Source organism: Mucilaginibacter sp. KACC 22063, assembly GCF_028736115.1.
Classification (GTDB): Bacteria; Bacteroidota; Bacteroidia; order Sphingobacteriales; family Sphingobacteriaceae; genus Mucilaginibacter.
Genome location: NZ_CP117877.1, coordinates 4,669,561 through 4,784,903, shown reverse-complemented (window position 1 = coordinate 4,784,903; position 115,343 = coordinate 4,669,561). Strand labels below are relative to the sequence as shown.

Annotated in this window: 114 protein-coding genes, 1 pseudogene and 1 riboswitch (2 of these 116 only partly in view); of the genes and pseudogenes, 61 read left to right on the top strand and 54 right to left on the bottom strand. The window is 42.5% G+C overall.

Translation table 11 applies throughout. From position 1 onward, the window contains the following. Nucleotides 1-109, top strand: the end of a protein-coding gene (locus PQ461_RS21030) for a DUF6624 domain-containing protein (protein WP_274207537.1). It extends 485 nt beyond the left edge of the window; the window shows 109 of its 594 coding nt (coding positions 486-594); its start codon lies off the left edge, out of view; it ends in the stop codon at nt 107-109. A 134-nt stretch (nt 110-243) separates the two neighbouring features. Here the strand turns inward: PQ461_RS21030 and PQ461_RS21025 are convergent, their stop codons facing one another. Then, entirely contained in the window at nt 244-1,254 is a 1,011-nt protein-coding gene (locus PQ461_RS21025; protein ID WP_274207536.1) for a phosphatase PAP2 family protein, read from the bottom strand. A gap of 263 nt (nt 1,255-1,517) precedes the next feature. Here PQ461_RS21025 and PQ461_RS21020 point away from each other — a divergent pair, with 263 nt between their 5' ends. From PQ461_RS21020 to PQ461_RS20970, 11 genes are all read left to right on the top strand, one after another. Continuing rightward, complete coding sequence (locus tag PQ461_RS21020; RefSeq protein ID WP_274207535.1) at nt 1,518-2,378, top strand: phosphatidylinositol-specific phospholipase C/glycerophosphodiester phosphodiesterase family protein; 861 nt, start codon at nt 1,518-1,520, stop codon at nt 2,376-2,378. A 132-nt stretch (nt 2,379-2,510) separates the two neighbouring features. After that, complete coding sequence (locus tag PQ461_RS21015; RefSeq protein WP_274207534.1) at nt 2,511-3,554, top strand: hypothetical protein; 1,044 nt, start codon at nt 2,511-2,513, stop codon at nt 3,552-3,554. Between the two features lie 13 nt (nt 3,555-3,567). Next, nucleotides 3,568-4,392 (top strand): glycosyltransferase family protein, encoded by an 825-nt coding sequence (locus PQ461_RS21010; protein ID WP_274207533.1) that lies wholly within the window; start codon nt 3,568-3,570, stop codon nt 4,390-4,392. Between the two features lie 2 nt (nt 4,393-4,394). Continuing rightward, entirely contained in the window at nt 4,395-5,261 is an 867-nt protein-coding gene (locus tag PQ461_RS21005; protein WP_274207532.1) for a transketolase, read from the top strand. A 1-nt stretch (nt 5,262) separates the two neighbouring features. Beyond that, the gene (locus PQ461_RS21000; RefSeq protein WP_274207531.1) at nt 5,263-6,201 is read left to right on the top strand and encodes a transketolase family protein; all 939 of its coding nucleotides are present in this window, start codon (nt 5,263-5,265) and stop codon (nt 6,199-6,201) included. A gap of 4 nt (nt 6,202-6,205) precedes the next feature. Beyond that, nucleotides 6,206-7,549, top strand: coding sequence for an aminotransferase class III-fold pyridoxal phosphate-dependent enzyme (locus PQ461_RS20995; protein ID WP_274207530.1), 1,344 nt, complete (start codon nt 6,206-6,208; stop codon nt 7,547-7,549). Then, entirely contained in the window at nt 7,549-8,352 is an 804-nt protein-coding gene (locus PQ461_RS20990; protein ID WP_274207529.1) for an SDR family oxidoreductase, read from the top strand. Before PQ461_RS20995 ends, PQ461_RS20990 begins: the two co-directional genes overlap by 1 nt. Before the next feature lie 12 nt (nt 8,353-8,364). After that, nucleotides 8,365-9,819 (top strand): N-acetylneuraminate synthase family protein, encoded by a 1,455-nt coding sequence (locus PQ461_RS20985; RefSeq protein WP_274207528.1) that lies wholly within the window; start codon nt 8,365-8,367, stop codon nt 9,817-9,819. Continuing rightward, nucleotides 9,819-10,757, top strand: a complete 939-nt coding sequence (locus PQ461_RS20980) for a sterol desaturase family protein (protein WP_274207527.1) — start codon at nt 9,819-9,821, stop codon at nt 10,755-10,757. The genes PQ461_RS20985 and PQ461_RS20980 overlap by 1 nt, the downstream gene beginning before the upstream one ends. A 4-nt stretch (nt 10,758-10,761) precedes the next feature. Beyond that, nucleotides 10,762-11,133: a DMT family transporter gene (locus tag PQ461_RS20975; protein ID WP_274207526.1), complete on the top strand. Its 372-nt coding sequence runs from the start codon at nt 10,762-10,764 to the stop codon at nt 11,131-11,133. 305 nt (nt 11,134-11,438) lie between these two features. Continuing rightward, the gene (locus PQ461_RS20970; protein ID WP_274207525.1) at nt 11,439-11,771 is read left to right on the top strand and encodes a hypothetical protein; all 333 of its coding nucleotides are present in this window, start codon (nt 11,439-11,441) and stop codon (nt 11,769-11,771) included. Between the two features lie 92 nt (nt 11,772-11,863). On the opposite strand, the gene PQ461_RS20965 is transcribed toward PQ461_RS20970, so the two are convergent. Next, complete coding sequence (locus tag PQ461_RS20965; RefSeq protein WP_274207524.1) at nt 11,864-12,229, bottom strand: response regulator; 366 nt, start codon at nt 12,227-12,229, stop codon at nt 11,864-11,866. Between the two features lie 207 nt (nt 12,230-12,436). On the opposite strand from PQ461_RS20965, the gene PQ461_RS20960 reads away from it, so the two are divergent. Then, complete coding sequence (locus tag PQ461_RS20960) at nt 12,437-13,444, top strand: LacI family DNA-binding transcriptional regulator (protein WP_274207523.1); 1,008 nt, start codon at nt 12,437-12,439, stop codon at nt 13,442-13,444. Nucleotides 13,445-13,515: 71 nt separating this feature from the next. Here PQ461_RS20960 and PQ461_RS20955 read toward each other — a convergent pair whose 3' ends face one another. Both PQ461_RS20955 and PQ461_RS20950 read right to left on the bottom strand, forming a co-directional pair. Then, nucleotides 13,516-14,145, bottom strand: coding sequence for an NAD(P)H-dependent oxidoreductase (locus PQ461_RS20955; protein ID WP_274207522.1), 630 nt, complete (start codon nt 14,143-14,145; stop codon nt 13,516-13,518). 66 nt (nt 14,146-14,211) lie between these two features. After that, nucleotides 14,212-16,398, bottom strand: coding sequence for a biosynthetic peptidoglycan transglycosylase (locus PQ461_RS20950; RefSeq protein ID WP_274207521.1), 2,187 nt, complete (start codon nt 16,396-16,398; stop codon nt 14,212-14,214). A 126-nt stretch (nt 16,399-16,524) separates the two neighbouring features. Between PQ461_RS20950 and PQ461_RS20945 the strand changes: the two genes are divergently transcribed. From PQ461_RS20945 to PQ461_RS20935, 3 genes are all read left to right on the top strand, one after another. Continuing rightward, the gene (locus PQ461_RS20945; RefSeq protein ID WP_274207520.1) at nt 16,525-17,604 is read left to right on the top strand and encodes an Mrp/NBP35 family ATP-binding protein; all 1,080 of its coding nucleotides are present in this window, start codon (nt 16,525-16,527) and stop codon (nt 17,602-17,604) included. A 26-nt stretch (nt 17,605-17,630) separates the two neighbouring features. Then, on the top strand, nt 17,631-17,909 hold the full coding sequence (locus PQ461_RS20940) for a NifU family protein (protein WP_274207519.1): 279 nt from the start codon (nt 17,631-17,633) through the stop codon (nt 17,907-17,909). Between the two features lie 171 nt (nt 17,910-18,080). Then, nucleotides 18,081-18,665, top strand: coding sequence for a peptidase associated/transthyretin-like domain-containing protein (locus PQ461_RS20935; RefSeq protein WP_274207518.1), 585 nt, complete (start codon nt 18,081-18,083; stop codon nt 18,663-18,665). Here the strand turns inward: PQ461_RS20935 and def are convergent. Continuing rightward, nucleotides 18,662-19,231 (bottom strand): peptide deformylase, encoded by a 570-nt coding sequence (gene def, locus PQ461_RS20930; protein ID WP_274207517.1) that lies wholly within the window; start codon nt 19,229-19,231, stop codon nt 18,662-18,664. The two genes, PQ461_RS20935 and def, sit on opposite strands and share 4 nt — an antisense overlap. Nucleotides 19,232-19,249: 18 nt before the next feature. Then, nucleotides 19,250-20,479 (bottom strand): M16 family metallopeptidase, encoded by a 1,230-nt coding sequence (locus PQ461_RS20925; protein WP_274207516.1) that lies wholly within the window; start codon nt 20,477-20,479, stop codon nt 19,250-19,252. Nucleotides 20,480-20,555: 76 nt separating this feature from the next. On the opposite strand from PQ461_RS20925, the gene hpt reads away from it, so the two are divergent. Continuing rightward, nucleotides 20,556-21,098 carry a hypoxanthine phosphoribosyltransferase gene (gene hpt, locus PQ461_RS20920; protein ID WP_274207515.1) on the top strand — a complete coding sequence of 181 codons (543 nt, stop codon included), beginning with the start codon at nt 20,556-20,558 and terminating at the stop codon, nt 21,096-21,098. Nucleotides 21,099-21,103: 5 nt separating this feature from the next. Beyond that, the gene (locus tag PQ461_RS20915) at nt 21,104-21,784 is read left to right on the top strand and encodes an SGNH/GDSL hydrolase family protein (RefSeq protein ID WP_274207514.1); all 681 of its coding nucleotides are present in this window, start codon (nt 21,104-21,106) and stop codon (nt 21,782-21,784) included. 1 nt (nt 21,785) lies between these two features. On the opposite strand, the gene mfd is transcribed toward PQ461_RS20915, so the two are convergent. Further along, nucleotides 21,786-25,136: a transcription-repair coupling factor gene (gene mfd, locus PQ461_RS20910; protein WP_274207513.1), complete on the bottom strand. Its 3,351-nt coding sequence runs from the start codon at nt 25,134-25,136 to the stop codon at nt 21,786-21,788. 192 nt (nt 25,137-25,328) lie between these two features. On the opposite strand from mfd, the gene PQ461_RS20905 reads away from it, so the two are divergent. The 9 genes from PQ461_RS20905 (at nt 25,329) to msrA (ending at nt 31,180) form a co-directional block, all read left to right on the top strand. Beyond that, nucleotides 25,329-25,733 carry a DUF4199 domain-containing protein gene (locus PQ461_RS20905; RefSeq protein WP_274207512.1) on the top strand — a complete coding sequence of 135 codons (405 nt, stop codon included), beginning with the start codon at nt 25,329-25,331 and terminating at the stop codon, nt 25,731-25,733. Nucleotides 25,734-25,770: 37 nt separating this feature from the next. Continuing rightward, on the top strand, nt 25,771-26,040 hold the full coding sequence (locus PQ461_RS20900; protein ID WP_274207511.1) for a DUF2752 domain-containing protein: 270 nt from the start codon (nt 25,771-25,773) through the stop codon (nt 26,038-26,040). Then, complete coding sequence (locus PQ461_RS20895; protein ID WP_274207510.1) at nt 26,030-26,386, top strand: TM2 domain-containing protein; 357 nt, start codon at nt 26,030-26,032, stop codon at nt 26,384-26,386. The genes PQ461_RS20900 and PQ461_RS20895 overlap by 11 nt, the downstream gene beginning before the upstream one ends. Nucleotides 26,387-26,389: 3 nt before the next feature. Further along, complete coding sequence (locus PQ461_RS20890) at nt 26,390-26,620, top strand: DUF2905 domain-containing protein (RefSeq protein ID WP_274207509.1); 231 nt, start codon at nt 26,390-26,392, stop codon at nt 26,618-26,620. 13 nt (nt 26,621-26,633) lie between these two features. Beyond that, nucleotides 26,634-27,731 carry a Nif3-like dinuclear metal center hexameric protein gene (locus PQ461_RS20885; protein ID WP_274207508.1) on the top strand — a complete coding sequence of 366 codons (1,098 nt, stop codon included), beginning with the start codon at nt 26,634-26,636 and terminating at the stop codon, nt 27,729-27,731. Then, nucleotides 27,731-28,474, top strand: coding sequence for a zinc ribbon domain-containing protein (locus PQ461_RS20880; protein ID WP_274207507.1), 744 nt, complete (start codon nt 27,731-27,733; stop codon nt 28,472-28,474). Before PQ461_RS20885 ends, PQ461_RS20880 begins: the two co-directional genes overlap by 1 nt. Before the next feature lie 51 nt (nt 28,475-28,525). Next, the gene (locus tag PQ461_RS20875) at nt 28,526-30,007 is read left to right on the top strand and encodes a YfgM family protein (protein WP_274207506.1); all 1,482 of its coding nucleotides are present in this window, start codon (nt 28,526-28,528) and stop codon (nt 30,005-30,007) included. A gap of 78 nt (nt 30,008-30,085) precedes the next feature. Beyond that, complete coding sequence (locus PQ461_RS20870; protein WP_274207505.1) at nt 30,086-30,565, top strand: methionine-R-sulfoxide reductase; 480 nt, start codon at nt 30,086-30,088, stop codon at nt 30,563-30,565. A gap of 6 nt (nt 30,566-30,571) precedes the next feature. Further along, complete coding sequence (gene msrA / locus PQ461_RS20865; protein ID WP_274207504.1) at nt 30,572-31,180, top strand: peptide-methionine (S)-S-oxide reductase MsrA; 609 nt, start codon at nt 30,572-30,574, stop codon at nt 31,178-31,180. A 73-nt stretch (nt 31,181-31,253) separates the two neighbouring features. Here the strand turns inward: msrA and rplS are convergent, their stop codons facing one another. From rplS to PQ461_RS20845, 4 genes are all read right to left on the bottom strand, one after another. Next, nucleotides 31,254-31,601, bottom strand: coding sequence for a 50S ribosomal protein L19 (gene rplS, locus PQ461_RS20860; RefSeq protein ID WP_274207503.1), 348 nt, complete (start codon nt 31,599-31,601; stop codon nt 31,254-31,256). A gap of 177 nt (nt 31,602-31,778) precedes the next feature. Beyond that, nucleotides 31,779-32,456 (bottom strand): tRNA (guanosine(37)-N1)-methyltransferase TrmD, encoded by a 678-nt coding sequence (gene trmD, locus PQ461_RS20855; protein WP_274207502.1) that lies wholly within the window; start codon nt 32,454-32,456, stop codon nt 31,779-31,781. Nucleotides 32,457-32,461: 5 nt separating this feature from the next. Further along, a complete protein-coding gene (rimM, locus tag PQ461_RS20850) occupies nt 32,462-32,986 on the bottom strand; it encodes a ribosome maturation factor RimM (protein ID WP_274207501.1) in 525 nt (174 codons plus the stop codon). Nucleotides 32,987-33,060: 74 nt separating this feature from the next. Next, entirely contained in the window at nt 33,061-33,597 is a 537-nt protein-coding gene (locus PQ461_RS20845; protein WP_274207500.1) for a 30S ribosomal protein S16, read from the bottom strand. Nucleotides 33,598-34,002: 405 nt separating this feature from the next. Here PQ461_RS20845 and PQ461_RS20840 point away from each other — a divergent pair, with 405 nt between their 5' ends. The 6 genes from PQ461_RS20840 to PQ461_RS20815 all read left to right on the top strand — a co-directional run bounded on the left by PQ461_RS20840 (nt 34,003) and on the right by PQ461_RS20815 (nt 38,663). After that, a complete protein-coding gene (locus PQ461_RS20840; protein ID WP_274207499.1) occupies nt 34,003-34,365 on the top strand; it encodes a hypothetical protein in 363 nt (120 codons plus the stop codon). A 139-nt stretch (nt 34,366-34,504) separates the two neighbouring features. Next, nucleotides 34,505-35,212 carry a hypothetical protein gene (locus tag PQ461_RS20835; RefSeq protein WP_274207498.1) on the top strand — a complete coding sequence of 236 codons (708 nt, stop codon included), beginning with the start codon at nt 34,505-34,507 and terminating at the stop codon, nt 35,210-35,212. Between the two features lie 116 nt (nt 35,213-35,328). Further along, a complete protein-coding gene (locus PQ461_RS20830; RefSeq protein ID WP_274207497.1) occupies nt 35,329-36,153 on the top strand; it encodes a sensor histidine kinase in 825 nt (274 codons plus the stop codon). Continuing rightward, nucleotides 36,119-36,760 carry a response regulator gene (locus tag PQ461_RS20825; RefSeq protein ID WP_274207496.1) on the top strand — a complete coding sequence of 214 codons (642 nt, stop codon included), beginning with the start codon at nt 36,119-36,121 and terminating at the stop codon, nt 36,758-36,760. Before PQ461_RS20830 ends, PQ461_RS20825 begins: the two co-directional genes overlap by 35 nt. Nucleotides 36,761-36,788: 28 nt before the next feature. After that, nucleotides 36,789-37,859, top strand: a complete 1,071-nt coding sequence (locus PQ461_RS20820) for a PA0069 family radical SAM protein (RefSeq protein WP_274207495.1) — start codon at nt 36,789-36,791, stop codon at nt 37,857-37,859. Nucleotides 37,860-37,991: 132 nt separating this feature from the next. After that, a complete protein-coding gene (locus PQ461_RS20815; protein ID WP_274207494.1) occupies nt 37,992-38,663 on the top strand; it encodes a leucine-rich repeat domain-containing protein in 672 nt (223 codons plus the stop codon). 104 nt (nt 38,664-38,767) lie between these two features. Here the strand turns inward: PQ461_RS20815 and infB are convergent, their stop codons facing one another. From infB to PQ461_RS20770, 9 genes are all read right to left on the bottom strand, one after another. After that, nucleotides 38,768-41,830 (bottom strand): translation initiation factor IF-2, encoded by a 3,063-nt coding sequence (gene infB / locus PQ461_RS20810; protein ID WP_274207493.1) that lies wholly within the window; start codon nt 41,828-41,830, stop codon nt 38,768-38,770. Between the two features lie 71 nt (nt 41,831-41,901). After that, nucleotides 41,902-43,143: a transcription termination factor NusA gene (gene nusA / locus PQ461_RS20805; protein ID WP_274207492.1), complete on the bottom strand. Its 1,242-nt coding sequence runs from the start codon at nt 43,141-43,143 to the stop codon at nt 41,902-41,904. 1 nt (nt 43,144) lies between these two features. Further along, nucleotides 43,145-43,618 (bottom strand): ribosome maturation factor RimP, encoded by a 474-nt coding sequence (gene rimP / locus PQ461_RS20800; RefSeq protein ID WP_274207491.1) that lies wholly within the window; start codon nt 43,616-43,618, stop codon nt 43,145-43,147. 96 nt (nt 43,619-43,714) lie between these two features. Continuing rightward, nucleotides 43,715-45,127 carry a hypothetical protein gene (locus PQ461_RS20795; RefSeq protein WP_274207490.1) on the bottom strand — a complete coding sequence of 471 codons (1,413 nt, stop codon included), beginning with the start codon at nt 45,125-45,127 and terminating at the stop codon, nt 43,715-43,717. A gap of 10 nt (nt 45,128-45,137) precedes the next feature. Beyond that, complete coding sequence (locus PQ461_RS20790) at nt 45,138-45,938, bottom strand: hypothetical protein (RefSeq protein WP_274207489.1); 801 nt, start codon at nt 45,936-45,938, stop codon at nt 45,138-45,140. 5 nt (nt 45,939-45,943) lie between these two features. Next, nucleotides 45,944-46,459 (bottom strand): heavy-metal-associated domain-containing protein, encoded by a 516-nt coding sequence (locus tag PQ461_RS20785; protein WP_274207488.1) that lies wholly within the window; start codon nt 46,457-46,459, stop codon nt 45,944-45,946. Between the two features lie 87 nt (nt 46,460-46,546). After that, entirely contained in the window at nt 46,547-46,933 is a 387-nt protein-coding gene (locus PQ461_RS20780; protein WP_274207487.1) for an HYC_CC_PP family protein, read from the bottom strand. A gap of 104 nt (nt 46,934-47,037) precedes the next feature. Continuing rightward, a complete protein-coding gene (locus PQ461_RS20775; RefSeq protein ID WP_274207486.1) occupies nt 47,038-47,721 on the bottom strand; it encodes a YiaD family glycine zipper/OmpA-like lipoprotein in 684 nt (227 codons plus the stop codon). Nucleotides 47,722-47,867: 146 nt separating this feature from the next. Then, nucleotides 47,868-48,713 carry a DUF6515 family protein gene (locus PQ461_RS20770; RefSeq protein ID WP_274207485.1) on the bottom strand — a complete coding sequence of 282 codons (846 nt, stop codon included), beginning with the start codon at nt 48,711-48,713 and terminating at the stop codon, nt 47,868-47,870. A 203-nt stretch (nt 48,714-48,916) separates the two neighbouring features. On the opposite strand from PQ461_RS20770, the gene PQ461_RS20765 reads away from it, so the two are divergent. Next, nucleotides 48,917-50,539 (top strand): NADP-dependent glyceraldehyde-3-phosphate dehydrogenase, encoded by a 1,623-nt coding sequence (locus PQ461_RS20765; protein WP_274207484.1) that lies wholly within the window; start codon nt 48,917-48,919, stop codon nt 50,537-50,539. 234 nt (nt 50,540-50,773) lie between these two features. Here the strand turns inward: PQ461_RS20765 and dtd are convergent, their stop codons facing one another. Then, complete coding sequence (dtd, locus tag PQ461_RS20760; RefSeq protein WP_274207483.1) at nt 50,774-51,232, bottom strand: D-aminoacyl-tRNA deacylase; 459 nt, start codon at nt 51,230-51,232, stop codon at nt 50,774-50,776. A 141-nt stretch (nt 51,233-51,373) separates the two neighbouring features. On the opposite strand from dtd, the gene PQ461_RS20755 reads away from it, so the two are divergent. The 5 genes from PQ461_RS20755 (at nt 51,374) to PQ461_RS20735 (ending at nt 54,037) form a co-directional block, all read left to right on the top strand. Then, nucleotides 51,374-51,700 (top strand): nucleotide pyrophosphohydrolase, encoded by a 327-nt coding sequence (locus PQ461_RS20755; protein ID WP_274207482.1) that lies wholly within the window; start codon nt 51,374-51,376, stop codon nt 51,698-51,700. A gap of 72 nt (nt 51,701-51,772) precedes the next feature. Continuing rightward, complete coding sequence (locus PQ461_RS20750; protein WP_274207481.1) at nt 51,773-52,120, top strand: hypothetical protein; 348 nt, start codon at nt 51,773-51,775, stop codon at nt 52,118-52,120. Then, nucleotides 52,117-52,809, top strand: a complete 693-nt coding sequence (locus PQ461_RS20745) for a peptidylprolyl isomerase (protein WP_274207480.1) — start codon at nt 52,117-52,119, stop codon at nt 52,807-52,809. Before PQ461_RS20750 ends, PQ461_RS20745 begins: the two co-directional genes overlap by 4 nt. A gap of 36 nt (nt 52,810-52,845) precedes the next feature. After that, nucleotides 52,846-53,619, top strand: coding sequence for an exodeoxyribonuclease III (locus PQ461_RS20740; protein WP_274207479.1), 774 nt, complete (start codon nt 52,846-52,848; stop codon nt 53,617-53,619). A gap of 19 nt (nt 53,620-53,638) precedes the next feature. Beyond that, entirely contained in the window at nt 53,639-54,037 is a 399-nt protein-coding gene (locus tag PQ461_RS20735) for a GNAT family N-acetyltransferase (RefSeq protein ID WP_274207478.1), read from the top strand. A 3-nt stretch (nt 54,038-54,040) separates the two neighbouring features. Here PQ461_RS20735 and PQ461_RS20730 read toward each other — a convergent pair whose 3' ends face one another. Then, nucleotides 54,041-54,895 (bottom strand): fumarylacetoacetate hydrolase family protein, encoded by an 855-nt coding sequence (locus PQ461_RS20730; RefSeq protein ID WP_274207477.1) that lies wholly within the window; start codon nt 54,893-54,895, stop codon nt 54,041-54,043. A 23-nt stretch (nt 54,896-54,918) separates the two neighbouring features. Between PQ461_RS20730 and PQ461_RS20725 the strand changes: the two genes are divergently transcribed. Beyond that, on the top strand, nt 54,919-55,341 hold the full coding sequence (locus PQ461_RS20725) for a hypothetical protein (RefSeq protein WP_274207476.1): 423 nt from the start codon (nt 54,919-54,921) through the stop codon (nt 55,339-55,341). Between the two features lies 1 nt (nt 55,342). Here the strand turns inward: PQ461_RS20725 and PQ461_RS20720 are convergent, their stop codons facing one another. Then, nucleotides 55,343-55,870 (bottom strand): YfiT family bacillithiol transferase, encoded by a 528-nt coding sequence (locus tag PQ461_RS20720; protein WP_274207475.1) that lies wholly within the window; start codon nt 55,868-55,870, stop codon nt 55,343-55,345. 99 nt (nt 55,871-55,969) lie between these two features. On the opposite strand from PQ461_RS20720, the gene PQ461_RS20715 reads away from it, so the two are divergent. Further along, entirely contained in the window at nt 55,970-57,772 is a 1,803-nt protein-coding gene (locus tag PQ461_RS20715) for an FAD-dependent oxidoreductase (RefSeq protein WP_274207474.1), read from the top strand. On the opposite strand, the gene PQ461_RS20710 is transcribed toward PQ461_RS20715, so the two are convergent. The 6 genes from PQ461_RS20710 to porX all read right to left on the bottom strand — a co-directional run bounded on the left by PQ461_RS20710 (nt 57,765) and on the right by porX (nt 66,004). After that, the gene (locus tag PQ461_RS20710) at nt 57,765-58,748 is read right to left on the bottom strand and encodes a YihY/virulence factor BrkB family protein (protein WP_274207473.1); all 984 of its coding nucleotides are present in this window, start codon (nt 58,746-58,748) and stop codon (nt 57,765-57,767) included. The genes PQ461_RS20715 and PQ461_RS20710 overlap by 8 nt on opposite strands. A gap of 170 nt (nt 58,749-58,918) precedes the next feature. Then, nucleotides 58,919-60,847: a DUF3857 domain-containing protein gene (locus tag PQ461_RS20705; RefSeq protein ID WP_274207472.1), complete on the bottom strand. Its 1,929-nt coding sequence runs from the start codon at nt 60,845-60,847 to the stop codon at nt 58,919-58,921. A gap of 24 nt (nt 60,848-60,871) precedes the next feature. Further along, entirely contained in the window at nt 60,872-62,671 is a 1,800-nt protein-coding gene (locus PQ461_RS20700) for a tetratricopeptide repeat protein (protein ID WP_274207471.1), read from the bottom strand. Between the two features lie 51 nt (nt 62,672-62,722). Next, nucleotides 62,723-63,952, bottom strand: coding sequence for an alanine dehydrogenase (locus PQ461_RS20695; protein WP_274207470.1), 1,230 nt, complete (start codon nt 63,950-63,952; stop codon nt 62,723-62,725). Between the two features lie 37 nt (nt 63,953-63,989). Then, nucleotides 63,990-64,436, bottom strand: a complete 447-nt coding sequence (tsaE, locus tag PQ461_RS20690; RefSeq protein ID WP_274207469.1) for a tRNA (adenosine(37)-N6)-threonylcarbamoyltransferase complex ATPase subunit type 1 TsaE — start codon at nt 64,434-64,436, stop codon at nt 63,990-63,992. Between the two features lie 17 nt (nt 64,437-64,453). Further along, a complete protein-coding gene (gene porX, locus PQ461_RS20685; protein ID WP_274207467.1) occupies nt 64,454-66,004 on the bottom strand; it encodes a T9SS response regulator signal transducer PorX in 1,551 nt (516 codons plus the stop codon). A 144-nt stretch (nt 66,005-66,148) separates the two neighbouring features. Here porX and PQ461_RS20680 point away from each other — a divergent pair, with 144 nt between their 5' ends. The 9 genes from PQ461_RS20680 (at nt 66,149) to PQ461_RS20640 (ending at nt 75,890) form a co-directional block, all read left to right on the top strand. Next, entirely contained in the window at nt 66,149-67,375 is a 1,227-nt protein-coding gene (locus tag PQ461_RS20680; protein WP_274207466.1) for an HD domain-containing protein, read from the top strand. Nucleotides 67,376-67,436: 61 nt separating this feature from the next. Next, a complete protein-coding gene (lpxD, locus tag PQ461_RS20675; RefSeq protein WP_274207464.1) occupies nt 67,437-68,489 on the top strand; it encodes a UDP-3-O-(3-hydroxymyristoyl)glucosamine N-acyltransferase in 1,053 nt (350 codons plus the stop codon). Nucleotides 68,490-68,509: 20 nt separating this feature from the next. Further along, complete coding sequence (locus tag PQ461_RS20670) at nt 68,510-69,904, top strand: bifunctional UDP-3-O-[3-hydroxymyristoyl] N-acetylglucosamine deacetylase/3-hydroxyacyl-ACP dehydratase (RefSeq protein ID WP_274207463.1); 1,395 nt, start codon at nt 68,510-68,512, stop codon at nt 69,902-69,904. A 2-nt stretch (nt 69,905-69,906) separates the two neighbouring features. Then, a complete protein-coding gene (lpxA, locus tag PQ461_RS20665; protein ID WP_274207462.1) occupies nt 69,907-70,689 on the top strand; it encodes an acyl-ACP--UDP-N-acetylglucosamine O-acyltransferase in 783 nt (260 codons plus the stop codon). A gap of 63 nt (nt 70,690-70,752) precedes the next feature. Beyond that, nucleotides 70,753-71,400, top strand: coding sequence for an ABC transporter ATP-binding protein (locus PQ461_RS20660; RefSeq protein ID WP_274207461.1), 648 nt, complete (start codon nt 70,753-70,755; stop codon nt 71,398-71,400). A 49-nt stretch (nt 71,401-71,449) separates the two neighbouring features. Further along, a complete protein-coding gene (locus PQ461_RS20655; RefSeq protein ID WP_274207460.1) occupies nt 71,450-74,293 on the top strand; it encodes a M16 family metallopeptidase in 2,844 nt (947 codons plus the stop codon). Nucleotides 74,294-74,345: 52 nt separating this feature from the next. After that, entirely contained in the window at nt 74,346-74,909 is a 564-nt protein-coding gene (gene efp, locus PQ461_RS20650; RefSeq protein WP_274207459.1) for an elongation factor P, read from the top strand. Between the two features lie 69 nt (nt 74,910-74,978). Then, nucleotides 74,979-75,260 (top strand): nucleotidyltransferase family protein, encoded by a 282-nt coding sequence (locus PQ461_RS20645; RefSeq protein WP_274207458.1) that lies wholly within the window; start codon nt 74,979-74,981, stop codon nt 75,258-75,260. Between the two features lie 60 nt (nt 75,261-75,320). Next, nucleotides 75,321-75,890, top strand: a complete 570-nt coding sequence (locus PQ461_RS20640) for a 5-formyltetrahydrofolate cyclo-ligase (RefSeq protein ID WP_274207457.1) — start codon at nt 75,321-75,323, stop codon at nt 75,888-75,890. A gap of 2 nt (nt 75,891-75,892) precedes the next feature. Here the strand turns inward: PQ461_RS20640 and rsgA are convergent, their stop codons facing one another. Continuing rightward, nucleotides 75,893-76,813, bottom strand: coding sequence for a ribosome small subunit-dependent GTPase A (rsgA, locus tag PQ461_RS20635; protein ID WP_274207456.1), 921 nt, complete (start codon nt 76,811-76,813; stop codon nt 75,893-75,895). A 265-nt stretch (nt 76,814-77,078) separates the two neighbouring features. On the opposite strand from rsgA, the gene thrA reads away from it, so the two are divergent. From thrA to PQ461_RS20615, 4 genes are all read left to right on the top strand, one after another. Continuing rightward, nucleotides 77,079-79,529, top strand: a complete 2,451-nt coding sequence (gene thrA / locus PQ461_RS20630; RefSeq protein ID WP_274207455.1) for a bifunctional aspartate kinase/homoserine dehydrogenase I — start codon at nt 77,079-77,081, stop codon at nt 79,527-79,529. A 150-nt stretch (nt 79,530-79,679) separates the two neighbouring features. Next, complete coding sequence (locus PQ461_RS20625; protein ID WP_274304043.1) at nt 79,680-80,615, top strand: homoserine kinase; 936 nt, start codon at nt 79,680-79,682, stop codon at nt 80,613-80,615. 149 nt (nt 80,616-80,764) lie between these two features. Beyond that, nucleotides 80,765-82,072 carry a threonine synthase gene (gene thrC, locus PQ461_RS20620; RefSeq protein ID WP_274207454.1) on the top strand — a complete coding sequence of 436 codons (1,308 nt, stop codon included), beginning with the start codon at nt 80,765-80,767 and terminating at the stop codon, nt 82,070-82,072. 134 nt (nt 82,073-82,206) lie between these two features. Then, on the top strand, nt 82,207-82,815 hold the full coding sequence (locus PQ461_RS20615; RefSeq protein ID WP_274207453.1) for an HAD family hydrolase: 609 nt from the start codon (nt 82,207-82,209) through the stop codon (nt 82,813-82,815). 4 nt (nt 82,816-82,819) lie between these two features. Here PQ461_RS20615 and metF read toward each other — a convergent pair whose 3' ends face one another. The 7 genes from metF to murQ form a co-directional block, all read right to left on the bottom strand. After that, nucleotides 82,820-83,776, bottom strand: a complete 957-nt coding sequence (gene metF / locus PQ461_RS20610; protein ID WP_274207452.1) for a methylenetetrahydrofolate reductase [NAD(P)H] — start codon at nt 83,774-83,776, stop codon at nt 82,820-82,822. A 35-nt stretch (nt 83,777-83,811) separates the two neighbouring features. Further along, nucleotides 83,812-84,174, bottom strand: coding sequence for a four helix bundle protein (locus PQ461_RS20605; RefSeq protein WP_274207451.1), 363 nt, complete (start codon nt 84,172-84,174; stop codon nt 83,812-83,814). A 46-nt stretch (nt 84,175-84,220) separates the two neighbouring features. Beyond that, entirely contained in the window at nt 84,221-87,895 is a 3,675-nt protein-coding gene (metH, locus tag PQ461_RS20600) for a methionine synthase (protein WP_274207450.1), read from the bottom strand. A gap of 150 nt (nt 87,896-88,045) precedes the next feature. Continuing rightward, a riboswitch (SAM riboswitch) is annotated at nt 88,046-88,160 on the bottom strand. 85 nt (nt 88,161-88,245) lie between these two features. Then, complete coding sequence (locus PQ461_RS20595) at nt 88,246-88,983, bottom strand: ThuA domain-containing protein (RefSeq protein ID WP_274207449.1); 738 nt, start codon at nt 88,981-88,983, stop codon at nt 88,246-88,248. Between the two features lie 313 nt (nt 88,984-89,296). Further along, nucleotides 89,297-90,031 carry a Bax inhibitor-1/YccA family protein gene (locus PQ461_RS20590; protein WP_274207448.1) on the bottom strand — a complete coding sequence of 245 codons (735 nt, stop codon included), beginning with the start codon at nt 90,029-90,031 and terminating at the stop codon, nt 89,297-89,299. A gap of 51 nt (nt 90,032-90,082) precedes the next feature. Next, nucleotides 90,083-90,649 (bottom strand): hypothetical protein, encoded by a 567-nt coding sequence (locus tag PQ461_RS20585; protein WP_274304041.1) that lies wholly within the window; start codon nt 90,647-90,649, stop codon nt 90,083-90,085. A 33-nt stretch (nt 90,650-90,682) separates the two neighbouring features. After that, nucleotides 90,683-91,492: an N-acetylmuramic acid 6-phosphate etherase gene (gene murQ, locus PQ461_RS20580; protein WP_274207447.1), complete on the bottom strand. Its 810-nt coding sequence runs from the start codon at nt 91,490-91,492 to the stop codon at nt 90,683-90,685. Between the two features lie 94 nt (nt 91,493-91,586). Between murQ and PQ461_RS20575 the strand changes: the two genes are divergently transcribed. Next, nucleotides 91,587-93,167 carry a S41 family peptidase gene (locus tag PQ461_RS20575; protein ID WP_274207446.1) on the top strand — a complete coding sequence of 527 codons (1,581 nt, stop codon included), beginning with the start codon at nt 91,587-91,589 and terminating at the stop codon, nt 93,165-93,167. Nucleotides 93,168-93,218: 51 nt separating this feature from the next. Here the strand turns inward: PQ461_RS20575 and PQ461_RS20570 are convergent, their stop codons facing one another. The 5 genes and pseudogenes from PQ461_RS20570 to PQ461_RS20555 all read right to left on the bottom strand — a co-directional run bounded on the left by PQ461_RS20570 (nt 93,219) and on the right by PQ461_RS20555 (nt 98,440). Further along, nucleotides 93,219-93,701 (bottom strand): hypothetical protein, encoded by a 483-nt coding sequence (locus PQ461_RS20570; RefSeq protein ID WP_274207445.1) that lies wholly within the window; start codon nt 93,699-93,701, stop codon nt 93,219-93,221. A gap of 167 nt (nt 93,702-93,868) precedes the next feature. Beyond that, nucleotides 93,869-94,171 carry a leucyl/phenylalanyl-tRNA--protein transferase gene (locus PQ461_RS21175; protein WP_337993487.1) on the bottom strand — a complete coding sequence of 101 codons (303 nt, stop codon included), beginning with the start codon at nt 94,169-94,171 and terminating at the stop codon, nt 93,869-93,871. A gap of 98 nt (nt 94,172-94,269) precedes the next feature. Further along, nucleotides 94,270-94,512 (bottom strand): annotated as a pseudogene (locus PQ461_RS21170) (leucyl/phenylalanyl-tRNA--protein transferase); the annotation flags it as partial. A 12-nt stretch (nt 94,513-94,524) separates the two neighbouring features. Beyond that, nucleotides 94,525-96,462: a DUF3857 domain-containing protein gene (locus tag PQ461_RS20560; RefSeq protein ID WP_274207444.1), complete on the bottom strand. Its 1,938-nt coding sequence runs from the start codon at nt 96,460-96,462 to the stop codon at nt 94,525-94,527. A 7-nt stretch (nt 96,463-96,469) separates the two neighbouring features. Further along, the gene (locus PQ461_RS20555) at nt 96,470-98,440 is read right to left on the bottom strand and encodes a DUF3857 domain-containing protein (RefSeq protein WP_274207443.1); all 1,971 of its coding nucleotides are present in this window, start codon (nt 98,438-98,440) and stop codon (nt 96,470-96,472) included. Nucleotides 98,441-98,621: 181 nt separating this feature from the next. On the opposite strand from PQ461_RS20555, the gene PQ461_RS20550 reads away from it, so the two are divergent. Continuing rightward, nucleotides 98,622-99,998 carry a DUF1800 domain-containing protein gene (locus PQ461_RS20550; RefSeq protein WP_274207442.1) on the top strand — a complete coding sequence of 459 codons (1,377 nt, stop codon included), beginning with the start codon at nt 98,622-98,624 and terminating at the stop codon, nt 99,996-99,998. Nucleotides 99,999-100,009: 11 nt separating this feature from the next. Then, nucleotides 100,010-101,209, top strand: a complete 1,200-nt coding sequence (locus PQ461_RS20545; RefSeq protein WP_274207441.1) for a DUF1501 domain-containing protein — start codon at nt 100,010-100,012, stop codon at nt 101,207-101,209. A gap of 1 nt (nt 101,210) precedes the next feature. On the opposite strand, the gene PQ461_RS20540 is transcribed toward PQ461_RS20545, so the two are convergent. The 9 genes from PQ461_RS20540 to amaB form a co-directional block, all read right to left on the bottom strand. Further along, the gene (locus PQ461_RS20540; protein ID WP_274207440.1) at nt 101,211-101,879 is read right to left on the bottom strand and encodes a TonB family protein; all 669 of its coding nucleotides are present in this window, start codon (nt 101,877-101,879) and stop codon (nt 101,211-101,213) included. Between the two features lie 22 nt (nt 101,880-101,901). Next, on the bottom strand, nt 101,902-102,609 hold the full coding sequence (locus PQ461_RS20535) for a peptidoglycan DD-metalloendopeptidase family protein (RefSeq protein WP_274207439.1): 708 nt from the start codon (nt 102,607-102,609) through the stop codon (nt 101,902-101,904). Further along, a complete protein-coding gene (rbfA, locus tag PQ461_RS20530; RefSeq protein ID WP_274207438.1) occupies nt 102,609-102,989 on the bottom strand; it encodes a 30S ribosome-binding factor RbfA in 381 nt (126 codons plus the stop codon). Before rbfA ends, PQ461_RS20535 begins: the two co-directional genes overlap by 1 nt. 110 nt (nt 102,990-103,099) lie before the next feature. After that, entirely contained in the window at nt 103,100-103,465 is a 366-nt protein-coding gene (locus PQ461_RS20525) for a hypothetical protein (RefSeq protein ID WP_274207437.1), read from the bottom strand. 10 nt (nt 103,466-103,475) lie between these two features. Further along, on the bottom strand, nt 103,476-104,708 hold the full coding sequence (locus PQ461_RS20520) for an ABC transporter permease (protein ID WP_274207436.1): 1,233 nt from the start codon (nt 104,706-104,708) through the stop codon (nt 103,476-103,478). A gap of 94 nt (nt 104,709-104,802) precedes the next feature. Next, a complete protein-coding gene (locus PQ461_RS20515) occupies nt 104,803-105,438 on the bottom strand; it encodes an MBL fold metallo-hydrolase (RefSeq protein WP_274207435.1) in 636 nt (211 codons plus the stop codon). A gap of 117 nt (nt 105,439-105,555) precedes the next feature. Further along, nucleotides 105,556-106,284 carry a zinc metallopeptidase gene (locus PQ461_RS20510; protein WP_274207434.1) on the bottom strand — a complete coding sequence of 243 codons (729 nt, stop codon included), beginning with the start codon at nt 106,282-106,284 and terminating at the stop codon, nt 105,556-105,558. 129 nt (nt 106,285-106,413) lie between these two features. Next, the gene (locus PQ461_RS20505) at nt 106,414-108,048 is read right to left on the bottom strand and encodes a S8 family serine peptidase (RefSeq protein WP_274207433.1); all 1,635 of its coding nucleotides are present in this window, start codon (nt 108,046-108,048) and stop codon (nt 106,414-106,416) included. A gap of 17 nt (nt 108,049-108,065) precedes the next feature. After that, the gene (gene amaB, locus PQ461_RS20500; RefSeq protein ID WP_274207432.1) at nt 108,066-109,607 is read right to left on the bottom strand and encodes an L-piperidine-6-carboxylate dehydrogenase; all 1,542 of its coding nucleotides are present in this window, start codon (nt 109,605-109,607) and stop codon (nt 108,066-108,068) included. Nucleotides 109,608-109,837: 230 nt separating this feature from the next. Here amaB and PQ461_RS20495 point away from each other — a divergent pair, with 230 nt between their 5' ends. Continuing rightward, entirely contained in the window at nt 109,838-111,241 is a 1,404-nt protein-coding gene (locus tag PQ461_RS20495; protein WP_274207431.1) for a tetratricopeptide repeat protein, read from the top strand. Between the two features lie 198 nt (nt 111,242-111,439). Here PQ461_RS20495 and PQ461_RS20490 read toward each other — a convergent pair whose 3' ends face one another. Continuing rightward, nucleotides 111,440-112,210, bottom strand: coding sequence for a DUF3800 domain-containing protein (locus PQ461_RS20490; protein WP_274207430.1), 771 nt, complete (start codon nt 112,208-112,210; stop codon nt 111,440-111,442). A 90-nt stretch (nt 112,211-112,300) separates the two neighbouring features. On the opposite strand from PQ461_RS20490, the gene PQ461_RS20485 reads away from it, so the two are divergent. The 3 genes from PQ461_RS20485 to gldD all read left to right on the top strand — a co-directional run bounded on the left by PQ461_RS20485 (nt 112,301) and on the right by gldD (nt 114,666). Continuing rightward, nucleotides 112,301-113,062: a phosphosulfolactate synthase gene (locus PQ461_RS20485; protein WP_274207429.1), complete on the top strand. Its 762-nt coding sequence runs from the start codon at nt 112,301-112,303 to the stop codon at nt 113,060-113,062. Between the two features lie 225 nt (nt 113,063-113,287). Then, entirely contained in the window at nt 113,288-114,088 is an 801-nt protein-coding gene (locus PQ461_RS20480) for a shikimate dehydrogenase family protein (RefSeq protein WP_274207428.1), read from the top strand. Further along, complete coding sequence (gldD, locus tag PQ461_RS20475; protein ID WP_337993486.1) at nt 114,052-114,666, top strand: gliding motility lipoprotein GldD; 615 nt, start codon at nt 114,052-114,054, stop codon at nt 114,664-114,666. The genes PQ461_RS20480 and gldD overlap by 37 nt, the downstream gene beginning before the upstream one ends. A gap of 52 nt (nt 114,667-114,718) precedes the next feature. Here the strand turns inward: gldD and apaG are convergent, their stop codons facing one another. After that, nucleotides 114,719-115,105 (bottom strand): Co2+/Mg2+ efflux protein ApaG, encoded by a 387-nt coding sequence (apaG, locus tag PQ461_RS20470; RefSeq protein WP_274207427.1) that lies wholly within the window; start codon nt 115,103-115,105, stop codon nt 114,719-114,721. A gap of 46 nt (nt 115,106-115,151) precedes the next feature. Beyond that, nucleotides 115,152-115,343 carry the end of a tRNA dihydrouridine synthase DusB gene (gene dusB / locus PQ461_RS20465; protein ID WP_274207426.1) on the bottom strand. The gene runs 801 nt beyond the window's last position, so only the last 192 of its 993 coding nucleotides appear in the window; the start codon falls outside the window, past its right edge — the gene reads right to left on this strand; the stop codon is at nt 115,152-115,154.

Below are 115,343 nucleotides of genomic sequence, written 5' to 3'. Positions count from 1 at the left end.
AGCTTTGATTAATCAACGGGTAAAAGAAGAGCATCAGTTACCACCAGACAATTTAGCCAAACGAAATGCGAGCATGATTGAATGGAAAATCAAAGTGGGGTGGTTGTAGATACTACGATATTCATACTGTCATTAAAAAAGTAAATTGTTAATAATATCCTATTTGTCAAACAAAAGAGACGCATTTAAATCATTTAGGGAATGTTACCAATTCCTATTTAAAAGAGAGCTTAGTTACATTAACTATAATGAAACAAATAAGGTAACCCCTGTCATGCTGCGTGATATAGCGGGTAATATTTGATAACTGAAAGCTGGTTTATGACGCTTTATTTCGTTTTCTCCGGGTCTTTTCTTTTCTGCTGCTCTCTTTTCAAACAAACGGGAGCTCATTACAATACCCTGGCCTATTACAGTTCCTAATAAGCCACCTGCCACCATATCACCTACCCAGTGTTGATGCGCATCTACATCGGCAAAGAAAATAAAGGCTACTGCACCGTATGGTATCCAGTAATTATGAAACTCCATCGCCATTACCTTTGCTACTGCAAAGTAGGCTGTAGCATGCATAGATGGAAAAGACATGCCTCTTATATTTCCACTGGCGTTAAATCTGATACGATGAAAGTTAAAAAAATCGTATGGATCATTTGTATATCCTCTTTTTGCTGGTATTCCGTCTCTTAAGGTGGGATCTGGCCTGTTCCTTGCAAATATTGACTTCAAAGTTACCTGCGAAATTAAATAAGAATAGGCCAGCGCTTTCATTGAGTTTAATGCGGCCATTTGCCCTGTCTTATAATTGGCGGCCAGCGATCCTCCATACAAACCTAAAACAGCATAATTCAAGTAAGCATCATTACCGTAGAAAAACCGGCTGCTTCCTTCTCCAGGAAGACTTGGTAATTTATATTTAACGGTAGTTTCTACATGATCTTGATACCACTGTGTTACCGGTTTATCGGCAAGTATCAATAAGGAAATGCCCCCAACACAAGCAGCTGTTACCCGCCAGTCTCTGGTCACTGCCTTTCCCATTTGTACAAAATCGCCCGGTACACCCAGTACCGTAGTTTTTAATGCTTTTCCGGCGGTCTGCAAATGTCCGTCTTTAACAAGTGTAGTATCAAATATTGCGCGGGTACTATCTACGGTTACAGATTTAAGCGAATCGCGGTTTTGCGCCGCACATACAAAAGATATAAAAATAAGAAAAAAAAGAATGACGGCATTTTTTATTAATACAGCCATCAAGTGTAGTATGTGTCTCGAAATTAGCATAAAAGTCGGGTATTTCCCGGGTTTGAGATAAGCCCGATGTATAAACCTATCAACCCTTTTCCAAACTTGCAGTTAATTTATTAAAATTTCCTTTAAAAACACAATCGCTATAATATAAGGCACTTAATTCTATGTCGAATTTTTTAACTGTCATTGAAAAGTAATTTGTTAATAATAGCCTAATAGTCAGGCAATATGGCTGGGATAGCTTTGCATCGTAAAATAAATTATCGATGCACAAAGCAAGTGATTGCCATAAGCACCTTAAATTATTCCTTATTTTCTGGCTGATGTTCTTCGGCAAAGCAGCGTATCCTCAAACGGTTTCCTTAAAAAATGCATTCGCCCATAATGACTACTGGCACAAACGCCCCTTGTATGATGCGCTGGATAACGGCTATACGCAAGTTGAGGCAGATGTTTACTTGCGGGGCAATAAGCTGATTGTAGCGCATGTGCTGCCTATACTTCGCCGCCACAAATACCTGGAAGACCTTTATTTAAAACCACTGGCCGATTGTGTAAATGGTAATAACAGTAAGCTTAACTGCCCCGAGTATCCTGTTATGCTGATGATCGACATTAAGTCGGATGCAGAAAGCACCTACATAGCACTTGAGCAATTATTAAATAGGTATAGCCACTTATTATCTTCTTATGAGGATGGTAAATTTATACAGCGAAAAATAACCGTAGTAATAACCGGGCATAAGCCCTACCATATAATGGCTACCCAGAAAACAAGGCTGGCATTTTTAGATGATAACCTGATGCGTCCATCGCAGGATACTGTTTCCGCTGCCATGTACCGTACGGCCAGCTGCCGCTTTTCAAAATTAGTAAAATGGGATGGACAGGGCATAATGCCTGATACAGAGCGCCAAAAGCTTTGCGCATTTGTTGGCATGGCACATAAGTTTGGTAAGAAAGTGCGCCTTTGGGCATCGCCTGAAAATAAAGGTGTGTGGCAGCAACTGCTTGATTGCGGCGTCGACCTTATTAATACCGATAAACTGGTAGAACTGAAAAACTACCTTTTGTATGACCGGAAAACCCAGTCGTTAAGCGAAAAGCCGGTTACTGCGGGCTTATAAGTGCTTAATAATTTAATAATATTAACTTCTTATTATCTACAAGTTACCCCTCTACCTTTAATCAATATGAATTTTAGTTTTTCCTGAAACCTTAAAACGGTAACGGGCGAAATGCTTAATAATTAAGTATTGATGCAGAAGATCCTGTTTATAACCGGTTCAATGAACCAAACCCTGCAAATGCATCAGATAGCCGGTAATCTGCCCGAATATGATTGTTGGTTCAGCCAGATTTTTACCGATGCCCCTGTTATTAACTTCCTTCTTAACCACACCTCGCTTTTAAATACAACTATCCTTTCCAAATATTTCAGAAACCAGTCGGAAGAATACCTTAAAAATCATGGCCTACAAATAGATTATGGCGCAAGGTTAAATAAATATGACCTGGTGGTGTATTGTTCTGATATGGTTGTTCCGGCAAGGATGCGTAAAGTAAAGACCATCTGGGTGCAGGAGGGGATGACAGACCGCTTTACGTTAATGACCCACATTGTTAAGGCTTTAAAGCTTAACCCGTCTTTATGTGGTAATACCTCGCTCAATGGCTCTTCTGATGTGTGCGATGTGTATTGTGCTGCGTCTGAAGGCTATCGCAAATATTTTGCTGCAAATGGCACAACCGATAAAAAAATTGTAGTTACGGGTATGCCCAACTATGATGACCTGGAGCGTTTCCGTGTAAATGCGTTTCTGCACCGGGGTTATGTAATGGTGGCTACTACAGATATGCGCGAAACCTACCGTTACGAAAATCGCGTTGCTTTTATTAAGCAGGCAGTAAAAATTGCAAACGGGCGCCAGTTGCTATTTAAGCTGCATCCGAATGAAAATTATAGCCGTGCCGAAAAAGAGATTAGGAAATATGCCCCTGCTGATACACTAATCTATCACAAGGGAAATACCAACGAGATGATCGCCAACTGCTGCGAACTCATCACGCAATATTCAACAGTGGTTTACACCGGCATTGCACTTGGTAAAAAGGTACACTCGTGGTTTGATACCGATAAACTTTACGAACTGGCACCATTGCAAAATGGTGGTGCATCAGCCATGAACATTGCTATGATCTGCCGGGCATTTTTAAACCATACCGGCGATAAAGCTGCTTTTGACCCGCAACGCGTATTAAAGCAGTGGGAGCAGGAATATACCGAATTAATATTGGCTTAACTCAGAGGGGTATATGAAGGATAAGGTGCTTATAGTGGTACAGGCGCGAATGTCGTCGAGCCGTTTGCCAGGTAAAGTAATGATGCCGGTGTTAGGTAAAAGTATGCTGGCACGGATGCTTGAGCGCTTAAGCAAGATGCGCCATCATGCCATAATTGTTGTGGCAACTTCAGAAGAAAGAGACGACGATGTAATTGCAAAGGAAGCTAATGACTTAAAGATAGCATGTTACAGGGGCAACCTTACTAACCTGCTTGACCGCCATTACCAGGCTGCTAAACTGCATAATGCCAATGTAGTACTTAAGATACCATCTGACTGCCCTTTGATTGACCCTGCAATTATAGATGAGGTGCTCGACTATTTCTTTGCCAATAAGGGTAAGTATGATTTTGTAAGCAACCTGCACCCGGCAACATGGCCGGATGGCAACGATGTGGAGGTAATGACCATGCAATGCCTTGAACGTACCTGGCAAAATGCAAGCCGCCCGCTCGAGTTAGAACATACCACACCATATATCTGGGAAAACCCCGATTTGTTCCGAATAGGCAATGTGACATGGGGTACCGGCTTAGACTATTCGATGGCGCACCGCTTTACCATTGATTACCCTGAAGATTACCTTTTTATTAAACGGGTTTACGAAGAGCTTTATCGCAAAAATGACGGTTTCTCCTGCGATGACATCCTGGCATTGCTGGAGAAACAGCCTGAGATATACCAGATCAACGCTCAATATGCCGGTGTTAACTGGTACCGCCATCACCTTGATGAATTAAAAACGGTTAATCCCGACCAAACCCGTCAGTCGCCATCACAATTAATTACTACCTGAAAATGTCGTACAATAACAACTATACCGAGCAACAGCTGCAGGAAATTGCACTCAAGGTGCGCGAACATATTATCCGCATGTCTACCGATGGGGGCTGTTTCATCGGCGCATCCTTATCAGCCGTTGACCTTATTGTATACCTGTATACTAACTTTTTGAATATATCGCACGATAATTTGTACGATGCCGACCGCGATTACCTGTTCCTGTCTAAAGGGCACGATGTACCTGCGCTTTACGGTACGCTGGCCGAGTTAGGATTATTGGAAAAGGAAAGGTTGCAAAAACACCTGTCGCTTGATGATTATATCTACTGGCACCCTAACACCCGTATTCCGGGAGTGGAGTTTCACTCTGGCTCATTAGGACATTTGCCATCAGTGGCTATTGGGGTAGCTATGGATATTAAGATCCGCGGCGACCAGAATAAAGTAGTTTGCATTTTGGGCGACGGCGAACTTAACGAAGGTACTTGCTGGGAGGCGATGCTGGTAGCCAATGCCTACAAACTGGACAATCTGATTTTTGTGGTTGACCGTAACCAGTTTCAGGCCAATATCCGCACGGAAGAACTGATTCCACTTGAACCGCTTGCTGACAAGTTTAAAGCATTCGGTGCTGCCGTTAAACGGATAGACGGGCACAGTTTTAATGCGTTGCATGATGCTTTTTCGGCTTACCCATTTGAAACCGGAAAGGTGAACGTAGTAATTGCCGATACTATGCGCGGCAAAGGATTGCCAAGCATACAGGAACGTGCCGACCGCTGGTTCTGTAATTTCTCAGCAGAAGAAATCGGCCAGTTACTGCTCGAATTACACGGCCAGCACCAAACCACGCTATCATCCGAAACCTTAATTGTAAGATAACATGACCTACGAAGAACTTTTGACCGAAACCGCGCTGAACGACGAACAGGTGATTGTTATGACCGCCGAAAACCGTGCATTGGTGCGTAACCTGCCCGGTATTTTAGGCAAACGGTTTATAGATACCGGTATAACCGAACAAACCATGATCGGTGCAGCTGCCGGGCTGGCCTTGCGTGGTCGTACCCCGGTGGTACATGCGCTGGCTTCATTTTTAACCATGCGTGCCTTTGAGTTTGTGCGTACTGATGTAGGTATTGCCGACCTTCCGGTTAAAATGAGCGGATTTATCCCTGGGTTTTTATCAGATGCAAACGGGCCTACACACCAGGCTATTGAAGATATTTCAATTATGCGCGGCATCCCTAATATGACGGTTTTTGCACCGGCAGATGAGGATGACCTGATTCATATGCTGCCTGCTATCTGGCAATCAGATGATCCGGCTTATACGCGTATCAACACACGTAAAACAGTGTATCATCACCAGCCTTTTGAATTCGGTAAGGCAGAAGTGATTGCACGCGGCGCAGATGTAACCATACTTACTTACGGATTATTGTTTGAGCAGGCGCTAATTGCTTTAGAGATATTGAAAAACGAAGGTCTTTCTGTAGGGCTTATTAACATGCGTAGCCTTAAACCGGTGGATGAAGAAGCAATTCTGGAAGCAGCCGAATCAAGCAAATTAGTTGTAACGCTTGAAGATCATTTTTTAACGGGCGGCCTATACAGCATTGTAGCCGAGGTGTTATTAAAGCACCAAACTACTGCCCATGTACTGCCATTTGCATTAAGTGAAAAATGGTTCCGCCCTGCATTGTTGCCTGATGTTTTACATCACGAAGGCTTCACAGGCAAACAGATAGCTGAAAAAATATTAGGCTACAAAACCGGGCACCGCCAGCCACATATTTCAGTTCCACAGTTTTCAGAATAATACTATGCCTAATCAAATCGATCTTAATAATGATTTTCCGGTTATTACCGAATCAGATAAGCTTTATGAGCGTGCTTTAAAAGTTCAAAAACCGGTAACCCAAACCTTGGCAAAAGGCCCTGGCCAGTTTACAATGGGCGTGGCGCCTAAATACCTGGTTAAGGGTAAGGGTGCGCACGTTTGGGATGCCGATGGCAATGAATACATTGATTTCAATTCGGCCATTGGTCCCATCTCTTTAGGTTATGCCTATCCTGCTGTTGACAACGCAATTCGCCAGCAATTGAATGATGGGATCACCTTTTCACTGATGCACCCTTTCGAGGTTGAGCTTGCAGAATTAGTTAATGAGGTTATCCCTAATGCCGAGGCTGTAAAAATATCAAAAACAGGAGCCGATGTATGTTCGGCTGCTATCCGTGTTGCCCGTGCTTTTACAGGCCGAGATAAAATATTTTGTTGCGGTTACCACGGTTGGCACGATTGGTATATCGGCATCACCAGCCGCAATGCCGGTATTCCTGAGGCTATCCAGGACATGACCTTTACATTCGAATACAACGATATAGAATCTATAAAGGCTGCGCTTGATGAAACAGTAGCTGCACTAATATTAGAGCCTTTCATTTTTGAGGCACCTAAACCCGGCTTTTTGCAGGAATTGGCCGAAGTATGCAAGGCAAACGGCACACTGCTGATCTTTGATGAAATGTGGACCGGCTTCCGCATTGCTTTAGGGGGCGCTCAAGAGTATTTCGGCGTTAAGGCCGACCTGGCAGTATTTTCAAAAGCTTGCGCTAATGGGATGCCGATAGCATTGCTTACCGGCCGTGCCGATGTGATGGAGCTGTTTAATTCAGAAGTTTTCAGTTACACCACTTTTGGCGGCGAAGCGCTTTCATTAGCGGCTTGTATCGCAACCATCAAAGAGCTTCGCGACAAAAATGTGCCGCAATACCTTGACGAAAAAGGGGCCTTATTAAAAGACGGTTATAATCAGCTGGCTATTGAGTTGGGCATGGATCAATACACCCGTTGCATAGGCTTTAATTGCCGCACGATGTTAACCTTTACTCCGGAAGCAGGCAATGGCCTTGAGCTAAAAACGCTGATGCAGCAGGAAATGATTAAGCGCGGCATACTTTGGGCTGGTTTCCATAATATGTGCTTTAGCCATACCGATCAGGATATCAACTATACGCTTGAGGCCTACCGTGCGGTATTGCCTATTGTAAAAGAAGCTATTTTAAGTGGTGATGTGAAAAGCTATTTAAAAGGAGAGGTGCTTGAAGCGGTATTCCGCAAAGTGAGCAACTATAACATCAAACCTAAAGCTGCTGCGCTATAATGGAACTGTTTTCATTAAACGGCAAAACGGCTATTGTAACCGGGGCATTAGGGCTTATTGGCCGTAAGCATTGCGAGGCTTTAGCATTAGCGGGTGCAAATGTGATTGTGGCGGATATCAATGGCGAAGCGGCAGCAGATTTTGCTGCACAATTAGGAGATCAGCATTTAGGGATACAGCTTGATGTAACCAATAAAGCTGCTGTTGAAGCTGCACGAGACCAGATATTAAACCAATACGGCGCTATAGATATACTGGTTAACAATGCTGCCATTAACGATATGTTCGAAAATCCGGCAATGGCAAAAGAGTTATCAGCTTTTGAGAACTATCCGCTTGATGCTTTCCAGAAATCGCTTGATGTGAATGTAACGGGCGTTTTCCTGTGTTCGCAGGTTTTCGGAACAGTGATGGCAGAAAATGAGGGCGGGAGTATCATCAACATTGCTTCTACCTACGGCATGGTTGGCCCCGACCAAAAAATTTACCGTACAGAATGCGGTGAGCAAACCTTTTTTAAATCGGCAGCATACCCGGTAACAAAAGGGGCCATCATCAATTTTACCCGCTTTTTAGCAGCTTATTGGGGCAGCAAAGGTGTGCGTGTAAATACCCTTTCGCCAGGTGGTGTTGAAAACGGGCAAAACGAATACTTCATTAATAATTATTCAGAAAAAACATTATTAGGCCGTATGGCCAAAGCATCAGATTATCAGGGCGCGCTTATATTTCTGGCAAGTGATGCTTCGGCATACATGACAGGGGCTAACCTGGTAGTTGATGGTGGCTGGACAGCAATTTAAACCTTAATTGATATGAAAGAGATCTTAGCTAAAAAAGCATCTGAAATTAAATTACTGATTACAGATTGCGACGGTGTTTTAACCGATGGCGGCGTTTATTACGACGAAAGCGGAGAATACCAGAAAAAATTTAACATCCGCGATGGTATGGGCGTTGAGCGTTTGCGCAAAATGGCCAACATAGATACAGCAATTATTACTGGCGAGCGTTCGCCCTCGGTAATAGCACGTGCAGAGAAACTGGATATTACTGAACTGCATTTATTTGCTAAGAACAAACCAGCAGTATTAGCAGGGATATTGGAGCGTTTACAGTTGAAAGCCGAGCAGGTAGCTTATATCGGAGATGACTATAACGATCTGGAAATTATGAAGCTGGTTGGTTTAACCGCCAGCCCGGCCGATGCCTTGCCTGGTATTAAAGCAGCTGTTGATTATGTATGCGAAGCCAAAGGCGGCGAAGGCTGCTTCCGTGAGTTTGCTGAAATGATCATTGAATACAAAAATGCTTTTGAGCCGGTGCCTACAAAGGTAAATACCAATCGCGAAGCGGTAATAACCTTAAGCAATGGCCGTAAAATAGGCGAGGGGCATCCTTGCTATATTATTGCAGAAATAGGCATCAATCATAATGGCTCGCTTGAAACAGCAAAGCAATTAATTGATGAGGCTGTTGCTGCCAAAGCTGATGCGGTAAAATTTCAGAAACGTACACCGGAAATCTGCGTTCCTAAAGATCAGTGGGAGGTAATGCGCGATACCCCCTGGGGCCACATCTCCTATATCGAATACAAACGCAAAACAGAATTTGGCATTGCCGAGTATGCAGCGATAGACCAATATTGTAAAAAACTGGGTATCGATTGGTTTGTGTCAGCATGGGATGTGCCATCGGTTGATTTTATGGAGCAGTTTGATACGGTAATGTATAAGCTGGCATCTGCTTCTTTAACAGATTTTGAGCTTATTGAACGTATACTAATCACCGGTCGCCCGCTAATGTTATCAACAGGTATGTCGACCATGAAGGAGATAGAGAACGCGTTAAATTTCATCAATGCATTTGATCCGGCTTATCCATTATTTGTAGCGCATTCAACGTCGGCATATCCATGTAAACCGGAGGAATTAAACCTTCGGATGATCCGTACACTGGCACACAAGTTTCCGGGCATACCTGTTGGCTACTCTGGCCACGAAACCGGCCTTGCAACTACCGTAGCTGCTGTAGCAATGGGCGCCACTTTTGTGGAAAGGCATTTTACGTTGGACCGCGCCATGTGGGGATCAGACCATGCGGCCAGTGTAGAGCCACAAGGCTTACAGCGTTTGGTGCGCGATATCCGCGATGCGGAGATTGCAGCAGGCGATGGTATAAAAAAAGTTTACGAATCAGAACTGGCACCAATGAAAAGGTTGCGTGTAAACATCAGCGACGAATACAAGGATAAGTTTTTAGCAAAATAATGCCACAGGAAAAGGTTGTTACCATAACCACAATTATACTTTTCAGTTGGGCTGCATTTATCATTGCCTGGGAACGCATAGCACCATACCGTAAAGGCCTTCCCTTCTTTAGGGAGGGCTTTTGGGCTGATTTGGTATGGTACACCATTATACAGAGCTACTTTTTAAAAATTCTCATCTTTGATTACATCATTGCACCTTTGCAGCACCATTATAACTGGTCGCACTGGCAATTTGTAAGCCATTGGCCTGTTGTCTTGCAGGTGCTTTTCTTTTCGGTAACGCATGATCTATATATCTACCTGTTTCACCGTTTCCAGCACTCGAATAAATTATTCTGGCGTATACACGAGGCACATCATTCAGTGAAGCAGGTTGATTTCCTGGCAGGCTCGCGCTCGCATGTTCTGGAGATCATCATTAACCAGACGATAGAATTTGCGCCGATTATCCTTTTAGGTGCCGACCCGGTAGTAGTACCCATAAAAGCACTGCTCGATGCTATGTTTGGCATCTTTATCCATGCCAACGTCCGGGTTAGACTGGGTAAGCTTAAATACCTGATCAATACTCCCGAACTGCATTTGTGGCACCATGCTAATTACAAAGAGGTATTTCATGCTAATTTTTCCACAAAGTTTTCTTTTTGGGATTACCTGTTAGGGACAGTTTACGATCCGGGGCATGCGCCCGGAGATAAACCCGAAAACTGGGGATTACCGTATGAATACCCGCGCGATTATTTTTTACAGCATGCTTTTTCTGTAAAGCGGTTTGATGAAAGGAGATTATTAAAATACCCGGCTTTCAGACGGTATTATAATTTAAGATTTGACCTGATGAGGGCATTAAGTAAACCCTTTAAGCGTCAACCCCAATACAGCGAACATCAGGACGCAGCCGTTATGCAACCATTAACCGAAGACGTAAAAGTTTAAAACATTGGCCTGGGTATATTTAATTATTGCTGCGGTATTTGAAGCCGCATGGACGTTCTCTTTAAAGTTTTTAAGTTTCAGCGCTTTAAAAACACTGCGGTGGAATACCTTTTACAGCCCTCATGCCGGCCTGCCTATCTTGCTTCCACTGGTGGGATATATCATTTTCGGGATAGGAAATATTTATTTTTTTTCTTTAGCTATTAAACAGGTTCCAACGGCAACCGCATATGCCGTTTGGACGGCTGTAACCCTGGTACTGATCAAGGTTTCAGAAATCACCTTCATGAGCCAGCGTATTTCTACCGCCGAAATCTTTTTTATGCTGATGATTATGGGCGGTATCGTTGGCTTAAAAACAGTTAATATCAATTAATATTTCTTTTAAAAAGAAAGAATTTAATTTCGCCTTTGCTCACTTAAATAATTGAAAATAATATATTTTCTACATCTTATTTGAAGTATTTTTTTTGTAAAACAATAAAAAAAACGTTTTACAGACATCTATTTGCTAAATTTTATCGTTATTAGTAGCAGCAAGTGTTCATGCACTTGCTATTGTGATAAGGTTTAGGTTGAGGCCCCCACGCAGCGAGTGCAAGGGGGCTTCTTTTTTTATTATAGGTTATATAGGAATGATTATTGTTTCTTTAATGTTAAGCGAAATCCGTATAGATATATATGAAGCCAGAACAGATCATAACATCGATATATAATGCAGTGAAGCTTTGTATCACAGATCACTTAACCCCATTGGGTTACCAGCCGGTGCATGAGCAGCACCATGATGCGCTTTATAACAGCCGTTTTATCATTTGGTCAAATAACCGCGAGGCCTTACGTTTAACGTGGGATGGCAAGGAAAACTGGTTTGTACTTGAAATTACAGAAACTATCCCGTTGAATACACTAAGCCAGTGGGAAGAAATGGTAGTGGTGCCCTTAGATCTCGAAAATCCTACACCAGAATATCATGATGAAGTTGTTCAAAAAATTATTAAAGCCTTGAATTAGTAATTTAGTAAACAAGGCTTTATAATATACACTATTATAAATGTTCATACAATCAGGTGAACAGTAAACTATGCACCTGATTGTTAATAAAGTTAAGCAATTAATTGCCTGCGTACTTTATCTACCAGGAAATCCATATCAAAAGGTTTCGGTAAAACATCATTCGGCGGGTTTTGCTGGTAAAGGCAATCGTGAATATCCGCACGGCCAGAGCATATAATTATTGGCAAATTTTTGGTAGAGGGCGTCGATTTTAATAGCTGGCAAAGTTCTCTTCCATCAGCATCTGGCAGCTGGGCATCTAGTATTAAAAGGTCGGGGTTGTTTGCTTGTACAGCATCTATTACATCTTTACCTGTGTTTACGGCAACTACATCATAACCACTGTTAATTAACATGTGGCTAAGAATCTCCAATATAAATTGGTTATCATCGGCAATTAAAATCTTATGTGGCATAGCTAGTAATATTTAAAGCATATAGTCAATATATATGCCACATTAACCATTGGTTAACGCCCTGTTGGCGTAATACGCAAATTTTTAAATGAGATTATACGTTCAGCTGTCTAATGCACAGTAATAAAAAAATAATATTATACCCATTGTACTTTTGTTAAATTTGAAGGTCAACAATATGATAGCCAGCTTTAATTGAGAATGTAAATGGATAAAATCAATATTAAGATACTTGCAAAAGAATTGAATTTATCTACTTCTACTATTTCCAGAGCTTTTAACGGCAGTACCGATATTAATAAGGATACCAAAGAACGTATCCTTGCTTTAGCACGCGAGCATAGCTTTTTGCCCAATCATTACGCCAGTAACCTTCGTGATAAAAAAACAAAAACCCTTGCTGTAATTGTACCCGAAATTGCCAATGACTTTTTTGCACAGGCCATAAACGGGATAGAGGAAGTGGCCCGTAAACATGGTTTTTACCTGTTATTGTACCGAACCGACGATGTTTTTGAAAAAGAAGTATCGTTTGTTAATTATCTTAATAATGGTAAGGCCGATGGTATTATTATGTCGGCATCGGGCGAGGGGAATGACCACCGTTATATCAACAATCTTGCTCAGAAAAACATTCCTGTCGTTTTTTTTGACCGTGTTTATGAGGATATTGATGCAGCAAAAGTAACCACTAATGACTATGACAGTAGCTTTGCTGCTACAGAGCACCTGATAAAAACAGGGTGTAGAAAAATAGCTTACCTGGTGGTTAATAAAAGCATATCGATTGGTAAAACCCGTATGCAGGGTTATGTGGATGCTTTGCAAAAACACAAGATCGCCTTTAATGATGATCTGGTTATTGACTGTAGTAACGAAGAAAAAACGAATCAGAAGATTTTAAGCAAGGCGCTTAAAGAGATTAAGCCAGATGGTGTTTTTAGTTCGGTAGAGCGCCTGGCGTTTGCTACTTACCATGTTTGCCAGGATTTGGGTATAAGTGTGCCCGAAGAGCTTAAAATGATCAGTTTCTCCAGCCTTAACATTGCCCCTTTATTAAGCCCTGCATTATCAACTATTACACAGCCAGCCTTTGAAATGGGTGTTAAGGCTGCAACGTTGTTTTTTGAAGCCTTAGAGAATAAAAATGCCAATATGCCTAAGAAGCATATTGTATTAAAATCAAAATTGTTTATCCGTAAATCATCACAATAAACCTGGTGGTTTTAAATTAAAAAGCCGGATTGTGTATAACAACCCGGCTTTTCTGTATCGTTTAAAAATGATTAAACGTGAATAAATAATTTTTCGTGTGGTTTGCGTACTTTAGGTAAAGCAGCGTATTGATCATCATCGGCACGGTAACCTATTGTAGCAATAACGGTGGCAGTAACGCCTTTTTCTTTCAATCCCAATATTTCGTCATATTGCTGTGCGTTGAAGCCTTCCATAGGGCAGGCATCAATACCTAATTCTGAAGCAGCTGAAATTAAAACACCCAAAGCAATGTAGGCTTGCTTTTGTGCCCAAACTAATTTTTGCTCGTCAGTTCTGTTGGTTACAGCATTAACAAGCATATCTTTAAGGCCAGCAAGAGATTCAGTGCTTGTTTGCCTTACACTTGCAATCTCGTTGATATACTCATTAACATAGTTTGCATCGATATTAGTTTCTGCGGCAAATACGATTACCTGAGAGGCATCAGTTATTTGCGATTGGCCAAACGATGCTTCACGTAGTTTAGCACGTACATCGGCATTTTCAACAACAATTACTTTATAGTGCTGCAAGCCGTATGATGATGGTGAAAGGCGAACAGCCGCTAATAATTCGTCTAATTTATCCGCAGGTATTTTTTTAGTAGGGTCAAATTTTTTGGTGGCATAGCGCCAGTTCAATTTTGATAGTAATGACATAATGTTCGCATTAAATATGAACAAATATAGATGTTTAAACATATATATTTGTCTTCGGAACGTAAACTAATAACCCCTTTCGCGCAATAATTTCCTGCGCTCTTTTTCTAACCGCTTTTGCTCTTTCTTGGCTTCCTTCTCTCGCTTTTTGGCAGCGTCAGCACTATCCTGTGCGGCTTTGCCAGTTGTGTCCTTCTTGCCAAACAGGCGTTGGAAAAAGCCTGGTTTACTCACTTCCTTTTCGGTTTTTTCAGCCTCGTTGTCGTTTTGCTGATTTGGCGGTACACCGGCAGCATCGTCATTATCATCAGCAGGGCGCATCAGGCTCTCTACTTTAGCGGTATCAACAGCAGTAGGGGCAGGGCGCAAGCTTGGTTTAACCCTTACTGTATAAAAACCATACGCGTTAGTATCAGGCTGGGTAAGCCCATTTTTAGCCATTAGGCGGCCTATGAGGTTAAAATAGCCGTGCAGTCGCGGGTTAAGTGATCCGTCTGACAGGAACGCATACAATCCCTTTTTAGGGTTAGGTACAATGCTGGCCAGGTATATACTTTCGCCAAGTGTAAGTTCTGACGGAGATTTATCGAAATAATAATGCGATGCCTCACCGATACCATAAACATTACGGCCCCATTCAATAATATTGAAATAGACCTCCAGCATGCGGTTCTTGGTCATGATGCCGTTATTCTCTATCAGCCAAACGATCAACGTTTCCTCAATTTTGCGGGAAAGTGTTTTTCCTCTGTTCAGAAAAGCATTTTTTACCAGCTGCATAGATATGGTACTGCCGCCGCGTTTAAACTTCTTCTCTTTAAAGTCGGTAGCAATTGACTTGCGGATAGATTCTTCAACAAAGCCGTGATGGCGGAAAAATGAAGGGTCTTCGGCCGTCATTACCGCATTGCGCAGGTCTGGCGAAATACTTTCGAGCGGTGTAAAGCGTGGATTCGACGGGCCTATGACACGCGATGGCATGGGCTTACCCTTTTCATAGGGCGTATAAACAAACTCGTGGTTTAGTTTGCTAAAGTCGGTTTTGCCATAACTGATGATCCGGAAATTATCCTTACTCAACCGCGAATCAAACTGTACATTATCCGGGTCCTTGGTATCCAGGTAAAAGTTAAGCTTATAGTTTAACTTGCCGGCCACCTGCATACCCTCAAGTGACTCGAACATCCCTTGCGGAAACGAACTGAACATGCTTTGCGCATCAATCCAGCCGGTATTAATTTTCAGTTCATAGATCTTATTTGGCCTTAAGGTATACTTGATAAACGGATGCGCCGTAAGGTCTTTGATCTTGATGGTTGATGAACTATCTACCGAGACAAAGTTTTCACCTACAAAGAAATCAGCATCAATGCTTCCGTTTGGCACTACAATATCATTTGCTGCAAGGGCCTTGTGATTAACCAATAGGTTTCGGATGGACGAATATGCGTAAATGTGTGTTTCTCCACTGCTATGTTCCACTTTTTTTAACTGGGTGGTAAGCGTATCAAAATTGAGTTTCAGCTTAAACTTTTGCTCAATAAACGGGAACTCCACCTTCTTGCCATCGGCATAAAACTTAACGTCAATGTTTTTATCTGACGGATGCATGGTGCCATCCAGGTGCCATATCGATTCGCGGTTGTTAACTTCAATGGTTGAGTTCAGCTTTCCGTCCTCAATGCGAGCAGTAGGCATGTTCAGCATAACGCGGTTACTGTCATCAGCAAAAGAAATATTGAAGTTTTTAAGATTAAGGTTATCCGGTATTTTGTACAAAACGCCGTTAACTAAATTGTTGGCGAGTTCAGAAAGATCAACCTTTGATTTAGTCTCTGTAGAATCTTTTTTCTTCTTGAATAGAAAATCGAAGTTACGTACGCCATTATGGCTGGTGAATTTAAGGTACCCATCTGCAAGGTTTACATCGGCAAGCTTAACGTCGCCCAAAATAAGCGGCATTAATTTTACGCTCACATCAAATTTATTGATATGTACCAGGCTGTCGCGCTGGTAAGGTACTACAGAAATATTGGTAAAAGCTACCGTACTGAGGCCTGTAAAATGTGCTGAACCTATTGTGACATCTAAATTATAATCTCTTTTTGCTTTAGCTTTAGCTTTGCTGATAACTTTTTGCAACAATGCTTCGCGTTTAGAGTAGGCAACGGCGCCCGCAATAAAAAAAATAACAAGAAGGGAAACGACGGTAATTACGGCTATGCGGATGTATTTTGGATTAAGGCGATGCATCTGAGAAATTTAACCAAACATAAAACTAAATCCTATTGCTTGCAAAACGGTTTTTAGCAAAGTTTATTTCCTAACAAAAGCAAAGCCCCCCTGTTTTTATAAATTTGCACTGATTTTAATCAATACATGAATATTACAAAAGAACAAGTATTACAAGCCCTTAGCAATGTGGAAGAACCGGATCTGAAAAAAGACCTGGTAACGCTAAACATGGTTCAGGATATTCATATAGATGGCAATAAGCTTAGCTTTTCCATCATACTTACTACACCGGCCTGCCCGCTGAAAGGGCTAATTGAAAATGCCTGCCGCAATGCAATAAGCCATTTTATCAGCCCTGAGATTGAGGTGAGCGTTAATATGACCTCGCGGGTAACCACGCAGCGCAATGGGGGAATACCGGGCGTTAAAAACATTGTTGTAGTAGCATCAGGCAAAGGTGGGGTAGGTAAATCAACGGTGGCGGCTAACCTTGCGCTCGGCTTATCGCAAAAAGGCGCAAAGGTGGGGCTTATTGATGCAGACATTTATGGCCCATCGGTGCCTATTATGTTTGGTTTGGAAAATGCCCGCCCGCAAGCCAGCCAGGTTGAAGGTAAAACGCGCATTGAGCCCATTGAGAAATACGGTATAAAGCTGTTGTCTATAGGCTTCTTTACAGACCCAAATCAGCCGGTGCCATGGCGCGGACCAATGGTTTCAACTGCAGTAAAGCAACTGTTTAATGATGCCGACTGGGGCGAACTGGATTACCTGGTAGTGGACCTTCCGCCGGGTACGGGCGATGTGCATATCACCGTTACGCAAAGCTTCCCGGTTGCGGGGGCGGTTATTGTTACCACACCTCAGAATGTGGCATTAGCCGATGCCCGCAAAGGCATAGGCATGTTTATGATGAATGCTATTAACGTGCCGATACTGGGTGTGATAGAAAACATGTCATACTTTACCCCAGCCGAATTGCCCGAAAATAAGTATTACATCTTTGGCGAAGGCGGCGGGCAGAAAATGGCTCACCAGATAGATGCGCCGTTTTTAGGAGAAATACCATTGGTAAAAAGCATCAGCGAGTCTGGCGATGCGGGGCAGCCGGTAATTTTACAGGATAACAATCCGACAGCACAAGCGTTTTTGAATATAGCCGAAAGGGTAGCGCAGCAGGTGGCTATTTCTAATGCCGGCATTTCAAATAAAATAAATAGTTAGTATCTTTACGTTATAATTAAGTATAAATGAGTTTATTAGAGCAGGTGGAGGCAGCGTTGGATACGATACGCCCGTATCTGGAGGCTGACAGCGGGAATGTTTCTGTGGAAGAGATTACTCCGGACAACGTTGTTAAACTTAAATTACTGGGCTCGTGCGGATCATGCCCAATGAGTATCATGACCCTGAAGGCCGGTATAGAACAGGCTATAAAAAAGGCTGTTCCGGAAATTACAGGGGTAGAGGCCATCAATTTAACCGATATTGATGACCCCAATGCCGTTTTACCAGAAAATTTAAGATAAGATTGTTAAGTTATGTTAAAATGCAGCTGCATCATATGCAACGCTGTATTTTTGCGTTCTGGATAAAACCATTTTACACTGTTGATAATTATAAAAGATAAAGAACCGTCAAAGACAATGAAGCGTATCGCTGGCATATTGTGTTTATTGATTTTTACTGCGATTACCGCCATGGGTCAGAAAAAAGACGACCACCTGGTGCAGTTTTCGGGTATTATCCATAATGCAGACAGTACGAAGGCTGTTGTACAGTATGTAAACATCGCTAATGTATCTTATCATGACGCGATGAACATGTCTAACTATCAGGGCTACTTTTCTTTTGTAGTACACGAGGGTGATACCCTGCGCTTTACCTGTGTGGGTTACGAGGCGCAAACGGTGGTAATACCCCAAGGTGTTGGCAAAAGCTTTACAATGCAGGTTAACATGAAACCACAAACAGTGCATTTGCCAATGGTGCGCGTGTTTCCGTGGGCAACTACTGACGAGTTCAGGAAAGATTTCCTGACCATGAAAATAGCTGATGATGATCTGGAAAATGCACGGAAAAACCTGAGTAAAGGCGCCATGGAGGCTTCTAAGAGCTCTTTGGCACGTGATGCACAGGAAATACAGTCATTTAACGCACAGGATATGCACATGCGCCTGATGAACCAGCATTCGCTTACACCTAACCCACTGCTTAATCCAATTGCATGGGGTACCCTTATTAAACAGATTGCCGACGGTGATAAAAGCCGTGGCGGAAATTAGCGGCCTTTCTTAACAGCAGGAAACTTCATTCTATAGTCCACCTTTACCATTCCACGGGAAATATCGTTCAGTTTTTTCTCAATTAAACGTTTTCTCAGCGGGCTAAGTTTGTCTGTAAACAGTTTACCTTCTATATGGTCATACTCGTGCTGTATTACACGTGCTGCTAAGCCTTTGTAAGTTTCTTCGTGCTCAACCCAATTTTCGTCGAGGTATTTGATTCGCACATGCGATTGTCTGTAAACATCTTCGCGGATGTCGGGAATACTTAAACAGCCTTCGTTAAAAGCCCATTCCTCGCCGGTTTCTTCCAGGATCTGCGCATTGATGAATACCTTTTTAAAGTCAGCCAGTTCAGGCTCATCATCATCAAATGGCGTTGCATCAATTACAAATATGCGTTTTGAAACACCTACCTGCGGGCCAGCTAAGCCAACGCCACGTGCACCATACATGGTTTCAAACATGTCTTCAACAAGTTTTTTAATGTCTGTTTCGCCAGGCTCAAAATCAATTGCTTTTTTCTTTAAAACCGGGTCGCCATAGGCTACAATAGGAAGTTTCATAAATGCAAAATTACAGATTTAATCTGTTGGCTCAAACATCAGCGTGGTAAGCTGATTGGCATCCAGAATTTCGTTGCTTATTTCCAATGCATCGTCAGCAGTTACAGCGTTAATTTTATTAATCACATCTTCAAGCGAGTCAATATGGTTAAAATCCATCAGACTTTTAGCCATGGAGATAATCAGGTTCATCCGGTTTTCTTCGGCAAGTACAATCTGCCCGGTAAATTTTTGTTTAGCCTGATGCAGCTGCACTGTACCTAATTTGTTTTCGCGCAGCTTCTTTAGCTCTTTGTTCACCAGTTTTATCGCACGTTCTGCTTTTTCGCTGTCGGTTCCAAAATAGATGGTAAATAAACCGGTATCAGTAAACGGAATATAGTTTGATTCTATGGTGTAGGCTATCCCGTATTTTTCCCTTATTTCCAGGTTAAGCCTGCTGCTCATGCCCATGCCCCCAAGCAGGTTATTTACTAACAGCAATCCGCTTTTTTTAGGATGTGATGAGGGATAAGCCTGCGTGCCTATAACGCAATGCGTTTGTGATATTGCTTTGCTTTCCCGTTGTGTTGAAGCGGGGTTTTGCGCTGGCCGCTTTCTGTTTTTGGTATTGTTATTAGCCGGTATATGCGAAAAATACTTTTCGAAAAGTTTTATTAAGCGCTTAAAATCATAATTTCCGCTTACTGCAAATATAATTTGGCTGGTGTTATAGTTTTTATCTATAAAGCTTTTAATGTCAATCTTGGATATTTTTTTAACGGTATTAATCGTGCCTAAAATATTGCCGCCGAGTGGGTGCCCTTTAAAAAGGAGCGACTCGAAATCGTCCTGTACCGCTTCTTCGGGCTGATCGAGATAGGATGCAATCTCATCTAATATTACACCGCGTTCCTTCTCAATTTCCTCGTCGGGAAAGGTGGAATGAAAAACAATGTCCTCGAATAGGTCGATAGTTCGTTCCAGGTGTTGGTTTAAAAAGGATGCATGTATGCAGGTATATTCTTTTGTGGTGTAGGCATTCAGATCGGCGCCTACTAGTTCCAGCCGGTTAAGAATCTGGCTGGTATTGCGGCGGCTAGTTTCCTTAAAAAGTAAATGCTCTATAAAATGTGCAAGGCCTTCCTGCTCTGGCGTTTCGTCGCGCGCACCGGCATTAATCATAAGGCAGCTGTGACTGACTATCGATTGTGCCGGATGATAAAGTACACGTATGCCGTTTTGTAATGTATGAAGCTGGTATTCCATATAAGAACGTCAAAGATGACAATAAAAGAGGAGATAATTTTGTGGGCTACAAGGGTTTATTAATTAAATTTGTAGCATGAAAGTAAAAGTTGCTGACCTTGAGTTTGAACCTTTGATAGATAAAAAAGCTTTAGAAAGCCGGATTGAAGCACTTGGAAAGCAACTAAGCAATGAGTATGCAGATAAAACCCCTGTATTTTTAGGGGTGCTGAACGGTAGTTTTATGTTTATTGCTGATTTGGTTAAGCATGTTACCGTTCCGTGCGAAATTACTTTTACCAAGCTGGCCTCTTATTATGGCGGTACCAGCACCACCCGTAATGTGCGTAATGATATTGATTTGAGCGTTGATATAGCCGGGCGACATGTAATTATTGTAGAAGACATCATTGACTCGGGTAATACGCTGGCTTACTTAATTGAACGATTGAAGATACATAAGCCCGCATCGTTAACGGTTTGCGCACTGCTATCTAAAACTGCAGCTATCGAGATCTATATCCAGGAATTAAGATATATAGGTTTTGAAATAGAAAATGAGTTTGTGGTTGGCTATGGGCTCGACTATAAAGAGCAGGGGCGCAACCTGAATGAGATTTACCGTTTGGTGAGCGCGTAATGAGCATGAAGAACTTATGGCTTATCTTTCTGTCTGCACTTATATTATTGGCCTGCAGTAAACAAAAATCAGAGATTAAACCGGTAGTTAAAAGCACAGCTTTTAGTAATGTGGTAATATTAGGGAACAGCATTACTTATTCACAGCAGAATTTGTCTATTGGCTGGATGGGCAACTGGGGAATGGCGGCATCCGTTCCGGAAAAAGATTATGTACACTTGCTTGCCGCGCATTTTAAGGCAGAAAATGCTAACTGTAGCATACAGTCAACCAATATTTCCGGATTTGAGTTAGGATACAATACATACGATCTTGATGCCAACTTAAAAGCTTACCGTTACAGTAAGCCAGATCTGCTGATTCTGCGTATTGGTGAAAACGTGCAAAGCACATTTGATTCGGTTGCTTTTGCCAAAAGATACCAGGCACTGATCAACTATATGAAAGTCGGTAATCCAGATCTGAAAGTTTTAGCCGCAGGCTCTTTTTGGCCCGACAGGGGGTATGTTAACACGATTATGAGCCGGTATACACCCTATATTTCTCTTGAATTTTTAGGCCGCGATATCAGCAATTATGCGTTTGACCTGCAAAATGTTGATGCTTCTGTACAGGGGCATCCCGGCGATAAGGGGATGCAAAAAATGGCAGATACTATATGGGCTACTGTTAAAAAAATGAAATAGGTCAGGCAGTAACGCCAGCCATTTCATTCAACAAATCAACCGCCTGCTCAATGGTTTGTACACCTTCAATACTGATGCGTAAGGTATTCTTAACTTCCTTCAAATTAACTCGTCTTGGATTTTGCTGTACGTAGCTAAGCACCTGCCTAAAGGCATCAGTTTCAAAATATGGCGACTGCTGGTTAGTAATGAAATACCCCCGCAGTATGTTTTTCTTTAAGGAGATCTTTTCAAAGCCAATAGCCTTACCCAGCCATTGCAAACGCATAGTGTTTAACAGATCATTCACCTGCCGGGGGATAGGGCCAAACCTGTCTGACAGTTGTTGTGCAAAAGCCTGTAGTTCTGTTTCGTTCTCCAGTTTAGAGAGTTCGGTATACAGGTTGTACCGCTCGGCGATGCTGGTTACATACTCGTCGGGGATTAAAATTTCAAGATCGGTATCTATTTGTGTAAATGAGATAAATGGCCTTGGCTTTTCATCCTGAAACACCTCTTTAAACTCGTCTTCTTTTAGTTCCTGTATCGCCTCGTCAAGTATCTTATGATACATCTCAAAGCCAATCTCTGCAATAAAGCCACTTTGCTCGGCGCCTAATAAGTTACCGCTGCCGCGAATGTCCAGATCGCGCATGGCTACGTTAAAGCCGCTACCTAAATCACTGAATTCTTCTATGGCGCTTAAGCGCTTACGTGCCTCTGGCGTAAGGGTAGATAATGGCGGACTCAACAGATAACAAAAAGCCTTTTTATTGCTCCGGCCAACGCGTCCTCGCATCTGGTGCAAATCGCTTAGGCCAAACATATGCGCATGGTTAATGATAATGGTGTTGGCGTTCGGGATATCCAAACCGGCCTCAATAATGGTGGTAGCAACCAATACATCATACTCTGCGCTGACGAATTTTAACATTACATCTTCCAGGTCATCGCCTTCTAGCTGGCCGTGTGCAATACCAATGCGCGCCTTTGGTACCAGTTTACGTATCATGCCGCCCAGTTGAGCTAAGTCGGCCACCCGGTTATGGATAAAGAATACCTGCCCACCGCGGTCTATCTCGTACTCAACAGCTTCTTTGATCAGTTTATCGTTAAACACATGCAGCTCTGTAGTTACTGGCTGGCGGTTAGGAGGAGGGGTGGAAATAATAGATAAATCGCGGGCACCCATTAGCGAGAAGTGCAGTGTACGCGGAATAGGTGTTGCCGTAAGCGTAAGCGTGTCTACGTTTACGCGCATCTGCTTCAGCTTCTCTTTGGTAGATACACCAAACTTTTGCTCCTCATCAATAATCATCAAGCCGAGGTCTTTAAACTTAACATCCTTGCTAACCAGGCGGTGAGTACCAATGATGATATCAATCTTACCTTCGGCAAGCTTTGCAAGGGAATCCTTGATCTGCTTGCTCGATTTAAAGCGGTTGATATAATCTATATTGCAAGGAAAGCCTTTAAGGCGTTCTGAGAATGTTTTATAATGTTGTGCAGCAAGAATAGTGGTAGGCACTAAAACGGCAACCTGCTTACTGTCTGTAACGGCTTTAAATGCGGCACGCACAGCAACCTCCGTTTTTCCGAAACCCACGTCGCCGCAAATAAGGCGGTCCATCGGGTGCGGCGATTCCATATCCTTTTTGAAATCGGCAGTTGCTTTTTCCTGGTCGGGAGTGTCTTCGTATAAGAAAGAAGCTTCCAGCTCGGTTTGCAGGTAGCTATCGGGTGTAAAGGCAGTGCCTTGTTGTGATTTACGTTTAGCATAAAGCTTAATTAAATCGCGGGCTATGTCTTTAACTTTTTTTTTTGTTGTTTTCTTCAGCTTTTCCCAGGTATCTGTACCCAGTTTGTTCATTTTAGGGATAGACCCTTCTTTACCGCTGAACTTGGATATCCGGTTTAGCGAATTGATGTTAACATACAGCAGGTCGTTGTCGGCATAGATAAGCCTGATCATTTCCTGCATTTTGCCGTTAACCTCCACCTTTTCCAGGCCGGCGTATTTGCCAATACCGTGGTCAATGTGGGTTACATAATCGCCCGGTTTAAGCTCACGCAGTTCTTTAAGCGTAATGGCCTGCGAGCGCTGGTAGCCCTTGCGCAGCTTGTATTTATAGTAACGATCAAAGATCTGGTGGTCTGTATAGCAAGCCAGTTTAAGTTCGCGGTCAACAAAGCCTTCGCGTACAGCAATATTGATGGGGGTAAACTTGATGGTCTTATCCAGATCCTCGAAAATAGCATATAGCCTTTCCACCTGTTTAGGCGAATCGGTAAATATCAGGTTTTCGATGTGGTCAGCCTCGTTATTCTTGATGTTGTGCATCAGCAGGCTGAAATCTTTATTAAAAGATGGCTGCGGCCTTATGTCAAAATTGATCTGGTGCTGTGTTTCATAAAAGAACTGCTTGCCAAATTCAATAACAGGGAAATCATACAGCTGATCGGCTATCAGCTTTTCGTCTGTAAAGCTGAATTTAGGGTCAATCCAGTCGGGGTTCTGGTTTTTATCTTCGGCCGAAAGCGCTTTCCAAAGCTGCGAGGCTTTTTTATAGCCATCTTTTATAATGTCAAGCGTAAACTGCACGTCCCTTATCCAAACCTGTGTGCCGGCTTCGGCATACTCAAGCAGCGAAATATTATTCTCTGTCAAGAACTTCGACTGTACGTTAGGCACAATCGTGATGCTCTTGATCTGCTCTACAGACAGCTGGCTTTCAATTTCAAATGTGCGGATGGATTCTATAAAATCACCAAAGAATTCGATACGGTAAGGCAGGTCATGCGAAAACGAGAAAATGTCCACAATACCGCCGCGAACAGAAAACTGCCCCGGTTCATAAACAAAATCAACCCGTTCAAAATCATATTCGATTAGAAACTCGTTGATAAAATCAATGCTCAGGTTATTGCTGATCGAAATTTCAAGCGTGTTTTTTTCAAGCGAACTGCGGTCGATTACCTTTTCGGCCAAAGCTTCGGGGTAGGTTATAATAAGCCGGCCTACAGATGAAGTATGATTCAGCTCATTCAATACCTCTGCACGCGCCAATACATTGCTGGCATCGGGTTGCGTAAATTCAAATGCTTTACGGTATGATGATGGAAACAACAGCACCTCCTGCCCGGTAAGGTTTTCAAGGTCGGCCTGAAAATAGCTGGCCTCTTCACGGTCGGGCAGCACAAATATCATATGCTGATGCTGCAAAAACCACAATGCTATCGCCACCGTGGCATCGCTTGATCCGACGAGCCCCCGCAATTGTATACGAGGGTTTTTACCCGAGTTAAGCGACTTTGCAAGTTGCTGTACCCGGCTGTCGCCCTTGTAACGTTCTAAAATATCACGAATATTCAAAACGCTGCAAATATAGCAAAAACGGAGCCAACGTTTATGGCTGCTGCTTTATGCAAACAAATAAGTTACGTTTAACGCGCTGTGGCTTTTTTACAGGTTAAAACAAACAATCTTTTACTATCAATCCTTTAAATGATAGCTGGTCAGCAGGCAACCAACATCAATCAAAAACTCTAACAAACATTTATAACAATGAAAAACGCAGTATTATCAGGTTTAATCATCGGGCTTTTAAGCGGTTTATGGCTGCTTATTATGCGCTGGGCTGGTTACACCATGTTTAACGACCAGGTAGCACCTATTGAATATATATCTATACTGATACCGGTTGTCGGTGTTTTTTGGGGATTGAAAAGCTACCGCGATCATGATCTTGGAGGCAAAATGGGTTTCCTTGAAGGTATTGTGCAAAGCTTTAAGATTATCATATTAGGTGGTGTTATCGCCGGTTTTATTGGGGTAGTGTACATCAATTATGTAGACGGAAGTAATTTCAGAGATTTTTCGGGCCGTTTATTTGGAGCATTGCTGATCGGTATTATATCTTGCTTTGCGGCAACGCTAATACTGATGACCAATTCCAAAAAAATTGATTAAGCTGGTTAAAAATAATTTCGAACTGATATTTTGGACAATGGCTATTGTTGCGCTGGGTTTATCAGACCCGGGCAGCAGTAGCCATTTTACTTTGTGCCCTTTAAAGCTGATGGGTTTTAACTGGTGCCCGGGATGTGGTTTAGGGCATGCCATCTCATGGTTATTGCATGGTGATCTGAAAAGATCTTTTGCGACACATCAATTGGGCGTGCCTGCTTTGTTAATTATTTTTCACCGCATTTGTTACATTTTGTACCTGCGTTTATCTAAATTTAAAAAACATAGCACTTATCATCATGGAATATAATTCTTTTGCCTCTTTCCCTGGCGTTACTTTTGAGGAAATGAACTTTTTGCAGCAAATGAGCGCCAATCTTACTGAAAATCAAAAACGTAACTTTTTAAGCATATATGCTGGCCGCCGCAAAAGCGCACAGGACATATTACTGTTTGCATTGTTGGGCCTTATTGGCTTTGCTGGTATTCACCGCTTTATACTTGGGCAGGTAGGAATGGGGATCTTGTATTTTTTAACCGCGGGCTTATGCTTCATCGGTACTGTTGTTGATCTGATCAATTATAAAAGCCTAACCAACGAATACAATAGCAAAATGGCATACGAAAGTATGCAGATTGCCCAGATGGCCCCATAATATATGGATAATGATGGTGTAGGGAAAGTGCTGATTGTTATTGGTGGAGTTGTGCTTATTGCGGGTATTGTCATTTACTTCTTTGGGAGTAAACTGAACTGGCTTGGCAACTTACCCGGCGACATACGCATAGAGCGGGAAAACTTCAGGTTTTACTTTCCGTTTACTACGCTGCTGTTGCTGAATGTCCTGTTGTATATTATCGTCAGGATTTGGCGTTGGCTCAATTGGTAAGTATATTGCCCCTATGAAGTTAGCTGAACTAACCAATTACCTGGAAAGCCTTGCGCCGCTGGCTTACCAGGAAGACTATGATAATTCGGGGTTGATCGTTGGCCGGCCGGATCAGGAGATCCACCAGGCGCTGATCTCGCTTGACTGCACAGAAGCGGTAGTTGATGAGGCTATTGCCAAAGGCTGCCAGTTGATCGTATCGCACCACCCCATTGTTTTTAAGGGAATAAAGAAATTTAACGGGCAAACCTATGTACAAAGGGTAGTTGAAAAGGCGATAAGGCATCATATTGCTATTTATGCCATTCATACCAATCTTGACAATGTGACAGGCGGGGTTAACCAGCGTATATGCGATGTACTTGGCTTAAAAGACAGCCATATCCTTTCTCCGAAAAACAACATACTTAAAAAACTGGTAACCTACGTGCCTAAAGCGCAGGCTGCGCAGGTGCGCGATGCCTTGTTTAAAGCAGGGGCGGGGCATATTGGCAACTACAGCGAATGTAGTTTTAATAGCGAAGGCACAGGAACGTTTAAGGGAAATGAGAACAGCGATCCGTTTGTCGGTCTTCCGGGGCAGCAGCATCACGAGGCAGAGATTAAGATAGAAACAATATATCCTGTCAATTTAGAGAATAAATTGCTGGTGGCACTGTTTTTGGCGCATCCTTATGAGGAGGTAGCTTATGATTTATATCCGGTTACCAACCAGCATCAGCAGGTTGGTTCAGGGATGATCGGCGAACTGGAAATTCCGCTTACAGAGGAGGAGTTTTTACGCCACGTTAAATATAGCCTTAAAGCACAGGTGATACGCCATACCGAATTAAGGGGCAAACCGGTAAGAAGAGTAGCGGTTTGTGGTGGGTCGGGAGGCTTTTTATTAAAGCAGGCTATTAGTGCCGGAGCCGACTTTTTTATTACTGCCGACTATAAGTATCATGAGTTTTTTGATGCCGAAAAAAAAGTTGTGATTGCTGACGTGGGACATTTTGAAAGTGAGCAATTTACGCAGAATTTATTATATGAAATTATTCAAAAAAAATTTGCTAACTTTGCCGTCCGTTTAACAGAAATTAATACAAACCCCATAAAATATTTTATTTGATGGAACAAACCGTAGAGCAAAAGCTTAAAGCTTTATTCGAACTACAAACCATTCACACCAAAATCGACAGAATCCGCCAGATAAGAGGGGAACTGCCTATGGAGGTTGCCGATCTGGAAGACGATGTTGCCCAGCTGGAAACACGTATCAACAAGATTAAAGGCGAACTTGACGATCTTGAAGACGATATCGTAACCCGTAAAAACCTGATCAAAGAAGCTCAGGCTAATACTAAGAAATATGAAGCCCAACTTAACGATGTTAAAAACAACCGCGAGTACGAGGCTATTTCTAAAGAGATAGAAATCCAGGGCCTTGATATCCAGGTAAGCGAGAAGAAGATCCGCGAGTATGAGTACGAAATCAGTACCAAAACGCAGGTTTATGATAAAGCAGCGGCTGATTTAGAAAGCCGTCGTAATGACCTGGAAGCTAAAAAAGCCGAGTTAGGTACGATTACTGCAGAGACGCAGAAAGAAGAGGAAGAGTTAATATCACAGGCAGATAACGCTAAAGAAAGTATCGAGCCACGTTTATTAACTGCCTATAGCCGTTTACGCCAGAATGCTAAAAATGGTTTAGCAGTTGTAACCATTCAGCGCGATTCATGCTCTGGCTGTTTTAACCAGATACCTCCGCAACGCCAGGCAGATATACGCCAACGTAAAAAAATCATAGTTTGCGAACATTGTGGACGTATTTTGGTTGATGAGCAAATAGCGCTCGAAACCGAAAACGCATAAGTGTTTCACAAAATAATTAAAGGCGCCTCATAAGGGCGCCTTTTTTGCTTTATGACTAAGAAATTTTCTATTCTGCTGATACTGCTGCTTAGTTTGCAGCACGCCTTTGCCAGCCTGGATTTTAATAACAACTGTGTACAGGCTTATAACAACATCGTAAGTTTGAAGCTTAGAAAAGCCCGGGTTTTAATTGACCAGGAAAAGGCTGCCCATCCGGATAATGCCATAACAGCTTTGCTGGATAATTACTACGATTACTTTTATCTGCTGACTACAGATAGCAAAGCCGACTTTGACCGTTTGAAAGGTAATAAAAGTAAGCGCATAGATATTCTGGATGATGAGGATAGCAGCTCTCCCTATAAAAACTTCGCAATAGCACAGATCAACTTGCAATGGGCGCTTATTCACAACCGCTTCGGCGAAAATACCACAGCCGGGTTTGAAATTAATAAAGCATACCGCCTGCTGCAATCCAACCAGAAAAAGTTCCCCAACTTTCTACCCGATGATATACCGATGGGTATGGTCAATATTCTGTTAGGCTCATTACCCGACGGCGCACTGAAAAGCGCGCTTTCGTTTTTCGGTATCAAAGGCAACCAGCAAACCGGTTTAAATACTTTGCAGCAACTGGCCGTTAAATTGCCAAAAACAGGTTATGCCTTTTATTATGACGAACTAGTTTTCTATTTAACCTACGTACAGGCTTACGTAATCAACGATAGTAATGCATACGCTAAGATGCAGCAGTACACTGCCGAAATGGACAGCGGCAGCCTGATAAGGAGTTATATTAAAGGATTTGTGGCTTTACGCACAGGGCACAGCACACAAGCTATTGAATACCTCGAGCACAGGCCATCGGGTTCGGAATATCAACCTTATGCTTACCTCGACTATCTTTTAGCCAACGCCAAATTAAACAGACTGGATAGTACCGCCGATGATACCTTCCGTAAGTTTTTAAATGAGAGCAAAGGTGTAAGCTTTGTTAAGGATGCTTACCTGCACATGGCATGGTATTACTTGTTGCATGGCGACGAGAAACGCTACCAAAGCTATGTACAGCTGGTTAAAACCAAAGGCTACCAGTACCAGGAAAAGGACAAGCAGGCATTAAGCGAAGCTAACGGGCCGATGCCGGATGTGGCCCTGCTGAAAGCACGTTTGTTATTTGATGGAGGCTATTACGAAAAGGCTTTGAATATAATTAAAGATAAGGATGTAAATAGCTTAAGTTCTGTTCAGGATAAAACGGAATATTATTATCGTGCAGGGCGTATTTATGAGGCTTTAGAAAAATACGATGAGGCCTTGCGTAATTATCAGCTTACGATAAATACAGGTAAAGGTACGCCATATTACTATGCCCCTACAGCAGCTTTACGCATGGGTGGGATATATGAAATGCAAAAGAATAAACAGGAGGCCGTTCACTTTTACAACATGGCCATTGCTTTTAAAAACCATCAGTACGAAAGCAGCATAGAGCAAAAAGCGAAGGAGGGCATTAAGCGCCTGGGTTATTAGGTCAGCAGTTTGTAAAAACGGCTTAATTAGCTTTACTTGTAAGTACGCAATAGGTCAACATTTCGTACATAAGATATAATGCGAAAAATCATATTAACCTTAATAGGGGCAGTCGCTTTTGTATTAAGCAGTTGTGCCCAATCAGAGAAGAAAGACCAATTTCAGGTCCATCATTACAATAAGCTTACCCCCGAGCAGGAAGCGGTTATTGTAAACAAGAATACCGAGATGCCTTACACCGGTAAATACCTCAACAACCACGATAAAGGTATTTATGTATGTGCGCGGTGTAATGCGCCGCTTTACCGGTCAGACAGTAAGTTTGATTCGCACTGTGGCTGGCCAAGTTTTGACCAGGAGATAAAGGGGGCTGTAAAACGCCTGCCCGATCCGGATGGCGAGCGCACGGAGATTGAATGTAACCATTGCGGTGCCCACTTAGGCCATGTGTTTTTAGGCGAAGGCTTTACGGCGCTTAACACTCGTCATTGCGTTAACTCGCTGTCGCTAAAGTTTGTTCCGCAGTCAGAAATTTCTAAAAACGTTGTATTAAACTAATCAATTATGCGTAAATATTTTTTAACGCTCTTTATGCTTTTGGCATTGCTGCCATTTAGCAAGGCAAATGCCATTAAACCGGCTACCCAGACTGCCACCTTTGGTATGGGGTGCTTCTGGTGCTCTGAAGCTATTTTCACAAGGCTAAAGGGTGTTGTTAAGGTAGAGTCGGGTTTCTCTGGCGGTACAGTACCAAATCCAAGCTACGAGCAGGTGTGTACCGGGCGAACCGGCCATGCCGAAGTGGTAAATGTAGAATATAATCCGGCGGTGATCAGCTATGCCGATCTATTGGAGGTATTCTGGAAAATGCACGATCCAACCACGCTTAACCGCCAGGGCGAAGATGAGGGAACACAATATCGATCCGTGATATTTTATCATACGCCTGAGCAGAAAGCCGAGGCTGAAAAATATAAGGCGGAGTTAAACAGACAAAAGGTTTACGCTAACCCGATAGTTACGCAAATAGTGCCGTTTAAGGCTTTTTATAAGGCCGAAGATTATCACCAGAGCTACTTTGCCCTGAATGGAAAGCAGCCGTACTGCCGCCTGGTAATACAGCCAAAGGTAGATAAGCTGGAACAGGTATTTAAAAATAAACTGAAGAACTAAAAGCTTCAGTTTATAGCAATAGAAAAAGCCTTTCTGAATTTTCAGAAAGGCTTTTTAATATCATGTAGAAAACTTATACGCGTTTTGATTTGATACGAGCTGCTTTGCCGGTAAGTGCGCGCAGGTAGAATAATTTAGCACGACGTACTTTACCAAAGCTGTTCACATCAATTTTCTCGATGTTTGGTGAGTTAATAGGGAAGATACGCTCAACACCTACACCATTTGACACTTTACGTACAGTGAAAGTTTCGGTTGAACCAGTGCTGTTGCGTTGGATGCAAACGCCTTGGTAAACCTGGATACGCTCTTTGTTACCTTCTCTGATTTTATAGTGTACGCTGACAGTATCACCTGCTTTAAACGCCGGAACCTGCTTTTTTTCTACTGACTGCTCTTCAACAAATTTTACTAAATCCATGATTTTTAGCTCTTAATGCGATTTTTAACCCGTAAAAATCGGATTGCAATAATAGGCAATTTTTTACAAAATAAAAAGCGGTTTTAAAATTTTTCCACATTTTCTGTTTTGCTAACACAATAAAGCCTAATGCACTGTATTGCAACCGTTAAACGGTTGATTTTATTATTTAATTACTTATTCGCCCAGTAAATCGGGGCGGCGTGTGCGTGTGCGTTGCACAGACTGTTCAAAACGCCATTTTTCAATTTCAGGCGTGTTGCCGCTCAGTAAAATATCCGGCACTTTATGCCCGTTCCAATCGGCGGGCCTAGTGTAAACCGGAGCATCCAGTAACTCGCCCTGGAATGAATCTGAAAGGGCAGAGGTTTCGTCAGACAATACGCCCGGTATCAGTCTTACAATGGCATCAACCAAGATGGCTGCCGGCAATTCGCCGCCAGATAACACATAGTCGCCTATAGAAATTTCCCGGGTAACATACAGGTCGCGTATGCGCTGATCTATCCCTTTATAATGCCCGCATAAAATGATGATGTTTTCTACTGTTGACAATTGGTTGGCAATTCCCTGGTTTAGGGTAACGCCATCTGGTGTCATAAATATCACCTCATCATATTCCCGCTCGCTTTTCAGCTTTTCAATACAGGCTGCAAATGGTTCAATCATCATTACCATACCACTGCCTCCGCCGTAGGGGTAATCGTCTACGCTTTTATGTTTATTGCTGGAATAATCGCGCAGGTTATGCACCAATATTTCGGCAATGCCTTTCTTTTGTGCACGCTGTAAAATAGAGTGGGCGAAAGGGCTTTCCAGCAGGCCGGGCAGAACGGTGATGATATCGAAACGCATAATTCTTAATCCAAATAAACATCTAATAAACCTTCGGGCAGGTCAAGGTATACTTCGCCGCCTTCCAGGTCAATTCCTTTAATGGTAACGCCGTTAAGCGGAAAAAGAACCTCCCTGTTTTGGTATTGTAATGACGCTATGATCTGCTGAGGATATTCCATCACGTCAGTTATTTCACCAAGCTCGCCAAGGGTTTCGTCTATCGCTATAAAGCCTTTAAGGTCTTTCAGGGTAAATTCCTCCTTAGCTTTTTTAGGTTTTAATTTGTTAGGTAAAAAAACATCTTTTTTTGCCAATACTGTGGCTTTCTCCACGGTGTCAACTTCTTCAAGATTAACATAGGCCGTATTGGCCATCGGGTATTTAATACTTTTAACAAAATAAGGAACCAGTTTGCCCGCTATATCAACAAACACAGCGTTAAATTTTATGCTGTCAAGGTTGTCAAAGTCAACATACAGTTGTAGTTCGCCTTTTAAACCACGCGCCTTGGTAAATGTGCCTATCCTGAAGGTGTCTTCGCTTTTCATTACAAATTTCACTAAAAAATAATAGCGAAGTACCATAAGGCGCTTCGCTATTTAAATTATTTAAGCCGATAAAATTACTCAGCTGTTTCTTCAGCAGGAGCTTCAGTTGCGCCTTCTGTTTCTTCAGCAGCTTCGGTAGTTTCTTCAGCAACAGGAGCATTCTTAGCAGCAATAGCAGCAGCTCTGTCTTCTTTTTTCTTAGCTTCAGCAGCTAAAGCAGCTTTGCGGGCTTCTTCTTTAGCGGTAGCTAAACCTGATTTTTTACCGGTAATTTTACCTGTTTTCTGGTCTAACCATGCATTGAATTTTTCCTCAGCCTGTTCAGCAGTTAATGCACCTTTAGCAACACCGCCTTGTAAGTGCTTGCGGTATAATACACCTTTGTATGAAAGGATAGCACGGCAGGTATCGGTTGGCTGTGCACCATTGTTAACCCAATCTAAAGTTTTATCGAAGTTGATATCGATAGTAGCTGGGTTAGTGTTTGGGTTATAAGAGCCTAAACGCTCAATAAAACGGCCGTCGCGTGGTGCGCGAGAGTCGGCTACTACAATGTAATAAAAAGGTTTGCCCTTTTTACCATGTCTTTGCAATCTGATTTTAGTTGCCATTCTTTATGTATTCAACATTATCCCCGGAGCTTATTCTGCGGGGCTGCAAAAATAACAAAATATTTTTAATTGCGAAAGATAATCAGTTGATAATGTGATAGCATTAAATCAAAACAGGCTGCGCTTTTCAGATCCGAGAAAGCGCAGCCTGTAATGGTGGTTAAGGTTGAGAAGGTTTAGGTGTTGAGCGACCCTTTTAAACTATCAATGTGGAAAGCTTCCCCCATATGGTTGTTAACTACATCGAATGTGATATCAAATATCAAACAAACATGTTATAAGGGATAGCGTAAAAAGCCCGTTTTTTGCCAGTTCTTTAACCCTCTTATAAATACCGTGTTTTAACGGTATTATAAAAATGCTGGTTAATTATATCTTTAGAAAAAACTTATCATACTAACCAAAATGGAAGAAACAGGAAAAATTGAAGGGGAGAAAATCACCCTGTCGCAGGCAAAAAAGTATATCAAAAACTACACATCTAAATGTTCAGACACACATTTGCGGTCGTTCTCCATCAGTTCTAAATTTCTAAAGGCTATTATTGAGCAGGAAGAATGTGAATATGTTAAATTCTATTTGTGTGCCCTTGATGAAAACGTAGAGCCAAGTCCGCTAACCCCGGGGCATTCTTTGGTGGTAGTAGGCGCAGATGCCAATAAGACTGTTATATTAAAAGGGCCTGATGATGATGATGATAATGAGATATATGAAGATCTGAGCCATTGTCCTCCTAACTGCAATAATGATGGCTGTTTTGAAGATTAGGTCAAGTATTAAAAAGGACAAGCATACACTTGTCCTTTTTAATGATATATACAGTTGTATGCTATTAAATTAGCTTGTATATTCATACCGGTTAAGGTATAAACAATTGGGCTTATTATATTATCTGTGCATGGCGGTTATGGCCGCAGGAGCAGTGCTGGGAATTTATTTATGGTATAGGAAGTTAATCCCTTCAAATATTTATCCTGTTGTTTACCTGTTAATAACGGGTTTATTATGTGAAATTTTAGCAATTCTTTTTAAACGCCTGTTTCATAACAATCTTCCTTGTTACTTCTATTATGCCCCTCTTGAATATAGTGGTTTGAGTTGGTTCATATACATAAACATTAAATCAGCTTTTGCCAAAAAATATATTTATGTGTCTGTTATACTTATGTGGTTAATATTTGTGGTAATCTCTCCTTATTTTTTTATGGGAGATATTAACTCAATGGTGAATGTCCTGTCTTACGCAGGCGCTTTAAAGGGCGTAATGATAATGCCGCTTTGTGTAATATATATCTATCATGTAATTGTCCAGATCAGTAATCTCCATAAAATAGACCGATGGGTTACTATAATTGTAGCTATAATGTTCTTTTATTACGCATTTGAAGCATTTAATGGTGTGGCAAATTTATATTTAATGAATTATGCCATTTCCCATCATATATCTATTTATGATATTTACAAAGAACCATATGTATCCCAGGTTTATGTTTGTAGGCAATTACTCACGGTTAAACCATTGCTATTCATCACAAACTTTATTTTTTATATTGTGATATTAATAGTGCTTGTAAGGTACTGGTTAAAAAACAATACAGAGGTTGCCGTCTCTTAAAATTACAAAGTATCAATAAACCAAGTAACAGCTAATAAAATGAACAATTTATACTAAGAATCTGCATTTTTGCAGTGACTATCTTGTGTGCCCCCTTATAACCAAGTTGCAACCCTGTGGCTGAAAAAATTGATTTCTGGATGTTACTTACTGTGGCTATTGGCATACTGGCTATGTTTGTGGCTGTTATTATTTCAATTTTATTTGTTTATCAGCGTAAAACTTATGAGCACAGGAAAAAAGTTACGGCGATAGAAGAAACGCTTAAACAGGAAATATTAAAAACGCAGATCGAAGTGCAGGATCAGACCCTTACTTATATTAGCCGCGAAATTCATGATAACATTACACAGGTACTTTCATTCGTTAAACTGTCGCTTGGCGTAAAAAATAATGACCCGGTTAAAGTGCAGCAGAAAATAGACGAAAGCCGCGAATTGCTTGCACAAACTATCAATGATCTGCGCGACCTGTCAAAAAGCTTAAGCTTTGATACCATAAAAGCCCTTGGGCTGGCCGATACCATCAGGTTTGAGGTAGATCGTATCAATAAAAGTGATCTTGTGAAAATGGACTACGCCATAATTGGCGAACCTTATGAACTTTCTGAGCAGCAGGAACTGATCCTGTTCAGGATATTTCAGGAAAGTGTGAACAATGCACTAAAACATGCCGAGGCCTCTGTTATTAAAGTGGAGATCAGTTACCTGCCCGAAATATTTAAGCTTTCTGTTGCTGATAACGGAAAAGGGTTTCCGATAGAGATACTAAATGAACACCGTGGGTCGGGCCTGAAAAACCTGCAAAACCGCGGTAAGCTTGTTGGGGCAGATGTGATGATTGATAGTATACCAGCTAATGGCTGCCAGGTTGCTGTTAGCCTGCCAATAGATATTAAAAACTTCCATGACGAATCAAAAGTTTCAGATAGCATTAGTTGATGATCATAAACTTTTCCGGAGCGGTATAGCTTCGCTGATCAATCAGCTTGATAACTACACCGTTCTGTTTGAAGCCTCTAACGGTAATGAACTCATTACCAGGTTTAGTAATGTTAATCCGCCGCATATAGTAGTGCTTGACATTAATATGCCAGAGATGGATGGTTTTTTAACTACGCAATGGCTTAAAAAGAATGCGCCAGATACACGTATTATCATACTTTCGATGTATCAGGATGCGGAGAAGGTATTGTCAATGGTTAAACTTGGCGTACATGGCTACTTACTTAAGGATTCGGAACCTGAAGAATTTGAAAAGGCATTAAGAGAAGTAACTAATGGTGAGCTTTATTATCCGTCTTTTGTTACAAGGCATTTGGTAGAAAGCTATAGCAAACCCGACATAAATGTTAAACTTAATACCAGGGAAGTAGAGTTTTTAAAACTGGTAGGTACCGAAATGACCTATAAAGAAATTGCTGATAAAATGAATATCAGCGTTAGAACGGTTGACGGCTACCGTGATCAGCTTTTTGAAAAACTGCAGGTAAAAAGCAGGGTGGGCCTGGTGATATATGCTATAAAAAACAACCTGATGCAGTTGTGATTTGCTAAATTATTTAGCAAATTTGTTTATGCCATTTGAGGAGAATCCGGAGTTTTTTAAAGGCCGTGGGGCACAGGTAAATACGCATAGTAAGTTTCTGAAAAACAAATATGTTTTGGCGCATCAGGAAGCGCTTGACGAGCCTATGCTTGAAAACAGTACTACCCAGTTTTATCATGAAACACCTAAGAAGATAGTAAGCGAGTCAAAAAGTCCTGATTTAGGGCATATGCATTCTATCAACCCATATCAGGGATGTGAGCATGGCTGTATCTATTGTTATGCCCGTAACAGCCACGAATACTTTGGCTTTAGTGCCGGCCTTGATTTTGAGCGAAAGATCATTATCAAAGAGAATGCGCCTGAGCTGCTTGAGCAATATTTTAATAAGCGGAATTACCAGCCGGTACCTATCCTTTTATCTGGAAATACAGATTGCTATCAGCCTGCCGAGCGTAACCTGGAGATTACACGCAAGCTTTTGCAGGTTTTTTTAAAGTATAAACATCCGGTTAGTATCATTACCAAAAATAACCTGATACTACGTGATATTGATATTATAAGCCAGCTATCTGCGCTTAACTTGGTGCATGTAAATGTTTCTATCACCTCGTTAAATGAACAGCTAAGGCAAAAGCTGGAGCCGCGAACGGTAACAGCATCTGGCCGTTTAACTGTTATTGAAAAACTGTCAGCCATTGGTGTGCCGGTGCGTGTGATGGCTGCACCTATTATACCTGGGCTTAACAGTAACGAAGTGGCCGACATTATTAGGGCCGCCGCCAACAGGGGCGCCTTAGATGCAGGATTTACCATTGTAAGGCTTAATGGCAGTATCGGTGATATATTTACCGACTGGATACACAAAACATTCCCAGACAGGGCAGAAAAGGTGTTGAATATGATTGCCAGTTGCCACGGTGGTCAGATCAATGATAGTGAATTTGGCAGGCGCATGGTAGGCGATGGTAACATTGCCGACTCTATTAAGCAGCTTTACCGCGTTGCCTGTAATCGGTTTTTAACCGGACGAGAAATGCCGCCTTACAATCTGAGCTTATTTACACCTCGCTCCGGAAAGCAAACAAGTTTGTTTTAGATGGATAGTCTCTGCTGAAATTGCACAACTATCAGAGAGCATCCAAGCTTGTTCCACGAGAGCGTAGAGGAAACTTATTTTTTATAATTTAAAGCTATCAAAGTTTGATACATTAGGAGGATATTTTGATATATGGATTGGAGTTATAGTTCTATTTGGTTTGATCGGATTGAACCTCAAAAACAGGGAACAATCGACTTTAAGGAAAAAAAGACGCAGCTTTATATCAGTGAAAAGGAGTATCTAACAACCTGGTATATGAACAGCAAAGACAATGCTCTCAACTTGTTGCCAGCTTCGGATAAATTGCTATACCTTGAACTTAACTGGTCAAACATCCCAGATTTCCAACATATAAGCATGTTTCCTAATTTGAAAAGGCTTGAACTTCATTATTGTACGAAACTACAATCTGACAGAGAATTAAGTGAATTAGGAAATTCTTTGGAGCATCTACATATCAATCAGTCAAAGAAGTTTGGGGACATATTTGAGATTAGCCAATTAAAAAACTTGAAGGTATTGCGTTTAAATGATTGTGCTCCAATTGAAAGCCTCTCATTTATTAAAAGCCTTCCAAATCTTATTGACTTAAGGTTTGTGGGAACAGATGTTTTAGACGGCGATTTAACTCCAATTATTGAACACCCTTCCTTGAGAAGTGCTGGGTTTTCAAACAAACGTAATTTCAATTATAAAACGGAGAAAATCAACAGCATGTTAAGCCTGAAAGGTAGTGATTATAAAGAATTTGTCTTCAAAGGTGACTTCAAAACATTTAGATATAATGTCACTAATAGTTAATGACATTATATCGTTGGATGGTTTATTTTTAGAGGAAACCTTATAAACTAAAAAAAGCCTTCAGGTATTATCTGAAGGCTTTAATATATGCTTAGTAATTAAGATTACAGTTTGCGTTTTACTTCTACGTTTTCGTAAGCTTCTACAATGTCACCTACTTCAATGTTGTTGAAGTTTTGAATGTTCAAACCGCACTCATAACCTGCATTTACTTCTTTCACGTCGTCTTTGAAACGTTTTAGGGATGCCAGTTCGCCGGTGTAAATTACCACACCTTCGCGAATGATACGGATCTTGCTGTTACGTGTGATTTTACCATCAAGTACCATACAGCCGGCAATTGTACCTACCTTGCTGATCTTGAACGTTTCGCGGATCTCAACGTTGGCAACAATCTTCTCTTCGTATGTTGGCGCAAGCATACCTTCCATCGCAGCCTTGATCTCATTGATCGCATCATAGATGATCGAGTACAGACGGATGTCGATTTGCTCTTGCTCGGCAAGTTTACGTGCGCTGCCTGAAGGGCGTACCTGGAAACCGATGATGATCGCATCTGAAGCAGAAGCTAACAATACGTCTGAGTCAGAGATTTGCCCAACCGCTTTAGAGATAATGTTTACTTGGATCTGATCGGTTGACAGTTTCAGTAATGAATCTGACAAGGCCTCGATCGAACCATCCACGTCACCTTTAACAATAACGTTAAGCTCTTTAAAGTTACCGATAGCTAAACGGCGGCCAATTTCATCAAGTGTAATATGTTTCTGCGTACGTAAGCCCTGTTCGCGTTGTAACTGCAAACGTTTGTTGGCAATATCGCGGGCTTCGGTCTCGCTTTCAAGTGCATTAAATTTATCACCAGCTGTTGGTGCACCCTGCATACCCAGTACCTGTACCGGTGATGACGGGCCTACATTGTCAATCCGCTGGCCACGTTCGTTAAACAAGGCCTTCACACGGCCGCTGTAACAACCTGCTAAAATCGGATCTCCTACACGTAAAGTACCTGCCTGTACAAGTACAGTGGTTACAATACCACGGCCTTTATCTAAAGCAGCCTCAATAACAGTACCTACGGCACGTTTTTTAGGGTTTGCCTTAAGTTCAAGTATCTCCGCTTCCAGTAATACTTTTTCAAGCAATAGCTCAACGTTCATACCTGTTTTGGCCGAAATTTCTTGGGTTTGGTATTTACCGCCCCACTCTTCGACCAGGATGTTCATGCCAGCCAGCTGCTCACGCACTTTATCTGCATTAGCACCAGGACGATCCATTTTGTTGAATGCAAAAATGATCGGAGCATTGGCTGCCTGCGCATGGTTAATGGCCTCGCGCGTTTGCGGCATCACGCTATCGTCAGCTGCAATTACAATGATAACAATATCTGTTACCTGGGCACCACGTGCACGCATTGCGGTAAACGCTTCGTGACCCGGTGTATCCAGGAAGGTGATCTTGCCTTTATCGTTAGGCAGTTTTACCTCATAAGCACCAATGTGCTGGGTAATACCACCGGCCTCGCCGCCGATAACGTTAGTTTTGCGTATAAAGTCAAGTAATGAAGTTTTACCGTGGTCAACGTGGCCCATGATGGTTACAATAGGTGCACGTGGAATCAGGTCTGCTTCGTTATCTACTTCTTCCAGATCAGCCTCTTCATCCTCCGGCTTGACAAACTCAATCTGGTAGCCAAATTCTTCAGCTACTATGGTAAGCGTTTCAGCATCAAGCCTTTGGTTGATAGACACAAACATGCCCAGGCTCATACAGGTTGATATAACCTGTGTTACGCCTACATCCATCATCGAAGCTAACTCGTTTGCGGTAACAAACTCGGTAACCTTCAATACTTTGGATTGCATTTCCTGTTCCAATGCTGCCTCTTCTGCCGATGCTGCTATATCATCGCGTTTCTGACGGCGGAACTTTGCACGCTGTGCAAATTTACCAGATTTACCCGCTCCGCTTAAACGGGCAAGCGTTGCTTTAATCTGATCTTGTATTTCTTTTTCTGATGGTTCTTCTTTTGGCGTGGTTGGCGCATTGCGGTTTCCATAACCACCGGGGCGGTTGTTACCACCTCCGTTTTGTCCACCCTGACCAGGGCGGTTACCAAAACCAGGACGGTTGCCATAGCCCGGGCGATTGCCGCCTTGCTGCGGACCGCGCTGGTTATTGCCGCCTTGCCCTTGTCCCTGCCCTTGCTGGCCTTGTCCTCCCGGCTGTTGCTGGTTATTCTGACCTGGCAAATCTTTACGCTTACGTTTGCGTTTATGATCGGCGCTGTTTGAGTTTGAAGACGATGCTACAGGGCCTCCACGACGCGGCTCATTAACCGGCAGGGTGATCTTGCCAACAATGTTTGGTCCGCTAAGGCGTTGTGCCCTTGCGCGTATAACGTCATTGTCATCATGGGTTGGCGTAGTACCGGTTGTAGCGGCTGGTGCCTGAGCCGGTGCTGGCGTTGCAGTAGCTGGTGGCGGTGTTGCTGCAGGTTTTTCTGCAACAGGCTTAGCTTCTACCTGTGGTTCTGCTGGTTTAGCAGCAGGAGTTTCTGGTTGCGGTTTTGGCGCAACCGGTGCTTCTGTCTGTTTAACCGGTTCTGGCTTAACTTCTGCCTGCGGCACTTCGGGCTTGGCAGCAGGAGGTTCCGGTTGTTTAACCGGTTCTGGTTTAACTTCCTCGGCTTGTGGTTGTTTCGGCTCTTCCTTTTTAGGTTCAGGCGCTTTACCACTAAGGTTGTTAAGGTCAATTTTGCCAATAACTTTTACCCCTGGCAACGCATCACTGCGCTCGTTTGCCTGCTCTTCTGGTTGCGGTTTTGGCGCAGCAGTTGCAGCAGGTGTATGCGTGATGTTTTTGATCAGGATCTCTTCCTGTTCAAAATCACGGCCACGTGGCTTTTGTTCTAATGGTTTTTCAGGGTTTTGGCCAGGCTCATCACGGCGTATTTTGCCTATGTTGATTTGTTTGGCTTCTTCCTTCAGATATTTGTCAGCAGCAAATTCCTTTAACAATGTATTGTACATATCGCCATCCAATTTTGCGTTGGGCGATTTGTCGACCTTAAACCCCTTTGAGGATAAAAAGTCAACAATAGTGTTCATTCCAATGTTAAGCTCCTTTACTGCTTTAATTAATTTTATGGATTTGTCTTCTGACATTTAATATAACTTTCTTACTCTGGTATATTGCTGTATTGCAAAAATACGATTTTAATTCCGCTAAACCATTTTTATTCAAATTCGGCTTGCAGAACAGATAAAACGTCTTTAACTGTTTCTTCTTCAAGATCAGTACGTTTTACCAATTCGTTAACGGTTAAAGCAAGTACAGACTTGGCGGTGTCTAAACCAATGCGCTTAAATTCGTCAATGATCCAGCTATCAATTTCGTCTGCAAATTCTTCGATATCCACGTCCTCATCTTCTTCATCGGCTTCACGGTAAACATCAATTTCATAACCTGTCAATTTACCTGCCAATTTAATGTTGTGGCCGCCACGACCAATGGCTAACGATACCTGATCGGGCTTTAAATACACTGCAGCGGTTTTTTTCTCATCATCTAACTTAATAGATGTGATTTTTGCCGGTGATAATGCACGCTGAATGTATAATTGAATATTATTAGTGTAGTTAATAACGTCAATGTTTTCATTCTTTAATTCGCGTACGATACCGTGTATACGAGATCCCTTCATACCTACGCAGGCACCAACCGGATCTATACGGTCATCATAAGATTCAACCGCTACTTTAGCACGCTCTCCTGGTTCACGAACAATTTTCTTGATGGTGATCAGGCCGTCAAAAATTTCCGGAACTTCAAGCTCGAACAAACGCTGTAAAAACTCTGGGGCGGTACGGCTGATAATGATCTTAGGATTACTGTTCATCATATCCACCTTGCTTACCACAGCTTTAACGCTATCGCCTTTTTTGAAATAATCTGCAGGGATCTGCTCTGATTTTGGCAGCAATAATTCGTTGCCTTCATCATCAAGTATCAGGGTTTCTTTTTTCCAAACCTGATAAACTTCGCCTGTAACAATTTCGCCTACGCGATCTTTATATTTTTTAAATATTTCGTCTTTTTCAAGCTCAAGGATCTTTGATACCAGTGTTTGGCGTGCAGCTAAAATAGCACGGCGGCCAAAACTTTCCAGCGTAATCTGCTCTACAAATTCGTCGCCAACTTCAAGATCGGCATCGTGCTGATGTGCTTCGGCAAGCTCAATTTCCAGGTCATCATCTTCAGAAAAGCCGTCTTCAACCACCTGGCGCGTGCGCCAGATCTCAAGGTCACCGTTGTCGGTGTTTACGATAACGTCGCAATTTTCATCGGTGCCATATTTTTTTCTGATCATGCTTCTGAATACGTCTTCAAGCACGCTCATCATAGTTGGGCGGTCAATGTTCTTGAAATCTTTAAATTCCTGAAAAGAATCAATTAAATTAATACTGGTTGTGCTCATCTCATTTAAATGATATTAAAACCTTTGTTTCTGTAAGCTGGTTGAAAGGAAGCTGTACTTCCACTTCTTCCGCTTTTTTTCCTTTTATTTTTACTTTTTCAATAATGGTTATGCTATCAGCATCAACGGAGGTAAGCTGGCCTTCTTTTTTGGTACCGTCAACCATTTTTACGGAAACCTGCCTGCCAATGTTTTTCACAAACTGGCGGTGTTGCTGTAATGGGAAATCAATCCCCGGCGATGATACTTCTAAAGTGTAAGCGCTATCAATCGTGTTTTCTTCTTCAAGCATGTGGCCTACATAGCGGCTTACCTGCGCACAGGCATCAATACCTGCCCCCTGGTCGCCATCAAGCAAAATGGTTAATTTGCCATTTGGCTGCATGTTTACACTTACAATAAATAAATCGGGGCGTTCAATCTCAGCCAGTTTTTCTTCAGCCAGTTGTGTTACCCGCTTCTCGATATTCGTCATTCCTACCGCTTAACTGATAAACTAAAAAGAGGGGACAAACTGCCCCCTCTTTTCTGATAATGCAAATATAATAACTTTTATTTGATTTTCACATATTTACATATTCATATTGTCATGTTTTTTGTGATTGCCCATTTTCATAAGTGCCGGGCTAACACGTACATACACTTCAAATCCTACAGGTGCTTTGCCATATAATGGCTGTAATGCTGTTGGCGAAAAATTAAGTGTGCCCTGCAAGCCCATGCGCAAATCTGTGTTTTTATAGGTGGTAAGGATACGGTTTGCGCCAATTGTTAAGCCATTGATATTATAGTCGGGGTCAGCCCCTGCGGCAGAGTGGCTAAGGTCTAACTCGTCGGCATCTTTTTGCACATATTCGTATTTGCCGTAAAAAGCCGTTTTATGCCATTGCAGATTGCTTTCCAACAGGGCAGAAGGCAGGGTTTTGCCATTATCGCTGTAATGGTTTTGGCCGTATACAAACGTTGTGCTGATGAAACTGTCGTCGTTTAACATTTTGGTGTGAATTGCCGATGCGGTAAAACGGTCGACGTTTTGTTGCGGCTCCAGGTCTTCGGGGCAATGGATCCATCCGTTTGAAACCTGCAATGCCCAATTTTTGGTAGGGTTGTAAGATAACCGCACCGAATAGGAATCGAATCTGGGTTTGTCAAAATCATAACGGTGTTCATCCGGTTCGCGGCCGGTAAACACGGATCCTTCAATTTTTACATTGCTTACCCTGAAGCCCAAAGTTGCAACGCCAAAAGTGATGTGCGTCGCGTCGGCATAGTGGTGGCTTAATGGCGCATCAGGATTGCTCATTGCCGAAAGCCGGTGCATAAACACGGGCGGCCCTAAAGCCGGTTCGCCTGGGTAGCCGAACGAAGCATACAGATCCGTGTTTTTAGATAATGCCTGGGTGTAGGCTACGTTCAGCTCGGCAAAAAGATCATGCGGGTGCTGGCGGTCTACCAGTTTATGCCCCTTGTATGATTCGCCGGTTTGGTATAATAGCGGATAGCCATCTCCGCCTACAGTGAATGGATCTAATGATAGCATTCCGTTAAAAGCTAATAGCCCATTCTTGCCTATTTTTCGCTGTGTCATCCCCATCAGCATATTAGGCGCATCAAACTTTGAACCGCCTCGAGAGCCGGATTTAAACAGGTCCTGGTTATTGTAGCGCATAAAAACATCGCCATGGATCATAGTCATCCATTTTTTACCGTGTATCATGTAGGCGTAAATAGGTGATTCGTCAGGCTGCCATGAAGTTCCGGAGCCATCGCGGTTCATGAGCAAATTGCGGGAGAACTGGCTGCTCATCATCGTGCCCATATCATGCATGGGCATAGCCATGTGATTTGTGTGTGTTGTGCTATCTGCCATGTGTTGCATGTGCATCGGCTTTTTGCCGGTAGTATCCGGCATATTATGGTGCATGTGCTGCGCCGATACAGATGTAAAGGCAAACAATATCATGATATAAATTATGGCTTTCATTAGGTAGATTTTAAAAGATGTTGAACAAATTGTACTCTAAACGCAGCAGGTACATGTTTTTGCTATTACGCTGCATATCGTTATACAACGGTGTGCGGTATGAAAAATCGACCCTGAGCTGGCTGTTAAATATCAGTTGCACCGCTGGCGCCAAATCCACATAACTTTGACCGTAGCCGGGATTTGCTTTTCCCAGCAATTCTGCATAAATGTTTAGGTTTACCTGCTTGTAGCTGGTATAGTTTTTAGGCAGCAGCAGGTAACCTGCGGATAGCGACCAGCCGATGGCATTTTTAGCGTTAGCACCCGGCAAATTGTAATCAATATTATTAAAAGCACGCAGGTAACTTGCGGAACCCGACATGGCCAGCTTGTGCAATAATTGGGTAAACACTACGCCAGTTTGCAAGCCGCTGTTATCGCCTTCTAATGATATTTCCTGGTTAACTACAGGGTTGTTAATAGCCGCAACCTTGGCAAATACAGCCCCGCGGAAATGCCTTTGTACGGTATCAACAGACAGAAAGCGGTACTTGGCATAAGCGCTGCCGCCTTCAAAATGCTGGCCTTGCTGGTAAAAGTTAGACATATAGCCGCTGGCATGTACCATTAAGCTTTTACTGGCGCCATACATCAATTCAAGCGTGGTGCGGTTGCGAAAATCGGGTTTAAAGTAACCCTGGTTTTCCAGCCGGATACCCAAAGAGTTTGCTGCCATGTTGCTGGCTGGCTCTGTGTTTACATACAACTCCTGCGCATGCGTTACTGATGCCGACCATAAGATCAGCACCAGTATAAACAAGCGTTTCATTAGCCTTAAATGGTAACGTGGTAAATACGTGTGTTGCCCATTTTGCCAGTTTTATAGCAGGCAATAGGCTGAGCAGCGTATTTTTTATAGGTTGCCGCCGGAACAAAGTTTTTATCAAGCAGTGTTACGGCTACCGGCCCGTTAAGGGTTTTATCACCTACATTTAAGAAATGATAGGTATTGCCATTGTAGTTGAAATGGTAATTATTGCTTACCTCAGTATTATTAAAATCGAAAGTTGCTTTAAGGCTGTTAACCGCAAAACCGGCTGCCTGCACACGCTGGCTGATCTGGTCGAGGTTTACATCAGCGCCTTTTTTAAAGGTTATTACAAAAAGGTTATGGTCAAGATCTGCCTTAATGCCATCAATAAAAGTTAATTTCTTTAGTGATTTTTCGGTGGCGTTTGAGCACATAGAGCAGGTTAACCCGCTTACCTGTAGTTCGGCTTTGGTAAATTGTGCTTTGGCGGTAGTTATGGCAGCGATGAAAAGGATCGCAAATATTTTTAAGGTTTTCATTTTTCTGGATTTTGATAATAATTAAATGCATTACATGCATGGTGCATTTATAGCACATGCTTTAGATAAATGGGCAAATAATTAAGATCAGATCCGGAAGTTGCGGTTGATGAGATAAACCGGGGGTTGACTGCCTGATAAGGGTGGGCCACGGTCTGTAACGTTGTTTACGGCAGCAGCTTTAACCGCAGGTGCAATAACGTAAAACAAGGTCTGTGGCAAATCGGCAACAAAAACCTGCGCCGAAAATGTAGTTACAGAAGCTTGATGGCCGTCTTTTACCTTTAAATCGATGTGCTTGTCTTTACAGCACTTCATGGCCTTTACGGCTTTAAGCGGCGTACAGCTTTTAACGGTGGTATAAAGTTTTACAGAGGCAACCTGATTAAGGCAGTAGTGAAAGTTTAGTGCAACGCCCAACACGCTCACTGTATACAGTAAGGCCAGCAATGATACACTTATCTTTTTCAACATATTACAAATATAAAAGCAATTATGCTGTTAATCAAGTATTACCTATAAACGAAAAGCCTATCGGTTTATGATAGGCTTTTCAATAAATATATGCTGAAGCAGTATTATCTGCCAGATTGTTGTTTTGCTTCTTGTTTTAATTGATCGTTAGCTACGATTACAATTTCCACACGGCGGTTTTGCGCACGGCCAGATGCAGTAGTATTATCACCAATCGGCTCGCTTTCGCCTTTACCGGTTGTGCTTAAACGCGCAGCGCTCACACCTGAATTTGTAATGTATGATTTAACAGCTTCGGCACGGCGTACAGAAAGATCCATGTTATAGCTATCACTACCGGTATTATCTGTGTGACCGATGATCATTATATTGGTTTCAGGATTTTTTTGAAGTGATGCAGCAAGGTTTTGCAGGTTGGTTTGAGCAACTGGTTTTAAAGCAGTTTTATCTACATCAAACAAAATACCTGAGTCAAATTTCACGATGATACCTTCCCCTTCGCGAACTACAGTAGCACCCGGAACGGTTTGTTTAATTTCTGCAGCCTGACGGTCCATATTACGGCCAATGAAGGCACCAGCTGTACCACCTACGGCACCACCAATAATTGCACCTAATGCAGTGTTGCCCGCAGCTTTACCAATAAAAGCACCAACGGTACCACCGGCACCTGCGCCTATAGCAGCGCCTTTTTGTGTTTTGGTTAATGAGTTACAACCTGGGTTAACAATACTTGCAGCAGCTAATGTTACAGCGATAAAGGCTGTTTTAATATTCAATGTTTTCATTTTATAACGAATGTAAAGTAGTTAGAATAAAGTGTGATGTACAGTACAAACTAAATGCCAAATGGTTTACCGCTAATCCAGTAAATTGCACAAACAAAAAAAGGAAGGCGGTTAAGCCTTCCTTTGGTATGCTAATACAGCTTGATTTACAGATTGGTGCCACCTTGTGTTGGCGTTTGCTGTGGAGCTGGTAATTGTTGTTGCTGATCATCCGGCTCTGGTACGCTTACCACACGGTAGCTGGTTTTACCATTGCTTTTCACCTCTTCGAGGTAAATAAGGTCAGGAGTTACAAAAAACTTTTTACCGTTTAAGGTAATCTTGCGCGAACCTTCAGGCAGTTGATCGGTCATGTCGCCAACCTGCGGCATTGGTGGTGCCTGGTCAACGTTAGCATCGGGAGCAGTTGCGGTACTATCTTGATTATCCGGAGATACACTTTGATCGGTATTCAGCACACCATCGCGGCCAGCCACCATGTAAGCGGCCTTACCGTCGGGAGTAGTTACCGGTTTATAATATACACCATTAAATTCATAGTACTGGTTGCCATCAATGCTGATCGATTTAGCACCTGAAGGCAGTTCGGGAACTTCGGCACCCAGTGGTGGAGTTACCACCTGGTAACCGCTGTTGCCATAAGGCTGGTAAAATACGCCACCATAGTAAAAATACGGATCAGCGCCCCACATAAACGGATAGTAGCCATAAGGCAAAACACCTAAGCGAAAGCCGAGGCTTGGATAACCCCAGGGCCTGTAATAGCCGTATCCTAAACCTACACCAATACCAACTCTTGGAGCAAAGCGCATGCCGCCATAAAAGCCAGAGCTTCTAACAGCTACACCGCCACGGAAGCCACCGCCTCCGCCAACACCGCCGCGGAACCCAACACCGCCCCGCATACGTTGCGCATTGGCATCAGAGCCAAGTGCAAAAACCAGCAAACCTGCGAAGGTTAAGCTTGCCAGTGATTTATAGATAGTTTTCATGATATATTTTATAAAGTCTCTTTTTTACAAAAAAATTATAACAGCTTAACTAAAAAGCCTTTATTTAGACAATAAATGTACCTGTAAAGTTTAATTCACTTAACGAAAAAAGTGTTAAATTTTGAAGAATAGATGAATTTTGTCACTATTTAACATTTGAAGAGAAATAATACCCAAAAGCAATCAACCAAACAATTCATAATATGAGTTTTCAAGATCAGATCAGGTCGCTGTTTGTAAGTGAAGACCAGATACCCGAGCAGTTCAGGATTGAGGAGCTGCACCAGCGCGAATACCTGAGCAATGGTGAAATGAAACAGTGGGATGGCGAGGTAACCGAAGTTTACTCGCCGGTATGTATCCCAACATCCGAAGGTTTAAAACGTAAACTGATAGGTACTTACCCTATTGGCACTGAAAAGGAAGCAGTGGAGGCGCTTGATGCTGCTGTTAAAGCATACGATAACGGGCGAGGCGAATGGCCAACCATGAGTGTGGAAGGCCGCATAAAATGTATGCAAACCTTTGTATACAAAATGATAGAGCAGCGCGACCTGGTGATTCGCCTTATTATGTGGGAAATCGGTAAATCGCACGCTGACTCTACCAAAGAGTTTGACCGTACCGTCGACTATATCAACCTGACCATTGATGCACTTAAAGAGCTTGATCGTAAATCATCGCGGTTTGAGATTGCAGAAGGTATTGTGGCACAAACCCGCCGCGCACCTATCGGCGTAGTACTTTGTATGGGGCCGTTCAACTATCCGCTTAACGAAACCTATACTACCCTGATCCCTGCCATTATTATGGGTAACACCATCCTATTTAAACCTCCGAAACATGGTACGCTTGTGCATTACCCATTGCTGAAAGCTTTCCAGGAGTCGTTCCCTAAAGGTGTGGTGAACACTGTTTATGGGCGTGGGGCAAATGTTACACCGGGCTTAATGGCTACAGGCAGCATTAATGTATTGGCATTTATTGGGTCGAGCAAGGTGGCAAACGATTTGAAAAAGCGCCATCCGAAAATTAACCGTTTACGTGCAGTGTTGAGTCTTGATGCTAAGAACGCGGCCATTGTAACTAAAAATGCCGATCTGCAGCTTGCCGTTAATGAATGTATTTTAGGTTCGCTGTCGTACAACGGGCAACGTTGTACAGCAATCAAGATCATCCATGTGCATAAAGAAGTAGCCGATGAGTTTTTAAAGCTGTTAAGCGAAGGCATTGCCAAACTTAAAACAGGTATGCCCTGGGTGAGCGGCGTAAACCTTACACCCGTTGCCGAACCAGGCAAGCCAGGCTATTTAAAAGAATGTATTGAAGATGCTGTTGCCAATGGCGCACATGTTGTTAACGAAAACGGCGGCGAAACGGTAGAATCATTTGTTTACCCGGCAGTTGTTTATCCGGTTAATGAAAAAATGAAATTGTACCGCGAAGAGCAGTTTGGCCCGGTTATCCCGGTGCTGCCATTTGAATCTATCGAGGAGCCGATAGCATACCAGATTAATTCGCCGCATGGTATGCAGGTCAGTATTTTCAGTAATGATGCACAGGAAATTGCAGCATTGATTGATCCGTTTGTAAACCTGGTAAGCCGTGTAAATATTAACAGCCAGTGCCAGCGCGGCCCGGATGTGTTTCCGTTTACCGGCCGTAAAGACAGCGCCGAAGGTACATTATCAGTTTACGATGCCTTACGCTCTTTCTCTATCCGCTCACTGGTGGCTACCAAAATGAATGAAACCAATAAGAACATTTTAAATCAGATTATAAAAGACCACGACTCAAACTTCCTGAGCACGGATTTTATATTTTAGTTGGCTCATTATTCAATCAGATATGTCATTGCGATCCGCCTTCGGGCGGAGAAGCAATCGCCGATGTGTAAAAGTTAGTTATTGTTAGGGGATTGCTTCGTTCCTCGCAAAGACATAAGCGGTTAACCCCACCTAAATCAGCAGGGATGTCATGTTGAGGTTCTCGAAACATAAAGCGTTGGACAACAATGCCGCACTTCGAGGCCCTCAGTGTGACATTGTTGTATAGGAAAATTAAAAATTATCCTTGTCTTTGGTCTCCATTACAATGGTAACCGGGCCATCATTCACAAGGCTGATCTTCATATCGGCACCAAAAATGCCTGTTGCTATTTTTTTGCCCAACAATGCTTCAAGCGCTGCAATCATTTCTTCGTAAAGCGGTATGGCATGCGGTGGCTTGGCAGCCCGGATAAACGACGGACGGTTGCCCTTTTTGGTTTGAGCAAACAGCGTGAATTGGGAGATCAGCAATATATTTCCGTTAACATCAGCCAGTGCTTTATTCATCAAACCGTTCTCATCGCCGAAAATGCGCATGTTAACTATCTTTTGAGCCAGCCATTGCAGGTCGTCCATGGTATCGGCATCTTCAATGCCTAATAAAACCACAAAGCCATTATTAATTTCGCCGGTAATATTACCCTCAATTTTGCATGATGCGCTGGTTACCCGTTGTATTACTGCCCTCATATATTCCTGAATAAAAATGCAAGATAACAAACAGCAGATTGTGATCCCGAACGCATGTTATAAACAGTCCAAAGTTTTCATTTTTGTATAGATTTCTCCTGTCGTCGAAATGACAAAGAATAAAAAATTACCTTTACCATCATGACAATTAAAGAGGCACAGGAAACCATAGACAAGTGGATTAATACTACCGGTATCCGTTATTTTAATGAACTGACTAATACGGCTATTTTAATGGAAGAAGTAGGAGAGGTGGCGCGTATCATGGCGCGGCAATATGGAGAGCAGTCGTTTAAGAAATCAGACAAGGAAGTTAATCTTGCCGACGAAATGGCTGATGTGTTGTTTGTGCTGATGTGCCTGGCTAATCAAACCGGTATCGACTTAACCGAAGCCCTTGAAAAGAACCTCGAAAAGAAAAGTATCCGCGATGCCGAGCGTCACAAAAACAACGAAAAGCTGCGTTAGCAAATGTGAACGAATTTCATTCTGATACATCTGCGACAAATAAACCCGCTTTTACCATGTATATTTGCCAGTATGACACCTGCAGAAACGAATAGAAGATGGGCCGAACTACAAAATCGCATTGCTGAAGAGTTTGATAGTGATAAGCCGGATATTAAGGTAATGCTGTTTTTGATAGGCGTTCAGGAATTAGGGCAAGGGCCAAAAAAATTCAGCAAGCGGCAGAAGGAAGAACTGATGCACATTGCTACCTGTAAGCTTTTAAGTAAATTAGGATTTTATGAATTAGAAGGTGCCGACCAGGACGGCTGGCCACACTGGAAATTGATAAAACCAGTCCCAAGTTACTCTATGCTTGAACAGGAAATGCTGATTAAATCATTAATGATCGATTACTTCGACGAAATAGATAACGTATGAGAAAACTCTTACTCTTTACATTTTTACTTGCTGCGTTTACATCGGCTTTTGCAAAAGGACCTAAGAACCAATATGTGCGTATACAGACAAGTTATGGCGACTGCATTATCCGCCTGTATAATGAGACGCCTAAGCACCGCGACAATTTTATAAAACTGACTAAGCAAGGGCTTTATAACGGCACGCTATTTCATAGAGTGATACAAAACTTTATGATACAAGGCGGCGACCCCGATTCAAGAAAGGCCAAACCGGGGCAAGAGCTGGGTAATGGAGATGTGGGTTATACTGTACCTGCCGAGTTTAGGGATAGCCTGTTTCATAAACGCGGTGTTTTGGCTGCAGCAAGAGACGATAATCCGGCAAAAGCATCAAGCGGGTGCCAGTTTTATATTACCGAAGGCCGCCGCTTTACCGATGGCAAACTGGATACGCTGGAGCAAACCCGATTAAAAGGCCGTAAAATACCGGCTTGGCAGCGCGAAATCTACAAATCAGTAGGAGGTGTGCCGCATCTGGATCAAAATTATACGGTTTTCGGCGAAGTAGTTACTGGCATTGATATGGTCGACCGTATCGCAGCCGTTAAAAAAGATGCAAGAGACCGCCCGGTTGAGGATGTCCACATGACGGTAACTTTGCTCAGCAAAAAAGAGTGTAAACAATTAGATAAAATTTTAGGCTTATAAATAACTCCTCTCCTTGGGAGAGGTTGGGAGAGGTAGATGAAAATCATTACTTACAACGTTAACGGTATACGTTCGGCAATTAGTAAAAACTGGCTGGCCTGGTTACAGGCAACCGATGCTGATGTGGTTTGTCTGCAGGAAATAAAGGCGACGCCTGATGTAATGACCGACCTGCATCTGGTGGAGCATCTGGGCTATCAACATTACTGGTACCCTGCAGAAAAGAAGGGCTACAGCGGCACCGCGATCTTTACGAAGCATTCGCCAAAGCATGTGGAGTACGGCTGCGGTATTAGCGATTTTGACCGCGAAGGCCGTAACATACGGGTGGATTTTGAAGACATCTCTGTCATGAGCGTTTACTTTCCGTCGGGTTCAAGCGGCGATGAGCGCCAGGATTTTAAGTTCCGGTTTTTGGATGAGTTTGGCGAATATATCAACCAACTGAAATGGGCGTATCCTAAACTGGTGGTTTCCGGCGATTATAACATTTGCCACAGGCCTATCGATATTCATAACCCAAAATCAAACGCCAACTCGTCAGGTTTTTTACCTGCCGAGCGCGAGTGGATGGAAAACTTTATTGAATCAGGATTTGTAGATACTTTTCGCCACCTGAACAAAGAACCGCATAACTACACATGGTGGAGTTTCAGGGCTAATGCACGTGCTAAAAATTTGGGCTGGCGTATCGATTACAATATGGCAACTGCCGATCTGGAACCGCATATCAAACGTGCGGCTATTTTATCAGAGGCTCGGCATTCAGATCATTGCCCGGTATTGCTTGAACTGGACATCAACGTATAACAATAAAATCCCCTATACTATGGCCATCACCTATCGTACAGACACTACTCCTGCAACCGAACAGGTAATCGAAGTTTATGCAAGTGCAGGTTTAAATCGCCCCATTGATGATTTCGACCGTATTGCCAAAATGTACCAAAACTCTAACCTGATTATTACCGCCTGGGATGGTGAAGATTTGGTTGGCGTATCACGGGCTTTAACTGACTTTTGTTATGCCTGTTACCTGTCTGACCTGGCCGTGAAAGAACAATACAAGCACCAGGGTATAGGTAAAAAGCTGGTAGAGCTTACTAAAGAACATGCAGGGCCACAAAGCATGCTGCTTTTATTGGCCGCACCGCAGGCTATGGAATATTATCCTAAAATTGGAATGCCCAATATAGAGAATGCCTTTATGATTAAGCGGGAGATCTAAATTTTATTCCGCGTAGGCCTTCACCATCTGTCTTTGTGTGCCTAAGCCGTCAATGCCTGCTTCAACAACATCGCCGGGCTTTAAAAATACAGGTGGCTTAAAGCCTGCACCCGACCCTGCCGGTGAACCTGTAGAAACCACATCGCCGGGGTACAAGGTCATAAACTGCGTGATATAAGAGATGAGGTAATTCGGAGAAAATATCATATCAGCAGTTGTGCCGTTCTGCATCAGCTTGCCGTTAACACTTACCCAAATGTGCAGCTTGCTTATATCGGGCATTTCATCTGCGGTAACCATATATGGCCCCATCGGTGCAAAACTGTCGCAGCCTTTGCCTTTGTCCCACGTACCATTACGTTCAAACATAAAGCTGCGCTCAGATATATCGTTATGCAAAATATAGCCCGCTATGTAATCAGGTATATCTTCTTCGTTTACATAACTTGCCTTTTTGCCAATCACAATAGCCAGCTCGCACTCCCAGTCGGTTTTTTGCGAATCTTTTGGGATGATGATATCATCGTGCGGCCCACTGTAGGCAGAATTGCTTTTTATAAAAATAACAGGTTCTTTAGGGATAGGTGCCCCTACTTCTTTGGCATGATCGGTATAATTTAAACCCACACATACAATTTTAGAAGGCCTTGCTATAGGATTATACAACGGCACCTCATTACTGATAACAGGCAATGCCGCCAGCTGCTCATCGATAAGTTTCTGAAGCGCGACGATTCCATTATTCTCAAAGAAATGCTGGTCGAAATCATGAAAATGTGCAGATAAGTCATACCGGCTATCGGCTATTTCTATCCCGGGTTTAATTTGTTTGTCGGATACAAAGCGTATTAATTTCATAAGGTGTTGTATCTTGTGTTTAGATGATGAAGAAAATTAGCTGCCTGTTGTTTTTACTTTGTTTAGGATGTGCAAAACATGCAGATCGTTCCACTTTTACTGCTGGTATTGTCAATCAAAATTCGTTGCAGTTTAAAGGCATAAATGCAGATCTGCTGGCAAACTTACGTACCGATACACTTTCACAGACAGAGTGGCAAACCCTGTTACCCGTATATCGCATGCCTGCCGATACCGACATGAAGGACTTTCAAAATAACCAGCCCGGTAAATATAAGCTTACCGACAGCAGTGTTATTTTTATGGCTGATACACCGTTTCAAAAAAGCCAGACCTATTTTGCCCGGTTTTACCAGTATCATGATAACAGCAGCAAATGGGATATTTTTAAACACGGCTGGAAGTCGCACAAAGCCCAATACACCGAAGTTGTTTTTAAGCCTTAGCTTATTGCTTAAATGTGTTCAGTATGTGTTGTAAGTGGTGTTTGCCATGCCATGCATACAAAGCAAGGTTTCGCTTCAACGGCACTTCGTTATTTTGCTGCGGATGAATAAACTTCAGCTCCCATTGTTCGGGGCTTAGCGCTTCGAACAAGGCTACCATATGCTGATGGATACCTTCCAGCATTATTAAAGATGACTCTACCGGCAGTTGATAGTCGGGCAGTTTTGCCCATTCGGCTTCATGGTAGGCTTTAATAGTTGGTGTTTGCTCGGTTAGCGTCCATTTAAAACGGATCAGCGAATTCATATGGCTGTCGGCAAGGTGATGCACCACTTGTTTAATGGTCCACCCATCCGGGCGGTAAGGGGTATTCAGTTGTTCTCCGTTTAAGGCAGTTACAGCCTTGCGAATCTGGGAAGGTAAAACGCGTATTTCATTTATCCATGTTTGCATGGCTTCGGTGCTGTACGTTTCAGGTGCTGTAAAACGACCTATGGGATATTTGAGTTGTTCAAGTTCGGCTGACATGATATAAATTGCAGTAAAAGAAATTATATACTTGTAATATATTTAAAACCTAAATAAGCTTCGCCCCAATTTAGCGTTTTTGTATTTGCCTGGCATTATATGATAAAAAAATTACTGCTCTTTTTATTCCTGTTTGTAAACGCTGAGGCATTTGCCGAAACCATAAGAACAGATGTACTTGTAATCGGCGGTACGGCCAGCGGTACATCTGCCGCTATACAAGCTGCTCGCAGCAAACTGAAAACTATGTTGGTAGAGCCGGGGCCATGGCTAGGGGGGAGTTTAACATCAGGAGGCATAGGTGTGCTCGAAGCCAATAAGCAACTTACCTCTGGTATATGGGGCGAGTTTCGAAAAAAAGTTGCACAGTTCTACAATAAAGCACCGGGATATGATACCACGCTTAATGCTACTTTACGATTTGAACCCTATACAGGGGCGGCCATTTTAAAAAAAATGACGGATACAGTTAAGAACTTAACTGTAAAATTAAATACCCCGTGGACTAACGTTAAAAAAGACGGTACAGGCTGGGAGGTAAGTATTACCCAGAATGGCAAGTCTGCTACCATATTAGCTAAGGTGTTGATTGATGCCACTGATCTGGCTGATGTCGCGGTGAAAGCAGGGGTAAAACTGATTGCTAACGAATCAGTACAGAATGAAGAAGTCAAAATTCCGGGCGAAACCTTATCCGTCAATCTTAGAAAAGTTACCTGGGCTGTCGTTTTGAAGGATTATGGCAAAGCTGCTAACCAAACTATTACTAAGCCCGAAAACTATAATCGCGATCTATATGCCTGCTTAAAAAGTAAGAATATAATGAAGCTTTTAGCCGAAGGTAAACTGCCTAATGAGAAGTACCTGATCAATTGGGAGGATTGTGGCAATGCTTATCCGGCAACGGTTGAGGACTTAAACCCTGAAAAGCGCGAAGCGTTTTTTAAAATGTTACGCCTGCGAACCATCGGCTTAGTATATTATTTGCAAACAGAGCTCGGGTTTAAAAACTTAAGCCCGGATGATGAGTTTGGAACACCCGATCACTTACCTTACACACCTTACATCAGGGAATATAAACACGCACCTGGATTAGTACGTATGATTGGCGATGATATTGTAAAGCCATATAACCGCGAATCAAAACTATACCGCACCGGCATTGCCGTTGGCGATGCGTTCCCGGAGCAAAGTAACCCTGCAATAATGCCTTTTCCGGCGTATAGTGTTGCGCTTGGCACTTTAGTAGTTAAGGGTTTCGACAATTTGATTGTTACCGGGAATGCCCTATCTGTTACCGGCGATGTAAGCGCCAGTACCTGTAACCCGGCAGTGCAAATGGTAATAGGCCAGGGGGCTGGCACTATAGCTGCTTTTTGTGCATTCTTTAAAACAACGACTTCACATTTAAATGTGCGTGCTATACAAGGCGAGCTGCTCGATTATAAAGGCTATCTGCTACCGATAAGCGATATACCGCAGGCCGATCCTAATTTCAGAGCCATACAACAGGTGGCAGCTACCGGGATGTTAAAAACCCGTACTGAAGTAGTTGGTAACCAAGTAAAAATTCTGTTTAAGCCCGACTCAATAGTACAAACGGCCGAGATCAAACCGGTGATCAATGAAATATATACCCGTGGGTTTTTGTGGTTCAACAAGGCTAAGCCAGCCGAAAACTTTACCGTTGGTAACCTGCTGTCGTTCATCAGCGAAATTACATTAAGCGAACCTAAGCCGTTACAAATCGAACTGCAAAAGCAATGGAAAACCGTTTATAAGTTTACCGGCAGCTTTGATCTTAACCGCCCGGTTACACGCCGCGAATTTGCCGTATTAGCTAATAATTACCTTAACCCTTTTGCAAGGCAGGTAGATATTACAGGCAAGCTAATTAATTAGCTTCAGGGTCTTCCTTTAGCTTGCCTTTAAGCTCCGGGTTTTGCGGCGGCAAAGTGCTTACATGTTGTTCAACCTCTGTTTGCTTAATATGTACGGCATAATCTGCCGGTTCAATATGGCTGCCATTAGCCTCGGCATAAACCTGGGTAAACTCGGCCCCAATGTATAATATGGCAGCTGTATAGTAAATCCACAATAAGATCACAATAATAGAACCTGCTGCACCATAAGTAGATGTTTTGGCCGAATATTCTATGTACAGGCCAATTACGTATCGGCCAATCATAAATAGTACGGCGGTGAAGAAGGCGCCCGAACGCACATCCCGCCATCTGATCTTAACATCGGGCAGCACTTTAAATATGATACCGAACAGCAGGGAAATCACAAAAAATGAAATGGCAATATTAACACCATCAATTACCCAGATGGTGATACCCGGTAAAAAGTGTTGCAGCTTATTACTTACAGCCAGTATCAGTAAATTTAATATCAACGATACCAATAACAAAAAGCCAAGGCTTACAATCAGTGAAAAAGAAATAAACCTGTTCTGAAGCATTTTAACCCAGCCCTTTTTGGGTTTGGCTTTTACGCGCCAGATGGTATTTAGTGAATCCTGGATCTCGATAAAGATACTGCTTGCGCCCAGCATTAACGTAAATATACCAATCACCACAGCAATACCTGTTTTGCCCGAAAGCTCCAGCTTTTTAAGCATTTCCTGAATCTGCAAGGCAGCGTCAGCGCCAACATAACCCTTTATTTGCGGGTAAAGGCTGTTGGTAATAGCATCATGACCTAAAAATAAACCAGCCAGAGAAATAACCAGTATCAGCAATGGTGCAAGGGAAAATACGGTATAATAAGCCAATGATGCACTAAGCTTCAATCCGTTATCATCCGAGAAATTCATGAATGTGGTTTTTAAAACACACCACCAGTTTTTTAAATACGCTTTGTTAAAAATTTTCATATTGTTGTTCGGGTTACCATCCTAACAATTTTGTCCTTTTATTAAAGCGCATTATTTCATAAAAGTTTAGTTAAATAAATTATTTAATACATAAATGCGCTTAACCTTCCAGGCAAAGCATAAAAAAAGCGCCTGAATATTCAGGCGCTTGGAAATGATGAATAAGACGATTAGCGCATTGCTAACTCATGATTGTCGGCCTCCACCATCTTCTTAAAAAAAGAATTAAACTCGTTGACCTTTTCTGCTGGTACAAAGTCCTTTTTAAGTTTAAAAGTCCTTGTTAAAATGAGCTTATTGCCCAGTTGCTTAGGAATCAGGCTATATTCAATAATGTCACTGCTCAGGGTAACAGGCTGTATAGCCTCCACCATTTTTTTGCCTGCAGGCAGGTTAATGGTCATGCTTTCAGTATCGTTATCAACAAAGAACATCTGCGAAAGGTCTATGCCTGATGTGCGTGGCATGGATACCTGCAGGTCATTGGCAGAAACTTTACTTGACCACGGCAGATTAAATATTGACATCCCGCCGATGCTTTTAGTAACATTACCAAGTTTATAATTAAGCGTCAGATATACGGTATCTATCGGATTAAGCCTGTCGATATTTTTGTACTCAAGTGTAGAAACCTCAACTTCAGGATAGCTGCTCGAAATAGCTTCTTTTATTTTCTTGATACGATCTTTTTGTGAAAGCTCGCCATAGGTTTCGCGCAGACCGCCAGCTTGCGATCCGGTTTCAAAAGTGCTTTCTTTAACCAGCATGCTTTTTTCTTCAAAATTTATAGAAGTATTGCGGCGTACATTGTTTGGTTTACGGGTTAATGGATGTAAATAATGAGTGTTTTTTAAACTGGCCTCCTCGTTAATGTCTAACAATGTTGAGTTTAAAGAACTGGTATACAGGCAACGGAACGGCAAATACTGAGAAGTAAGCTCAATATAATAGTCTTGCCCATCGAGCTTTACTTTTGCCATGCAATGGTTAAAATCTATAGATGGCAAAGGCATAGTATTTAATCCATTATCACGTGTTTTAACAAGCACCAGGTTTGCCTTAATTCCCGCCTCTTTACACATGGCGACAAATAAGGTAGCCACGTCTTTACAATCCCCTATACGGGTATTAATTACGGTTGAAGGATTTTGTGGAATAAGCCCGCTTTGACGGAATGAAACGGAACTGTAACTGATATTTCCGGTAATGTAATTATAGATTTTCTCTACTTTTTGCATATCAGTAAACTTTGAATTGCTTTTCAGCAAATCGTTCATTACCTGTTTTACCTCATAGTTGTTACGGGCTTTTGCTGTAGCTAAATCATTGTACCAGTCTGATATAAATTTCCAGTCGGGGATGGATGTCAGGTAAAGTACATTAGCCACATCACTCATTGGCGGCATCTTATCTTCCCATTGCAGGCTTGCCTGCTTATTCTGCTGCCAAACATACATGTCAAATTCATCTGCCTGGGTTTGAACAGGAGCAATTGCTTTTTGTGAAAACTTGTAGTTGAATTTTTGATTTTTGCTGATCAGTAAAGCATACTTGCTGGTAATGTAGGGTTTGCCGTGTGTGAAATAAAACGAATCCCAGAAATGGCCAGCCAGTTTACCTCTTTCAAATTCCTGCACTTTATAACGTATGTTTATCACGTCGCCCACTTCCAGGTTTGTGAAAACAAGGTTGTTGTCATTACGTTCGGCAGGTACTTTTGTTCCGTTAGCTTTAACTACCTGGGCTTCTTCTATATTAAGATCTTGCCAGCTATCGGTATCTATTCCATATTCTTTCCAGGCATCAATGCCTTTCTGGGTTAAAATTTTAACAATTAAATATTTACGTGCTTCAGATCCGCCGTTTTCATAAACAACCCTTTGCACTTCTTCATCAAGTATCACTGAGTTATCATCAGGGTAATCGGCGGCTTTAGGTGCATTTTTAATTAATGCATCAACATCAGGCTCTGTAAAGTATGAGAAAACATCTTTTTTATTTTCCAGTTTACGCAGGGCATTAATTGACTCGTAATCGTTCGGATTTAATTCAATGCCTTTTTCATAATAGTTTTTAGCCTTGTCCTTATGGTTTGTCATCTCGTTGATCTTACCCAAAGAAGCCTAATACGAACTAATGGTTGGCGCTATGCTGATGCTCTTTAAATAGCTTTCTTCTGCTTTGTCATATTTTTGCTGATTATAATACTGGTTACCCAGGTAAGAGTATATACCGGTAGCATAAGGTTTTGCATTTAATTGTTCCTGAATTACTTTATACCCCATGTTGGCATCGCCCGCAGTAAAATATGCCTGCGACAGCGTTTTAGCCATGCCGTAATCATTATTATTGTCGACATATTTTTTCAATACGGCTAAAGCTGATGATGCATTTTTATGTAGTTCTTTTTCTATGGCATACTTTAAATTCACAACATCACGGTTGTCCGGGAAATTAATATAAGCCTGCTCGCCCAGCTTTACTAACTCGTCCTGCTGTTTTTGATAACCGGCAACCCCAATTTTAGCTTGCATAATGATCTCTGCCTGCTCAGGATGCAGCCTTTCGAGATCCTTTACTACATCGGCAGCTTTGTCATAATTTTTTTGCTGCACATAATCTGCATATTTATAAACAAGGGCGCTGGAACTTTCAGGATCTGCATTTTTGATGGTTTCTTTTATTGTTTCTGCTCCGGTGCGGTTATTTTCCCGATTAAAAAGCTGAAGCAGTAATAAATTGATATAGGTGCTTTGAGGATATTTAAGATGTAAATCATCAAGCAACCGGCGGGCTTCAAAATCACGCTCGGCACGTAAATAAGCATTGGCTAACAAAATCTTTGAAAAATCATCATCTGCATTTTGCTTAAGCTTATTGTTAAAATATTTTATACCCAAAGGCTCAATTGCAGTTAAAGTGTAAGCGCCTGCTTTTGAATAGGGCTTTGCTTCGGCGGCGTAGGTTAAGTTTGATAATGCATGGCCGTTATCATCGGTAATACGCACCATAAAATTAGATGAGTTGCAATAGCTTTCCCCAATCTGCACTAATATGCGGTTGTATCCTTTGTTAAGCTTAATGGGCTGAATGTAAGTGTCAAGATCATTATTGCGCTCTTCTGCTTCAGATAAAATCAGTGCGTCATTAACCCAAACTTTTACCGAACCGGAAACGCCGATGCGTAGCTGTGCATTTATATCCTCAGGGGCATTAACGAAACTTTGGGCAAACTCAATAGAGTTTTCAGAATCATTATAATATTCATAATCTATCCAGTGATCATGGCGGCGTACCTGTACGGTGTGCCAGCCAATTTTTGCACCAAGCTTTGAGATAAATTGTGCCTCTGCTTCGGGATGATTCAATACATCAGCATAATTTTTATCAAAGCCGCTGGTAGAGATATTTTCAAACTCGCCTGTAATTTGCCAGTCATCAACGGCGCCAATGCGGTTATATTCCGGGTCTGCTTTATCTAATTGCCGGGCTGCTTCGTAATGCTTTCCAATGATCTGGCTTGCCATTGCAGCAAGGGTGCCATCATAGGTCTTGTTATCGGCTATCGTTTTTATAAAGGCAAGTTGCTGAGGCGTTTTCTTGTTGTAGTTTTCATTAATAGAGGGCGTCATCCACAAGGCGTAGATATAGGGTTGCGGATTGTCACTTTGTGCGATAAACTTTGTAAAGTAATCGAATGATTGCGCTGACGTACCATTCATCTGGCTTACCAGACTAAGGCCTAAAAGGGCTTCAGCAGTACTTTCCTTTTGCTTTGCAGCAGTATTAAAAAGGGTTGTAGCTTCTGTGTTGTGATTGTTAAAAAAGGCTTTCCAGGCTTTTTGAAGGTCAGTTTGTGCAAACGTGACGTTGCAGCCTAACAGCAATGCCGCTGTTAGCTTCAATTTGAAATGGGAAATCATGAATGGTTAGGGGAATAAGTAAAGTTGGTGCGTTATATATTATAGTTTAAATTATCTGTTAGAAACAATCAGCAGATCCAGGTCTTTACTGGGTACGTTAAACCGGTCGCCGATGTGCTTATTGGTTAAGTGTCCCTGGTAAATATAAACCGCATTGCGTACACCCTGCTTTTGCCAGATTACGTTCTTAAGGCCACCTTGTTCACCGATGTCCAGCAGAATAGGTGTGAAAATATTGGTAAGGGCATAAGTAGCCGTACGCGCCACGCGCGAAGCAATATTGGGTACGCAGTAGTGTATCACGTCATACTTGCGGAATACAGGATTGGTATGATTAGTAACTTCTGAGGTTTCAAAGCAGCCGCCCTGGTCAATGCTTACATCGATGATCACCGAATTAGGTTTCATGCGGCTCACCGTTTCTTCGGTGATGATGCATGGGCTGCGGCCGTCTTCGGCGCGCATGGCACCGATGGCAACGTCGCAGGTAGTTATTGCCTTTTCTAATACAATGGGCTGTACCACAGAGGTGAATATGCGGGTGCCGATGTTGTTCTGTAATCTTCTTAGCTTGTAAATAGAAGGATCAAAAACCTTTACTTCGGCACCAAGTGAAATAGCGGTACGGGCGGCATATTCGCCAACGGTACCTGCACCAAGTATTACAATTTCTGTGGGAGGAACCCCTGTTATGCCACCCAGCATAAGGCCCTTGCCATCGAAAACATTACTTAAATATTCGGCGGCTATCAGAATGGATGTTGCGCCGACAATCTCGCTCATAGCACGGATAACGGTCAATGACCCGCCCTCGTCGCGCAGGTGTTCAAACGATAAAGCGGTGATCTTTTTATTGATCATGGCCTGTAGGCATTCGGTTTTCATGGTTGAAATCTGCAGGGTAGAGATCAATATCTGCCCTGGTTTCATCATGTCGATTTCCTTTAGCGTTGGCGGTGCTACTTTAATAATGATATCGGCGTTTTCGTATACTTCTTTGGAGTCATAAACAATTTGTGCGCCTTGTTCGCTGTAGTGATTATCCAGAAAGTTAGCTGCTTTGCCAGCATTACTTTCGAGCATAATATGATGGCCGTTATTTACGAGCAATGCTACCGAAAGCGGAGTTAAAGCAATGCGGTTTTCCTGAAAGGTAATTTCTTTAGGTATACCAATGTATAATTTATTTTTCTTGCTTTTTACCTCAAGCATCGACTCCTGGGTTTGCATCATTGCCTGTTTGGCAACATCAGAAAACCCACTGTATAACCCTGAACTCATGCGCTGTTGATCCTATAGGACGATGAAGTTAAAAAAATTAAATGTGTTCGGCAATTATTTTACGCGATGTTTCGCCTAAAGTATCAATTGATACTTTTAGAAAGTGTTCGGGCAGCAGGTCGGCAATTTTTTCGGGCCACTCAATAAAGCAGTAAGCATCTGAGTAAAAGTATTCTTCATAGCCCATATCAAAAGCCTCGCTCTGGCTTTTAAGGCGATAAAAGTCGAAATGATAAACAGTATTGCCCTTGCCCCGGTATTCGTTCACAATGGAGAACGTAGGGCTGGTAACTGCTTCTTCAACACCAAGTGCAGCACACAGCGCTTTAATGGTCGTAGTTTTACCCGCGCCCATTTCGCCAAAAAATAAAAATATACGTTGCTTGTCAGCAAACGACACGATTTGCTGCGCTGTAGCCGGAAGATCAGCAGTGGAATGGAGCGTTAATTCAAACGCTCCATTTTCGTTTGTAACACCTGTCATGGTACAAATATACCGTATTACTTAGAGACGTATGTTGCCACAGGTACGATCATTTCTTCTAACGAAATACCCCCGTGCTGGAATGATTCATTATAGAAATTAACGAAATGGTTGTAGTTGTTCGGATAAACAAAATAACTGTCTTCTTTAGCAAATACAAAGCTCGAGCTTACATGCAATTTAGGCAACATGGCATCATGCGGGTTACGGATATGGAACACCTCTTTAGCTGCAAAATTCAGGTTTTTACCCTGTTTGTAACGCAGGTTGGTATTGGTATTACGGTCGCCGATAATTTTGCTCGGATTTTTTACCCTGATGGTGCCGTGGTCTGTAGTGATGATTACTTTTACCTGTTTTTGTGAAAGGAATTTCAGGAGGTCAAACAATGGCGAGTGCTCGAACCAGGATAAGGTTAGCGAGCGGTAGGCCGCATCGTCGCTTGCTAACTCACGTATCATCTGCATATCGGTACGCGCGTGTGACAGCATATCCACAAAGTTGTAAACCACCACGTTAAGCTCGTTGTTCATTAGGTTGTTAACTGAATCATTAAGCGCACGGCCCTCATCAATATTTAAGATCTTATTGTAAGAGTGTTTTACGTCCTTACGTAATATGCGTTTTAAATGATCGGCTAAAAAGTCAGCTTCGTGCAGGTTTTTACCACCCTCGTCCTCGTCATTCTGCCACATACCCGGGAAACGTTTTTCCATATCGAGCGGCATCAGGCCTGCGAATATGGCATTACGCGCATATTGTGTTGCAGTAGGCAATATACTGTAGTAACTATCCTCGTCCTCCAGGCGGAAATATTCGTTAATGAGCGGATGGATAATGCGGTACTGGTCATAGCGCAGGTTATCTACCAGGATAAAAAATACCGGCGTATTTTCCATCCGCGGGAAAACCTTCTTTTTGAATAGCTGATGAGAAAATGTAGGGCCCGATTCAGGGTTTTTAATCCAGTTCAGATAATTCTTTTCTATAAATTTTGAGAACTGCGTGTTGGCTTCGGCTTTTTGCAGGGTCAAAATCTCGTGCATGCCGGCATCTTCCAGTTTCTCCAGCTCAAGTTCCCAGTAAATCAGCTTTTTATAAACGTCAACCCATTCCTGAAAGTTAAGATTGTCATTAAGGGTCATCCCCAGGTTGCGGAAATCCTGCTGATATGCCATCGTGGTTTTCTCTGTCACCAGGCGTTTATTATCAGTCAGTTTTTTTATGGTAAGCAGTACCTGGCGGGGGTTTACAGGTTTAATCAGGTAGTCATCTATTTTTGAACCAATGGCATCGTCCATCATCGGCTCTTCCTCATTTTTGGTGATCATCACTACAGGCACATCATTATTGATGGCTTTAAGCTCTGATAATGTTTCCAGTCCGGTTAATCCCGGCATGTTTTCGTCAAGAAACACCAGGTCGTAATAAGCGCTTTTAAAGGCATCAACGGCATCGCGTCCATTGGTCACCGTCGTTACATTGTAACCTTTTTCTTTTAATAATAGTATATGTGGTTTTAACAGGTCGATTTCATCATCGGCCCATAATATAGTGGTATCTTGCATGACGGTTTTCTAAATTAATAATCTACGTATAACTTGTAAAGGAACGTATTGTTGCTGCAAATTAGCGGTAATTAACAATATTTAACAGATACCTATACAAAGGTTTACGATAATTTAACATTTTTGCAGACTTAACACCCGGTTTTGAACAAAAAGAAAATAATTAATGATCCGGTTTACGGATTTATCAATATACCAACCGAACTGGTGTTTGACCTTATTGAACACCCTTACTTTCAGCGTCTCCGATACATTAAGCAATTAGGTATGACGCACCTGGTATACCCGGGAGCACTGCATACCCGTTTTCATCATGCGCTTGGGGCAATGCACCTTATGAGCACAGCCATTGAAACCTTAACAAACAAGGGGCATTATATTTCGGAAGAAGAGCAGGAAGCGGTAATTATTGCTATCCTGTTACATGATATCGGGCATGGACCATTTTCACATGCCCTCGAAAAAAATATTGTACAAGGTATTTCGCACGAGGATATTTCGGTATTACTGATGAACCGCCTGAATAAGATTTTCGACGGCAGGCTGAGCCTCGCGCTGGAAATTTTTAATGGCACCTATCCTAAGAAATTTCTGCATCAGCTGGTATCCAGCCAGTTGGATATGGACCGCATGGATTACCTGAACCGTGACAGCTTTTTCACCGGTGTATCTGAGGGAGTGATCAGTTCAGACCGTATTATTAAAATGCTGAATGTGGTGGATGATTATGTAGTGGTTGAAAAAAAAGGCATTTATTCGATCGAGAAGTTTTTAATAGCACGCCGTTTAATGTACTGGCAGGTTTACCTGCATAAAACGGTAGTAGCCGGTGAGCAGTTGCTGGGGCGCATTTTGGCCCGTGCGCGCGAGCTGGCCATGCGCGGCGAAAAACTTTTTTCAACCCCGGCATTAAACCATTTCCTGGTAAATAGTATCAGTAAGGAAATGTTTATGACCGAGGACATGCATCTGCAAACGTTTACCTGCCTTGACGATACTGATATTATGGCTGCTGTAAAGGTGTGGACAGGCCATACAGATCAGGTACTTTCAACGCTATGCACCAGCTTTATACATCGCAAACTTTATCATGTGGATATTATGAACACTATACCTGATGAAGGTTTTGTAGAAAGTTTGCGTGATAAAGCAGCTGGAAAATATAAAATAAGTAAGGCAGAAACAGCATATTTTGTATTTACAGATGCCATAAGTAACTACGCCTATAAGCTTGATGACGGTAATATTTTAATATTGATGAATAATGGCAAAACATGCGATATAACGCAGGCCAGCGACAATTTAAACCTGCAGGCATTGGCTAAGCCGGTTGAAAAATATATACTGTGCTATACCAAAGATTTGGTTTAGAACGTATTAAACCCTATGCGATATAGTTTGATGCTAATTATTTAACATTTAAATTTGTCCGATGCAATTTACTGCACATGAAATAAGTTTACTGCTTAACGGTAGTGTTGAAGGTAATGCCCAAGCCACTATACATACGCTTGCCAAAATTGAGGAAGCTGCTGAAGGTGCCATTTCTTTTTTGGCCAATCCGCGGTATGAGCAATATCTGTATACTACACGGGCTTCCGTTGTAATTGTAAATAAAGAGCTTGAATTAACGCAGCCTGTAAGCGCTACGCTAATACGGGTTGATAACGCATACAGCGCTTTTTCTGTTTTGCTGGAAAGATACAATACCATAAAGCTTGAAAAAAAGGGAATAGAGCAGCCAAGCTTTATACACCCATCAGCTAAAATTGGTAAAGATGTTTATATCGGTGCATTTAGTTACATAGGCCCCGGGGTTACATTAGGAGACAATTGCAGAATTTATCCGAATACTTATCTTGCAGATAACGTAACCATTGGCAATAATGTAACGCTGTTTTCGGGCGTTAAGGTTTATTTTGACTGCGTAATTGGCAGCAATGTAATTATACATGCAAGCGCTGTTATAGGCAGCGATGGATTTGGTTTTGCCCCCACGCCACAGGGCACTTACAACAAGATAAGCCAGATTGGTAACGTTATAATTGAAGACGACGTTGAAATTGGCTCAAATACAGTGATTGATCGTGCTACAATGGGTTCAACCATTATACGCAAGGGCGTTAAGCTGGACAACCTGATTCAGATCGCGCATAACGTTGAACTGGGTTCCAATACGGTAATTGCATCGCAAACAGGCGTATCCGGCAGTACTAAAGTAGGCGATAATTGCATTATAGGGGGCCAGGTAGGTATAGTAGGGCACATTACTATTGCCAAAGGCTCGCAGATACAGGCACAATCAGGCATTGGCCGCAGTATTGAGGAAGAAGGCAAAAAATGGGCTGGTTCGCCGGCTGTAAGCTACCAGAGCAATATGCGTTCGCAAGTAGTGGTTAACCGCCTGCCCGAGCTTGAAAAGAAAATAAACGAACTGGAAAAAATAATAGCTGAGCTTCGTCAGCATATGACTCAAAAAATCTGATGCAGTCTCCCATACAAGTTATGAACGTAAAACAAAGAACTATTAAAACAGCAGTTGCTGTTTCGGGAACGGGCTTACACACCGGTGAAAGCGTAACTATGACGTTTAACCCCGCGCCGGAAAATCATGGCTTTAAATTTCGCAGGGTTGACCTTCCCGGACAGCCGGTAGTTGATGCCGATGTGGATAATGTTACCGATACTTCGCGCGGAACAACCATTACACAAAATGGCGCCAGTGTAAGTACGGTTGAACATGTGCTTGCTGCTTTAGTAGGTTTAGAATTAGATAACGTTTTAATTGATGTTGACGGCCCTGAAACGCCGATTATGGACGGCAGTTCCATGCCGTTTGTAGATACACTTACCCAAGCAGGTTTTGTGGATCAGGAGGCAGACCGTGAATACTATCATATCCCGTATAACATTCACTATTCAGAACCCGACCGTAAGGTAGATATGGTGGCTATGCCGCTTGATGATTACCGCTTTACCTGTATGGTAGATTACAATTCGCCGGTACTGGGTAGCCAGCACGCCAGCATCTCTACTATTGCTGAGTTTAAAAAAGAAATTGCATCATGCCGCACGTTCTGTTTCTTGCACGAGCTGGAAATGCTGCTTGCGCATGATCTGATCAAAGGTGGTGATATCAACAACGCCATTGTGGTAGTTGATAAAACTATTGACAAAGAAGAGCTGGCACACTTGGCAAAGCTGTTTAACCGCGAAGATATTGATGTTGCGCCGCAGGGCATATTAAATAATATTGAACTGCGCCATCAGAACGAGCCGGCGCGCCACAAACTGTTAGACATGATCGGCGACCTTGCTTTAGTTGGTGTGCCTTTACGCGGCCATATTATGGCGGCAAGGCCTGGCCATGCTGCAAATGTGGCATTTGCTAAAAAGATCAAATCTTTAATTAAGAAAGAGCGCAGCCGCAAACACGTTAAGGTGTATAATCCTAATGCTAAGCCGGTGTATGATACTGAGCAGATCATGAACATTTTGCCGCACCGACCGCCGATGTTGCTGGTTGACAAGATTTTAGAGTTGACCAAAACGCACGTAGTAGGTTTAAAAGCGGTGACCATGAATGAGCCTTTTTTCCCGGGCCACTTCCCTGGCGCACCTGTTATGCCGGGCGTGTTGCAGATTGAAGCTATGGCACAAACAGGGGGTATATTAGTTTTAAATACAGTTCCGGATCCTGAAAACTATCTTACCCTGTTCCTGAAAATTGAGAATGCCCGTTTTAAAGATAAAGTGTTGCCTGGCGATACCTTGATTTTCCGTTGTGACCTTGTTGCGCCGATACGCCGTGGTATTGCTCAAATGAAAGGTATTGGTATGGTAGGTGAGAAAATAGTTGTTGAGGCCGAATTAATGGCTCAGATCGTAAAATATAAGTAAGCATGATTCAGCCATTAGCATACATACACCCGCAGGCACAAATTGCCGACAATGTGGTGATAGAGCCTTTTGTAACGATACACAAGGATGTGGAAATAGGCGAGGGTACCTGGATCGGATCAAACGTGACCATTATGGAAGGTGCACGCATTGGTAAAAACTGCCGCATATTTCCGGGGGCTGTAATATCTGCCATTCCGCAGGACCTTAAATATAAAGGTGAGCATACGCTAACCATTATTGGCGATAACACCACCATTCGTGAGTGTGTTACCATTAACCGTGGTACAAAAGATCACTGGAAAACAGAGATCGGCAGCAATTGCCTGATTATGGCGTATTGCCACGTAGCGCATGATTGCGAAGTAGGTAACAACTGTATATTCTCCAACAATACTACATTGGCAGGCCACATCACCGTAGGCGATTATGTAGTACTGGCAGGTATGGTGGCTATCCACCAGTTTTGCAAGGTAGGTTCACATGCGTTTGTTACCGGTGGTTCATTGGTACGTAAAGATGTGCCGCCTTATGTTAAAGCTGCCCGCGAACCGCTTTCATATGCAGGTATCAACTCTGTAGGCCTTCGCCGCAGGGGCTTTAACGACGAAAAAATTAACGAGATACAAGATATATATCGCACGTTGTTTGTGAAAAACAACAACGTGAGCAAGGCAATGGAAATCATAGAAGCTGATTTTCGCCCTACAGAAGAGCGTGATGAAATTCTGAATTTTATTAATGGCTCGCAACGTGGTATTATGAAAGGGTTCGGGAATAACTAATTCGACAGAAGTCCATAGTCGATAGTCCATAGACATGGAAAAATAAACGATGGACTATTGACTATGGACCATGGACTTTTTACCATCTCCCTCGATAACATCGGCCGCCGCTTTAACCGCGACTGGATATTTCGCGGGGTAAACTACACTTTTAGTGCCGGTGGCAGTTATGCCATATTAGGACCTAACGGATCGGGTAAATCTACTTTGCTGCAAGTAATTAACGGTAGTCTTGGCGCATCAAGCGGTAAAATTAGTTATGAGTTAGATGCCCAGCCGTTAACTGTTGAAAATATTTATCAGCATTTAAGCCTTGCTACTCCGTACCTGGAACTGATCGAAGATTTTTCGTTAAATGAAATGATCGACTTTCATTTCAAGTTCAAAAAGTATTTGCCCGGTATCAATAAAGAAGAAATGGTAGAGCTGCTTAACTTAAAAGGCAGCGCCAATAAACTGATCAAATACTTTTCTTCCGGTATGAAACAAAGGCTTAAACTGATCCTGGCTTTTTGTTCAGATACTGCCATACTGATGCTTGATGAACCGACTTCAAACCTGGATACCCAAGGCATCGACTGGTACTTGTCATTAGTCGAGCGTTTTTCTAAAGGCAGACTTACTATTGTTGGCTCAAACCAGCTTCACGAATATGATTTTTGCAGTCATCGCCTGCAAATAACTGACTATAAACAGCAGCCTGTGCAATAGGCTTTTTTAATTAAAAAGCTATATTTATACTCAATTTTCTCCGGATCACATGAAAAAACAAATACTCGCTGTAGTATCTGCTATGGCTATTGCAGCCACCTCTTTTGGACAAGCCAAACTGGTTGAAAAGGTGGTGAAAAAAGGCAATGAAGTCACTATCCCTTACGAAAAATATGTGCTGCCGAATGGCTTAACGCTTATTTTGCACGAAGATCATTCTGACCCACTGGTTCATGTTGACGTGACCTATCACGTTGGCTCTGCCAGGGAAGAGATCGGTAAATCAGGTTTTGCGCATTTCTTCGAGCACATGATGTTTGAAGGCTCTGACGATGCGCCTAAAGGTGTGCATGATAAAATTACCATTGGTAATGGCGGTACCAATAACGGTTCAACCAACCGCGACCGTACCAATTATTATGAAACCGTACCTGCCAACCTATTGGAAGATGCTGTATGGCTGGAAGCCGACCGCATGGGCTTTTTATTAGGCCAGGTAACACAAGACCGTTTCGAGGTGCAACGCGCAACAGTAAAAAATGAACGCGGCCAAAATTATGATAACCGCCCTTATGGCTTAACCTCCCAATACACCGGTAAAAATCTTTATCCGTATGGACACCCATATTCGTGGTTAACCATTGGTTACATTGAAGACTTAAACCGCAGCAATGTTAATGATCTTAAAAACTTCTTTTTACGCTGGTACGGCCCTAACAATGCCACGCTTACTATAGGCGGTGACATTAGCCCGGCAGCTACATTAAAAATGGTTGAAAAGTATTTCGGCGACATACCGCGTTGCCCGGCTGTACAACCGGTAAAAGTAGCTCCGGTTAGCCTACAGGCGGATCGGTATGTGTCTTACACAGATAACTACGCACGCCTGCCTATGCTGGTGATTGATTACCCAACCGTTCCGGAATATACTAAAGATGTACCTGCCTTAGATTGCCTTGCCGAGATATTAGGCCAGGGTAAAAACTCAATCCTTTACCAAAACCTGGTGAAGAAACAGCAGGCACTGCAAGCTTCAGCTTCAAGCCAGGGTTCAGAACTGGCGGGTGAATTTATTGTGCGCATTGTTCCGCTTGCGGGCAAATCACTTGCAGAAATGGAGCAGTTGTATAGGGCTTCACTTGATTCATTAGAGAAAAACGGCATTAGCGATGATGACCTTCAAAAATTTAAGGGCGGCATACAAGCCGATTTTATCAACGACCTGCAAAGTGTATCTGGCAAGGTTTCAAATCTGGCAGCTTACCAAACGTTTACAGGTAATCCTAACCAAACAGCCAGGTTGCTTCGCGAATATACTTCGCTTACTAAAGAGCAGGTAATGGCTGCCTTCCATAAATACATCAAAGGCAAAGGAGCTGTGGTATTAAGCGTACTTACCAAATCAGGCAATGTTCAGCCAGCAGTAGCTGATAACTATACAATTGATACCACGCATTATGTTGCTCCAAATTATGGTTATGCAGGCCTTAAGTATGTAAAGGCTAAAGATAATTTCAACCGTAAAACTGTTCCGCCGCTTGGCCCTGCACCGGTAACAAAAGCGCCTGCCTTCTGGCGTAAAGATTTGTCATCAGGCGCAAAGGTAATTGGTGTACAAAATACGGAGGTTCCTTTAGTAACCTTGAACATTACTTTGCCTGGAGGCCGCCTTTTAGAGGCAAATGATATGAGCAAGCTTGGCTTATCTACCATGTTTGCCACCATGATGCAGGAAGACACCAAAAACTATACTGCAGAGCAGTTTGCAAACGAACTACAAAAATTGGGCAGCAGCATACGCGTAGGTGCAGATATAGATGGGATTGTTTTTTATGTACAATCGCTGAAAAGCAACTTCCCGAAAACGATGGCATTGCTGCAAGAGCGAATCTTCAATGCTAAGTTTACCGAATCAGCATTCAACCGTAACAAAAAACAGGCATTAGAGTCTTTCAAAATACAGAAAGCACAGCCATCTTATATTGCTACGGCTGCTTTCGCTAAGTTAAATTATGGTGCCACTAACATATTAGGCTACCAGTCAAACGGAAACGAAAAAACCGTTAGCAACATTACCCTAAGCGATGTAGAGAATTACTATAATAACAATCTTACAGCCAACGGGGCAAAAGTTGTAGCTGTTGGCGATATTACAGAAGCCGAATTATTAAGCCAGCTTGCTTTTATGGATAAGCTGCCTAAAAAAGCAATAAGCTTAAATACGCCAGCTCCGGCTACAGCAGTTACCAAGACAAAAATTTACCTGATTGATGTGCCTAAAGCAGCACAGACCGAATTTAGGGTAGGATATGGTACTAATGAAAAATATGACCCAACAGGCGAGTATTATAAAGCTTATTTGATGAACTATCCTTTAGGTGCCGATTTTACCAGCCGTGTTAATACTTACTTACGCGAAACCCGCGGGTGGACGTACGGCGCCAGCACCATTTGGACAGGTAACAAATACAGCGGCGATTACTACTTTACATCTGGTATCCGCGCAAACGCTACCGACAGTGCTTTAGTGTCATTAATGAAAGAGCTAACCGATTACAGCCAAAACGGCCCAACTGCAGATGAAGTTACCACGCTTAAAAAAGCTATAAGCCAGGGCGATGCCTTGCGTTATGAAACAGCTGCACAAAAAGCGCGTTTTGTATCCCGTATCCTGGATTATAATTTACCGGCAAATTATGTGGATATCCAGAACAAGATCATCGCTGATGCAACAGCACAAGAGCTGAAAACAGAAGCCGAAAAATGGATTAAACCTGCACAGATCAATATTTTATTGGTTGGCGATAAGGCCGCTATTTTGCCAGGCTTACAAAAATTGGGTTACGAAATTTTAGAACTAAACGCAGACGGCGATCAGGTAAGTGCACAATAACTGCTTGATTGTTTGGATGTAAGTCCATAAGTTTGCGCCTCAATAACAGATTATGTCAAAAGCATCAGAAATAAAGAACGGCAACATTCTTCGTTTCAACGGAGAATTAGTGCAGGTAGAAGAGTTTATTCACCGTACGCCAGGTAACCTGCGTGCATTTTACCAGGCGCGTATGCGTAACGTTAAATCAGGTAAACTGGTTGAATACCGTTTCCGTACAGACGAAGAGGTGGAAATTGCCCGTGTTGAAACCAGTGATTATCAATACTTATACGAAGACGGCAACGACCTTGTAATTATGGACAATGCCAGCTATGAGCAATTTAACGTGCCTAAATTTTTATTTGGTAACGGCGTTAAATTCTTAAAAGAAGGCAGCAATGTAATTGTGGCTTTTGAAAGCGGCGAGCCAATTATGGCTAAAGCACCTGCATCGGCAGAGTTAGAAATCACTTATACTGAACCTGCTGTTAAAGGTGATACATCAACCAACGCGCTTAAAAGCGCGACTGTTGAAACCGGTGCCGAAATTCGCGTTCCGTTATTCATTAACATTGGCGACAAGGTAAAAGTAGATACTTCTACCGGTGCTTATGTTGAGCGTGTGAGAAGCTAAGATTAAAAACACCATACAGGAAAGCTCCTTATTATAAGGGGCTTTTTCTTTTTAAATGTATATTTGAATATGGGCTTGCAGCAATATAAAGATATCATAGTACCTGTGTTAAAACGGTTTGACATTAAGCGTGCTGCTATTTTTGGATCTGTAGCTAAGGGTTCAGAAACTTTAGAAAGCGATATTGACCTTTTAATTGAGCCATCAGAAGGGTTTACATTATTTAGCATGCTTCAGCTTGAAAGTGAAATCTCGAGGCAAACAAACCGAAAAGTTGATATCGTTGAGTTTCAAGCTTTAAAAACTTCAATTAGAAATGAAGTAATGCAATCTGCAATTTCCATTCTATGAGCCGGTCAGATAGCGTTTCAATCCTGAAAGAACAGTTGGAGCAACTACTTTAGTTGTTATATGAAAAAACAACAAGCCCGTGAAATCTATCTTAAAAAGCGAAAAGAGCTTTCTGATGCTGATTATGAAATGCTTAACCGGAGGCTGCTGCACCAATTTCAGCAAGTAGATTTTTCTAAAGTCAAGTATCTGCATACATTTATTCCGATCAGGAACCGAAGAGAGCCGGATACTACACTGATAAGCGATTGGCTGCGAACTACTCATCCTCAAATCAAGCTCGTTTATCCCCAAACCAACTTTGCAGATCTTTCTATGCAAAGCTTTGTAGACGATGCCGATTTGCAAATGGCGATAAATGATTTCGGCATATCAGAGCCGGTTGCAGGTAATCAGATTTCAGCAGATCAGATTGATAGGATGCTTGTCCCATTGCTGGCATTTGATAAGCAGGGGTACCGCGCAGGCTACGGTAAAGGCTTTTACGACAGGTATATGACGCAATGTAAACCCGCATGTAAATTTATCGGCCTGTCTTTATTTGAACCAGTGGATGAGTTGGAAGATGTAGATCAGTACGATATTAAATTGCATACCTGCGTCACACCAGATAAAATTCATCAATTCTGATACTAAGCACGGGTATCGTTTCCATGATAAATACTCAGGTAGCTATCATATCGCGATGGTTCAATTTCGCCTTCTTCCAAAGCTTTTAATACCGCGCAGCCAGGCTCGTTAATGTGGCGGCAATTGTTAAAGCGGCAATCGTGCATGCGTTCACGCATTTCAGGAAAAAAGTGGCCAAGCTCTTGCTGTTCTATGTCTATTACACCTAATTCGCGAATCCCGGGAGTATCTATAATAAAGCCGCCGCCCGGTACATTAAACATTTCAGCAAATGTTGTGGTGTGCATGCCCTTGTCGCTCCATTCAGAAATTTCGTTAGTGCGCAATTCAAGTTCAGGTAATAAAGCATTCATTAAGCTTGACTTCCCTACGCCTGAATGTCCCGAAAAAAGCGAAACTTTGTCAGCTAATTCATTCTTTAAAACATCAATTCCCCAGTGTTTTAAAGCAGATACATCAAAACAAGGATAGCCAATGTTTTCATATATGGCTTTATATTCAGCTAAGATTTCTAAACCTTCTTCACTAAAAAGGTCAAGTTTGTTAAATACTAAGCGTGCCGGAATATCATAAGCTTCAGCAGTTACCAGGAAACGGTCTATAAAACCAAGCGAGGTACGCGGCGAGGCAAGTGTTACCACCAGGAAAGCCTGATCGAGATTGGCCGCGATGATCTGCGCCTGTTTAGATAAGTTGATAGATTTACGGATAATGTAATTTTTGCGGTCGTGCAGTTTAGTAATTACACCATTATCCTGGCCGGGTTCCATTTCAATATCAACACGGTCGCCAACAGCAATGGGGTTGGTGGTAGTGATGCCCTTAATGCGAAACTTGCCCTTAATACGGCAGTCAATCACTTCGCCTTCGGGCGTTTGTACCTGATACCAGCTTCCTGTCGACTTTGTTACCAATCCCTGCATAGGGTATCAAAAGTACGAAACTTAGCAGGGCGAAAAAATAAAAACGAATTGTCTTGCATAATTTTAAATTTTAAGCTTATTTTACGCTCATTAACAAGACAGAACAACAAAAGTGATTATTAACAACACCATTATTACAGCGATTATTATTACCACATGCCGTAAGCATGGAGGAAGATAACCGTATGGTGTAAAAAATAAAAAGATAAACCACAAGGCGCCTTCCTCCAGAAACGGGGAAGGCGCTTTTGTTTTAACCACTATCATGAAAGTATTAAAATTCGGGGGTACCTCGGTAGGGTCAGCAGAAAGTATAAGGACGCTGATCGGTATTTTAAAAGATGAAAGCCAGGCAAAGGAAAAACCTGTTGCTGTTATATCGGCCATGAGCGGCGTTACCAACCTGCTTGCTGCTATGGCAGAGAATGCTGCACAAGGGCATGATTTTACCGCACAGCTTGCCGAGCTTGAGCTGCGCCACTTTAACGCTGTAAAAGAGCTGTTAGATATTCAGCAGCAAAATCCGCTGTTAACCCGCCTTAAAATTTATTTTAATGAGCTGGAAGACCTGTTGCAAGGCGTTTTCGTGTTGCGCGAACTTACACCTAAAACCCGCGACCAGATATTAAGCTATGGCGAACGTTGCTCGGCATTAATGATTAGCCGTGTCGCGCTGCAATACATCAGCGATGTATTATATGTAGATGCAACCGAACTAATTAAAACAGATAACGCCTTCGGCCAGGCAAAAGTAGACACAGAATTAACGGAAAACCTGATCCGCTTATTCAGGCAGGCCAATAAGGACAAAGTATTAATAGTAACCGGTTTTATTGCCAGTAACGATGCCGGGCAGGCTACTACACTTGGCCGTGGCGGCAGTGATTACACTGCGGCTATCTTCGGTGCTGCGCTTAATGCATCGTCAGTTGAAATATGGACGGATGTTAACGGTATGATGACAGCTGACCCACGCATCGTGAAAAAGGCATTTTCATTAAATGACCTTACTTATACTGAGGCGATGGAGCTTTCCTACTTCGGCGCAAAGGTGATCTATCCGCCAACAATGATCCCGGTATTCCTGAAAAAGATCCCGATTGTTATTAAAAATACGTTCGACCTGAGTTTTGAGGGTACGGTGATAAGTTCAGAAAATAAAGAGTCGAGGTTGCCAATAAAGGGTATATCTTCCATTAATGAAATCAGCGTACTTAACTTAACCGGTAGCGGTATGGTGGGTAAGGCCGGTTTCAGCGGTAGATTATTCTCCCTGTTTGCCCGTGAGCGTATTAACGTGGTATTAATTACGCAATCATCATCAGAGCATACGATTACCTTTGCGGTTAACCCCGCTGATGCACCTAAAGCTAAGGCTTTAATGGAGCAGGAGTTTGAACTGGAATTGCAGGCCAATAAGCTGGAAGCGCCTGTTATTGAAAATAACCTATCGGTATTAGCGGTAGTTGGCGAACGCATGAAACAAACGCTGGGTGTATCGGGCAAGCTGTTCCATGCCCTGGGTCGTAACGGTATCAATGTGCGCGCCATTGCGCAGGGGTCGTCAGAGTATAATATCTCGGTGATCATTTCGTCGGTTGATTTAGCAAAAGCGCTAAATGCCGTGCATGATGCTTTCTTTACCCAGCTTAACAAGACGCTGAACGCTTTTTGTCTGGGCACAGGTAATATCGGTAAAACGCTGTTTAAACAGCTTAACCAGCATAGCCAATACCTGCGCGACAATAACAGTATACAGGTTAAAGTAGCAGGCATTGGCAATACCCGTAAAATGCTGTTTGACAGTGATGGCCTGTCTTTAGATAATTGGGAGCAAACGCTTAACGAAAAAGGCGAACCGGCAGAACTGAAAGCGTTTATCGACCGCGTAATCAGCATGAACCTGCCTAATTGTGTGTTTGTTGATAATACGGCAAGTCCGCTTCCGGTTACCTTTTACAACGATCTGTTTAAGGCTAATATTTCGGTGGTAACCTGTAATAAGATAGGCAACTCATCATCCTACAGCCAATACCGCAGCTTTAAAGATAATGCACTGTATCATGGTGTTGATTTCTTTTATGAAACTAATGTGGGTGCAGGCTTGCCTATCATCCGTACATTGAAAGACCTGATGATCAGCGGCGACCGGGTGCAGCGTATGGAAGCCATATTATCAGGAACCATTTCCTTTATCTTCAACAACTTTAAAGGTGATGCCAGTTTCCATGATGTGGTAAAAATGGCGCAGGAGAAAGGCTACACAGAACCAGACCCACGCGACGACCTTCGCGGAACAGACTTTATGCGTAAGATGCTGATCCTTGCCCGTGATGCCGGCTATGCAATGGAAGCATCAGATGTGGTGATTGAACCGATACTGCCGCAATCATGCATTGATGCACAAACAGTAGATGCGTTTTATGCTGCGCTTAAAAAAGAGGAGGCTTATTTCACTAACCTGAAAAACAAGGCAGAGAAAGAGAAAAAAGTATTGCGCTACGTGGGCAAGCTGGAGAACGGTAAAGCGGCGATCAGCCTGCAAATGGTTGATGATTCACATCCATTTTACATGATGTCTGGTGCGGATAATATCATTGCCTTTACAACAGACAGGTATTATGAGCGGCCAATGGTAGTTAAAGGCCCTGGTGCAGGTGCCGAAGTAACTGCCGCCGGTGTATTTGCCGACCTGATAAACGTAGGGGCTAATTAATATAAATAAGAGCCAGAAGCGAAGAAACAAGATTGTTTGTAATTGCAAGACATAGTCAGGCAATCTTGTCATAAAAAATTCAATATGAGTGCTGAATTAAATGTTAAAGGTAGTAAGCGGGATAAGTCATTACCTGCTAATGCAAAAGCTATTGCGCCAAGCGTACACGTTTTTGCGCCCGCTACCGTTGCAAACGTAGTTTGCGGGTTTGATGTACTGGGTTTTGCTGTTGATGCACCCGGCGACGAGGTAATTATGCGCCTTAAAAACCGTTCGGGAATTACCATCAGCAAAATTACGGGGGATAATGGCAAGTTGCCGATGAACCCACTGAAAAATACTGTAAGCGTAAGCGTTCAGCATTATCTGAACAGCATTGGCCGGCCGGATATTGGCCTTGATATTGAATTGCATAAAAAAATGCCGATTGGCAGCGGCCTGGGCTCAAGTTCGGCAAGCACGGTTGCAGGTTTATATGCCATTAAGACGTTAATGGGCGATGATTCCTCACCCGAAAAACTATTGCCTTTTGCCATGAAAGGAGAGGAGCTGGCATGTGGCCACGGCCATGCAGATAATGTTGCCCCTGCTTTAATGGGTGGTTTTGTTTTGATCCGTAGTTACCGACCACTGGATGTGATCCGTCTGCCGCACCCTAAAGAATTGTTTTGTGCCATTGTATTCCCGGATGTTGATGTGCCTACCCGCGAAGCACGCCAAATTATCCGCAATAAAGTATTACTTGAAGATGCCGTTACTCAATGGGGAAACATTGCCGGTTTGGTAAGTGGACTTTATACCAACGATATTGACCTGATTGGACGCAGTATGGAGGATGTGCTAATTGAACCGGTACGCGCCATGCTGATCCCCGACTTTTACAAGCTACGCAAACTGGCAATGGATGCAGGGGCTGTAAGTTTTGGTATTTCCGGCTCTGGCCCTTCGGTATTTGCCTTTGCGCGTAACGAGCAAACCGCTCACCTGATTACCCAAAAGGTGCAGGAACACTTAACCGCTATAAAAATTAACTCACAGGCTTATGTCTCAAAAATTAATGATAACGGGCCAAAGATACTGGGCTGAGTGAGAGACAAGAAATAAGAGAAAAGACACAATTCAAAATCATATTGTCATTGCGAAGAAGAATGATGAAGCAATCTCATAGAAGTTGAAGAGATTGCCACGCTACCGCTCGCAATGACATATTATCGAAAATCCGAACGCCAAATAAAATGAATTTCTATAGCACCAACGATACATCGCACCAGGTTGAATTTAAAGATGCTGTTTTTAACAGTATGCCACAGGACAGGGGTTTATACATGCCCGAGCAAATCCCGGTTTTATCTGATAAGTTTTTAAACAACCTTGACGAATACACACTACCCGAAATAGCTTTTCATGTAGCTGATGCATTGCTTGATAATGCCATTCCGCAAGATGACCTGAAAGCTATTATACATGATGCGATCAACTTTTTGGCACCTGCTGTAAAGCTGGATGATAAAACTTTTGTACTGGAGCTTTTCCACGGACCATCGTTAGCTTTTAAAGATTTCGGCGCACGTTTTATGAGCCGCGTAATGAGTTACTTTCTGGCAGATGGCGAAAAGCAGCTGGATGTATTGGTAGCCACATCTGGTGATACCGGTGGTGCTGTGGCATTAGGGTTTTTAGGCGTGCCAAACACCCGCGTAACCATACTATATCCCAAAGGTAAGGTAAGCGAGATACAGGAGCAGCAACTAACTACCAATGGCCAAAATATCAGGGCTTTGGAAATTGATGGCACTTTTGATGATTGCCAGGCGCTGGTTAAACAGGCATTTACCGACAAAGAGCTGAATGAGAAGTTCCGTCTGACATCTGCTAACTCCATTAATATAGCCAGGTTGATTCCGCAAACGTTTTATTACTTTAATGCTTATGCGCAGCTTTTGCGCCAGGGTATCAACCAAGTTGTATTCTCTGTACCAAGCGGCAATTTCGGTAACATTGGTGCGGGCCTATTAGCCTGGAAAATGGGTCTGCCCGTACAAAAATTTATTGCGGCAACAAACGCTAACGATACTGTTCCTGCCTACTTAAAAACAGGCGTATATGAGCCTAAAGCATCGGTGCAAACGCTGTCGAACGCGATGGATGTGGGCAATCCAAGCAACTGGGCGCGTATCAGCGATTTGTTTAAAGAGAGTGCTGAACAACTGAAAGAACAGGTAGTGGGCTATAGCTACAACGACGACGAAACTACAGCTGCTATAAAGCAGGTGTTTGATCAATATAACTATGTGGTTTGTCCGCATACCGCCATTGCCTGGAAAGCTTTAAAACAGTATCAGCAAAGCAATGCAGACAACGAGGCTACGGGAGTTTTTCTATCAACCGCTCATCCCTGCAAATTTCCAGATGTTTTTCCACAGGAAATCGCTGATGCCATTAATGTACCTGAAAGTGTAAAAGCATTGGAGAATAAACCTAAACACGCTGTTGAATTAGGGAAGGACTTTGAAGGGTTTAAGGCGTTTTTATTGGCTGAATGAGCAATAGACTATAGTTATGTCATCCTGAACGAAGTGAAGGATCTTATTAGATAAACTTCATGTTTCAAAAGATTCTTCACTTCGTTCAGAATGACAGGAAAAGCTAAATTGCGCATCTCAAATTCTTCATACGCATGACCACTACCATCATATTTGATCTCGGCGCTGTATTGATCGATTGGAACCCGGTTTATTTATACAGGAAACTGTTTGACGACGAAACACAGATGCAACACTTTCTAGCCAATATCACCACTTCAGATTGGAACGAAGAGCAGGATGCGGGGCGTAGCCTGCATGATGGTACAGAATTGCTGATTAGTCGTTACCCGGAGCATGAGGACAACATCCGTGCTTTTTATGGCCGCTGGGAAGAAATGCTTGGCGGGCCTATTGATGCTACGGTAGAAATATTTCGCAAGCTGAAAGAAAGTGGTCAATACAAAATATATGCCCTTACCAACTGGTCGGCAGAAACATTTGGAATAGCCAGGGAGCGGTATGATTTCCTGAACTGGTTTGACGGTATCGTCATGTCTGGCGAAGAAAAGATGCGTAAACCGTTTTCTGCTTTTTACCAGATATTATTAGACCGGTACCAGGTTAATCCTTCAGAAGCATTATTCATTGACGATAACGCACGTAATGTAGCAGCTGCCATAAAGATGGGTATACCAAGCATTCATTTTACCACACCTGAAGCATTAAAAGAAGAGCTTACATCATACGGCATAGCCGTATAATGTGCTAAAAAATAGCTTGTGCAATACGTTTTGTTGGCTCGGGGTTGCCCATGGTATAAAAATGTAGCACAGGTACACCAAACTTAACCAGCTCTTTGCATTGGTTGATCATAAATTCGATGCCTACTTCTTTTACCTCTTTATCGTTTTTGCAGCCAGAAACGGCATTGCTCAAATCTTCCGGAATATCGATATGGAATATCTTGGGCAGAACGGTAAGCTGCTTGGCAGTCGTCAACGGTTTTAAGCCTGGAATAATCGGGACATTAATACCGTTTTCGCGGCACCTGTTTACAAAGTCGAAGTACTTGTTATTATCATAGAACATCTGAGTTACAATGAAATTAGCGCCATCGTCTATCTTTTTCTTCAGATGTTTAAAATCAGTGTTCAGGTTTGGCGACTCAAAATGCTTTTCTGGGTAACCGGCTACACCAATGCAGAAATTGGTTTTATGCGAGCTGTCATGATATTCATGCAGGTAAACCCCATTGTTCATGTCGGTAACCTGTTTAAGCAGATCGGTTGCATACATGTGTCCGCCGGGTGTTGGAATAAATCCCGGATCGGTTTTGCGTGCATCGCCGCGTAGCACCAACACATTGTCTATACCTAAAAATTGTAGGTCGATCAGCGCGTATTCTGTCTCTTCCTTTGTGAAACCACCGCAAATAAGATGCGGTACGGCATCTACCTTAAACCGGTTCATAATAGCAGCACAGACAGCTACCGTGCCGGGGCGCTTGCGATAAACCACACGCTCCAGCAAGCCATTAGATTTCTCTTTGTAAACCAGATCTTCACGGGATGAGGTAACGTCTATAAACGGCGGTTTAAACTCCATTAAAGGTTCAATAGAATTAAATATGCCTTGTATACCTGACCCTTTTACAGGAGGCAGCAGTTCAAAAGAAAAAAGTGTTTTGCCGTTGGCGTTAGCTATATGTTCGGTGATCTTCATTTCAGTTGCGAGTAATTTAGTTGCGAGTTGCGAGATTAAGCGGGTAGTTGAGTTTTATAAAAATTAATAAATCCAGCCAATATTTTTCTAACTAACTCTAATTGTTTAAGCATGATATTTAGTTGATCTTCAGTAACGAATCCTAAATCGTTTGAAAGATATAATTGAGCCTCTAATTCAAAAGCAGAGCCACGAGCTATATAGAAGAACTGCATTGAGTCTTTAACAGAGTTTCTTCCACAGCCTTCCGCAATGTTTGAGGGTATAGAAATTACTGATCTCTTAATTTGGGATTGTAAGCCAAACATTTCTTCTCTTGGAAAAGTAGAAATGTTGGTATAAACAAGTTTTACTAAAACTCTTGCTTCTTTCCATACTTCAAGATTTGTAAATATCATAATTTCTATTTCTCGTAACCCGCAACTGTTAACTCGTAACTGAAATCTAATAGTTTAAATTAGGCCCCAACCATCGTTCAACGGTTTCGACCGACATGCCTTTGCGGTGTGCGTAGTCTTCTACCTGGTCTTTGCTGATTTTACCTAAGCCGAAGTAGCGAGCTTCGGGATGGGCGAAATAAAAGCCGCTTACGGATGCTGCCGGCATCATGGCCAGGCTTTCGGTAAGGTGCATGTGAGCGTTGTCTTCTGCTTTCAGCAAATCAAATAAGGTTGTTTTTTCGGTATGGTCGGGGCAGGCCGGATAACCCGGTGCCGGGCGTATACCCTGGTACTCCTCTTTAATCAGTTGCTGATTATCCAGTGTTTCGTTTTTTGCGTAGCCCCAATATTTGCGACGTACCAGTTCATGCATTTTCTCGGCAAAGGCCTCTGCAAGGCGGTCGGCAATGGCTTTGGCCATGATACTGTTATAGTCGTCGTGGTCACGTTCAAACTCGGCAACCAGCTCATCGCAGCCGATACCTGCCGTTACGGCGAATCCGCCGAAGTAATCGGGCACACCGCTATCTTTGGGCGCAATAAAGTCTGACAAAGCATAATAAGGCTCGCCTTTCACTTTTTCTGCCTGCTGGCGTAAGGTATGTATCTTGCTTAAAAGCTGTGTGCGGCTTTCATCGCTGTAAAGCTCAATATCATCGCCAATGCTGTTAGCCGGCCAAAACCCGATAACGCCATTGGCTTGCAAAAGCCGTTCTTTAATAATACGGTTAAGCAAAACCTGCGCGTCATCATAAAGCTTTTTGGCTTCAGTGCCAACATGCTGGTCGTTAAAGATCTTTGGATAGCTGCCGCGCAGCTCCCAGGTATGAAAAAACGGTGTCCAGTCGATATATGGTACAAGTTCTTCGAGCGGGAAAGCCTCAAATACTTTGGTGCCTGTAAAAGTAGGTTTAGGCGGAACCGAACCGTTAAGGTTGATCTGGCATTTTTGGTTGCGCGCATCGGTAATGCTTACAAAGCGTTTATCCGACCGCTTATTTAAATGTGCTTCGCGAGCCTTTTCATATTCGGCTTTTGTACCGGCAATGTATGCATCTTTGGTATCCTTGTTAAGCAGGCTGCTGCACACTGTTACGCTGCGTGAAGCATCTAGCACATGTATAGCAGCGCCAGAATAATTAGGTGCAATTTTTACCGCCGCGTGAATACGTGAAGTAGTAGCCCCACCAACAATAAGCGGAATGGTAAACCCTTCGCGTTCCATCTCTTTGGCAAAGTGTACCATTTCGTCAAGTGAAGGCGTAATCAATCCGCTAAGCCCGATAATATCTACATTCTGCTTCCTGGCTTCGTCAAGTATCCTTTGCGCAGGCACCATAACGCCAAGGTCAATCACCTCGAAATTATTACAAGCCAGCACTACGCCGACTATGTTCTTGCCAATATCGTGTACATCGCCTTTAACGGTAGCTAAAAGAATCTTTCCGGCTGAGGAAGAGGTGCCTCCACCGGGATTTTTTAACTTTTCTGCTTCAATAAATGGTAACAAATAAGCAACTGCTTTTTTCATTACCCGGGCAGATTTTACCACTTGGGGTAAAAACATTTTGCCCGAGCCAAACAGGTCGCCTACGATATTCATGCCATCCATCAGCGGTCCTTCGATCACCTCAAGTGGACGGGCATATTGCTGACGCGCTTCTTCAACGTCGGCATCCAAATACTCAATAATGCCTTTAACCAGTGCATGTGAAAGGCGTTCCTGTACCGGGGCGTTACGCCAGGCCTCGTCTTTAATAATTTCTTTGCCTTTGCTTTTTACCGTTTCGGCAAACTCCACCAGACGTTCGGTGGCTTCCGGGTGGCGGTTAAGGAGTACATCTTCAACTTTTATTAACAGTTCGGGCGGTATCTGTTCATAAACCTCCAGCATGCCGGCGTTAACAATACCCATATCCATGCCTGCTTTAATAGCATGGTAAAGGAATGCCGAGTGCATAGCCTCGCGTACTACGTTATTACCACGGAACGAGAACGAAATGTTGCTTACACCACCGCTTACTTTGGCAAGCGGCAGGTTTTGTTTTATCCAGCGGGTAGCTTCGATAAAGTCTACCGCATAGTTGTTGTGTTCTTCAAGGCCGGTAGCAACAGTAAGAATATTAGGGTCGAAGATGATATCCTGCGGCGGGAAGCCTACCTCATTGACAAGGATGTTATATGAGCGTTCGCATATCTCAATACGGCGCTGGTACGAGTCGGCCTGACCATGTTCGTCAAAGGCCATTACAACGGTAGCCGCACCGTAGCTTAATATTTTACGGGCATATTCTTTAAACCTTTCTTCGCCCTCTTTAAGCGAGATAGAGTTAACGATGCCCTTGCCTTGCAGGCATTTTAAGCCCGCTTCGATAACCGTCCATTTCGACGAGTCGATCATGATGGGAAGTTTGGCAATATCAGGCTCGGAAGCTACGAGGTTAAGAAACTTAACCATTACGGCTTCCGAATCAATCATGCCTTCGTCCATGTTGATGTCAATCACCTGGGCACCGCCTTCCACTTGCTGGCGTGCAACGGTTAAAGCCTCTTCGTAATTTTCGGCCAGTATTAATTTAGAAAACTTAGGCGAACCGGTGATATTGGTACGCTCGCCAACGTTTACAAAGTTGGTAAGCGGGGTAATGGTAACTGCTTCCAATCCGCTTAAACGCATGTAAGGCTCCTGGGCAGGAATTTCGCGCGGCGGATATTTAGCCGCTCTTTCTGCAATACATTTAATATGCTCTGGCGTGGTACCACAGCAGCCACCAACAATATTAACAAAACCGGCCTGTAAAAAGTCATCGATAAAATGAGCGGTTTCATGCGGCATTTCATCATAACCTCCAAACTCGTTAGGAAGGCCTGCATTTGGATAAGCAGAGATGAAAACATCTGCTTTCTCGGATAACTCCTCAATATGCGGTCGCATTTCTTTAGCTCCCAAAGCACAGTTAAGCCCGACCGAAAGCAGGTTGGCATGGCGTATCGAATTCCAGAAAGCTTCGACAGTTTGCCCCGAAAGTGTACGTCCCGAAGCATCGGTAATAGTGCCCGAAATCATGATCGGAAGGTGTTTGCCAGTCTCGTTTCCGTAACGCTGTACAGCAAAAATTGCTGCTTTGGCATTTAGCGTATCAAAAATGGTTTCAATCAGGATCAGGTCACTGCCGCCATCCACTAAACCGCGTACCTGGTCATAGTATGCTTCGGCAAGATCATCAAAGGTAACCGCACGATAACCCGGATCATTTACATCCGGCGATAAAGATGCCGTACGGTTGGTTGGCCCAACGGCACCAGCTACGTAGCGTGGTTTTTCAGGAGTTTTAGCATTCCATTCGTCAACCGCTTCACGTGCTATGCGTGCACCTTCATAACTTAGTTCATAAGCCAGCTCTTCCATGTGGTAGTCGGCCAGTGAAATGCGCTGCGTGCTGAACGTATTGGTTTCAATAATATCGGCCCCGGCGGCAAGGTATTCCAGGTGAATAGCCTTAATCACATCCGGGCGCGTGATATTCAGCAGGTCGTTATTACCTTTAAGGTCTGACGGGTGATTTTTAAACCGATCGCCACGAAAATCTGCTTCTGTAAGCTGATACCGCTGGATCATGGTACCCATAGCACCGTCTATAACTAGTATACGTTTTTTTAACTCTTCTTTAATGCTCATGTTGAAGTATCAAGTAGCACGTATCAGGTAGTTAGTATTACCACACATAGGGCATTAAGTTGCTGATATCAAATCATCTTGATACCTGCTACTAAATACTTGATACTGACTTAAGCTTATACGAAAAAAGGCGGTTTATCCGCTGACTTTCGCTTATCTGTCCTAAACCCATCAAGTCGTAGAGTTTAAGTAGAATGTAGCACCTTGTAAGCACAGGTTGCTAAGATTTCGCAGGGTCTAATCCCTCCATCTTTCTCTATAAGCGTTGCAAAATTGCACAATAAGCTTGTAAAAAGCAAATGTGCTTAATGGTCTGAAACAGAATTAAAAGTTTTACAGAATAAGGCAGGTCATTTAGCCTTGCCCATTGCGTATTTGATACCGCCTAAAAGGTGTTTGAGGTACAACGGATCCTGGTATGATTCATCCGTATGGCCAAGTTCTGTATAAAAAGCACGGCCGCCATCGTAGTCATGGTACCAGCTCATCGGGTGATTGTCGCCGTTTTCGCCGCCTTTATAAGTCTTCTCATCAATGGTGATCAGCACGTGCAGGTCTGGCGCAAGCCATTTAAAATTGTAAAGCTCGTCAAAGCGTTTCCAAACAGCGGGCAGGTGTTTAGTAGCGATAAATTTGCGATCAACCACATTGAAAGTAGCTTCCTGCTGTGCCGGGTGACTTTTGAAATAAGCGCCAACCAGGTTGCCATACCACGGCCAGTCGTATTCGGTATCGGTAGCTGCGTGTACACCTACAAAACCATGTCCTGCTTCTATGTATTGCTTAAACGCATCCTGTTGGGTATCATTAAGTACATCGCCGGTTGTACTTAGAAAAATTACGGCAGCGTACTGCTTAAGGTTATCTGTAGTAAACTTAGAAGCATCTGTTGTGGTATCAACGTCAAAGTTGTTTTCAGCTCCAAGTTTGGCTATGGCTACCATGCCCGGGCCGATAGACTTATGATGGTAGCCTGCTGTTTTACTAAATACCAGCACGCGCGGTTTGCTTGTAGCAACTTTCGCTGTGCAGTTAATGGTAACAACGAAAATAAATAACAGTAGCAGGCTTTTAAATATCGTTTTCATCAGATGTGGTTTGTAATTGGGAAACCTAAGTTAAGATTATAATATTGAATGCGGACATTGTTAATGATACTTTTCTTTGGCCGTCAAAGAAAAGTATACAAAAGAAACTCGTGACTTGGCCTTGTTGCTTTGTTGTTTCAGCGTTTTAGCACTGCCTGTGTTTGCCGCAACAAGCCCGAGGTCACATTTGAAAAAGGTTATGTCAGGTTAGTACTACCTCAATTTAAATCACAAAGTAGCCATATAAAGGAAAACCTATGCAACAAAAAAGGGCTACCCATTGGGCAGCCCTTCTCAAAATATTTTGTGCAGATTATCTTCTTCTGCCGAATAATCTTAGTAAAGACAGGAACAGATTGATGAAATCAAGATACAAAGTTAATGCACCCATAATAGCCATTTTACCTGCTGCTGCGCTGCCGTATTCTAAACCTGCGCCAATGCGTTTTAACTTTTGTACGTCATAAGCAGTTAAGCCTACAAATACTGCTACGCTTATATAAGTGATTGCTTTGTCAAGTCCCTCGCTTTTTAAAAACATATTAGCAAAAGAGGCAATGATAATACCTACAAGGCCCATAACCATTAATCCGCCAAAGCTGGTCAGGTCCTTGTTGGTCACGTATCCGCCAATGGCCATTACACCAAACACTACAGATGCGGTTACAAATACACCAAAAATTGACGCTGATGTATAAGCCAGGAAAATAAAGCTTAAGCTCATGCCCATAACAGCTGAAAACGCCAGGAACAGGAATATTAAAACCGGCGTTGAGATTCGGTTAATACCGAATGACATCACCAGGATAAATGCAAACGGCGAAAACATCACTACTGTGCCTAAGCCGGTACGATGGCCAGTATTAACATCAATTAAAGTAGTTAGTAAGTTAACGTCATGCGCAAACCAGTAGGCTGTAAAAGCCGAAAGGCCAAGCGCAATAAACATCCATAAAAATACATTTGCTATAAATTTCCGCGATGAGGTTTGCGAGTCATCCAACTGCATAACGTTCTCATAAGCGAAATCACGTTGATTGTTTTCCATTATCTAATATAAATTACGATTCTAAAGTAGCAATAAATTGTGAAGAACAAATTAATTGAGCCTGCGGGTGAGCTGCTCCTCAATTTTTTTGAATATCTGCAAGGGTTTAAGCGCCCGCCAGTTTAACTCGTCGAGCATACCGCCAAAGTTAATGTAATAATCAATGTTATTTTGCTTAAACTCATTGATCACATGCTCGCGGAAGTTGATACCCGCTATCCAGCCATCTTCCACATCCTGAAACCATTCTTCGTAGTAGCAATCGTCTGATGCATGGAAGTTAAGGATGTTCTCACCGATCAGTATAAAATGGTTCACACCCTCGTCCATCATTAATTCCAATAATTCGCGCTTAAGCAGCATAATATCATTGTTAATGGCATCATTCCACTCGCCAATTAATTCAATGATACTGTAATGCCGGTCATAATCAACATACAGTACCTTCAGATACATGGTATTTGACCCGAATGAATCCCATTGCGGATGCAGCAAATAGTTATATACCTGTTTATCAAACTCAAACTCGTTATACACTGTAGAGTAGAACGGCGAAAGCTCGTCTTCTGCTGCAATGTAATCATCCCGCCAGCGGTAATATGGCTCTATTTCGTGCATTAATCCTCCGTCTCCCATAAAAGGGAGCATTTTTTATTTACTTAAATATACGTCAACTGCTTTACGTACGCTGCCATGCTTTTGTAATAAATCGGCAGCAGTAGCTTCGTCAAGCCCAGTTTCTTCCATTACCATGCGTGTGCCGCGATCCACCAGTTTGTTATTAGATAACTGCATATCCACCATTTTATTACCTTTTACACGGCCAAGGCGTATCATGGTAGTGGTGCTCAGCATGTTTAAAGCCAACTTTTGTGCAGTACCTGCTTTCATGCGGGTTGAACCGGTTACAAACTCGGGGCCTGTAATCACTTCTACAGGATATTGGGCTTCAGCAGCTACAGGGCTTTCGGCATTGCAAACAATACAGCCGGTAGCAATACCATGCTCATTGGCTGTACGCAAACCACCAATTACATAAGGCGTACGCCCCGATGCTGCAATGCCTACCACCACATCTTTGCTGTTGATTTGATATTCCTGCAAGTCTTTCCATGCTTGCTCCATATCATCTTCGGCAAATTCAACAGCTTTGCGTATAGCGCTGTCGCCGCCTGCTATAATACCCACCACCCAGTCGAAAGGCACGCCATAAGTTGGCGGGCATTCGGATGCATCAACAACACCAAGCCTGCCACTGGTACCGGCACCGATGTAAAACAGGCGGCCGCCATTGCCCATGCGGTCAACCACTACGTTTACCAGTTGCTCCAGTTGCGGTATCGCTTTTGCCACAGCATCGGGCACTGTACGGTCCTGTTCGTTGATGTGCTGCAGCAACTCTGCAACCGGCATTTTATCAAGGTTGTTGTAGATAGAATCCTGTTCGGTGGTGTTGATCATATTACAAAATTCCAAAAAAAATCATGGAAGTAGCTCATGATTTAATTATTAATTAGTAGTTAAGCTTTTAACACGTATTTTTATGGCTGAATAAATGAAACAAGCAGCCTCAGTCATCTTCAGAACGGTTATTTTACTTTTAGCAGGAATCACCATTGGCTTGCTTATTTCAAAACCCGGCTATTTAGCGCGTACAGTTAACGGCAATCATAAAATAGATAGCATCCTGTACGTGATTAAGCACCATTATGTGGATAATGTTGCTACAGATACACTGGAGATAAAAGCCATTAACAGCGTACTTACCCAGCTCGACCCACACTCTGTATTTTTGCCAAGGCAGCAGGCACAAACTGTAAATGAAAAGCTGGAAGGCACATTCAATGGGTTAGGAATCGAATATGTATTGCTTCGCGATACCATGTTTATTACGCAGGTGTATCCGGGCAGCCCGGCCGCATGCAGCGGGCTGGTTAATGGCGATCGTGTGATTACCATTAACCAGCACCAAATTGCAGGCAAGCCGCTCACTACCGATTTTGTAAATCAGCAACTAAAAGGCGAGCAAGGCAGCCATGTAATTATGGAGGTTAAGCGAAATGCAACACCCGGATTCAAAAAATTTAACTTAATACGCGGTCCTGTGCCTTTAAGCAGCCTTGATGCCGCTTATAACTTAAATCAACAAACGGGCTATGTTAAACTGAGCAAGTTTGCATCAACAACAGATACCGATTTCCGTAAGGCGGTTAATCAAATGAAATCAACCGGGGTTGACCAGCTGGTGCTGGATCTGCGCGGCAACCGCGGAGGTTACCTTGGTGCGGCAACTGCTTTGGCTGACGAGTTTTTGACCAAAGGCAAACTGATTGTTTTTACAAAAGGCGCACATGAAGAACGTACCGATTATTTCGCCACAGACAGCGGTATTTTCCAGCAGGGAAAGCTGGCTTTGTTGATTGATGAGTATTCAGCATCGGCAAGTGAGATTGTGGCAGGCGCTATTCAGGATCTTGACCGTGGTGTTCTTGTTGGCAGGCGGTCGTTTGGTAAAGGGCTGGTACAACAGCAATTTGTTTTTGGCGATGGCTCTGCACTTAACCTAAGCGTGGCAAGATATTACACACCATCGGGCAGGTCGATTCAAAAGTCATATAAAGATGGTATTGAGGAGTACCGTAAAGAGATTGGCGACCGCGAACAAAAAGGGGAGCTAACTTCGGAAGAAAAGAACCTGAGTGAGGATGCATTTAAAACCAAGGCCTTCCATACGCAGTCGGGCCGCAGGGTATACGGCGGCGGCGGTATTATGCCGGATGTTTTTGTGCCAGACGATCCTGCTGCTAATGTGGCTTTACTGGGCGAGCTAAGCCATAATCAACTGTATACAGCTTATGCTATTGATCACTTGCAGCCTGTTTTAAGTAGCTTTTCGGTGTTTGACGAGTACATTAAGGATTTTACCGTAAGTGATGCCCGTGTGGACGAGTTTATCGTTTATGCTTCAAAAACACTTAAAGAAATGGATTCTGCCGAGATCAAATTGGCAAAGCCATACATAAAACTTTATCTGAAAGCTTTTGCAGCAAGGTTTAAATGGGGGAACAGCGCTTATTTTAAAGTGCTGAACCAGAATGATGCTGCCATCAGTAAGGCATTAGCGGCTATTAAATAAAAAGGCTCCCGTTTCCGGAAGCCCTCTTAACACAAAACTTTATTTTTTTATTTATGGACGGCCGTGGCCTCTGCCATGTCCGCGTCCATTATCCCAACCGTTGTGGCGGCCATTATCGTGACCATTCCAGTGGTTTTTATATTTAGGGTCGCGGCTATCACGGATGATTACCTGATCGCGGCGGCCGCGGTAGTCTGCATACCTGTTGCGATATACGTTATTCCTTCTCCACGGGTCGCGGTCATTAACTACTACTTTGTAGCTATTGTAGATATCGTAGTTACGGTATTGTGCTGGCAGGCTGGCTGAACGCCTCCAGGTATTTCCTGATAAGTAAATGAACTGATGATTTGGTACATCATAATATGAATTAATATCAGGCATGTAGTAATAATTAACACGGTCGTATCCTACAGGGCCCCAATCTGGCTGGCTGCCTATGTTAATACCTAAGTTGAAACTTACCTGTGCATCTGCCATTTTTACTGTTAAACTGCTTACTAAAAGTGCAGCTATAAAAATTAACTTTTTCATATGGTCATCATTTTAGTGTGCAGCTTTTCATGTTGTAAAATCTTGGTTTCGAGTACATGAGAGCCGCAGTTTTTAAAAAATTTGAAAGTATGACAATCAAACTCATCAAATAGTTTAAAGTATTTTTTGTATCAATCCGGTTACTTAAGTAATGGATAAATACTTACTTAAGAGTCAATATTTTGCCGATGAAGAAAGTTTAAATAGGTGTCGCGGCTGATCATGTGCGCACCCATCGATGCAAGATGGTCGGTATGGAGCTGACAGTCGATAAGGTCATATTGATTACTTTGGCAAAGCGATATCAAAGCCAGTTTAGAAGCATTACTTACTTTACTAAATATGCTTTCGCCGCAAAATACTTTGCCAACGGCCACGCCGTAAAGCCCACCAACCAATTCATCATTTTCCCATACCTCGTAAGAATGGGCGTAACCAAGCTGATGCAGGCGGATGTAGGCATTTTGCATATCCTTAGTGATCCATGTACCATCCGCCCTTCGCGGGGTGCAGTAGCACAAGCTTTGATGACTGCTTCAAAATTAGTGTTGGCGGTTAACCTGAATCTATGCGCATTAATCACCTTTCGCATGCTTTTACTGATCTTAATTTCCTGCGGATACAGTACAAACCGTTCATGCGGCGAATACCATAGGATAGGGGTTTCGTCGCTGTACCAGGGAAATATGCCATTCTCATAAGCGAGCAGCAGCCTTTCAGGAGAAAGATCGCCACCTACGGCAAGCAAGCCGTCGTCTTCTGCCAGCGAAGGGTCAGGAAACAACAGCCGTTCATCAAGTCTGAAAATCATGCAGGCGCAAAGTTAGGATGCTTTGCGCCTTATCACTAATTTTTTATTCTGTGCTTTTAAAACGTTATCCATATAAACCTGCATCTCAGTATATTTTGCTGCCGGTATACGGTTGTTGATAATATTAAAATTGGCAATGCTTGTTACCTGGTTTTTAGCGGCATCGTAAGCATAGGTTACATCATAATTACCGTAGCTAAACTTTAAGTTTACGTTTACCGGCAATGATTCCACCGTATAACCTGCCGGAACGTCAATTACAGTAGTGCATTTTTTCTGTAAAGGATGCTCAAAGAAGAAGTCAGATCTGCGCTTTTCAAGCGAAGGTATGGCTGCCGTCCAGATATCCAATACCCGCGGGCGATAAAATTGCTTATCACCGGCAGCCATATCATAAAATTTATCATACTCCAAAGCCAGGTCAACTTCTTTAACATCATTTTCATCCGCACCATCTTTAATATCAAATACCGAAGGCTGCTTTAGTTTCAAACTACGTATCAGAAATGCTTTCTGGTCATCGTTACTGTTTGACTTCATCTCCATATAAAGATCGCGGTATTCGCCGGTACTCAGTATTTTTACTGTTGCTTTGGCGCTGCCATCCTCATTAAGTGCGATGTGTGTTTCGCTGTTAAAAACGTTATCAGCCATGCTGCTTTTGGGTGTATTTACCAGCATACCACCATTTTCTGTTACCAGTAAAGCTCTGCGATTTTCAGTAAAGGGACCAAGTTTACCAAATGGCTGCCTGTTACTGGTACACTCTAACCAGGTTGTATCGCCTTTTAATGGCAGGCAAAGTATCACGTGATCAAAAGGGTCATAGGGGAAAGCCGGATCAGCAGGTTCTTTATTAGTGCCTGCATTAACTTCGGCATAATAAGAAGGAATGTTTACAGCTTTTAACAAAGCATACATGTAGTTGGTAAGTGCCTTGCAATCCCCATATTTTTTTTGATCTACAAACGTCGCTGGAAATGGCTTTAAACCACCGATGCCTAATTGTATACTTACATAGCGCATGTTTTGCTGCATGTATTTGTACAGAAACTTCGCCTTTTCTTTATCGGTCTTCAAATCAGCGGTCATTTTCCTGATCTCTTCAGCCCTGGCCTCGGGTAAAGAACAAACATCTGCGTTAAGTGCTGATTGCCATTTACCATAGCTTTGCCATGAACTAAAATCACCGGGGATACCCATAAACTGGAACTGGTTGGCAGCGAATGCAATTCGCTTGGCTACGCACCATTCCGGGACATCGTCCTCTGGCTTTTCTGCTTTCAGGTTTTTTACCTGCCAGGTATAAGTTTCAAGGTTGTCTTTATTACCTTTTTGAGGCGCAAGCTTAACGTTTTTGCAGCTGTATCTAAATCCGATAGATGGGTCTGCGCTCACTTTGCATACCGATGTCTGTACAGACGTTTCTGAATTTTGAATATTCCAGGAGCCCAGATCTAAAAAGCTGGAAAGATCTTCTTCATAACCTGTTTCAATAGTAATAGGGTAGCTGGCTATGGTATGCTTAATGCCTAAATAACGGTCATCAGTTACAAGGGTTGCATCATCATAAGCAAGGCCATCATACATGTCGCTTTTGTAATATTTTTTAAGCAATACGCCATCTGCATTGTAAACACGCATAAAAATGCTGTTTACAACATCATACTTCCTGTTATACCCGATTTGGAAACGAGCCTCGTAATCAGCTTTATCATTTAAAATGGTTACTAATTTATAATGTTTCAATACCGCTTTTCCGGCTCCTTTAATAAGTATTTCATCAGAAGAATAGCGTATAACAGCATTGGCGTTTTCTTTAAGCGAGTCGGCAATGCCCGTTGCTTTGTAAAGCTCTTTTGAAAGGTCTGCAGGCTGTGCAAAAGCAACCGTGGTAAAAGCGAGAAAACCGCATAGCCATACTATGCGGTTGAAGGTGTTTAACTTCATATGAAGATCAGGATTTTTTTAAAACTATTTGTTCGTTGAGCATTTCCTGCAGTTTCTTATAGAACTCGTGCAGGGTAGCATAATCTTCTTTAAAATAGGTCGACTTTTCGTAAGAAATACTGTATCTGATCATTACCGTACCATCCTGCTCAACTACGTAACGTTTAAAGCTGATACTTTTATCCGGCATAACCATATTAACGCTTTTTGGAAGCGCATCAATTTTATAACCGGCAGGTATTTTGTAAAGGCCGTTCATGGATACATCGTTGATATACCCAAACTGTATATCTGTATAACGGTTCTCGCTTAAGAATGGGTTATTGTTAAGTGCCGTAAAAAGGTTAGGCGCAAAATAAATGTAACTGCCATCAGAGCTGGTCAGGTCGAGTTTGAAGTTCATGGTTTGTGACAGGGGGAGAGAGTCTTGATCCATGTTCATCATTTTAAGATCTGTAATCTTCAAATTGTTGTCATGGTTAGCCAGCATTTCTAAGTATTTTTTCTCACCATCTGTTTTATAAGATTTGATATTGTTTAGCCTGTAATAGCTATAGTTATTTATACTTGCCGTGCCCGACATGGCACCGCCCGCATCAATACTGGCATTCACAAAAATTGTTCTGCGGGTTGGTGATGATTTTACCAGATATTTTAAATCATAAATACTGTTCTCTTTATCCATCATTAAGCCAAATGAATTAAGCAGGCTTTCAGGAATTTCGTTATAAGCATTGTATTTGTTTGATGCATCTAACACGTAGTTTTTTGCACTATCAACAGGTATATAAACTACTGCCCTGTTAAATTTACCTATAAAAGGCGAAGCCGGGGTTACTTTGCCATGCTCGCGGGTACTTACAACCATCGGATAAGCTTTTACACCTGCCTGTTTCAGAAGGTGGCAAAGTATTAAATTGATCTCTGTAGCATTGCCTGATTTTTTTTCCCAGGCGCTTTTAGTTCCGATGTTGGTGTACCATGCATCGCTGTTGTTCCATTTAAGGTTGTCACGTACCTGATTAAAAACGTAATTAATACGCTCATCATCCGTTTTAAAAGTCTTTGCTTTAGCAATTACAGTAGCTTCGTTTAGTAATGAACGTCTGATCTGACTCCCAAAGTCTTCATCATTAATAATGGCTTCGCCAACTTTAGGCCATGTGCTGGCATAATCTGTACCAATATTTGCCATTGGCCTCACAGATAAAAGCTCGAATGAGATACCCTCCAGGTTGTCTATAGACGAAGACATGTAGGGTTCATCCGGTAAAGAATGAACATTCTCCAGAGCCATGTCTTTAATGTCATTATAATAGTTAAAGGCATCAGGCCCGCTTCCAATAGTTCCTGATGACGAAGAACGTGTGTTTTTGACAAAGTCTTGAGTAAGATGCAGCGGGGTACGGAAACTGATCCAGTCAGGAATCTCGGTAATCAATTCGCTGTACTTTGTTGGAATATTTGATTGAAAATACCACGCAGGTATGTAGCGATATGAATTTATAGTACGTTTATATTTATATTCAATTACAGAGCCGGGCTTTACATTAGGGAAGGTAAAAGTTAAAAGGTTTTGCACCTTATCTACCACTTGTGTAAATATCTGTGCCTTTTCAACTTTTGTAATCTCTACTTTGTCATTGTTTAGATTAATGGTTTCTGCCTGTAATCCGGTTATGTTTTCAAACTTGTTGCCGCCATCATATTCTATTTTTATGTTGGCTTCATTTTTACCGTTATCATTAAATATTTTAATACGGCGATGCTCTTCAACAATTACATTAAGGTTATTGTCATAAGATACGGTTGCTTTTTCAAACAAAACCATTGCATTGGCATCCTTTTCAAATTCACATGATTTCAGCTCAAGGTCAGCTTTGTCAATTTTTCCGAATGCTTGTATTGGGTTTGGTGTTTGGGCATAGGAACTTAACTGCGCTAAAGCGCAAATAAGTAAAGGTAAGGTTGCTCTCATTTAAATTAGTAGGGTTTAGAGACTTCTAAGATAATAATCTGTTAAAATTTTAAAAAGAGCAAGCTCATCTTTTATGAAGTATTAATGAATAAATCAACCGAATTTAACTTAGCGGAAAAAGTTTGCCTAATTTCGTTCATAAAGGTTTAAACCTCATTGCTGATAATTAGTCAATTAACGCATGAACACAACGAGGCAAATAAAACATCTTTACGCCCGAGCTGGTTTCGGGATCAGGTTTAAAGACCTTCATGATCACGAAAGTGTGTCTGTTAAAAAGAAAGTAAAAGAGCTGTTTAAAAACGCTGAAACAGTAAGCCCGCTTAATGCCGTAACCGAAAACATTGATCTGCGCCCGAAATCTGACGATCCGGAAACGAAAAGGCAGGCACAGGAAGATCGGAACAAACAGGAAAGAGCACTTAACGTTGCCTGGATAAAGCAAATGGCTTTTTCTGACGCGCAGCTGCGGGAGAAAATGACCTTGTTTTGGCATAATCACTTTGCATGTAACGTCGGTAACTTTTATTACCAGCAGCAGATAAATAATGTGGAGCGTGAGCATGCGCTCGGAAACTTTAAAACCCTTTTAATTAATGTTTCCCAAACCCCGGCAATGCTTGCTTTTTTGAATAATCAGCAAAACTCAAAAGGACACCCTAATGAGAATTTTGCCCGCGAGCTGATGGAACTTTTTACTTTGGGGATAGGGCATTATACCGAAGATGATATCAAAGCATCGGCAAGGGCATTTACCGGCTGGCGTTATACCGGAAAAGACGGATACCGCTTTCAGCCTTATGCTCATGACGAGGGCATGAAAACCTTTATGGGTAAAACCGCTAACTTTTGCGGCGAAGACATCATAGATATTATACTTGCTAACAAGCAAACGGCAAAATTTATCAGCCGTAAACTTTATAAGTACCTGGTAAATGATGTGCCCGATGAAGATCATATTAACCAGATGGCAGATGTTTTTTACAATGCCAATTATGAGATTAAACCGCTGCTGGAATTTGTATTTACAGCCGACTGGTTTTATGATGATAAAAATATCGGGGTACTGATCAAATCACCGGCAGAGTTGCTGGTATCATTAAGCCGTCAGTTTTATATCGATTATCAAAACCCCGACGTGCTGCTGCAGTTTCAGCGTACAATGGGGCAGGTGCTCTTCAGGCCGCCTAATGTAGCCGGATGGCCCGGCGGCAGAAACTGGATCGACAGTTCGTCGCTGATGTATCGGATTAAAATTGCATCTATATTGCTCAATGGTGGTGTAATTGACTTTACCGGCAAGGCTACGCCCGAAGATCAGGCGTTTTTGGCAGCTACCAACAGGCAACAATTCAACAATGCTAAGCGTACGCAGGCGTTTCCGGACTGGAACAAGTTTTTAAGCGAAATCCCGTTGAAAGAACCACGCGAAGAGATAGTTGCGTTTATGCTTGAACCGCCGCTAAACTCGGTTGTGCTGAACGCTGTTAACCAGGCGCCGGATATTAAATCAATGATTATACAGGTAGCTTCAACCCCAGAGTATCAACTCTGCTAAATGTGAATGTCATGAAAAGAAGAGATTTTTTAAAGAACTCCATGCTGGCTTCAGGTGCATTTATGCTTCCGGCGTTTTTAAAACCGTTTGAAGCATTGGCACAAAGCGATTTAACCGGTCATAAAAATCTGGTAGTGATACAGCTTTCGGGTGGCAACGATGGCTTAAATACAATTATCCCTTACGGTAACGATATTTATTACCAAAAGCGCGCTACTATAGGTATTAAGCAGGCTGATCTGATTACGCTGAATGATATGCAGGGTTTTAACCCTAATCTATCTGCGTTAAAACCAATTTATGACCAGGGTTGGATGAGTATTGTAAATGCTGTTGGCTATCCTAACCCCGACAGGTCGCACTTCCGTTCAATGGATATATGGCAAACGGGCAGCAATTCAAATGAGTTTTTGACTACTGGCTGGCTTGGCCGTTACCTTGACATCAACAGGGCTGCTATGCCAAAAGATTATGCTGCAATTGAGCTTGATGATACTTTGTCCCTTGCTTTAAAAGGTAAAACAATGAGTGGCATGGCCGTATCCGACCCCTATAAATTATATCAGAATACCCGCGAGCCATTCTTTAAAAACATTGTGAACGAGCATGATGCGCAGCACCTGAGCGAAGATAATCTCGGCTATCTGTATAAGTCAATGATAGATACTTACTCGGCTGCTGATTATATCCAGAATACTTCTAAAACTTATAATGTAAAAGCAGAATACCCGCATACGCCTACCGGTAATCAGTTACGTACCGTGTCTAAGTTTATTAACTCAGGGTTGCAAACAAGGGTATATTATGTTTCGCAAAGTGGTTTTGATACCCATGCTACACAGCAGGTTAATCAGGGCAAGGCTTTAAAGATGTATGGAGATGCGGTGGCTGCTTTTATTAACGACCTGAAACAAACCGGCAAACTGGATGATACGCTGATCCTGACATTTTCTGAATTTGGACGCCGTGTTGAACAAAATGCAAGTGGTGGTACCGACCACGGTACAGCCAGCAACATTATGCTTTTCGGCACCAAATTGCAAAAGCCGGGCATCTGCAACGATGCGCCTGACTTATCGGATCTGGATAATGGCGATTTAAAATATAAAGTAGATTTCAGGGATGTTTATGCCAATATCCTTGATAAGTGGCTTGATGTGAGCAATGAAAGTGTGCTGAACAGAAAATATGACGGCATAGCCCTGGTATAGCTTATTTGCAATACTGGGCAATGAACTTATCGGCTCTGTCGCTGCCTATGTTGCGGATAAAGTTCCAGTCCTCACAGGCACCGGATTTATCGCCCTGTTTATACCTGCGGTTTGCCTGGTCTAACAGGTCACTGATGAATTCATCATCATAGCCAAGCTGCTTTTTTAGTGCTATAATTTGCGCTTCGTTGGTGGTATCAGCTTTGCCAGCGTACTTGTTCTTATAATAGTTGGTCACAGCATCCTGCAAGGCTTCCTGCGCCTTATAGCTGGCTATGGCAGCAGCCATGCTTGCATTATTAACGCTGCCACAGCGTGTTTGATCTAGGTCAAAGCGTATCGGCAATACAATGTTTAAATTGGTATTATATCCGCTGGCTACATCCCAATGGCCTGATGTCATTTTAACTACGCGTAAAGCTTCGTCATCGAGATCAATACCCAAACCTTGCTGTACTGCTACATTGTTTACGTTGCCTTTGGCATCAACTTTAAAGCTAACCTGTATGGTGGCTGCAATACAATTTTGCCTTGAATATTCGGGATAGATAATATGGCTTGAAAGAAACTGCGCCAGGCTGGCATTACCGCCTTTGAAGGTAACCTGGGCCTTGCTTTTTAAAGTAAAGCATGCGCAGAACAGGAGCAATATGGCTAAGCGTAACTTCATGGCCTTTAATGGAATAACAATTTTAGCCGATAATGTTTGCTGCCGGTATTTGTAAAAGTATTTGTGGGGCGGGGATGTTGTTAATCAGCAGATCTTTTTCAGAATATTTGCCTACGCCGGGATAATCGCCTCGCATGCCCTGAAGATCGAACATCAGCTGGAAGTGCAGGTGCGGTGGCCAGCTGCCATTCTCGTCGGCATATCCAAGCTCGCCAATCTTCTGGCCGGACTCAATGAGATGGCCTTCCTTTAATCCGGATAAACTTACACGGCTCAGATGGCCATAAAGGCTGTAAAGAACTAAGCCATTAAGGTCATGCTGCAAAATAATGGTTGGGCCATAATCTCCGAAGTGGTTATTATCCTGAAAGCTATGTATAACACCTGCCAATGGCGCATATATATGCGTATTTGCCGGTGCCCAAATATCTACACCCAGATGCAGCCGACGTGGTTCATCGGCAGTGTTAAATAAAGCGCTGCGCTGGTAAAGCGTACGATGTTCCATATAGCCGCCAATACCGTAGCGGCAATCGTAATTGCGCAGTTTGCTTTCGATCCACTTGCTGAAATTTGCTGTATCAGCAATGTCAGCAGCTGTAAGATCCTGGTTGTTTTCGGTAAAGTTGAAATGATAAAAACGGTCGCTTTCCGGGTTGAACGGAATAACCTGACTTATTTTATGCGCATTTGTAGCAAGGTAATCAGTAAGCAGGCCGTGTTTGTCCATTATTCTCCGTCTTCGGTATCGGGTTGGCGGGGTTCTTTACTGATCTTATCGAAAAGTGCATCCATGCGCTCAACATACTCATTGGTATCATCAACAAAAAATTCAAGCTGAGGAATGATCCTTACCTGGTCTTTAATGCGGGCGCCTAATTTGTAACGGATTTCTGATGAATGTTGCTTTACTGTGCTTAAAGCCGCAGCCGTATTGGTGTTGTTAAAGAAGCTTAAAAACACACGTGCAATTGCCAGATCGGGGGTTACGCGCACTTTAGTGATGGTTACCAGCGTGTTTGGCAGAAAGTTCATGCCTTCCCGCTGAAATATAGCTGCCAGGTCTTGTTGTATGACACCGGCGAACTTTTGTTGGCGTTTAGATTCCATTTATTTATAACGTTAGTTTAAGGAAAAGGTTATTAGTACAGGTGAAAGGTTTAAAGTTGAAAGCTAAAAGCGCTTGTCTTGCTTTAAACTTTTGACTTTAAGCTTTAAACTTAATTACACATATCCTGTGGTATTTCCTTAGTGATTTTAATAAGCTTTTTAACAATCAGGGTACTGTCATACTCTGATCCCATGCCTTCTTTACCCGATTTTACTTTTTCGCCTTCTATTTCTATATAGACCGGTACATAAGGCTTTTCAATATTCATTTGTGAGTATTGAAGTTCCAGTTTGTTTGATTGGTCTGTAACCCAGTATTCGCGCCCGGTATCGCAATCTTTGAATGACTTGGCGTCGGGCCCGAAACTATAAATACCTTTTATAACCTTATTGTTGCCGCTGCCACCGCCATTGGTACAGGCGCAGAAGAATAGGATAGCAAAGCCAAGGGTATATTTGATTAGCCTTAAATGCATGTGAGCAAATTTATAAATCCTGTTTAATTTCATCGAGTCCTTTCACACTTAACCGTGCACTAATACCCGATGCAATTACAGCGATACCTGTTACTGTTAAAAAAACTAATATAAAATCGGTGACCTTAAACTGTACCGGATACGCATCAACAACTGTTAAGCCAGCTCCCATGCTGATAAACCCATATTTCTGCTGAAGGAAACCAAATGTAAAACCGGCAATAATGCCCGCAATGCATCCAAACATGGAGATCAGCATGCCTTCGAAAAAGAAAATACCCTGTATCAAGCCTTTGTTTGCGCCAAGGCTGGTCAGGATGGCAATGTCTTTCTTTTTATCAATTACAAGCATGGTGAGTGAGCCAACAATATTAAATATAGCAATTACCAGTACAAAACTTAATATCACAAATACTGCCCATTTTTCGGAGTGCAGAATTTTATAGAGCAACGTATTTTGTTCGTAGCGGTTTTTAATAGTGTAATTCTTTTCGCCAAGTTTCTCTTTTAAATCATCCTGAACGGCTTTGATATTGGTTCCGCGCTTATAGTTTAATTCGATGGACGATACCGCGGTAGGTTCATCCAACAAGCCTCGCATAAATCCAATAGGCACAATTACCATATCGTCAAAATCCTGCTGCAAACTAAATACGCCCGATGGGTAAATATATTTTACAGTAAACTCATCGGCTGGGTTAATGCTGTTAAGTGAGGCCTTTCTGTTAGGGGAATAAACCTGCAAAGCAGTTAGCCTGTCGTAAACATTTACACCAAGGCTGCCTTGTACCGATGCGCCGATAACTGCCATATTTTGCCCGCCCGAGTTTAATGTAAATGAGCCGTGAAGTATGGTGCTGTCCAGTTGTTTATTATTTAAAAAATCGTTGCTTACACCTTTCATGTTGGCAATAAACTGCCTGTCGCCGTAACGCAGCAAAGCTTTTTCCTGCAAAACTTCAATATAGGATACCAGTTTTGGATCGCGGTGGGCCTGGTTAAAAACAGTATTATTAGGCTCGAAGGTTTTGCCCAGCTTCGGCTCAATCTTAATTTCAGGCGTAAAGTTGTTATACAAAGAAAGTATCACATGCTCTAATCCGTTAAATACGGATAGGATGATGATTAGCGCTGCACTACCAATAAACACACCAAGCATAGATATCCCCGAAATGATGTTGATGGCATGCATCTTCTTTCTGGAGAAAAGATATCGGCGGGCTATGTAAATGGAGGTGTTCAATGCTTGTTACTTATTGTTGCGTGTTGTCAGTTTACAGGTTCGTGTACATCATGTAAATAACACGACCCCCGCAACTGAAAACTTAATACTAATCTTAAAAGAACGGATTATTTATCTTTTCATATCCAATGCTTGTTTCAGGGCCGTGGCCGGGATATACCGTGCAACTATCGGGCAGGGTAAAAAGTTTTTCTTCGATGTTTTTGATCAGTTGCTGATGATTGCCTCCAGGCAAATCAGTTCGCCCAACGCTGTGCCTGAACAGAACGTCGCCGCCAACAAGGAAATTGCTTTCGCGGTCATAAAAACAGAGGTGCCCCGGCGAATGGCCTGGCGCGAAGATTAATTCCAACGTGGTTTCACCAAATAATACCGTTCCGGTCTCTGGCAGAAAATGATCAGGCAGGGGCGATAGTTCATACCTCATGCCGGATTGCTGCGCCCATGCAGGTACAGCTTCAAAAACTACCAGTTCGTCTTTGTTAAACTGTGGCTTTAATCCGTACTGATCAAACACAAATTTATTGCCCAGCACATGGTCAATATGGCAATGGGTATTTAAAAGTAATACCGGTTTTAAGTTATTATCGGCTATAAATTTTACTACCATATTTTGTTCAGCACCGTTGGACATGCCGGGATCAATGATTGCGCATTCGCCGGTGTTATCGTAAAGGATAACGGTATTTTCCTGGTATGGGTTATTTGGAAATATTTTGATTTTGGCCATAGTTGTCTGTTAGCATAGGTGCGGGATTCATCCGTCCCTTAAAACAACAAACTTACAGAGCCGCCTGCATATTGCACAGCATTTCTGTAAGTCTGCATTAAATATAATTTTATTGCGTTAGTTTCTTCTGTTGTTCAGGAAGGAAACATAATATAAAAGCGTAGCTAATGAGCCCAATGCTGCAACCACATAAGTCATGGCTGCCCACCATAAAGCATCCTTTGCCTGTTCATGTTCCTGGCGGGTTTGCATTACGTTGTAATTGTTATCAAGCCAGGCCAAAGCGCGGCGGCTGGCATCAAATTCCACCGGTAGCGTAATAAAGCTAAATAGGGTTACTAATGCTAATGCGGCTATTCCTATCACCAATAAAAACGGATTATTGGCAAATAATAACAGCATTACGCCGATCATTAAAGTCCATTGCACCAGCTTTGATGCAATATTAATCACAGGGACAATAGCTGAACGTAAGGTTAGCCAGCTATAAGCCTTTGCATGTTGTACGGCGTGGCCACATTCGTGCGCGGCAACAGCTGCAGCAGCCACACTACGGCTGTAATATACATCCTGGCTTAAGTTTACCGTCTTGTTTTCAGGGTTGTAGTGGTCGGTAAGCTGACCGTCAACAGAAATTACCTGCACATCGTAAATGTTGTTAGCGCGCAGCATTTTCTCTGCAACTTCTGCACCGGTAAGGCCGGATGTTAATCCCATTTCGGCGTACTGCTGAAATTTGCTCCGGAAGCGCGATTGTACAAATAAACTGATCAACCCGATCACGATCATTAAGATCCATGCGGACGAGAAGTTTATATATGCTAATATCAATGATAAATGAGTCATAGTTTATGCGTTTACTTATAAAGCTCAAAAAGCATTCCGCATTTAGGTATATTCATTAATAGCCATAGTTACGTTAAAGATGGCTGACAATTAAGCAGATGAGTTGACTCAAAAGCGCCAAAACATCAGTTAACGTTTGCGCTCACCTTTCATTTTCGAGGCTATGGTTAAAGCTTCGTAAGCATTTACGATACCTCCGGATTTACTAAGCGTAGTAAAATCAACGAGTTGTTTAGTACCAGGCTTATTTACTTTAAAGCCGGTTAATGGCTTTGCCGATTGTATAATCACTTGTTTCAACTGGCGTGCGCTCAAGTCGGGATAATACTCTAATACCAACGCTGCAACACCGGCCGTAATTGGCGAAGAAAAGCTGGTGCCGTCTTCGGTTTGTGTATCTCCATTAAGGGTTACCGATGTTACCTGAACGCCGGGTGCAAATACATCTACATTTTTTTGACCGTAATTGCTGAAATCAGCGGCTAAGGATTGATCCTTATGCGGCCCCGATGCCCCTACATTGATCAGGTTATCCGCATCGGTAGAAGAACCGTCGAGGAAAATATCGTTAGGAAAATCAGGCGTGGCATCCACATCCTGATTGTCATTGCCCGATGCCTGTACCAGAAGCACATCATGTGCAGCGGCGTATTTCATGGCATCATCAACCCATTGTTTATGCGGCGACAGTTTTTTGCCGAAACTCATGTTAATGATCTTCGCACCATTGTCAACTGCGTAACGAATAGCGTTGGCCACGTCTTTATCATATTCATCGCCATCCGGTGCTGCGGCCAGCGCCATAATACGTACATTATCGGCCACACCATTTATGCCATAACCGTTGTTGCGTATGGCGCCTACAAAGCCGGCCACCATAGTGCCGTGAAACATATCGCCCAATTTAAGGCTGTTGTTACCAAAAGGTTTGTCGTTTAATTCATCCGGGTTGTCTCCAACGGTGTTATGGCGCATGTCCAGGTCAGGGTTAACATCATTGTTAAGCTTGGCCATGTACTCCGAATAATCCTTGATGATCTTTGCATTGGTCGAAGACGTGCTGCCGTTAAATGCGGTAGTCCACAAAAATTTGAGATCACGCAATGTATCATTGGTAGCCTGCATGCGGTTTACATCAGCAAGGGTAAAAGTTTGGTCGGCACCCAGTTTTAGTTTTCTTTTGATGAGTGTGCTGGTTTCAACTAAAGCACCCATGATAGGGGTAAGCTGTTTAAGCTCGGTATCGGCTTTGCCAACGGTTGAATCGCGCAGGTGCTTCACATGCAGCCAGTAATTATATTCTTTAGTATCAGTAGCGGTTGATGCAGTTGCATTAAGGTACTTCCCTTTCAGGCGCTCATACTCGCGCACCTCTTCAGAGGTCTCCTTACAGTCGCATTTACCATTAGGGCCGCCAATAAAGTTCCAGCCATGTATATCGTCTACATAGCCGTTGTTATCATCATCTTTACCGTTGCCTTTTTTCTCGCGCGGGTTAACCCATAAAATAGATTGCAGGTCTTTTTGCAGCGTATCAACCCCGCTATCGATAATGGCAACCACAACAGGTTTGCTTTTTTTGCCTTTAACGTACTGGTAAGCCTGATTTAAACTGATGCCATAATAGCCATCGGTTTTCAGGTCAAGAGAAAACCAGTTGGTTGGCAGCGGTTTTGTAGCAACTGTAGACTGTGCTATTGCACCAAAGCCTGTAAATAAGGTAATAAAGGTATAGGCGATGGTCAATCGCAGCATGTATTTCATTAAGCAGTAGTATGTGGTTATAAATCAAATTTAATTCCCTGAGCCAATGGCAGCTGGGATGAATAATTAATTGTGTTTGTCTGACGGCGCATATAAGCTTTCCATGCATCTGATCCACTTTCGCGGCCTCCGCCTGTTTCTTTTTCGCCGCCAAACGCCCCGCCAATTTCGGCACCCGAAGTGCCTATATTAACGTTAGCAATCCCGCAATCAGAACCTGCAAACGATAAAAATTGTTCGGCTTCGCGCAAATTATTCGTCATGATAGACGATGACAAGCCTTGCGGAACGTTGTTTTGTAACGCTATTGCTTCATCAATATTGCTGTATCTGATCAGATAAAGGATAGGGGCAAAGGTTTCGTGCTGTACAATGTCAAAGTGGTTTTCTACCTCGGCAATACAAGGTTTAACATAACAGCCGGAAGCGTATTCATCGCCTTTAAGCACACCGCCCTCTACTATAAAATTACCGCCTTGTGCTTTGCATTGCTCAATACTACTAAGATAACTGTTAACGGCATCGCGGTCAATAAGCGGGCCCATGTGGTTGTTTTCATCCAGTGGATTGCCTATGCGTACCTGCTGATATGCATTTACCAGTTTCTGTTTAAACTGGTCGTAAATACTTTCATGAATAATCAGCCTGCGGGTAGAAGTGCAACGCTGCCCAGCTGTGCCTACCGCACCGAACACGGCACCGGTAAGCGCAATGTTCATATCGGCATTTTCTGTAATGATAATGGCGTTATTACCGCCAAGCTCTAACAGGCATTTGCCAAGGCGTTGTGCTACGGTGGTTGCAACTGCCTTACCCATGCGGGTCGACCCTGTTGCAGAGATCAAAGCAATACGGGAGTCTGCTGCCATTTGCTCGCCGATATTACGGTCGCCAATGATCAGACATGATACGCCTTCTGCAATGTTATTGGCTGCAAATACTTTTTGAATGATATGCTGACAAGCCAGTGCGGTTAAAGGTGTTTTTTCAGAAGGTTTCCAGATGCAGGTATTACCACAAACCCATGCCAGCATGGCGTTCCAGCTCCAAACGGCTACCGGGAAATTAAAGGCAGATATAATACCGACAACACCTAATGGATGATACTGCTCGTACATGCGGTGCCCCGGCCGCTCAGAGTGCATGGTTAAGCCATAAAGCTGGCGGCTGATGCCTACCGCAAAATCACAGATGTCAATCATTTCCTGCACTTCGCCCCAGCCTTCTTGCAGGCTTTTACCCATTTCGTAAGATACCAACCTGCCCAGTTGATCTTTATTGTCGCGAAGTGCATTACCAATCTGACGTACAATCTCACCGCGTTTAGGTGCAGGCAAAGTTCGCCAACTTGTAAAAGCTTTCGTAGCTTTGTCGGCTATGTTATTTAAATCGTCAGCAGTGGCAAACTTTACAGCAGCAATTTTCTGACCGTCAACAGGGGAGATAATATCCTTCAAAAACGCGCCAGCACTACTGCCAGAGGCTTCGCCTGTACTAAAAGCATCGTTAATTTCGTTTATATTGAAATGTTGCAGTACAGATTTGATATCGAAATTCATAGGGTTGGATTTTTTCAAAGTTAAAACACTGCTTGTCCTAATCATAAATTAATCATATAATAAATTTACTCTTACAATCAGTTACTTACGCCCGCAGGGTGTTAACAACCCTTGTTTGTTGAAAACTAATTTGCACCATTGCATATTTTACATTGTAATTTAATCATCATAAAGTAGACGTCCGATGTCACTTTTGCTGATTTTGTCAGTCTTAGAATAAAACCTATCGAATGGAAGAAGACTTTGAATTCGGTTATTCCGAGGATCCCAAATTTTCCGTTGAGAGATACGAGGAAATGATCCGCAACCACGATCAGTATTTTTTTGATGCACAAGCCTTTGAAAATATTATTGATTACTATATAGAAAAAAACGACCCGGCCAAGGCCTTACAGGTTGTTGAATATGCGCGTAACCAACACCCTTTTGCTGCTATATTTTTAATAAAGCAGGCACAATTGCTGGTGGTTACCAACCGTATGTCTGAAGCTTTTGCTGCGCTTGACAAAGCCGAGATGCTGGAAGCTTCAGAGGCTGATATCTACATCATCCGCGGTAACCTTTTCGAGAATATGGAGCGCTTTGATGAAGCGCTTGAAAACTATGAAAAGGCACTTGGCATGGCTGAGGAAAAGGATGATATACTACTGCACATTGCCTACGTTTATCAAAACATGGGCGATTATGAGAATGCTATTGCCTACCTGAAACGCTGCCTGGAATACAACATGGAAAACCAGGATGCGCTTTATGAGCTGGCTTTCTGTTACGATGTAATGGATAATCAGCAAGAGAGCGTTCAGTTCTATCAGCAGTATATTGATAACGAACCTTACAGCTATGCGGCATGGTACAACCTGGGCAACGCCTACACTAAATTAGGTTTATTTGAAAAGGCGATTGATGCCTATGATTACGCCATTTTAATTAAGGATAGCTTTGCTTCTGCTTACTTTAATAAAGGCAATGCATTGGTTAACCTGGAGAAATATGCCGAAGCGATTGAGGTATATCGCCAGACATTTGAGTACGAGCAACCCAACGCCGATACTTATTGTGCAATAGGCGAGTGCTACGAGAAACTGGAGCAAATGGATGATGCGCGAGCCTTTTATAAGAAAGCCGTTAAACTTGACTCTAAACTGGCAGATGCTTGGTTTGGTATCGGTGTAACGCTCGATTTTGAGGAGCGCTATTTCGAAGCTTTGCATTTTTACCGCAAAGCGCTCGACCTGGATGCTACCAATGCCGATTACTGGTTTGCCATTGCAGATGCAGAGTATAAGCTTGGCCATTTACAACAAGCCGAAAGCGCGTATGAAAAGGTAGTGGAGCTTAATCCGCTTGATGTAGATGCATGGCTCGACTATTCGTCGATAATGTATGAGCAGGAGCGCCTGGTTGATGCTATTGAAGTAATATCACAAGCGATAAAAAATAATCCGGATTCGGCAGAATTGTATTACCGTATGGTAGCATACCTGTTTGCCAAAGGCGATTACAATGATGCGCTTGCCCACCTGGAAATGGCATTAACCGCCGACCCGGAAAAACACTATATCTTATTTGATTATTTGCCACAGCTACAAAAGAATAAGATCATCATAGATATTATCAGTCGTTATATGCATTGATAAAACAGAGTCAAAAACTGAAGCCAAGCTTTTAAAGTTTGGCTTTTTTTATGAAAACAAGAATAGACTTTGAAACTTATTGAAAACTTATTTGTAATATTGCATTGAAGCGTGGTTATAATCGAAGTTCCACACATTTTGTATGGAATCCCTCTTATGAGGTGCCCTCGAGGTGTAGATTATAGGACGCTTTTTTTGTCACCGTAACTTAATGTTCCAAACGGTAAATTTCCTCTTTTTGTACTTAAAATTATCTCCTAATTGTGCAAGGCCGAATTTTAATGCTATATAGTTAGAGAGTTCCAGTTTCGCTAAACTAGCGCCCGCTTTTAAGTGTAATTCATTCTTATGGTAACCAATTGCTCCAATTAGTATGTCTACTAATTGTACGAAATCTGATTTTTTTGAATCAGTTGGCTCAATACTCCTAAACGGCGAAGAACGGCTGCCTAATTTGTAGAACATATTATTGTTTAAGCGGCTTTTTAATTCTCCAAGCATATAATTTGTCGTTTTATGATCAGGAAAGACTATAAAACTATTATCTTGATTCAAATTATCCAGTAAATAATCACTGCCAAAACAATGAAATAGCAGTTGATAGTACATCTTATAAAATCCAAGTTCACCATCTCCGCCATTATATTTTCTGTGATTAAATTTACTAGTATCAGCAATTATGCTTCGAAAGTTTATTCTATTTTCTTCAATTAATTCGAATATTAAATCTACTAAGTTTTTATATTGCTGAATTCTATTATTAGATACTTTGCTCCATTTAAGCTCATATATCATTCCATTTTGCTCTCTATATGAACGTATTTTTAAACTTAATTCATTAAGAGATTTAGAATTTACTATAATACCACCAATCACCATAAATCGTTCTTTAGTGATACGGCTTTCATCGCAATAGATATTAAAAAGCATGTTTTTTATTAAGTCATCAAAATAAAAAAATGCTTTCAAAATATTAGCTTATCATCTTAATTTGAGTAGAAATTAACGACATTTGTAACGTTAGTACTTTTAGTTATAGTCTATAACATAAACTTAACGATGAATTATCATCTTAATAATCTACCCGAGAGAACAGCAAAGCCGCGTAACGATGGCATGACCATGATGATGGATAAAGGATTAAGCCTACGACAGGTGGAAGACTTTATTGAGGTGTGCGGCGCTTATACCGATATTGTAAAATTAGGTTGGGCAACATCATACGTTACGCCAAATCTTAACGAGAAACTTAAACTATACCGGGATGCCGGACTGCCTGTTTATTTCGGCGGCACCTTGTTTGAGGCTTTTTTAGTCCGCGGCCAGTTTGACGAATACCGCCGCACGCTCGACCGCTATGGTATGCAGCACGCAGAAGTATCTGACGGGTCTATTACCATTCCGCATGATGAGAAGTGTGAATACATTAAAACGTTAAGCGAGCAGGTAACGGTAATTTCGGAAGTAGGGTCAAAAGACGTTCAAAAGATATTTGCGCCTTATAAATGGATCCAGTTAATGGAAGCCGAATTGCAGGCAGGATCATGGAAGGTAATTGCCGAAGCCCGCGAAAGTGGTAATGTTGGCATCTACCGTGATTCGGGCGAGGTGCGCCAGGGTTTGGTGGATGAAATCCTGACCAAGATCCCGCAGGATAAAATCATCTGGGAAGCGCCGCAAAAAGCACAGCAGGTGTGGTTTATCAAACTGATAGGCGCTAATGTAAACTTGGGAAATATTGCACCAGCTGATGTGATACCATTGGAGACTTTGCGCCTGGGTATCAGAAGCGACACTTTCAGCCATTTTCTGGAATTATGACCTTAATTAAATATGTCATCCTGAGCAACGCGAGGATCTTATTAGATTAGATTCTTCACTTCGTTCAGAATGACATATTAATTTATTCATAAACAATCCGAATACACCCCAGAGAGAGGGCAGGGAGGGGTTATAACAATCTCATCAAACTGAAATCAGATACTCCAATCTTTTAACATTTCAATCCCCTATATTTACCAGCTTAAGCAATAGGTTATAATCACTATGAAAAGATACGGGATCATCGGTTACCCGCTTTCGCATTCGTTCTCGCAAAAGTTTTTCACCGAAAAATTTGAGAACGAGCATATCAAGGATTGCCGCTATGAGGTTTTTCCGTTAGAAGATATCAACGATTTCCCGAAGCTTTTAGAAAAGCACGATAACCTGTGCGGCCTAAATGTGACTATACCGCATAAAGTAAAAATATTGGAATACCTCGACTGGTGCAGCGATGCAGTAAGGCATATTGGTGCGGCAAACTGTATCCGTATTTCTAAAGAAAGCCCGGTACTGGCCGCATTTTCTGGCGAGGTTGGGATAGGCGGTCATAATTTCCGGTTAGAAGGTTTTAATACCGATGTTTACGGTTTTCAAAAATCCCTGATGCCACTACTGGGTAGCCAGCATCAGAAAGCCCTTGTTTTAGGCGATGGAGGTGCTGCTAAAGCGGTTAAGTATGTATTAAAGGAACTGGAAATTGAATTTAAAGTTGTAGCGCGTAAGCCCGGACCAGACAGAATACTTTTCACAGATCTTACACCAGAGATCATTAAACACCATAAATTAATTATCAATACTACGCCGGTAGGTACCAGTCCAGATGTAGAGGTTTGCCCGCCTTTGCCGTATGAAGCTTTAGGTTCAGATCATTTATTATATGACCTGATCTATAACCCAGATCAAACATTATTTTTGAGAAAGGGGCTTGAGCAGGGCGCACAGATCAAAAACGGCTACGAAATGTTAGTTTTACAGGCAGAACAATCATGGGAACTATGGAATTCCACCGCTTTTCATCCGTAAGGCTTTTTGCATTTTTAGCTGTTATTGTGTCCGCCTTGTCGGCTTGCGGTAATCACGACTATTCGCCTAAGCCAAGGGGTTTCTATCGTATTGTATTCCCAAAGCACGAATACCAGGAGTATAATGAGGGTTGTCCCTTCACATTTGAATACCCTAAATACAGCGTTATAGAGCCTGATAAAAAAGGTGATGCCAAACCCTGCTGGATCAATATGCAATTGCCACAGTTCAAAGGCACACTGCATTTAAGCTATCAACCAGTTACCTCAAAAAAAGTATTTAATGAACTAACCGAAGATGCCCGAACCTTTGCATTTAAGCATACGGTTAAAGCTACTTCGATAGATGAAGGGGTAATTCGGTACCCTGACCGAAAGGTATATGGCATTTATTATACGATAGATGGCAATGCGGCTTCATCCGCACAATTTTTTCTGACGGACAGTACCAAAAACTACATCCGTGGGGCGTTATACTTTAATTCTGAACCACGGCTTGATTCTATACAGCCTGTGCTTGATTTTGTGAAGAAAGATGTGGATGTGATGATTAAAACCTTCCGCTGGAAGAACAGATAAAATGAAAAAATCCCGGATTGCCGGGCTTCGTTGTTATATTTTGTTCCGGAGATTAGTTTAAGCGGTAAGGCGCAACCATAAAAAACTCAGGAATTTCCACTTCAAACAAAGCGTTATCCATTGTACGTATCATCTGGTATTCGCCTTTCATGCGGCCGATGTCAGATTTCAGGTTGCAGCCTGACACATATTCATGTGATTTGCCTGGCTCAATAACAGGTTGTTCGCCAACAACGCCATCGCCTTCAACTACACGGTGTGTGCCGTTAGAGTCGTAAATATCCCAACGACGGCGTAGCAGTTGCACAGTGTAATCACTTAAATTCTCGATATTTATCTTGTAGGCAAACATATAGTGGTCGCTTGCCGGGTTTGAATATTCTGGTTGGTATTGTGTTTCTACGGAAACTTTTACACCATCTGTAATTGTAGTAACCATAACAGTTATAAAAAACAATTTAAAATTATTGATCGTCGCTCAATAATCAAGCCATTACGGATGAATAGTGATTTTCAATCTGTTCCAGTATTTCGTTGATCTCTTCCATTGTGCCTGCCTGCACCAGTTTCATACGAAACTCTTTGAAATGATCAATGCCTTTAAAATAGTTTGAATAATGCCTGCGCATCTCAAATATGCCGGTTTTAGGGCCTTTCCATGCAACAGATTTCTCTAA

Bases quoted from the DNA above. Each gene is read 5' to 3' on its own strand.
- PQ461_RS21005 (WP_274207532.1), top strand. From the start codon at position 4,395: ATGTCGTACAATAACAACTATACCGAGCAACAGCTGCAGGAAATTGCA.
- PQ461_RS20905 (WP_274207512.1), top strand. From the start codon at position 25,329: ATGAAAAACGCAGTATTATCAGGTTTAATCATCGGGCTTTTAAGCGGT.
- PQ461_RS20770 (WP_274207485.1), bottom strand. From the start codon at position 48,713: ATGAAAACTATCTATAAATCACTGGCAAGCTTAACCTTCGCAGGTTTG.
- PQ461_RS20480 (WP_274207428.1), top strand. From the start codon at position 113,288: ATGAAAAGATACGGGATCATCGGTTACCCGCTTTCGCATTCGTTCTCG.
- PQ461_RS20560 (WP_274207444.1), bottom strand. From the start codon at position 96,462: ATGAAGTTAAACACCTTCAACCGCATAGTATGGCTATGCGGTTTTCTC.
- PQ461_RS20935 (WP_274207518.1), top strand. From the start codon at position 18,081: ATGGGTCAGAAAAAAGACGACCACCTGGTGCAGTTTTCGGGTATTATC.
- PQ461_RS20900 (WP_274207511.1), top strand. From the start codon at position 25,771: ATGGCTATTGTTGCGCTGGGTTTATCAGACCCGGGCAGCAGTAGCCAT.
- msrA (WP_274207504.1), top strand. From the start codon at position 30,572: ATGCGTAAATATTTTTTAACGCTCTTTATGCTTTTGGCATTGCTGCCA.
- rimP (WP_274207491.1), bottom strand. From the start codon at position 43,618: ATGACGAATATCGAGAAGCGGGTAACACAACTGGCTGAAGAAAAACTG.
- PQ461_RS20750 (WP_274207481.1), top strand. From the start codon at position 51,773: ATGACACCTGCAGAAACGAATAGAAGATGGGCCGAACTACAAAATCGC.
- tsaE (WP_274207469.1), bottom strand. From the start codon at position 64,436: ATGACAGGTGTTACAAACGAAAATGGAGCGTTTGAATTAACGCTCCAT.
- PQ461_RS20840 (WP_274207499.1), top strand. From the start codon at position 34,003: ATGGAAGAAACAGGAAAAATTGAAGGGGAGAAAATCACCCTGTCGCAG.
- PQ461_RS20590 (WP_274207448.1), bottom strand. From the start codon at position 90,031: ATGGAAAACAATCAACGTGATTTCGCTTATGAGAACGTTATGCAGTTG.
- PQ461_RS20720 (WP_274207475.1), bottom strand. From the start codon at position 55,870: ATGTCAGCCGAACTTGAACAACTCAAATATCCCATAGGTCGTTTTACA.
- PQ461_RS21015 (WP_274207534.1), top strand. From the start codon at position 2,511: ATGCAGAAGATCCTGTTTATAACCGGTTCAATGAACCAAACCCTGCAA.
- PQ461_RS20990 (WP_274207529.1), top strand. From the start codon at position 7,549: ATGGAACTGTTTTCATTAAACGGCAAAACGGCTATTGTAACCGGGGCA.
- PQ461_RS20595 (WP_274207449.1), bottom strand. From the start codon at position 88,983: ATGAAAACGATATTTAAAAGCCTGCTACTGTTATTTATTTTCGTTGTT.
- PQ461_RS20550 (WP_274207442.1), top strand. From the start codon at position 98,622: ATGAACACAACGAGGCAAATAAAACATCTTTACGCCCGAGCTGGTTTC.
- infB (WP_274207493.1), bottom strand. From the start codon at position 41,830: ATGTCAGAAGACAAATCCATAAAATTAATTAAAGCAGTAAAGGAGCTT.
- murQ (WP_274207447.1), bottom strand. From the start codon at position 91,492: ATGATCAACACCACCGAACAGGATTCTATCTACAACAACCTTGATAAA.
- PQ461_RS20495 (WP_274207431.1), top strand. From the start codon at position 109,838: ATGGAAGAAGACTTTGAATTCGGTTATTCCGAGGATCCCAAATTTTCC.
- lpxA (WP_274207462.1), top strand. From the start codon at position 69,907: ATGATTCAGCCATTAGCATACATACACCCGCAGGCACAAATTGCCGAC.
- PQ461_RS20730 (WP_274207477.1), bottom strand. From the start codon at position 54,895: ATGAAATTAATACGCTTTGTATCCGACAAACAAATTAAACCCGGGATA.
- PQ461_RS20960 (WP_274207523.1), top strand. From the start codon at position 12,437: ATGGATAAAATCAATATTAAGATACTTGCAAAAGAATTGAATTTATCT.
- PQ461_RS20725 (WP_274207476.1), top strand. From the start codon at position 54,919: ATGATGAAGAAAATTAGCTGCCTGTTGTTTTTACTTTGTTTAGGATGT.
- PQ461_RS20695 (WP_274207470.1), bottom strand. From the start codon at position 63,952: ATGAGTTCAGGGTTATACAGTGGGTTTTCTGATGTTGCCAAACAGGCA.
- PQ461_RS20880 (WP_274207507.1), top strand. From the start codon at position 27,731: ATGGAACAAACCGTAGAGCAAAAGCTTAAAGCTTTATTCGAACTACAA.
- PQ461_RS20765 (WP_274207484.1), top strand. From the start codon at position 48,917: ATGAGTTTTCAAGATCAGATCAGGTCGCTGTTTGTAAGTGAAGACCAG.
- PQ461_RS20755 (WP_274207482.1), top strand. From the start codon at position 51,374: ATGACAATTAAAGAGGCACAGGAAACCATAGACAAGTGGATTAATACT.
- efp (WP_274207459.1), top strand. From the start codon at position 74,346: ATGTCAAAAGCATCAGAAATAAAGAACGGCAACATTCTTCGTTTCAAC.
- PQ461_RS20875 (WP_274207506.1), top strand. From the start codon at position 28,526: ATGACTAAGAAATTTTCTATTCTGCTGATACTGCTGCTTAGTTTGCAG.
- PQ461_RS20955 (WP_274207522.1), bottom strand. From the start codon at position 14,145: ATGTCATTACTATCAAAATTGAACTGGCGCTATGCCACCAAAAAATTT.
- PQ461_RS20705 (WP_274207472.1), bottom strand. From the start codon at position 60,847: ATGACAAACCATAAGGACAAGGCTAAAAACTATTATGAAAAAGGCATT.
- PQ461_RS20715 (WP_274207474.1), top strand. From the start codon at position 55,970: ATGATAAAAAAATTACTGCTCTTTTTATTCCTGTTTGTAAACGCTGAG.
- amaB (WP_274207432.1), bottom strand. From the start codon at position 109,607: ATGAATTTCGATATCAAATCTGTACTGCAACATTTCAATATAAACGAA.
- PQ461_RS20890 (WP_274207509.1), top strand. From the start codon at position 26,390: ATGGATAATGATGGTGTAGGGAAAGTGCTGATTGTTATTGGTGGAGTT.
- PQ461_RS20780 (WP_274207487.1), bottom strand. From the start codon at position 46,933: ATGTTGAAAAAGATAAGTGTATCATTGCTGGCCTTACTGTATACAGTG.
- hpt (WP_274207515.1), top strand. From the start codon at position 20,556: ATGAAAGTAAAAGTTGCTGACCTTGAGTTTGAACCTTTGATAGATAAA.
- PQ461_RS20515 (WP_274207435.1), bottom strand. From the start codon at position 105,438: ATGGCCAAAATCAAAATATTTCCAAATAACCCATACCAGGAAAATACC.
- PQ461_RS20740 (WP_274207479.1), top strand. From the start codon at position 52,846: ATGAAAATCATTACTTACAACGTTAACGGTATACGTTCGGCAATTAGT.
- PQ461_RS20895 (WP_274207510.1), top strand. From the start codon at position 26,030: ATGGAATATAATTCTTTTGCCTCTTTCCCTGGCGTTACTTTTGAGGAA.
- PQ461_RS20700 (WP_274207471.1), bottom strand. From the start codon at position 62,671: ATGATTTCCCATTTCAAATTGAAGCTAACAGCGGCATTGCTGTTAGGC.
- PQ461_RS20985 (WP_274207528.1), top strand. From the start codon at position 8,365: ATGAAAGAGATCTTAGCTAAAAAAGCATCTGAAATTAAATTACTGATT.
- PQ461_RS20775 (WP_274207486.1), bottom strand. From the start codon at position 47,721: ATGAAAACATTGAATATTAAAACAGCCTTTATCGCTGTAACATTAGCT.
- PQ461_RS20660 (WP_274207461.1), top strand. From the start codon at position 70,753: ATGGACCATGGACTTTTTACCATCTCCCTCGATAACATCGGCCGCCGC.
- PQ461_RS20585 (WP_274304041.1), bottom strand. From the start codon at position 90,649: ATGCACGAAATAGAGCCATATTACCGCTGGCGGGATGATTACATTGCA.
- PQ461_RS20995 (WP_274207530.1), top strand. From the start codon at position 6,206: ATGCCTAATCAAATCGATCTTAATAATGATTTTCCGGTTATTACCGAA.
- PQ461_RS20540 (WP_274207440.1), bottom strand. From the start codon at position 101,879: ATGAAGTTACGCTTAGCCATATTGCTCCTGTTCTGCGCATGCTTTACT.
- PQ461_RS20870 (WP_274207505.1), top strand. From the start codon at position 30,086: ATGCGAAAAATCATATTAACCTTAATAGGGGCAGTCGCTTTTGTATTA.
- PQ461_RS20885 (WP_274207508.1), top strand. From the start codon at position 26,634: ATGAAGTTAGCTGAACTAACCAATTACCTGGAAAGCCTTGCGCCGCTG.
- PQ461_RS21175 (WP_337993487.1), bottom strand. From the start codon at position 94,171: ATGCAAAATGCCTACATCCGCCTGCATCAGCTTGGTTACGCCCATTCT.
- rimM (WP_274207501.1), bottom strand. From the start codon at position 32,986: ATGAAAAGCGAAGACACCTTCAGGATAGGCACATTTACCAAGGCGCGT.
- PQ461_RS20575 (WP_274207446.1), top strand. From the start codon at position 91,587: ATGAAACAAGCAGCCTCAGTCATCTTCAGAACGGTTATTTTACTTTTA.
- PQ461_RS20535 (WP_274207439.1), bottom strand. From the start codon at position 102,609: ATGGACAAACACGGCCTGCTTACTGATTACCTTGCTACAAATGCGCAT.
- PQ461_RS20735 (WP_274207478.1), top strand. From the start codon at position 53,639: ATGGCCATCACCTATCGTACAGACACTACTCCTGCAACCGAACAGGTA.
- apaG (WP_274207427.1), bottom strand. From the start codon at position 115,105: ATGGTTACTACAATTACAGATGGTGTAAAAGTTTCCGTAGAAACACAA.
- PQ461_RS21025 (WP_274207536.1), bottom strand. From the start codon at position 1,254: ATGGCTGTATTAATAAAAAATGCCGTCATTCTTTTTTTTCTTATTTTT.
- thrC (WP_274207454.1), top strand. From the start codon at position 80,765: ATGAATTTCTATAGCACCAACGATACATCGCACCAGGTTGAATTTAAA.
- PQ461_RS20965 (WP_274207524.1), bottom strand. From the start codon at position 12,229: ATGCCACATAAGATTTTAATTGCCGATGATAACCAATTTATATTGGAG.
- PQ461_RS20655 (WP_274207460.1), top strand. From the start codon at position 71,450: ATGAAAAAACAAATACTCGCTGTAGTATCTGCTATGGCTATTGCAGCC.
- PQ461_RS20710 (WP_274207473.1), bottom strand. From the start codon at position 58,748: ATGAAAATTTTTAACAAAGCGTATTTAAAAAACTGGTGGTGTGTTTTA.
- lpxD (WP_274207464.1), top strand. From the start codon at position 67,437: ATGCAATTTACTGCACATGAAATAAGTTTACTGCTTAACGGTAGTGTT.
- PQ461_RS20940 (WP_274207519.1), top strand. From the start codon at position 17,631: ATGAGTTTATTAGAGCAGGTGGAGGCAGCGTTGGATACGATACGCCCG.
- dtd (WP_274207483.1), bottom strand. From the start codon at position 51,232: ATGAGGGCAGTAATACAACGGGTAACCAGCGCATCATGCAAAATTGAG.
- PQ461_RS20555 (WP_274207443.1), bottom strand. From the start codon at position 98,440: ATGAGAGCAACCTTACCTTTACTTATTTGCGCTTTAGCGCAGTTAAGT.
- PQ461_RS20980 (WP_274207527.1), top strand. From the start codon at position 9,819: ATGCCACAGGAAAAGGTTGTTACCATAACCACAATTATACTTTTCAGT.
- PQ461_RS20795 (WP_274207490.1), bottom strand. From the start codon at position 45,127: ATGAAAGCCATAATTTATATCATGATATTGTTTGCCTTTACATCTGTA.
- metH (WP_274207450.1), bottom strand. From the start codon at position 87,895: ATGAGCATTAAAGAAGAGTTAAAAAAACGTATACTAGTTATAGACGGT.
- PQ461_RS20915 (WP_274207514.1), top strand. From the start codon at position 21,104: ATGAAGAACTTATGGCTTATCTTTCTGTCTGCACTTATATTATTGGCC.
- metF (WP_274207452.1), bottom strand. From the start codon at position 83,776: ATGAAGATCACCGAACATATAGCTAACGCCAACGGCAAAACACTTTTT.
- PQ461_RS20670 (WP_274207463.1), top strand. From the start codon at position 68,510: ATGAACGTAAAACAAAGAACTATTAAAACAGCAGTTGCTGTTTCGGGA.
- PQ461_RS21020 (WP_274207535.1), top strand. From the start codon at position 1,518: ATGCACAAAGCAAGTGATTGCCATAAGCACCTTAAATTATTCCTTATT.
- rbfA (WP_274207438.1), bottom strand. From the start codon at position 102,989: ATGGAATCTAAACGCCAACAAAAGTTCGCCGGTGTCATACAACAAGAC.
- PQ461_RS20845 (WP_274207500.1), bottom strand. From the start codon at position 33,597: ATGGCAACTAAAATCAGATTGCAAAGACATGGTAAAAAGGGCAAACCT.
- PQ461_RS20485 (WP_274207429.1), top strand. From the start codon at position 112,301: ATGAATTATCATCTTAATAATCTACCCGAGAGAACAGCAAAGCCGCGT.
- rplS (WP_274207503.1), bottom strand. From the start codon at position 31,601: ATGGATTTAGTAAAATTTGTTGAAGAGCAGTCAGTAGAAAAAAAGCAG.
- PQ461_RS20525 (WP_274207437.1), bottom strand. From the start codon at position 103,465: ATGCATTTAAGGCTAATCAAATATACCCTTGGCTTTGCTATCCTATTC.
- PQ461_RS20790 (WP_274207489.1), bottom strand. From the start codon at position 45,938: ATGAAACGCTTGTTTATACTGGTGCTGATCTTATGGTCGGCATCAGTA.
- gldD (WP_337993486.1), top strand. From the start codon at position 114,052: ATGGGAACTATGGAATTCCACCGCTTTTCATCCGTAAGGCTTTTTGCA.
- PQ461_RS20645 (WP_274207458.1), top strand. From the start codon at position 74,979: ATGGGCTTGCAGCAATATAAAGATATCATAGTACCTGTGTTAAAACGG.
- PQ461_RS20785 (WP_274207488.1), bottom strand. From the start codon at position 46,459: ATGAAAACCTTAAAAATATTTGCGATCCTTTTCATCGCTGCCATAACT.
- PQ461_RS20835 (WP_274207498.1), top strand. From the start codon at position 34,505: ATGGCCGCAGGAGCAGTGCTGGGAATTTATTTATGGTATAGGAAGTTA.
- PQ461_RS20745 (WP_274207480.1), top strand. From the start codon at position 52,117: ATGAGAAAACTCTTACTCTTTACATTTTTACTTGCTGCGTTTACATCG.
- PQ461_RS20945 (WP_274207520.1), top strand. From the start codon at position 16,525: ATGAATATTACAAAAGAACAAGTATTACAAGCCCTTAGCAATGTGGAA.
- PQ461_RS20815 (WP_274207494.1), top strand. From the start codon at position 37,992: ATGGATTGGAGTTATAGTTCTATTTGGTTTGATCGGATTGAACCTCAA.
- PQ461_RS20510 (WP_274207434.1), bottom strand. From the start codon at position 106,284: ATGACTCATTTATCATTGATATTAGCATATATAAACTTCTCGTCCGCA.
- porX (WP_274207467.1), bottom strand. From the start codon at position 66,004: ATGCAAGATACCACTATATTATGGGCCGATGATGAAATCGACCTGTTA.
- trmD (WP_274207502.1), bottom strand. From the start codon at position 32,456: ATGCGTTTCGATATCATCACCGTTCTGCCCGGCCTGCTGGAAAGCCCT.
- thrA (WP_274207455.1), top strand. From the start codon at position 77,079: ATGAAAGTATTAAAATTCGGGGGTACCTCGGTAGGGTCAGCAGAAAGT.
- PQ461_RS20505 (WP_274207433.1), bottom strand. From the start codon at position 108,048: ATGAAATACATGCTGCGATTGACCATCGCCTATACCTTTATTACCTTA.
- PQ461_RS20615 (WP_274207453.1), top strand. From the start codon at position 82,207: ATGACCACTACCATCATATTTGATCTCGGCGCTGTATTGATCGATTGG.
- PQ461_RS20570 (WP_274207445.1), bottom strand. From the start codon at position 93,701: ATGAAAAAGTTAATTTTTATAGCTGCACTTTTAGTAAGCAGTTTAACA.
- PQ461_RS20640 (WP_274207457.1), top strand. From the start codon at position 75,321: ATGAAAAAACAACAAGCCCGTGAAATCTATCTTAAAAAGCGAAAAGAG.
- rsgA (WP_274207456.1), bottom strand. From the start codon at position 76,813: ATGCAGGGATTGGTAACAAAGTCGACAGGAAGCTGGTATCAGGTACAA.
- PQ461_RS20970 (WP_274207525.1), top strand. From the start codon at position 11,439: ATGAAGCCAGAACAGATCATAACATCGATATATAATGCAGTGAAGCTT.
- PQ461_RS20825 (WP_274207496.1), top strand. From the start codon at position 36,119: ATGACGAATCAAAAGTTTCAGATAGCATTAGTTGATGATCATAAACTT.
- def (WP_274207517.1), bottom strand. From the start codon at position 19,231: ATGAAACTTCCTATTGTAGCCTATGGCGACCCGGTTTTAAAGAAAAAA.
- PQ461_RS20820 (WP_274207495.1), top strand. From the start codon at position 36,789: ATGCCATTTGAGGAGAATCCGGAGTTTTTTAAAGGCCGTGGGGCACAG.
- PQ461_RS20925 (WP_274207516.1), bottom strand. From the start codon at position 20,479: ATGGAATACCAGCTTCATACATTACAAAACGGCATACGTGTACTTTAT.
- nusA (WP_274207492.1), bottom strand. From the start codon at position 43,143: ATGAGCACAACCAGTATTAATTTAATTGATTCTTTTCAGGAATTTAAA.
- PQ461_RS21000 (WP_274207531.1), top strand. From the start codon at position 5,263: ATGACCTACGAAGAACTTTTGACCGAAACCGCGCTGAACGACGAACAG.
- PQ461_RS20545 (WP_274207441.1), top strand. From the start codon at position 100,010: ATGAAAAGAAGAGATTTTTTAAAGAACTCCATGCTGGCTTCAGGTGCA.
- PQ461_RS20605 (WP_274207451.1), bottom strand. From the start codon at position 84,174: ATGATATTTACAAATCTTGAAGTATGGAAAGAAGCAAGAGTTTTAGTA.
- PQ461_RS21010 (WP_274207533.1), top strand. From the start codon at position 3,568: ATGAAGGATAAGGTGCTTATAGTGGTACAGGCGCGAATGTCGTCGAGC.
- PQ461_RS20950 (WP_274207521.1), bottom strand. From the start codon at position 16,398: ATGCATCGCCTTAATCCAAAATACATCCGCATAGCCGTAATTACCGTC.